The 113955-nt window shown below is 72.3% G+C and carries 98 protein-coding genes, 1 tRNA gene and 2 pseudogenes (1 of these 101 cut by a window edge); 54 read left to right on the top strand and 47 right to left on the bottom strand.

Going from position 1 to position 113955, the window contains the following annotated elements; genetic code table 11:
- Positions 1-82: 82 nt before the first annotated feature.
- Together ACIRQ9_RS27475 and metH are read right to left on the bottom strand one after the other, a co-directional pair.
- Positions 83-784, bottom strand: a complete 702-nt coding sequence (locus ACIRQ9_RS27475; RefSeq protein ID WP_404178850.1) for an HAD family hydrolase — start codon at positions 782-784, stop codon at positions 83-85.
- A gap of 157 nt (positions 785-941) precedes the next feature.
- Positions 942-4457, bottom strand: coding sequence for a methionine synthase (metH, locus tag ACIRQ9_RS27470; protein WP_404178847.1), 3516 nt, complete (start codon positions 4455-4457; stop codon positions 942-944).
- 373 nt (positions 4458-4830) lie between these two features.
- Here metH and ACIRQ9_RS27465 point away from each other — a divergent pair, with 373 nt between their 5' ends.
- The 7 genes from ACIRQ9_RS27465 to ACIRQ9_RS27435 all read left to right on the top strand — a co-directional run bounded on the left by ACIRQ9_RS27465 (position 4831) and on the right by ACIRQ9_RS27435 (position 15401).
- Positions 4831-5595, top strand: a complete 765-nt coding sequence (locus tag ACIRQ9_RS27465; RefSeq protein ID WP_404178844.1) for an IclR family transcriptional regulator — start codon at positions 4831-4833, stop codon at positions 5593-5595.
- Between the two features lie 321 nt (positions 5596-5916).
- Positions 5917-6711: an MIP/aquaporin family protein gene (locus tag ACIRQ9_RS27460; RefSeq protein ID WP_404178841.1), complete on the top strand. Its 795-nt coding sequence runs from the start codon at positions 5917-5919 to the stop codon at positions 6709-6711.
- A gap of 81 nt (positions 6712-6792) precedes the next feature.
- Positions 6793-8331: a glycerol kinase GlpK gene (glpK, locus tag ACIRQ9_RS27455; protein WP_404178838.1), complete on the top strand. Its 1539-nt coding sequence runs from the start codon at positions 6793-6795 to the stop codon at positions 8329-8331.
- Positions 8332-8384: 53 nt separating this feature from the next.
- A complete protein-coding gene (locus ACIRQ9_RS27450) occupies positions 8385-10001 on the top strand; it encodes an FAD-dependent oxidoreductase (protein WP_404178835.1) in 1617 nt (538 codons plus the stop codon).
- A gap of 368 nt (positions 10002-10369) precedes the next feature.
- Complete coding sequence (locus ACIRQ9_RS27445; RefSeq protein ID WP_404178832.1) at positions 10370-13471, top strand: NACHT domain-containing protein; 3102 nt, start codon at positions 10370-10372, stop codon at positions 13469-13471.
- A 66-nt stretch (positions 13472-13537) separates the two neighbouring features.
- Positions 13538-14209, top strand: a complete 672-nt coding sequence (locus ACIRQ9_RS27440) for a FadR/GntR family transcriptional regulator (protein ID WP_404178829.1) — start codon at positions 13538-13540, stop codon at positions 14207-14209.
- A gap of 163 nt (positions 14210-14372) precedes the next feature.
- Complete coding sequence (locus ACIRQ9_RS27435; protein ID WP_404178826.1) at positions 14373-15401, top strand: PAC2 family protein; 1029 nt, start codon at positions 14373-14375, stop codon at positions 15399-15401.
- Positions 15402-15546: 145 nt separating this feature from the next.
- Here the strand turns inward: ACIRQ9_RS27435 and mshC are convergent, their stop codons facing one another.
- The 4 genes from mshC to ACIRQ9_RS27415 form a co-directional block, all read right to left on the bottom strand.
- On the bottom strand, positions 15547-16776 hold the full coding sequence (gene mshC / locus ACIRQ9_RS27430; protein ID WP_404178823.1) for a cysteine--1-D-myo-inosityl 2-amino-2-deoxy-alpha-D-glucopyranoside ligase: 1230 nt from the start codon (positions 16774-16776) through the stop codon (positions 15547-15549).
- 103 nt (positions 16777-16879) lie between these two features.
- Positions 16880-17695 (bottom strand): SCO1664 family protein, encoded by an 816-nt coding sequence (locus tag ACIRQ9_RS27425; RefSeq protein ID WP_404178820.1) that lies wholly within the window; start codon positions 17693-17695, stop codon positions 16880-16882.
- The gene (locus tag ACIRQ9_RS27420) at positions 17659-18249 is read right to left on the bottom strand and encodes a DUF3090 domain-containing protein (RefSeq protein ID WP_351320481.1); all 591 of its coding nucleotides are present in this window, start codon (positions 18247-18249) and stop codon (positions 17659-17661) included. Before ACIRQ9_RS27420 ends, ACIRQ9_RS27425 begins: the two co-directional genes overlap by 37 nt.
- 108 nt (positions 18250-18357) lie before the next feature.
- On the bottom strand, positions 18358-19044 hold the full coding sequence (locus tag ACIRQ9_RS27415) for a histidine phosphatase family protein (RefSeq protein ID WP_404178817.1): 687 nt from the start codon (positions 19042-19044) through the stop codon (positions 18358-18360).
- A gap of 62 nt (positions 19045-19106) precedes the next feature.
- On the opposite strand from ACIRQ9_RS27415, the gene corA reads away from it, so the two are divergent.
- A complete protein-coding gene (gene corA, locus ACIRQ9_RS27410) occupies positions 19107-20111 on the top strand; it encodes a magnesium/cobalt transporter CorA (RefSeq protein ID WP_404178814.1) in 1005 nt (334 codons plus the stop codon).
- A gap of 28 nt (positions 20112-20139) precedes the next feature.
- On the opposite strand, the gene ACIRQ9_RS27405 is transcribed toward corA, so the two are convergent.
- Both ACIRQ9_RS27405 and ACIRQ9_RS27400 read right to left on the bottom strand, forming a co-directional pair.
- Complete coding sequence (locus ACIRQ9_RS27405; RefSeq protein ID WP_404178811.1) at positions 20140-20928, bottom strand: ferritin-like domain-containing protein; 789 nt, start codon at positions 20926-20928, stop codon at positions 20140-20142.
- A 229-nt stretch (positions 20929-21157) separates the two neighbouring features.
- The gene (locus tag ACIRQ9_RS27400; protein ID WP_404178807.1) at positions 21158-22213 is read right to left on the bottom strand and encodes an LLM class F420-dependent oxidoreductase; all 1056 of its coding nucleotides are present in this window, start codon (positions 22211-22213) and stop codon (positions 21158-21160) included.
- 182 nt (positions 22214-22395) lie between these two features.
- On the opposite strand from ACIRQ9_RS27400, the gene ACIRQ9_RS27395 reads away from it, so the two are divergent.
- Both ACIRQ9_RS27395 and ACIRQ9_RS27390 read left to right on the top strand, forming a co-directional pair.
- A complete protein-coding gene (locus tag ACIRQ9_RS27395; RefSeq protein WP_404178804.1) occupies positions 22396-23379 on the top strand; it encodes an aldo/keto reductase in 984 nt (327 codons plus the stop codon).
- A complete protein-coding gene (locus ACIRQ9_RS27390) occupies positions 23376-25631 on the top strand; it encodes a helix-hairpin-helix domain-containing protein (protein ID WP_404178801.1) in 2256 nt (751 codons plus the stop codon). The genes ACIRQ9_RS27395 and ACIRQ9_RS27390 overlap by 4 nt, the downstream gene beginning before the upstream one ends.
- 122 nt (positions 25632-25753) lie before the next feature.
- On the opposite strand, the gene ACIRQ9_RS27385 is transcribed toward ACIRQ9_RS27390, so the two are convergent.
- On the bottom strand, positions 25754-26473 hold the full coding sequence (locus ACIRQ9_RS27385; RefSeq protein WP_404178798.1) for a hypothetical protein: 720 nt from the start codon (positions 26471-26473) through the stop codon (positions 25754-25756).
- Between the two features lie 47 nt (positions 26474-26520).
- Between ACIRQ9_RS27385 and ACIRQ9_RS27380 the strand changes: the two genes are divergently transcribed.
- Positions 26521-26709, top strand: coding sequence for a DUF5703 family protein (locus ACIRQ9_RS27380; RefSeq protein WP_007380901.1), 189 nt, complete (start codon positions 26521-26523; stop codon positions 26707-26709).
- Positions 26710-26796: 87 nt separating this feature from the next.
- Here the strand turns inward: ACIRQ9_RS27380 and ACIRQ9_RS27375 are convergent, their stop codons facing one another.
- The 3 genes from ACIRQ9_RS27375 to ACIRQ9_RS27365 form a co-directional block, all read right to left on the bottom strand.
- A complete protein-coding gene (locus ACIRQ9_RS27375; RefSeq protein ID WP_404178795.1) occupies positions 26797-27873 on the bottom strand; it encodes a chaplin family protein in 1077 nt (358 codons plus the stop codon).
- Positions 27874-28004: 131 nt separating this feature from the next.
- Complete coding sequence (gene chpH, locus ACIRQ9_RS27370; RefSeq protein WP_351320499.1) at positions 28005-28238, bottom strand: chaplin ChpH; 234 nt, start codon at positions 28236-28238, stop codon at positions 28005-28007.
- Positions 28239-28399: 161 nt separating this feature from the next.
- Positions 28400-29725, bottom strand: coding sequence for a M20/M25/M40 family metallo-hydrolase (locus ACIRQ9_RS27365; protein ID WP_404178791.1), 1326 nt, complete (start codon positions 29723-29725; stop codon positions 28400-28402).
- A gap of 211 nt (positions 29726-29936) precedes the next feature.
- On the opposite strand from ACIRQ9_RS27365, the gene ACIRQ9_RS27360 reads away from it, so the two are divergent.
- Positions 29937-30024, top strand: a tRNA-Leu gene (locus tag ACIRQ9_RS27360).
- 53 nt (positions 30025-30077) lie between these two features.
- Here the strand turns inward: ACIRQ9_RS27360 and ACIRQ9_RS27355 are convergent.
- Both ACIRQ9_RS27355 and ACIRQ9_RS27350 read right to left on the bottom strand, forming a co-directional pair.
- Entirely contained in the window at positions 30078-30314 is a 237-nt protein-coding gene (locus ACIRQ9_RS27355; protein WP_404178788.1) for a DUF397 domain-containing protein, read from the bottom strand.
- Positions 30315-30317: 3 nt separating this feature from the next.
- Complete coding sequence (locus ACIRQ9_RS27350; protein WP_404178785.1) at positions 30318-31184, bottom strand: helix-turn-helix domain-containing protein; 867 nt, start codon at positions 31182-31184, stop codon at positions 30318-30320.
- Between the two features lie 241 nt (positions 31185-31425).
- Between ACIRQ9_RS27350 and ACIRQ9_RS27345 the strand changes: the two genes are divergently transcribed.
- The 4 genes from ACIRQ9_RS27345 (at position 31426) to ACIRQ9_RS27330 (ending at position 38052) form a co-directional block, all read left to right on the top strand.
- Complete coding sequence (locus ACIRQ9_RS27345) at positions 31426-31869, top strand: ATP-binding protein (RefSeq protein ID WP_365573494.1); 444 nt, start codon at positions 31426-31428, stop codon at positions 31867-31869.
- 398 nt (positions 31870-32267) lie between these two features.
- Positions 32268-36137 (top strand): Pls/PosA family non-ribosomal peptide synthetase, encoded by a 3870-nt coding sequence (locus ACIRQ9_RS27340; protein WP_404178781.1) that lies wholly within the window; start codon positions 32268-32270, stop codon positions 36135-36137.
- 77 nt (positions 36138-36214) lie between these two features.
- Complete coding sequence (locus ACIRQ9_RS27335; protein WP_404178778.1) at positions 36215-37588, top strand: M1 family metallopeptidase; 1374 nt, start codon at positions 36215-36217, stop codon at positions 37586-37588.
- 38 nt (positions 37589-37626) lie between these two features.
- The gene (locus tag ACIRQ9_RS27330) at positions 37627-38052 is read left to right on the top strand and encodes a YchJ family protein (protein ID WP_404178775.1); all 426 of its coding nucleotides are present in this window, start codon (positions 37627-37629) and stop codon (positions 38050-38052) included.
- Here the strand turns inward: ACIRQ9_RS27330 and ACIRQ9_RS27325 are convergent.
- Positions 38049-38750: a FadR/GntR family transcriptional regulator gene (locus ACIRQ9_RS27325; protein WP_404178772.1), complete on the bottom strand. Its 702-nt coding sequence runs from the start codon at positions 38748-38750 to the stop codon at positions 38049-38051. The two genes, ACIRQ9_RS27330 and ACIRQ9_RS27325, sit on opposite strands and share 4 nt — an antisense overlap.
- A 160-nt stretch (positions 38751-38910) precedes the next feature.
- Between ACIRQ9_RS27325 and ACIRQ9_RS27320 the strand changes: the two genes are divergently transcribed.
- Together ACIRQ9_RS27320 and ACIRQ9_RS27315 are read left to right on the top strand one after the other, a co-directional pair.
- Complete coding sequence (locus ACIRQ9_RS27320) at positions 38911-39432, top strand: gluconokinase (RefSeq protein ID WP_404178769.1); 522 nt, start codon at positions 38911-38913, stop codon at positions 39430-39432.
- 60 nt (positions 39433-39492) lie between these two features.
- Positions 39493-40890, top strand: coding sequence for a gluconate:H+ symporter (locus ACIRQ9_RS27315; RefSeq protein WP_404178766.1), 1398 nt, complete (start codon positions 39493-39495; stop codon positions 40888-40890).
- A gap of 317 nt (positions 40891-41207) precedes the next feature.
- Here the strand turns inward: ACIRQ9_RS27315 and ACIRQ9_RS27310 are convergent, their stop codons facing one another.
- The 3 genes from ACIRQ9_RS27310 to ACIRQ9_RS27300 form a co-directional block, all read right to left on the bottom strand.
- On the bottom strand, positions 41208-41831 hold the full coding sequence (locus ACIRQ9_RS27310; RefSeq protein WP_404178763.1) for a cytochrome b/b6 domain-containing protein: 624 nt from the start codon (positions 41829-41831) through the stop codon (positions 41208-41210).
- Complete coding sequence (locus tag ACIRQ9_RS27305) at positions 41815-42537, bottom strand: molybdopterin-dependent oxidoreductase (protein ID WP_404178760.1); 723 nt, start codon at positions 42535-42537, stop codon at positions 41815-41817. Before ACIRQ9_RS27305 ends, ACIRQ9_RS27310 begins: the two co-directional genes overlap by 17 nt.
- A gap of 90 nt (positions 42538-42627) precedes the next feature.
- Positions 42628-43596, bottom strand: a complete 969-nt coding sequence (locus ACIRQ9_RS27300; protein WP_404178757.1) for a hypothetical protein — start codon at positions 43594-43596, stop codon at positions 42628-42630.
- Positions 43597-43987: 391 nt separating this feature from the next.
- On the opposite strand from ACIRQ9_RS27300, the gene ACIRQ9_RS27295 reads away from it, so the two are divergent.
- From ACIRQ9_RS27295 to ACIRQ9_RS27280, 4 genes are all read left to right on the top strand, one after another.
- The gene (locus ACIRQ9_RS27295; RefSeq protein WP_404178754.1) at positions 43988-44881 is read left to right on the top strand and encodes a DMT family transporter; all 894 of its coding nucleotides are present in this window, start codon (positions 43988-43990) and stop codon (positions 44879-44881) included.
- 29 nt (positions 44882-44910) lie between these two features.
- Positions 44911-45420 (top strand): NUDIX hydrolase, encoded by a 510-nt coding sequence (locus tag ACIRQ9_RS27290; RefSeq protein WP_404178751.1) that lies wholly within the window; start codon positions 44911-44913, stop codon positions 45418-45420.
- Positions 45421-45541: 121 nt separating this feature from the next.
- Positions 45542-45934, top strand: coding sequence for a YidH family protein (locus ACIRQ9_RS27285; RefSeq protein WP_404178748.1), 393 nt, complete (start codon positions 45542-45544; stop codon positions 45932-45934).
- A complete protein-coding gene (locus ACIRQ9_RS27280) occupies positions 45931-46245 on the top strand; it encodes a DUF202 domain-containing protein (RefSeq protein ID WP_404178745.1) in 315 nt (104 codons plus the stop codon). Before ACIRQ9_RS27285 ends, ACIRQ9_RS27280 begins: the two co-directional genes overlap by 4 nt.
- Before the next feature lie 20 nt (positions 46246-46265).
- On the opposite strand, the gene ACIRQ9_RS27275 is transcribed toward ACIRQ9_RS27280, so the two are convergent.
- Positions 46266-47207 carry an NADP-dependent oxidoreductase gene (locus tag ACIRQ9_RS27275; RefSeq protein WP_404178742.1) on the bottom strand — a complete coding sequence of 314 codons (942 nt, stop codon included), beginning with the start codon at positions 47205-47207 and terminating at the stop codon, positions 46266-46268.
- A gap of 127 nt (positions 47208-47334) precedes the next feature.
- Here ACIRQ9_RS27275 and ACIRQ9_RS27270 point away from each other — a divergent pair, with 127 nt between their 5' ends.
- From ACIRQ9_RS27270 to ACIRQ9_RS27260, 3 genes are all read left to right on the top strand, one after another.
- On the top strand, positions 47335-47631 hold the full coding sequence (locus tag ACIRQ9_RS27270) for a hypothetical protein (protein ID WP_404178739.1): 297 nt from the start codon (positions 47335-47337) through the stop codon (positions 47629-47631).
- A 172-nt stretch (positions 47632-47803) separates the two neighbouring features.
- Positions 47804-48826: a phosphotransferase family protein gene (locus ACIRQ9_RS27265; protein WP_404178736.1), complete on the top strand. Its 1023-nt coding sequence runs from the start codon at positions 47804-47806 to the stop codon at positions 48824-48826.
- A gap of 6 nt (positions 48827-48832) precedes the next feature.
- Positions 48833-50047 carry an acyl-CoA dehydrogenase family protein gene (locus ACIRQ9_RS27260; protein ID WP_404178733.1) on the top strand — a complete coding sequence of 405 codons (1215 nt, stop codon included), beginning with the start codon at positions 48833-48835 and terminating at the stop codon, positions 50045-50047.
- An 83-nt stretch (positions 50048-50130) separates the two neighbouring features.
- Here ACIRQ9_RS27260 and ACIRQ9_RS27255 read toward each other — a convergent pair whose 3' ends face one another.
- The 3 genes from ACIRQ9_RS27255 to ACIRQ9_RS27245 are packed head-to-tail and all read right to left on the bottom strand — an operon-like array spanning position 50131 to position 53191.
- A complete protein-coding gene (locus ACIRQ9_RS27255; protein WP_351320545.1) occupies positions 50131-50724 on the bottom strand; it encodes a TetR/AcrR family transcriptional regulator in 594 nt (197 codons plus the stop codon).
- A 29-nt stretch (positions 50725-50753) separates the two neighbouring features.
- A complete protein-coding gene (locus tag ACIRQ9_RS27250; protein WP_404178730.1) occupies positions 50754-52430 on the bottom strand; it encodes a class I adenylate-forming enzyme family protein in 1677 nt (558 codons plus the stop codon).
- Positions 52427-53191 (bottom strand): SDR family oxidoreductase, encoded by a 765-nt coding sequence (locus ACIRQ9_RS27245; protein ID WP_404178727.1) that lies wholly within the window; start codon positions 53189-53191, stop codon positions 52427-52429. Before ACIRQ9_RS27245 ends, ACIRQ9_RS27250 begins: the two co-directional genes overlap by 4 nt.
- A 161-nt stretch (positions 53192-53352) precedes the next feature.
- Between ACIRQ9_RS27245 and ACIRQ9_RS27240 the strand changes: the two genes are divergently transcribed.
- The gene (locus tag ACIRQ9_RS27240) at positions 53353-54603 is read left to right on the top strand and encodes an exo-beta-N-acetylmuramidase NamZ domain-containing protein (RefSeq protein WP_404178724.1); all 1251 of its coding nucleotides are present in this window, start codon (positions 53353-53355) and stop codon (positions 54601-54603) included.
- An 80-nt stretch (positions 54604-54683) separates the two neighbouring features.
- Positions 54684-56003, top strand: coding sequence for a serine-threonine protein kinase (locus ACIRQ9_RS27235; protein WP_404178721.1), 1320 nt, complete (start codon positions 54684-54686; stop codon positions 56001-56003).
- Positions 56004-56027: 24 nt separating this feature from the next.
- Here ACIRQ9_RS27235 and ACIRQ9_RS27230 read toward each other — a convergent pair whose 3' ends face one another.
- Positions 56028-58817, bottom strand: coding sequence for a penicillin acylase family protein (locus ACIRQ9_RS27230; RefSeq protein WP_404178718.1), 2790 nt, complete (start codon positions 58815-58817; stop codon positions 56028-56030).
- 268 nt (positions 58818-59085) lie between these two features.
- On the opposite strand from ACIRQ9_RS27230, the gene ACIRQ9_RS27225 reads away from it, so the two are divergent.
- A complete protein-coding gene (locus ACIRQ9_RS27225) occupies positions 59086-59688 on the top strand; it encodes a hypothetical protein (RefSeq protein WP_404178716.1) in 603 nt (200 codons plus the stop codon).
- Between the two features lie 219 nt (positions 59689-59907).
- Here ACIRQ9_RS27225 and soxR read toward each other — a convergent pair whose 3' ends face one another.
- Positions 59908-60378 carry a redox-sensitive transcriptional activator SoxR gene (soxR, locus tag ACIRQ9_RS27220; RefSeq protein WP_404178713.1) on the bottom strand — a complete coding sequence of 157 codons (471 nt, stop codon included), beginning with the start codon at positions 60376-60378 and terminating at the stop codon, positions 59908-59910.
- A gap of 113 nt (positions 60379-60491) precedes the next feature.
- Here soxR and ACIRQ9_RS27215 point away from each other — a divergent pair, with 113 nt between their 5' ends.
- Positions 60492-60953, top strand: a complete 462-nt coding sequence (locus tag ACIRQ9_RS27215; protein WP_404178710.1) for a MaoC family dehydratase — start codon at positions 60492-60494, stop codon at positions 60951-60953.
- A gap of 18 nt (positions 60954-60971) precedes the next feature.
- Here the strand turns inward: ACIRQ9_RS27215 and ACIRQ9_RS27210 are convergent, their stop codons facing one another.
- From ACIRQ9_RS27210 to ACIRQ9_RS27200, 3 genes are all read right to left on the bottom strand, one after another.
- Positions 60972-61595 carry a TetR/AcrR family transcriptional regulator gene (locus tag ACIRQ9_RS27210; protein ID WP_404178707.1) on the bottom strand — a complete coding sequence of 208 codons (624 nt, stop codon included), beginning with the start codon at positions 61593-61595 and terminating at the stop codon, positions 60972-60974.
- A 90-nt stretch (positions 61596-61685) separates the two neighbouring features.
- Positions 61686-61973 carry a YiaA/YiaB family inner membrane protein gene (locus ACIRQ9_RS27205; protein ID WP_404178704.1) on the bottom strand — a complete coding sequence of 96 codons (288 nt, stop codon included), beginning with the start codon at positions 61971-61973 and terminating at the stop codon, positions 61686-61688.
- Between the two features lie 59 nt (positions 61974-62032).
- A complete protein-coding gene (locus tag ACIRQ9_RS27200; protein WP_404178945.1) occupies positions 62033-63184 on the bottom strand; it encodes an acyl-CoA dehydrogenase family protein in 1152 nt (383 codons plus the stop codon).
- A 65-nt stretch (positions 63185-63249) separates the two neighbouring features.
- On the opposite strand from ACIRQ9_RS27200, the gene ACIRQ9_RS27195 reads away from it, so the two are divergent.
- Together ACIRQ9_RS27195 and ACIRQ9_RS27190 are read left to right on the top strand one after the other, a co-directional pair.
- Positions 63250-63897, top strand: a complete 648-nt coding sequence (locus ACIRQ9_RS27195) for a TetR/AcrR family transcriptional regulator (protein WP_404178701.1) — start codon at positions 63250-63252, stop codon at positions 63895-63897.
- 78 nt (positions 63898-63975) lie between these two features.
- The gene (locus tag ACIRQ9_RS27190; protein ID WP_404178698.1) at positions 63976-64926 is read left to right on the top strand and encodes a DMT family transporter; all 951 of its coding nucleotides are present in this window, start codon (positions 63976-63978) and stop codon (positions 64924-64926) included.
- 12 nt (positions 64927-64938) lie between these two features.
- Here ACIRQ9_RS27190 and ACIRQ9_RS27185 read toward each other — a convergent pair whose 3' ends face one another.
- The 8 genes and pseudogenes from ACIRQ9_RS27185 to ACIRQ9_RS27150 form a co-directional block, all read right to left on the bottom strand.
- Positions 64939-66027 carry a Zn-dependent alcohol dehydrogenase gene (locus tag ACIRQ9_RS27185; protein WP_404178695.1) on the bottom strand — a complete coding sequence of 363 codons (1089 nt, stop codon included), beginning with the start codon at positions 66025-66027 and terminating at the stop codon, positions 64939-64941.
- A gap of 13 nt (positions 66028-66040) precedes the next feature.
- Positions 66041-67429, bottom strand: a complete 1389-nt coding sequence (locus ACIRQ9_RS27180) for an aldehyde dehydrogenase family protein (RefSeq protein ID WP_404178692.1) — start codon at positions 67427-67429, stop codon at positions 66041-66043.
- A gap of 90 nt (positions 67430-67519) precedes the next feature.
- A complete protein-coding gene (locus tag ACIRQ9_RS27175; protein ID WP_404178689.1) occupies positions 67520-67990 on the bottom strand; it encodes a DUF3574 domain-containing protein in 471 nt (156 codons plus the stop codon).
- 146 nt (positions 67991-68136) lie between these two features.
- A complete protein-coding gene (locus ACIRQ9_RS27170; RefSeq protein ID WP_404178686.1) occupies positions 68137-68787 on the bottom strand; it encodes a class F sortase in 651 nt (216 codons plus the stop codon).
- On the bottom strand, positions 68774-69490 hold the full coding sequence (locus ACIRQ9_RS27165) for a hypothetical protein (protein WP_404178683.1): 717 nt from the start codon (positions 69488-69490) through the stop codon (positions 68774-68776). Before ACIRQ9_RS27165 ends, ACIRQ9_RS27170 begins: the two co-directional genes overlap by 14 nt.
- A gap of 159 nt (positions 69491-69649) precedes the next feature.
- Positions 69650-69853: pseudogene (locus ACIRQ9_RS27160) on the bottom strand (MFS transporter); the annotation flags it as partial.
- Positions 69854-69879: 26 nt separating this feature from the next.
- Positions 69880-70497 carry a TetR family transcriptional regulator gene (locus tag ACIRQ9_RS27155; RefSeq protein WP_404178680.1) on the bottom strand — a complete coding sequence of 206 codons (618 nt, stop codon included), beginning with the start codon at positions 70495-70497 and terminating at the stop codon, positions 69880-69882.
- A 97-nt stretch (positions 70498-70594) separates the two neighbouring features.
- On the bottom strand, positions 70595-71134 hold the full coding sequence (locus ACIRQ9_RS27150; RefSeq protein ID WP_404178677.1) for a hypothetical protein: 540 nt from the start codon (positions 71132-71134) through the stop codon (positions 70595-70597).
- A 155-nt stretch (positions 71135-71289) separates the two neighbouring features.
- Here ACIRQ9_RS27150 and hmgA point away from each other — a divergent pair, with 155 nt between their 5' ends.
- The 4 genes from hmgA to ACIRQ9_RS27130 all read left to right on the top strand — a co-directional run bounded on the left by hmgA (position 71290) and on the right by ACIRQ9_RS27130 (position 75847).
- The gene (gene hmgA / locus ACIRQ9_RS27145; RefSeq protein ID WP_404178674.1) at positions 71290-72645 is read left to right on the top strand and encodes a homogentisate 1,2-dioxygenase; all 1356 of its coding nucleotides are present in this window, start codon (positions 71290-71292) and stop codon (positions 72643-72645) included.
- Positions 72646-72672: 27 nt separating this feature from the next.
- Positions 72673-73422, top strand: coding sequence for a GntR family transcriptional regulator (locus tag ACIRQ9_RS27140; RefSeq protein WP_404178671.1), 750 nt, complete (start codon positions 72673-72675; stop codon positions 73420-73422).
- Positions 73423-73434: 12 nt separating this feature from the next.
- Complete coding sequence (locus tag ACIRQ9_RS27135) at positions 73435-74586, top strand: type ISP restriction/modification enzyme (protein WP_404178668.1); 1152 nt, start codon at positions 73435-73437, stop codon at positions 74584-74586.
- Between the two features lie 70 nt (positions 74587-74656).
- Positions 74657-75847, top strand: a complete 1191-nt coding sequence (locus ACIRQ9_RS27130) for a CaiB/BaiF CoA transferase family protein (RefSeq protein WP_404178665.1) — start codon at positions 74657-74659, stop codon at positions 75845-75847.
- Positions 75848-75863: 16 nt separating this feature from the next.
- Here the strand turns inward: ACIRQ9_RS27130 and ACIRQ9_RS27125 are convergent, their stop codons facing one another.
- From ACIRQ9_RS27125 to ACIRQ9_RS27115, 3 genes are all read right to left on the bottom strand, one after another.
- The gene (locus tag ACIRQ9_RS27125; protein WP_351320600.1) at positions 75864-76136 is read right to left on the bottom strand and encodes a hypothetical protein; all 273 of its coding nucleotides are present in this window, start codon (positions 76134-76136) and stop codon (positions 75864-75866) included.
- Positions 76137-76262: 126 nt separating this feature from the next.
- Positions 76263-77066 carry an anti-sigma factor domain-containing protein gene (locus ACIRQ9_RS27120; RefSeq protein WP_404178662.1) on the bottom strand — a complete coding sequence of 268 codons (804 nt, stop codon included), beginning with the start codon at positions 77064-77066 and terminating at the stop codon, positions 76263-76265.
- Complete coding sequence (locus tag ACIRQ9_RS27115; RefSeq protein WP_404178659.1) at positions 77063-77605, bottom strand: sigma-70 family RNA polymerase sigma factor; 543 nt, start codon at positions 77603-77605, stop codon at positions 77063-77065. Before ACIRQ9_RS27115 ends, ACIRQ9_RS27120 begins: the two co-directional genes overlap by 4 nt.
- A 206-nt stretch (positions 77606-77811) precedes the next feature.
- Between ACIRQ9_RS27115 and ACIRQ9_RS27110 the strand changes: the two genes are divergently transcribed.
- The 4 genes from ACIRQ9_RS27110 to ACIRQ9_RS27095 are packed head-to-tail and all read left to right on the top strand — an operon-like array spanning position 77812 to position 84304.
- Positions 77812-79338 carry a DUF4331 domain-containing protein gene (locus ACIRQ9_RS27110; protein WP_404178656.1) on the top strand — a complete coding sequence of 509 codons (1527 nt, stop codon included), beginning with the start codon at positions 77812-77814 and terminating at the stop codon, positions 79336-79338.
- A 47-nt stretch (positions 79339-79385) separates the two neighbouring features.
- Positions 79386-80921 (top strand): tetratricopeptide repeat protein, encoded by a 1536-nt coding sequence (locus ACIRQ9_RS27105; protein WP_404178942.1) that lies wholly within the window; start codon positions 79386-79388, stop codon positions 80919-80921.
- Positions 80918-82666 (top strand): sulfite exporter TauE/SafE family protein, encoded by a 1749-nt coding sequence (locus ACIRQ9_RS27100; RefSeq protein ID WP_404178653.1) that lies wholly within the window; start codon positions 80918-80920, stop codon positions 82664-82666. The genes ACIRQ9_RS27105 and ACIRQ9_RS27100 overlap by 4 nt, the downstream gene beginning before the upstream one ends.
- A 45-nt stretch (positions 82667-82711) precedes the next feature.
- Entirely contained in the window at positions 82712-84304 is a 1593-nt protein-coding gene (locus tag ACIRQ9_RS27095; protein ID WP_404178650.1) for a serine/threonine-protein kinase, read from the top strand.
- 28 nt (positions 84305-84332) lie between these two features.
- Here the strand turns inward: ACIRQ9_RS27095 and ACIRQ9_RS27090 are convergent, their stop codons facing one another.
- The gene (locus ACIRQ9_RS27090; RefSeq protein WP_404178647.1) at positions 84333-85130 is read right to left on the bottom strand and encodes an SGNH/GDSL hydrolase family protein; all 798 of its coding nucleotides are present in this window, start codon (positions 85128-85130) and stop codon (positions 84333-84335) included.
- 258 nt (positions 85131-85388) lie between these two features.
- On the opposite strand from ACIRQ9_RS27090, the gene ACIRQ9_RS27085 reads away from it, so the two are divergent.
- The 5 genes from ACIRQ9_RS27085 to ACIRQ9_RS27065 all read left to right on the top strand — a co-directional run bounded on the left by ACIRQ9_RS27085 (position 85389) and on the right by ACIRQ9_RS27065 (position 92610).
- Complete coding sequence (locus ACIRQ9_RS27085) at positions 85389-85835, top strand: hypothetical protein (protein ID WP_404178644.1); 447 nt, start codon at positions 85389-85391, stop codon at positions 85833-85835.
- A 420-nt stretch (positions 85836-86255) separates the two neighbouring features.
- Entirely contained in the window at positions 86256-87077 is an 822-nt protein-coding gene (locus tag ACIRQ9_RS27080; protein ID WP_404178641.1) for a glycosyltransferase family 2 protein, read from the top strand.
- Positions 87074-88087 (top strand): glycosyltransferase family 2 protein, encoded by a 1014-nt coding sequence (locus ACIRQ9_RS27075; RefSeq protein WP_404178638.1) that lies wholly within the window; start codon positions 87074-87076, stop codon positions 88085-88087. Before ACIRQ9_RS27080 ends, ACIRQ9_RS27075 begins: the two co-directional genes overlap by 4 nt.
- Positions 88080-88880, top strand: a complete 801-nt coding sequence (locus tag ACIRQ9_RS27070; protein ID WP_404178636.1) for a polysaccharide deacetylase family protein — start codon at positions 88080-88082, stop codon at positions 88878-88880. Before ACIRQ9_RS27075 ends, ACIRQ9_RS27070 begins: the two co-directional genes overlap by 8 nt.
- A complete protein-coding gene (locus ACIRQ9_RS27065; RefSeq protein ID WP_404178633.1) occupies positions 88873-92610 on the top strand; it encodes a lipopolysaccharide biosynthesis protein in 3738 nt (1245 codons plus the stop codon). The genes ACIRQ9_RS27070 and ACIRQ9_RS27065 overlap by 8 nt, the downstream gene beginning before the upstream one ends.
- A gap of 36 nt (positions 92611-92646) precedes the next feature.
- Here ACIRQ9_RS27065 and ACIRQ9_RS27060 read toward each other — a convergent pair whose 3' ends face one another.
- Entirely contained in the window at positions 92647-94068 is a 1422-nt protein-coding gene (locus tag ACIRQ9_RS27060; protein ID WP_404178630.1) for a xylan 1,4-beta-xylosidase, read from the bottom strand.
- A 175-nt stretch (positions 94069-94243) separates the two neighbouring features.
- Between ACIRQ9_RS27060 and ACIRQ9_RS27055 the strand changes: the two genes are divergently transcribed.
- Positions 94244-95338 carry a DUF5925 domain-containing protein gene (locus tag ACIRQ9_RS27055; RefSeq protein ID WP_404178627.1) on the top strand — a complete coding sequence of 365 codons (1095 nt, stop codon included), beginning with the start codon at positions 94244-94246 and terminating at the stop codon, positions 95336-95338.
- A gap of 15 nt (positions 95339-95353) precedes the next feature.
- Entirely contained in the window at positions 95354-96124 is a 771-nt protein-coding gene (locus ACIRQ9_RS27050) for a DUF72 domain-containing protein (protein WP_404178624.1), read from the top strand.
- A gap of 1 nt (position 96125) precedes the next feature.
- Here ACIRQ9_RS27050 and ACIRQ9_RS27045 read toward each other — a convergent pair whose 3' ends face one another.
- Positions 96126-96500, bottom strand: coding sequence for a GntR family transcriptional regulator (locus ACIRQ9_RS27045; protein WP_404178621.1), 375 nt, complete (start codon positions 96498-96500; stop codon positions 96126-96128).
- A gap of 70 nt (positions 96501-96570) precedes the next feature.
- On the opposite strand from ACIRQ9_RS27045, the gene ACIRQ9_RS27040 reads away from it, so the two are divergent.
- The gene (locus tag ACIRQ9_RS27040; protein WP_404178618.1) at positions 96571-97500 is read left to right on the top strand and encodes a GNAT family N-acetyltransferase; all 930 of its coding nucleotides are present in this window, start codon (positions 96571-96573) and stop codon (positions 97498-97500) included.
- Positions 97481-97981 carry a DUF402 domain-containing protein gene (locus ACIRQ9_RS27035; protein WP_404178615.1) on the top strand — a complete coding sequence of 167 codons (501 nt, stop codon included), beginning with the start codon at positions 97481-97483 and terminating at the stop codon, positions 97979-97981. Before ACIRQ9_RS27040 ends, ACIRQ9_RS27035 begins: the two co-directional genes overlap by 20 nt.
- A 19-nt stretch (positions 97982-98000) precedes the next feature.
- Here the strand turns inward: ACIRQ9_RS27035 and ACIRQ9_RS27030 are convergent, their stop codons facing one another.
- Positions 98001-98615 (bottom strand): class I SAM-dependent methyltransferase, encoded by a 615-nt coding sequence (locus ACIRQ9_RS27030; RefSeq protein WP_404178612.1) that lies wholly within the window; start codon positions 98613-98615, stop codon positions 98001-98003.
- Between the two features lie 141 nt (positions 98616-98756).
- On the opposite strand from ACIRQ9_RS27030, the gene ACIRQ9_RS27025 reads away from it, so the two are divergent.
- Positions 98757-98891 carry a hypothetical protein gene (locus ACIRQ9_RS27025; RefSeq protein ID WP_351320638.1) on the top strand — a complete coding sequence of 45 codons (135 nt, stop codon included), beginning with the start codon at positions 98757-98759 and terminating at the stop codon, positions 98889-98891.
- 269 nt (positions 98892-99160) lie between these two features.
- On the opposite strand, the gene ACIRQ9_RS27020 is transcribed toward ACIRQ9_RS27025, so the two are convergent.
- Entirely contained in the window at positions 99161-100075 is a 915-nt protein-coding gene (locus ACIRQ9_RS27020) for a transposase family protein (RefSeq protein ID WP_404178939.1), read from the bottom strand.
- Positions 100076-100221: 146 nt separating this feature from the next.
- Here ACIRQ9_RS27020 and ACIRQ9_RS27015 point away from each other — a divergent pair, with 146 nt between their 5' ends.
- Complete coding sequence (locus tag ACIRQ9_RS27015) at positions 100222-100773, top strand: GNAT family N-acetyltransferase (protein ID WP_404178608.1); 552 nt, start codon at positions 100222-100224, stop codon at positions 100771-100773.
- A gap of 570 nt (positions 100774-101343) precedes the next feature.
- Here ACIRQ9_RS27015 and ACIRQ9_RS27010 read toward each other — a convergent pair.
- Positions 101344-103491 (bottom strand): P-loop ATPase, Sll1717 family, encoded by a 2148-nt coding sequence (locus ACIRQ9_RS27010; protein ID WP_404178605.1) that lies wholly within the window; start codon positions 103489-103491, stop codon positions 101344-101346.
- A 780-nt stretch (positions 103492-104271) separates the two neighbouring features.
- On the opposite strand from ACIRQ9_RS27010, the gene ACIRQ9_RS27005 reads away from it, so the two are divergent.
- On the top strand, positions 104272-105237 hold the full coding sequence (locus ACIRQ9_RS27005) for a lytic polysaccharide monooxygenase (protein WP_404178603.1): 966 nt from the start codon (positions 104272-104274) through the stop codon (positions 105235-105237).
- A 74-nt stretch (positions 105238-105311) separates the two neighbouring features.
- On the opposite strand, the gene ACIRQ9_RS27000 is transcribed toward ACIRQ9_RS27005, so the two are convergent.
- Both ACIRQ9_RS27000 and ACIRQ9_RS26995 read right to left on the bottom strand, forming a co-directional pair.
- Positions 105312-106172, bottom strand: coding sequence for a lipase family alpha/beta hydrolase (locus ACIRQ9_RS27000; RefSeq protein WP_404178600.1), 861 nt, complete (start codon positions 106170-106172; stop codon positions 105312-105314).
- Between the two features lie 168 nt (positions 106173-106340).
- Positions 106341-106709, bottom strand: a pseudogene (locus ACIRQ9_RS26995) (MarR family winged helix-turn-helix transcriptional regulator); the annotation flags it as partial.
- Positions 106710-106735: 26 nt separating this feature from the next.
- On the opposite strand from ACIRQ9_RS26995, the gene ACIRQ9_RS26990 reads away from it, so the two are divergent.
- The 3 genes from ACIRQ9_RS26990 to ACIRQ9_RS26980 all read left to right on the top strand — a co-directional run bounded on the left by ACIRQ9_RS26990 (position 106736) and on the right by ACIRQ9_RS26980 (position 111671).
- Positions 106736-107071, top strand: coding sequence for a cupin domain-containing protein (locus ACIRQ9_RS26990; protein ID WP_404178936.1), 336 nt, complete (start codon positions 106736-106738; stop codon positions 107069-107071).
- A 143-nt stretch (positions 107072-107214) separates the two neighbouring features.
- Complete coding sequence (locus ACIRQ9_RS26985; protein WP_404178597.1) at positions 107215-110676, top strand: DNA polymerase III subunit alpha; 3462 nt, start codon at positions 107215-107217, stop codon at positions 110674-110676.
- The gene (locus ACIRQ9_RS26980) at positions 110673-111671 is read left to right on the top strand and encodes a DNA polymerase thumb domain-containing protein (RefSeq protein WP_404178594.1); all 999 of its coding nucleotides are present in this window, start codon (positions 110673-110675) and stop codon (positions 111669-111671) included. The genes ACIRQ9_RS26985 and ACIRQ9_RS26980 overlap by 4 nt, the downstream gene beginning before the upstream one ends.
- Before the next feature lie 294 nt (positions 111672-111965).
- Here the strand turns inward: ACIRQ9_RS26980 and ACIRQ9_RS26975 are convergent, their stop codons facing one another.
- Positions 111966-113955, bottom strand: the 3' portion of a protein-coding gene (locus ACIRQ9_RS26975) for a SpoIIE family protein phosphatase (protein ID WP_404178590.1). 95 nt of this gene lie beyond the right edge of the window; 1990 of the gene's 2085 nt are visible here — the last part of the coding sequence; its start codon lies beyond the right edge, outside the window; its stop codon occupies positions 111966-111968.

Raw genomic sequence — 113955 nt, 5'->3', positions numbered from 1 at the left:
CAGCCGGTTGAACAGTTGCGAATTCCGTTGAATGAGCTGAGCGGGGATTTCTTCCAATGCCGCTCGCACGCTGGGTGAACGGCTAGCGCATTTCCGTCATCAGTCCGCGCAGAAATGCCAGGTCGACGTCTTCCAGGGAGCCGACCACGGTACGGCGCTCGGCGGGGGCGATGGGTGCCACGGACGGGACGGCGACCACCTGGCAGCCGGCGGCCTCGGCGGCGGCGACCCCGGTCGCGGTGTCCTCGATCACCGCGCACCTGGCCGGATCCACGCCCAGGCCCGCGGCGGCCAGCAGGTACGGGTCCGGATAGGGCTTGGTGCGGGAGACCTCGTCGCCGGCCACGGAGAGGGTGAAGTGGTGGGGGCCGAGCGAGGTCAGGACCCGGTCGATGATGCGCCGGTGCGAGGCGGAGACCAGGGCGGTGGGGATCTGCTGCTCGTGGAGTTCGGCGAGCAGCCGCTTGGCGCCCGGCATCAGCGGCAGGGTGGTGCCGATGCGCTGCTCGAAGCCCTCGTTGAGGAGCACGCTGAGCTCGGCGAGCGTGATGGCGGCGCCGGTGGCCTCGATGAGGAACCCGGCGCTGCGGGTCATGGGGCCACCGACCACCACATGGCGCCAGGAGTCGTCGAGGGTGTGGCCGAGGCGGGCGAAGATCTCGACCTCGACGTCCCACCAGAAGCCCTCGGTGTCCACCAGGGTGCCGTCCATGTCGAGGAGCACCGCCTGGAGGGCCGAGCCCTCCGCCGTGCGGGTTCCGAGCGCGGGGACCGTGCTGGTCATCCACGTACCTCCTTGAGGGACGAGCAGGCCGGTTCCCATGCGGGGAACCGGCCTGCTGTGGACCGACCAGTGTACGACTTACCCGATCAGTGCGCTCTGTGGCACGCGTCTCGGTCCCGCGGGGCACACGTTCGGCCCACGGCCGCCGTCGCAGGGCTCAGCGCGCGTTGAAGTACTTCGCCTCCGGGTGGTGGATGACGATGGCGTCGGTGGACTGCTCGGGGTGCAGCTGGAACTCCTCGGACAGCCGGACGCCGATCCGCTCGGGCCGGAGCAGGTCCGCGATCTTGGCCCGGTCCTCCAGGTTCGGGCAGGCGCCGTAGCCGAGCGAGAACCGCGCGCCCCGGTACTTGAGGGCGAACATGTCCTCCATCGCGCCGGGGTCCTCGCCGGCGAAGCCCAGCTCGGAGCGGACCCGCGCGTGCCAGTACTCGGCGAGCGCCTCGGCCAGCTGGACCGACAGGCCGTGCAGTTCGAGGTAGTCCCGGTAGGAGTTGGCCTCGAAGAGCTCGGCGGTGCGCTCGCCGACGCGGGAGCCGACGGTGACGACCTGGAGGCCGACCACGTCCGTCTCGCCCGATTCCTCGGGACGGAAGAAGTCCGCGAGGCACAGCCGGCGGCCGCGGCGCTGGCGGGGGAAGGTGAACCGGGTCCGTTCGTTGCCGCCCTCGTCCAGGATGATCAGGTCGTCGTCCTTGGAGACGCACGGGAAGTAGCCGTAGACCACGGCCGCTTCCAGCAGGTTCTCGGTCTGGAGCTGGTCCAGCAGGCCGCGCAGCCGGGGGCGGCCGTCGGTCTCGACGAGTTCCTCGTACGTCGGCCCCTCGCCGGTGCGGGCCTGCTTGAGACCCCACTGGCCCTTGAAGAGGGCGCCTTCGTCCAGCCAGCTCGCGTACTCCTTGAGCTGGATGCCCTTGATGACGCGGGTGTCCCAGAACGGCGGGGTGGGCACCGGGTTGTCGACGGCGACGTCGGAGCGGACGTGGCCCTCCTCGGGCCGTTCCTCGGCCTCGACGGTGGCGGCCGGCCGTACCCGGCGCTGCTTCAGCTCCGGCAGGCCGGCGCCGGGCACCCCGCGCTTGACGCCGATGAGCGCGTCCATCAGCCGCAGGCCCTCGAAGGCGTCGCGGGCGTAGCGGACCTCGCCCTCGTAGATCTCGTGCAGGTCCTGCTCGACGTAGGCCCGGGTGAGGGCGGCGCCGCCCAGGATCACCGGGTAACTGGCGGCCAGGCCGCGCTGGTTCAGCTCCTCCAGGTTCTCCTTCATGATCACCGTGGACTTGACCAGCAGGCCGGACATGCCGATGACGTCGGCCCGGTGCTCGTCGGCGGCCTCCAGGATCGCGGAGACGGGCTGCTTGATGCCGAGGTTGACGACGTTGTAGCCGTTGTTGGACAGGATGATGTCGACGAGGTTCTTGCCGATGTCGTGGACGTCGCCGCGCACGGTGGCCAGCACGATGGTGCCCTTGCCCTCGGCGTCCGACTTCTCCATGTGCGGTTCGAGGTAGGCGACCGCGGACTTCATGACCTCGGCGGACTGGAGGACGAACGGCAGCTGCATCTGGCCGGAGCCGAACAGCTCGCCGACGACCTTCATGCCGTCCAGCAGGGTCTCGTTGACGATGTCGAGGGCGGGGCGGTCCTGGAGGGCCGCGTCGAGGTCGGCCTCCAGGCCGTTCTTCTCGCCGTCGATGATGCGGCGCTTGAGGCGCTCGTCCAGCGGGAGCGCGGCCAGCTCCTCGGCCTTGCCGGCCTTGAGGGACTTGGCGGTGGCGCCCTCGAAGAGGGCCATCAGCTTCTGGAGCGGGTCGTAGCCCTCGGCGCGGCGGTCGTAGACGAGGTCGAGGGCGGTGCGCACCTCCTCCTCGGAGAACCGGGCGATCGGCAGGATCTTGCTCGCGTGCACGATCGCCGAGTCCAGGCCCGCCTTGACGCACTCGTCGAGGAAGACCGAGTTGAGCAGGATGCGGGCCGCCGGGTTGAGTCCGAAGGAGATGTTGGACAGGCCGAGCGTGGTCTGGACGTCCGGGTGGCGGCGCTTGAGCTCGCGGATCGCCTCGATGGTGGCGATGCCGTCGCCGCGGGACTCCTCCTGGCCGGTGCAGATGGTGAAGGTCAGGGTGTCGATGAGGATGTCCGACTCGTTGATGCCCCAGTTCCCGGTCAGGTCCTCGATCAGCCGTTCGGCGATCTCGACCTTCTTCTGGGGGGTGCGGGCCTGGCCCTCCTCGTCGATGGTCAGCGCGATCAGCGCGGCGCCGTGCTCCCGCGCCAGGGCGGTGACCTTGGCGAAGCGGGACTCCGGGCCGTCGCCGTCCTCGTAGTTGACGGAGTTGATGACGGCGCGCCCGCCGAGCTTCTCCAGGCCGGCCCGGATGACCGGGACCTCGGTGGAGTCCAGCACGATCGGCAGGGTGGAGGCGGTGGCGAAGCGGCCGGCCAGCTCCCGCATGTCGGCGACGCCGTCCCGGCCGACGTAGTCCACGCAGAGGTCCAGCATGTGGGCGCCCTCGCGGATCTGCTCGCGGGCCATCTCCACGCAGTCGTCCCAGCGGGCGTCGAGCATGGCCTCGCGGAACTTCTTGGACCCGTTGGCGTTGGTCCGCTCGCCGATGGCCAGGTACGAGGTGTCCTGGCGGAACGGCACGGTCTGGTAGAGGGAGGCTGCGCCGGGCTCGGGACGCGGGCTGCGCTCGGGCGGGGTGACGCCGCGGACCCGCTCGACGACCTGGCGCAGGTGCTCGGGCGTGGTGCCGCAGCAGCCGCCGATCAGGGAGAGGCCGTAGTCCCGTACGAAGGTCTCGTGGGCGTCGGCCAGTTCGGCGGCGGTGAGGGGGTAGCTGGCGCCGTCCTTGCCGAGGACGGGCAGGCCGGCGTTCGGCATGCAGGACAGCTTGATGCGCGAGTGCCGGGAGAGGTAGCGCAGGTGCTCGCTCATCTCGGCGGGGCCGGTCGCGCAGTTCATGCCGATCATGTCGATGCCGAGCGGCTCCAGCGCGGTGAGCGCGGCGCCGATCTCGGAGCCGAGCAGCATGGTGCCGGTCGTCTCGACGGTGACGGAGACGATGATCGGCACGTCCAGGCCGGCGATCTCGCGGGCGCGGTGGGCGCCGATCACGGCGGACTTGGTCTGGAGCAGGTCCTGGGTGGTCTCCACGATCAGCGCGTCGGCGCCGCCCGCGATCAGGCCCTCGGCGTTCTGCTGGAAGGCGTCGCGGAGGGTGGTGTACCCGATGTGGCCGAGGGTCGGCAGCTTGGTGCCGGGGCCGATGGAGCCGAGCACCCAGCGCTGGCGGCCGTCCCGCGCGGAGTAGGCGTCGGCGGTCTCCCGGGCGATGCGGGCGCCGGCCTCGGACAGTTCGTGGACGCGCTCGGGGATGTCGTACTCGGCCATCGCCGCGTGGTTGGCGCCGAAGGTGTTGGTCTCGACGCAGTCCACGCCCGCGTCGAAGTACGCCTCGTGGACCGAGCGCACGATGTCGGGGCGGGTGACGTTGAGGATCTCGTTGCAGCCTTCGAGCTGCTGGAAGTCGTCCAGGGTGGGGTCCTGGGCCTGGAGCATGGTGCCCATGGCTCCGTCGGCGACCACCACCCGGGTGGCGAGCGCCTCGCGGAGCGCGGACACACGGGTCCGGCTGTCGGCGGCAGGGGACGGTGGCGACGAGGCCATGAAGGGCTCCCTTGGATGCGACGGCTGTCGGCTATGCGGTCCACCGGGCTCGGCCCGGCGGACGCACTGCGCCAGCCTAACCGGGTGGCGGCCCGGATGGGCAGGACGTCCATGTGGCGGACGAGTGAGGAGGCAGGTGAGGTGCCGGATGGGCGAGTATGTCGCCCACCACGGCGTAGGCGCCGCCCGCGAAACCCGGTCCTCGGCCGGGCCCGCGGGCGACACGCGGGGTAAGCGCGGACCACGCCTGGTGTAACAGGTGTCGACCGACCATTAGCGGGGAGTCGACATGGACCGGTAGGGTTCGACATTGCCGAACGACGGTTACGGCAGTCTTACGGCGAAGGCCGTAGGGGACGGAGGCAGGACTGCGATGGCACGGAACATCCAGTCGCTCGAACGGGCGGCCGCGATGCTGCGACTGCTGGCGGGCGGCGAGCGACGGCTCGGGCTGTCCGACATCGCCTCGTCACTGGGTCTGGCCAAGGGCACCGCGCACGGCATCCTGCGCACCCTCCAGCAGGAGGGGTTCGTCGAGCAGGACGAGGCCTCGGGGCGCTATCAGCTGGGCGCCGAGCTGCTGCGGCTGGGCACCACGTACCTGGACGTGCACGAGCTGCGGGCCCGGGCGCTGGTGTGGACCGACGACCTGGCCAGGTCCAGCGGGGAGAGCGTCCACCTGGGCGTCCTGCACCAGCAGGGCGTGCTGATCGTGCACCACGTCTTCCGGCCCGACGACAGCCGGCAGGTGCTGGAGATCGGGGCGATGCAGCCGCTGCACTCCACGGCTCTCGGCAAGGTGCTGTCGGCGTACGACCCCGTGGCGCACAGCGAGGTCCTGGAGGCCGACCGCAAGCCCTTCACCGACCGCACGACCTGCGACCTGGACGCCTTGGAACACGTCCTGGACGTCACGCGCGCGCGGGGGTACGCGGCGGACGTGGAGGAGACCTGGGAGGGCGTGGCCTCGATCGCGGCGCCCATCCACGACCGCAGGCGGATGCCGGTGGGCGCGCTGGGCATCACGGGCGCGGTGGAACGGCTGCGCAAGGACGGCGAGCTGCGGCCCGAGTTGATCGCCGCGGTACGGGACTGCGCCCGCGCGGTGTCGCGGGACCTGGGCGGCGGACGGTTCTGACCGCACGCCGCTGATCACCCTCCAAGGCCGGTCCGCCTGTCGGCGGACCGGCCTCAGTCGTACCCTGATGCGGACAGAACAGGACATAAAGGCAATTCGCCGATCAATAACGATCGCGCTTCAGGTAGCAGAACTCTTGACGCACGCGTAACGCCAGGGCGAGACTCCCGTCCATCGGTCGGCATTGTCGAACACCTACCGGCAATACGCGCTAGAGTGTGACAACGCCAAAGGCCGAATTCGCTCTCACCCACGAGGGCGCCAACACCCCGACGGGACTCGGGGTTCGGCTTCCCTGGACGAAGGACAAAGGAGTCGCGGGTGTCCAGCTCCGACATCTTCATCGGCGAGACCATCGGTACCGCCGTACTCATCCTGCTCGGCGGCGGCGTGTGCGCCGCCGTCACGCTCAAGGCCTCCAAGGCCCGCAACGCCGGCTGGCTCGCCATCGCCTTCGGTTGGGGCTTCGCCGTCATGACGGCGGTCTACATCTCCGGACCGCTGTCCGGCGCCCATCTCAACCCGGCCGTCACCGTCGCCCTCGCGATCAAGAACGACGACTGGAGCAACGTTCCGGTCTACTTCGCGGGCCAGCTGCTCGGCGCGATGATCGGCGCGGCCCTGGTGTGGGCCGCCTACTACGGCCAGTTCCACGCGCACCTGACCGACCGCGAGATCGTCGGCGGACCCGGCGCCCAGGCCACCGCGGCCAAGGCCGTCGAGGCCGAGGAGAAGGGCGCGGGCCCGGTCCTCGGCATCTTCTCCACCGGCCCGGAGATCCGGAACGTGGTGCAGAACCTCGCCACCGAGATCATCGGCACCGTCGTGCTGATCCTGGCGGTCCTCACCCAGGGCCTCAACGACAACGGCAACGGCCTCGGCGTCCTGGGCGGCCTGATCACCGCGCTGGTCGTCGTCGCCATCGGTCTCTCGCTCGGCGGTCCGACGGGCTACGCCATCAACCCGGCCCGTGACCTCGGTCCCCGGATCGTGCACGCACTGCTCCCCCTGCCCAACAAGGGCGGCTCCGACTGGAGCTACGCCTGGATCCCGGTGGTCGGTCCGCTGATCGGCGGAGCGATAGCCGCGGGTATCTACAACGTCGCCTTTGCTTAGAAGCAGACCTCCGCTACCGGCAGACCACGGCTGACGCAGCAGACGTACCGCCCCACACCACGGATCCTCGAGGAGCACACAGTGACCGACGCCCACACCGCAGGCCCGTTCATCGCCGCGATCGACCAGGGCACGACCTCCAGCCGCTGCATCGTCTTCGACAAGGACGGCCGTATCGTCTCGGTCGACCAGAAGGAGCACGAGCAGATCTTCCCCAAGCCGGGCTGGGTCGAACACGACGCCAACGAGATCTGGACCAACGTCCAGGAAGTCGTCGCCGGAGCCGTCCAGAAGGCCGGCATCACCCGCGACGACATCAAGGCCATCGGCATCACCAACCAGCGCGAGACCACCGTGCTGTGGGACAAGAACACCGGTGAGCCGGTCTACAACGCCATCGTCTGGCAGGACACCCGCACCGACGCCCTCTGCCGGGAGCTCGGCCGCAACGTCGGCCAGGACCGCTTCCGCCGCGAGACCGGGCTCCCCCTGGCCTCCTACTTCGCCGGCCCCAAGGCCCGCTGGCTGCTCGACAACGTCGAGGGCGTCAAGGAGCGCGCCGAGGCGGGCGACATCCTCTTCGGCACCATGGACAGCTGGGTCATCTGGAACCTGACCGGCGGTGTCGACGGCGGCAAGCACTACACCGACGTCACCAACGCCTCCCGCACCCTTCTCATGAACCTGCACACCATGCAGTGGGACGAGAAGATCGCCGAGTCCATCGGCGTGCCGCTGCAGATCCTGCCCGAGATCCGCTCCTCCGCCGAGGTCTACGGCGAGGTCACCGGCGGCCCGCTCGGCGAACTGCTCGGCGGCATCCCGGTCGCCTCCGCGCTCGGCGACCAGCAGGCGGCCCTGTTCGGCCAGACCTGCTTCTCCGAGGGCGAGACGAAGTCCACCTACGGCACCGGCACCTTCATGGTGATGAACACCGGCGACAAGATCATCAACTCCTACGCGGGCCTGCTGACCACGGTCGGCTACAAGATCGGCGAGGAGCCGACGGTCTACGCGCTGGAGGGCTCGATCGCCGTCACCGGCTCGCTGGTGCAGTGGATGCGCGACCAGATGGGGCTGATCTCCACCGCGGCCGAGATCGAGACGCTCGCGCTCTCGGTCGAGGACAACGGCGGCGCCTACTTCGTACCGGCGTTCTCCGGCCTGTTCGCCCCGCACTGGCGTTCCGACGCCCGCGGTGTGATCGCCGGCCTGACCCGGTACGTCACCAAGGCGCACCTGGCCCGCGCCGTCCTGGAGGCCACCGCCTGGCAGACCCGTGAGATCGCGGACGCCATGGTCAAGGACTCCGGCGACGAGCTGGTGGCCCTGAAGGTGGACGGCGGCATGACCGCCAACAACCTGCTGATGCAGCAGCTCGCCGACGTCCTCGACGCACCGGTGGTGCGCCCGATGGTCGCCGAGACCACCTGCCTCGGCGCCGCCTACGCCGCCGGCCTCGCCGTCGGCTTCTGGTCCAGCACCGACGAACTGCGCGCCAACTGGCGCCGGGCCGCCGAGTGGACCCCCCGCATGGACGCGGAGACCCGCGACCGTGAGTACAAGAACTGGCTCAAGGCCGTCGACCGGACCATGGGCTGGATCGACGACGAGAGCTGACGAGAGCGCGCACGCTCTCACGATCGAGCTCTGACGAGGAGTAAGAACCCGACATGACCAGTCAGTCCACCCTGCAGTCCGTGCCCGCCCTGGGAACGCACCCGGCCTCCGGCTCGCTGCCGAGCCGGGCCGAGACCCGGGAGCAGCTCACCAAGGCGTCGTACGACCTTCTTGTGATCGGCGGCGGCATCCTGGGCATCTCCACCGCCTGGCACGCCGCGCAGTCCGGCCTCAGGGTGGCCCTGGTCGACGCCGGCGACTTCGCCGGCGCCACCTCCTCCGCCTCCTCCAAGCTCCTCCACGGCGGTCTGCGCTACCTGCAGACCGGCGCGGTGAAGCTGGTGGCGGAGAACCACTTCGAACGCCGTGCGGTCTCCCGCCAGGTGGCTCCCCACCTGGCGAACCCGCTCACGTTCTACCTCCCCGTGTACAAGGGCGGTCCGCACGGCGCCGCGAAGCTCGGGGCGGGCGTCTTCGCCTACTCCGCGCTCTCCGCGTTCGGTGACGGCGTCGGCCACCTGCTCTCGCCCTCCCGGGCCCAGCGGGACGTGCCGGAGCTGCGCACCGAGAACCTCAAGGCCGTGGCCGTGTACGGCGACGACCAGATGAACGACGCCCGCATGGCGCTGATGACGGTCCGAGCGGCCGTCGAGGCGGGCGCGGTCGTCCTCAACCACGCCCAGGTCACCGGCCTGCGCTTCACCAGGGGCCGGGTCACCGGCGCCGACCTGAAGGACGCGGTCTCCGGCGAGGAGTTCGGCGTCAACGCGCGGCTGGTGCTCAACGCGACCGGCCCGTGGGTCGACCACCTGCGCCGCATGGAGGACCCGAACGCGGCCCCGTCCATCCGGCTGTCGAAGGGCGCGCACCTGGTCCTGAAGCGGACGGCTCCGTGGAAGGCCGCCCTGGCGACCCCCATCGACAAGTACCGGATCACCTTCGCCCTGCCCTGGGAGGACATGCTCCTGCTCGGCACCACCGACGAGGAGTACGAGGGCGACCCGGCGGACGTCTCCGTCACCGAGAAGGACACCGCGCAGATCCTGGACGAGGCCGCGTTCTCGGTCCGGGACCAGCAGCTCCGGCGTGACCTGATCACCTACGCCTTCGCCGGCCTGCGGGTGCTGCCGGGCGGTCCCGGCGACACCGCCAAGGCCAAGCGGGAGACCGTGGTGACCGAGGGCCGGGGCGGCATGCTGTCCGTCGCGGGCGGCAAGTGGACCACCTTCCGGCACATCGGCCGCACCGTCATGGAGAAGCTGGAGGCGCTGCCGGGCCACCCGCTGGGCGACGACTTCGAGCCGATCGCCTCGCTGCCGAAGAAGCTGCCGCTGCCCGGCGTCGCCAACCCGCGCGCGGTCGCCCACCGCCTGCTGGTGGACAACCCGGCCCCCGGCCCGCGGATGGCCGCCGACACGGCCAAGCACCTGGCCACGCACTACGGTTCGCTCGCCTTCGACATAGCCCGGATCGCCAACGAGCACCCCGAGCTGGCCGAGCGCGTCCACCCGGACGCCCCGGAGATCTGGGCGCAGGTCGTCTGGGCCCGCGACCACGAGTGGGCCGAGACCACGGACGACGTGCTGCGCCGCCGGACCACGCTGACGATCCGCGGCCTGGCCACGGACGACGTCAAGGCGAAGGTCCAGGACCTGCTCGACAAGAAGTGACCGCGCGCGGCCGGAGGCTTCGGCGGGCGGCCGTCGCCCCCGGTCCGCTGCGGCCGGCGCGGTGAACGCCTGAACCCCCGGCCCCACCGTACCGGGGCCGGGTTCTGGAGGGGCGGCTCCCCCTCCCCTGGGGAGCCGCCCCTCACCCCTGCGTGCGCCCCGTGGCCGCGCCCGCGCGCCCATGCCGTCGCCCCGTGCCCGGGGAAACTGCCCGGCCGACACCTTCTCGCCACCGTCCGCTCCCCGAACACTTCCGCGCGCTCCCTCACACGTGTCGGGAACCGTGGGTTCTCCGCAGGCCCGGCGGCTACAACGGGTCACTCGGCGCCGCAGCCGGCGGTGCGTGACAGGGAGTGGCGGCGGGGCACATGCGAAGCGGATGGCACACGCCGCGCGGGCGACGGCGCCTGGCGCTGTCCGCGTGCGCGGTGGCACTGGTCGCGCTGACGGCGGTACTGCGGTTCTGGCGGCACGACGCGGCCGCCGCGGGTGTCCTGGTGTCGGCGATCGGCACCCTGGTGTCGGTGGCGGCGCTGGTCGCCGACGTGCTGCGCGGGGACGCGGATCCGGCCCCGGCGTCGACCGGGGAGCAGCGGCGGCGTGCGGCCGACGCGCTGGCCGAGGCGGTGCGGGAGCAGTGGGCGGCGGAGGCCCGGCTGCGCAGGCTCCAGGACCCGGAGCCGATCGAGGTCGACTGGGCCCTGGCGGACCGCCGGCTGGCCGACCATCCGCAGAACATCCGGCGCATGCGCCCGGCCGCCGTCGACCGGGACCGGCCGGCGGGCGGGGACGGGGCCTCCGCGCCGCTCCGGGACGGCGGCTCGCGGGCTCAGGAAGACGGGGTCGCGCAGGGGCACCACCCGGCGGCCGCCGGGGACACCTGGCGGGGGCCCGGGGTGCCGGCTCCCCGGCCGTCGGAGCCGGACGGTCCCGCCCGCGGGTTCGACGCGCTGCCGGCGCAGCGGCTGGTCGTGCTGGGCGGACCCGGGTCGGGCAAGAGCGTGCTGGCCTTGCGGTTCGTGCTGGCCAGACTGTCCGGCAGGCGCGCGGGCGACCCGGTACCGGTGATCTTCCCTCTGTCCGGCTGGGACCCGCGGCGGACCGGGCTGCGCGACTGGCTGACGGACCGGCTGGCCACCGACTACCCGCCGCTGGCCGCCGTCACCGACAACAGCCGCACCCTCGCCCGCGGTCTGCTGGACGCGGGGCTGGTGGTGCCGGTCCTCGACGGTTTCGACGAACTGGCCGTCCCCGCCCGGGCCGACGCCGTCCGCCGCATCAACGCCGAACTCGACGCGGACCTCCCGCTCCTGCTCACCAGCCGCACCGCCGCCTGGGCGGCCGCGGTCACCCAGGGCGACGTGCTGACCGCGGCCGAGGTCGTCGAACTGCTGCCCCTGCGCCTCGGCACCGCGGCCGCCCACCTGGAGCGCACGTCCCGGCCGCGGCGGGGCGCCGACGGGACGTCCGTCACCGTGTGGAGCCCGGTGCTGCGGCATCTGGCACGGCACCCGCGCTCGCCCCTCGCCGAGGCGCTCGGCACGCCTCTCATGGTGTCCCTGGCCCGCACGGTGTACGGCGACACCTCGCGCGACCCCGCGGAACTCCTGGATCCCGGACGGTTCGCGTCGGCGGAAGCGCTGGAGGAGCACCTGCTCGGAGCGTTCGTGCCGGCCGCCTACGCCGACGCGGAACCTCAGGAGGCACAGGACGCGGTACGGCGGCTGGTGCTGCTGGCACGGGAGCTGCGCCGCCGGGACACCGGGCGGCTGGCGTGGTGGGAGCTGGAGGAGCTGCTGCCGCGCGCCCTTCGGCTCTACGCGCCCGGCCTGCTGTCGATGGCCGTGCTGGCCGCGCTGGCCCTTCCGGTGGCGGTGACCCGGGCGGTCCGTGAACTCGCCGGTACGGAGGATGTGCTGTCGCTCGTCGCCACGCTGGTGGGGCAGACGGCGGGGTTCGCCCTCGGGGTGGCCCGGCTGCTGCCGCGCGGCGAGGGCGGCACCGACCGGCGGTTCCTCGTCCACCAGTCGCTGACCGTCACGGGGGTGAGCACAGCGCTGTGGGCGGCCGTCGCGTACACCGACGACCTGCGGTTCGGCTTCCGTTTCGGCTCGGTGACCGACGGATGGCTGCCGGACCTGCTCGGGGGGTGTCTGTTCTCGCTGCTTTTCACGCTGTTCTTCGGGATCGCCGGTCTGGCCCGGCGGCCGCTGCCGCTCGGTCTGCCGTGGACCGGAGCCGCCGAACGGGCCTGGGCACGGGTGTGCGGCGCGCTGCTGGTGCTGGGCGGGTCCGCCGTGGCGGTGACGTCGGTCGTGAACCGCTCGACGGGCCCGTGGCCGGTGCTGGTGGGACTGACGGCCACCGGGGCGGGCACGATTCTGCTGGTCAGCGGCGCCGGCCGGGCCGACCGGGCGGCCGCTCCGCCGCGGACCGGACGGATCGTCCGCCGGTTCGCGACCGGCATGGTCCGGGGCACCGCGGTCGCGATGCTGACCGGGGTCACCGCCTGCACTCTCGCGGGATTCGCCGCCGCCGGCGTGACCGTCCTCACGTCCGGTGCGGCGCCCGATCTCGCCGGGCGGCGCCTGGACGGCTGGCGGTACGAGGAGCACGGGGGCGTCCGCACGGCGACGGCGGGGAAGCCGTCGCGGGGCACGCTGCTGATCCCCGGCGGCGGCGCCCGGCCGGTCGCCTACCCCGCGGGCGCCGTCCCTCCGGACTGCACGATCCCGCTGGTGCGGGGCCGGCACTGCGCCGGTTTCCGCACCCGGGTCACGGTGTTCGAGTCCCGGCACGGCCAGGTGGTCCTGCGGCTGTCCCCGGGCGCCCGGGGACGACCGGAGGCGGTCGCGTACGCGGCCAACCTGCGGTCGGTGCTGCCGCCCCCGGCCCGTGCCTGGCTGACCGAGGCGTCCGCGCCGGTGGTCCTGGCGCGCCTGCTGCCGACGTTCGTGGCCTCCGGGGTGCTGCTCGGAGTGGTGGGCGGGTGCGTGTGCGGGGTGTACGCGGCACTGAGCGTGCCCTCCGACACCATGCGGACGCCAGGCCCCCGCTCGTCCCTGCGGACGGACCGTACGGCCTCGCTGACGCGCGGCGGCGTCGTCGCCCTGCTGGTGGCCCTGGTCTGCGTGCCGGTGACGCTGGTGCCCGGTGACCGGGGCGGGCTGGCGCACGTCAGCACCCAGCTGTGGCTGCCGCTGGGCACGGCGGCGCTGGCACTGAGCGCCTGGGGCCGGCTGGCCGTGGCCCGCTGCTGGCTCGCGCTGACCGGCCGGCTGCCGTGGCGACTGCTGAGGTTCCTCGATGACGCCCACCGGCGGGGCGTGCTGCGGCAGTCCGGCGCGTACTACGAGTTCCGGCACCAGCGGTTGCAGTCGTACCTGGCGGGTCCGGGCGACGCGTCCGCCGCCCCGCCGGGCCCGCGGGAGTCGCGAGAGGCGCGGGCCCGGGACGAACGGCCCCGCTGACCGGGGCCTGCCCAGACCGCATAATGTGGCGGAGTCATCGGATGTCCAGGGCGCGAGGAGGCCGGTATGGCGGTCACCGACGAGGCGATCGAGAAGATCAAGGACATGATCGTCTCCGGTGCGCTGCGCCCCGGTGACCGGTTGCCGAAGGAGAGCGAACTCGCCGCCGAACTGGGCCTGTCCCGCAACTCGCTGCGGGAGGCGGTGCGGGCCCTGTCGCTGATCCGGATCCTGGACGTACGCCAGGGCGACGGCACCTACGTCACCAGTCTGGACCCGCAGTTGCTCCTTGAGGCGATGAGCTTCGTCGTCGACTTCCACCGGGACGACACGGTGCTGGAGTTCCTGGCGGTGCGCCGGATCCTGGAGCCGGCCGCCACCGCGATGGCCGCCTCCCGGATCGGCGAGCAGCAACTGGACGTGCTGGAGGCCCAGTTGGACGCCCTCGGCGGTGCGCCGTCGGTGGAGGAACTGGTCGCCTGCGACCTGGAGTTCCACCGGGGCATCGTGCAGAGCTCGGGGAACTCGGTGCTCTGTTCGCTCCTTGACGGCCTGTCGGGGCCGACCACCCGGGCCCGGATCTGGCGCGGGCTGACCCAGGAGGACGCGGTGGCCCGGACCCTGCGCGAGCACCGGGCGATCCTGGCCGCGCTGCGGGACCGGGACGCGGAGGCGGCCCGTTCCTGGGCGACCGTGCACATCGCGAGCGTGGAGCAGTGGCTGCGCAGCAGCCTGTGAAGCGCTTACCGCGGGTGATCGGTTCCTCGTCGGATCAGGGTGTTCGACGGTGGTGAACGGGGCAGTGATCCGTTCACTCCCCCGTACGAGGGGGCTGCGGGCGCCCCCGTCGGACGCCGTAAGGTTGGGGCGTAGGCGAGGGTACGTCGGAAGGAGGCGCTGGGTGATCGAGCTGGAGGGGGTTCCCGAGCTGATCGACCCAGTCATGGTGGCCGCGTTCGAAGGCTGGAACGATGCCGGCGACGCCGCCTCCACCGCGGTCGCGCATCTGGAACGGGAGTGGAAGGGAGAGGTGTTCGCGGCGCTCGACGCCGAGGACTACTACGACTTCCAGGTCAACCGTCCCACGGTGTGGATGGACGCGGGCGTGCGAAAGATCACCTGGCCGACCACACGGCTGTCGGTGGTCCGCGTCGGCGGCGACAAGCCGCGCGACCTGGTGCTGGTGAGAGGCATCGAGCCGTCCATGCGCTGGCGCTCGTTCTGCAACGAGCTGCTCGGCTTCGCCCATGAACTCGGCGTGGAACTGGTGGTCGTCCTGGGCGCCCTGCTGGGCGACACGCCGCACACGCGTCCGGTGCCGGTCAGCGGGGTCACCTCCGACTCCGACCTGGCCCAGCGGATGGACCTGGAGGAGACCAAGTACGAGGGTCCGACGGGCATCGTCGGGGTCCTCCAGGAGGCCTGCACGCACGCGGGCGTCCCGGCGGTCTCGCTCTGGGCGGCCGTTCCGCACTACGTCTCCCAGCCGCCCAACCCGAAGGCGACACTGGCGCTGCTGAACCGTCTGGAGGACCTGCTCGACCTGCGGATCCCGCTGGGGGAGCTGCCCGAGGACGCGCGCGCCTGGCAGGTCGGCGTGGACCAGCTGGCCGCCGAGGACACCGAGGTCGCGGAGTACGTGCAGACGCTGGAGGAGGCCCGGGACACCGCCGAGCTGCCGGAGGCGTCGGGCGAGGCGATCGCCCGTGAGTTCGAACGCTATCTGCGGCGCCGGGACGTGAACCCGCCGACCGGCGGCCATGCCACGGCGGACGGCACCGACACCGCGCCCTACCTGCGGGACAGTCCGGGCGGCAAGGCCCGGCCGCCCAGGCCGCCGAAGCCCGACACGCCCGGAAGCACCGGGAGCACCGGAAGTTCCGGGGACGCGGAGCCGGGACCGGACGGCGAGGACACCTCCGAGGACTGACACAGGGGCGGTGCGCGTGACGCGTACCGCCCCTGTCCTTCGGGTGCCGCCCGCGCACCGGCGGCGGCCCCGCACGGGGTTCTTTTCCGGCCGTCGGCCGGGGTGCTCCCGGGCCCCTCGCGGGGCGCCGGGAGCCGGCGTCCTCCTAGAGGGCCACGCCCAGCAGCGCGTCCACCGCCCGGGAGACGACTCCCGGCGCGCCCGTGTCCGTGCCGCCGCGCTCCTGCTGGAGCGCCGCCCAGCGGTCGACCGCCGCCAGTGCCGCCGGGGCGTCCAGGTCGTTGCTCAGCGCCTCGCGGACCTCCTCCACCAGCGTCTCGGCCGGCGGGCCGTCCGGGCGGGAGACCGCGGCTCGCCAGCGGTCCAGGCGGGCCACCGCGTCGGCCAGGACCTGGTCGGTCCACTCCCAGTCGGCGCGGTAGTGGTGAGAGAGCAGGGCCAGGCGGATGGCGGCCGGGTCGACGCCGTCGCGGCGCAGCCGGGAGACGAAGACCAGGTTGCCGCGGGACTTGGACATCTTCTCGCCGTCGAGGCCGACCATGCCGGCGTGGACGTACGCCTTGGCCATCGGGAACTCGCCGGTGAGCACCTGGGCGTGCGAGGCGCCCATCTCGTGGTGCGGGAAGGCGAGGTCGGAGCCGCCGCCCTGGACGTCGAAGGTCATGCCGAGGTGGTCGAGGGCGATGGCGACGCACTCGATGTGCCAGCCCGGCCGGCCGCGTCCGAGAGAGCCGCCGTCCCAGCTGGGTTCGCCCTCGCGGGCGGCCATCCACAGCATCGGGTCGAGCGGGTTCTTCTTGCCGGGACGGTCCGGGTCGCCGCCGCGTTCGGCGGACAGCAGCCGCATGGCGGCGGCGTCGAGGTTGGAGACCTGTCCGAAGCGCGGGTCGGACCCGACGGAGAAGTAGATGTCGCCTTCGAGTTCGTAGGCGGCCCCGAGGTCCCGCAGCCGCTCGACGAGCGGCACGATGCCGGGTATGGCCTCGACGGCGCCTATGTAGTGCCGCGGCGGCAGCATCCGCAGCGCGGTCATGTCCTCGCGGAAGAGGCTCGTCTCCTGCTCGGCGAGGGCGACCCAGTCGACGCCGTCGCGCTCGGCGCGCTCCAGGAGCGGGTCGTCGACGTCCGTGACGTTCTGGACGTAGTGCACCTGGCGCTTGGTGTCGAGCCACACGCGCTGGACGAGGTCGAACGCGTTGTAGGTGGCCGCGTGCCCCATGTGGGTGGCGTCGTAGGGCGTGATGCCGCAGACGTAGATTCGGGCGACGGGACCGGGGTCGAGGGTGACGAGGCCGCCGGTCGCGGTGTCGTGGATCCTCAGGTCGCGGCCCTGACCAGGCAGGGCGGGGACCTCGGAAGCGGGCCAGGCATGCATGTACATGAGCGTAACCGGACCCGAGTTCGGTATACGAACCGGACCAGGCCAGATGGCCGGGAAGGCCCTCTTGATCTCGGGCTCGCGGTGTGCTGCGGGCCGGTCACACGGGCGGCCAGGGGATGGCCGGCCACTCTCCGCTCGGTTCCGGGTGGACGCCGGTGGCGAGCAGCGCGTCGACCCGCGCGCGCGTGGCGTCGAGTTCGACGGCGGTGATCAGCCCGGCCAGCCTGGTGCCCAGCGCGCCGCCGAGGGCCTCACGCAGCCCTGTGAGGGTCTGGACGGCCTCGTCGGTGAGCGGCTCCCCCGCCCAGCCCCACAGCAGCGTGCGCAGCTTGTTGTCGGCGTTGAAGGTGACCCCGTGGTCGATGCCGTACAGGCGCCCGTCGGCGGTGGGCAGCAGATGGCCGCCCTTGCGGTCGGCGTTGTTGATCACGGCGTCCAGGACGGCGAGCCGGCGCAGCCGGTCGTCGTCGGCGTGCACCAGCAGCGCCGTCTTCCCCTCGCCGACCTCGGCGAACCCGATCGCCTTCCAGCCCGGCTCCGGCTCCTCGGCGTCGACCAGGGCGAGCAGGTCGGCGCTCTTGGGGTCGACGTCGATCCAGAGCTGGCACATGCCCTCGCCGTACGGACCGTCGCGCAGCACCGTGAGCGGGACCAGGTCCCAGCCGGTGGCCGCGGCGACCTCGTAGGCGGCGACCTCGCGCTGGGCGAGGGTGCCGTCGGGGAAGTCCCACAGCGGGCGCTCCCCGGCGACCGGCTTGTAGACGCAGGACGCTTCCTCGCCGTCGTACGCGACCGTGCAGAACAGGGCCGCGTTGGAGGCGTCTCGGATGCGTCCGCGTACCGTCAGCTCACCGTGGGCGAGCAGGTCGGCGGCGGTCACGCTCCGCGACGGTATCCGTTCTGGCGCGGACATACGTGTCCTTCCGGGTCGAGCGGGAGGCTGCACAGCGGGCACGGCGGCCGCCCGGCGTTGACGACGTCCAGGGCGCGCTTGGCGAAGGCCCTGGCCTGCGCGCCGGTCAACCGGACCCGCAGCATCGGGGGCCCGTTCTCCTCGTCCTGCAGGAGCCGCTCCTCGGCCTCGGCGAGGTCCTCCTCGGAGTCGGCGTCCAGTTCCACCAGGGCCTGCGCCTCGACGATCATGCGCTCCTCCTCGCCGTCCCAGGCGAGCGCCATGGTGCCGACGCGGAACTCCTCCTCGACGGGTGAGTCCAGCGGGGCGCTGTCGGCGATCTCGGTGGGGGCGACGGCGGGGACGGCCGCGTTGCCGCCGCTGCGCCGGACGACCTCGTCGAGGAGTTCGTCCATGCGTTCGGCGAGTGCGGCGACCTGGGTCTTCTCCAGGGCCACGCTGGTCGTCCGGGGGCCGGCCGTGGCCTGGAGGAAGAACGTACGGCGTCCGGGCAGTCCGACGGTGCCCGCCACGAAGCGGTCCGGCGGATCGTAGAGGAACACCTGACGGGACACGTCCTGTCTCCATGGGAATCGAGAGTGCGTGGGCTCGGAAGGTCGGGCGGCCGTACGGGCTGCCGGCCGGTTACCGGGTGGACCGCTCAACCCTACTGCGGCTGACGATCACGGCGCGCCGGCACCGCCACCCACCGGTGCGTCTTCCCCCGCGGGCTCCTCGCGGGGGGCGAGGGAGGCGAAATCCCCGGTGTCCCCGAGACGAACGAGAAACGGCCGCAGACGGGTGTAACGGATCGCGGTGATGGAACACGGTTCGACGGAGATCCGCTGGAAGAGGTCGAGATGCAGTCCGAGCGCGTCCGCGACGAGCGACTTGATGATGTCGCCGTGCGAGCACATCAGGTAGACGGCGTCGGCGCCGTGGTCGCGCTCCACGCGCGCGTTCCACTCGCGTACCGCCTCGGCGGCGCGGCTCTGCATGGCGCGCATGGACTCGCCGCCCGGGAACGCGGCCGCCGACGGGTGCGCCTGCACCACCTCCATGAGCGGCTCGTCCTTGAGTTCGGCGAGCTTGCGGCCGGACCAGTCGCCGTAGTGGGCCTCGCCGATCCGCTCGTCGGAGTGGGCGGTGAGACCGGGGCGGGCGTCCAGCAGCGGCCGGATCGTCTCCTGGCAGCGCTGCAGGGGGCTGGCGACGACCTCGGAGATCGGCAGTCCGGCCAGCCGGCCGGGCAGCGCGGCGGCCTGGGCGGCGCCGCGCTCGTCGAGGGCGACGCCGGGCGTCCAGCCGGCGAGCAGCCCGGAGGTGTTGGCGGTGGACCGTCCGTGCCTTACGAGGATCAGCGTGGGCATGCGGCCCAGGGTAGGCGCTCGCCGAGGTGCGACGGCGGCCGGGCGACGGGAGAATGCGCTCCGTGATCGTGGACTGTGCCATCTACCGGGACGGGGAGCGGACGGAGACCCCGCAGGACTTCTCCGACGCCCTCGCGGAGGCACGCGCGCGGGGCGACAGTTTCCTCTGGATCGGCCTGTACGAGCCGACGGAGCACGAGTTCGACCTGGTCACCGACGAGTTCGGGCTGCATCCGCTGGCGGTCGAGGACGCCCTGAGCGCCCACCAGCGGCCCAAACTGGAGGTCTACGACGACTCGCTGTTCGTCGTCCTGAAGCCGGTCACGTACGAGCCGAAGAGCGACACGGTGACCTCCGGCGAGCTGATGATCTTCATCGGGGACTCCTTCGTGGTGACCGTGCGCCACGGGACGCCCTCGCCGCTCGGGGACATCCGGCGCCACCTCGAGGAGCAGCACGAGCTGCTCAGGCACGGTCCGACCGGGGTGCTGTACTCGATCTCCGACGCGGTCGTCGACAACTACCTTGAGGTCTCGACCGAGCTGCAGAACGACCTGGAGGAACTGGAGGCCGAGGTGTTCTCGCCGAGCGGCGGCGGCTCCCGGCACACCGCCTCGCGGATCTACACCTTCAAGCGGCAGATCCTGGAGTTCCGCCGGGCCACCGGACCGCTGTCGATGCCCATGACGAAGCTGGCGCGGGTGGGCCAGTACGGCGGCGCCGCGCCGGTGCCCTTCGTGCGCGAGGACGCCCGCCCGTTCTTCCGGGACGTCAACGACCACCTCCTGCGCGTGAACGAGGCCGTGGAGGGCCTGGACCGGCTGGTGTCCGACGTCCTCAGCGCCCATCTCGCGCAGATGAGCGTGCGCCAGAACGACGACATGCGGAAGATCTCCGCGTGGGCGGCGATGGCGGCGGTCCCCACCCTGATCGCGGGGATCTACGGGATGAACTTCGATCACATGCCCGAGCTGCACTGGATCTGGGCGTATCCGGCGGTGATCCTGCTGATGGCCGCGCTGGAGCTGGTGCTGTACCGGACGTTCAAGCGCCGCGGCTGGATGTGAGCCGCGGGGGGCGCGGGGCCGCCGCGGCTCAGGCGAACTCGGGGGCGACGGTGGCCGGGCCTCCGAGGGCGTTCCTGCGCTCGGGCATCCGCAGCGAGACCATCCGGCGCCAGCCGGCGGCGCGCTCGTAGGCGTAGACGGCGTGGATGCCGAGGGCGAGGAGCGCGGACCTGCCCCTCGGCCAGCCGAGGATGCGGCCCATGTGCGCCATGACGGCGAGGCTGACGTCCCGGTAGACGCGGATCTCGGCGAGCGCGCACGCGCGCAGGGTGCGCTGGATCGTAGGGCCGTGTCCCGCGGCGGCGAACCGCAGCAGTTCCTCGTGGCAGTAGGCGAGGTGGTTGTCCTCGTCGTCGGCGATCATCCGTACGGCGCGGCCGAGGTCGGGGTGGTCGGCGACACACCTGCGCAGCAGTTCCATCTGCTCCGAGGCGCGCTGCTCGGTGACCCGGCTGTGGGCGAGGTAGGTGACGACGTCCCCGACGGTGAGCGGCCGGTCGTCCCTGAGCTTGTCGTGGGCGAGCCCGATGCCGTGCCGTTCCAGCAGCATCGTGTAGTCGGTGTCGGGCGGTACCGGGACGGCGGTGAGCCCGCGCTTGTTCATGAGGGCGCGGAAGATGCGCCCGTGCTTGTCCTCGTCGGCACCGTGGCGGGTGATCTTCGGGGCGAGGCCGCGTTCGCTCTTCGGCACCAGCGCGGCGATCCGCGCGTTCTCCCAGCCGCCCTGTGCCTCGCCGCTGGCCGCGATGGAGCAGAAGAGCCGGAAGGACTCGTCGTTGTCCAGGATCTCCAGGAACAGACTCTTGGCCGAAAGCATCGTGGGCACCCCTTCGGAGGACTCACCGGACCCGCAGAGAACGAGTCAAATGCCGCATCCGGACGGCTGCAACAGCTGTGCGGACGGACTCGGCCGAAAGGAGGACCGGCGCGGTCGCGCCGAGGGCGTAACCGCCCGGGCGCGGGCGCGTTGTTCTCTGTGACGGCCGTGGCGGGGAAGACCCCCCGAGCCCCCACCACGGCCGTGGACCTCTCCCCCGCCAGGGGCCTCAGGCGAGACCGGCGCGCTCCAGGGCCTCGGCGCCGGCCCGCAGCGAGGCGAGCCGCTCGTCCAGGGCGAACCCGGCGGGCGCCAGGGACAGCGTGGTGACGCCGGCCGCCGCGTAGGCCTTCATGCGGTCGGCGATCCGGTCCACGGAACCCAGCAGCGTGGTCTGGTCGATCAGGTCGTGCGGAACGGCCGCCGCGGCCCCGTTCTTGTCCCCGGACAGGTACTTGTCCTGGATCTCGGCGGCCTCCCGCTCGTACCCCATGCGCTGGGCGAGCTGGTTGTAGAAGTTCTGCTTGCGGCTGCCCATGCCGCCGACGTACAGCGCGGTGTAGGGCCGGAAGGTGTCGGCGAGGGCCGGCACGTCCTTGTCGTCGCCCAGGGCGAGCGGCAGCGTCGGGCAGATGTCGAAGCCGTCGAGTCCCAGACCGGCCTTCTCCCGCCCCGCGCGCAGGTACTTGACGGCCGTCTCCTCCAGGTGCTCGGCGGAGGGGAAGATCAGCAGCGCGCCGTCGGCGATCTCGCCGGTCTGCTCCAGGTTCTTCGGTCCGATGGCGGCGATGTAGACCGGGATGTGCTCGCGCTCGGGGTGCACGGTCAGCTTGATCGGCTTGCCGGGACCGCCCGGCAGCGGCAGCGTCCAGTGCTCGCCCTCGTACGACAGCCGCTCACGGCTCATCGCCCGGCGCACGATCTCCACGTACTCGCGGGTCCGGGAGAGCGGCTTGTCGAACTTGACGCCGTACCAGCCCTCGGAGACCTGGGGGCCGGAGACGCCGAGACCGAGGCGGAAGCGGCCCTTGGAGAGCGAGTCGAGCGTGGCGGCGGTCATCGCGGTCATCGCGGGCTGGCGGGCCGGGATCTGGAAGATGGCCGAGCCGACGTCGATGCGCTCGGTCTGGGCGGCGACCCAGCTGAGCACGGTCGCGGCGTCGGAGCCGTAGGCCTCGGCGGCCCAGCAGACGGCGTACCCCAGCCGCTCGGCCTCCTGCGCCACGGCCAGGTTGTCCCCGTCCATCCCGGCGCCCCAGTAGCCGAGGTTGATCCCGAGCTTCATGGCCGATCCCCTTACCGATCAGTAACGTCCCTGTCCGGGAGACCATAGCGTGGGACTTTCGGCCGGGGACACCGGTCGTGGTCCGACCGTGGACCGAGGCGGCCGGCCGCGCCGCGCTCCAGCGGGAACCCGTTGTCCACAGGCAACCCAACGCACCAGCTCTGGCCAGTAATCTCGCGGACATGGAGCAGAGGCATCTCGGCCGTACCGGCCTGCGCGTGTCCCGGATCGGGCTCGGCACCCTCACCTGGGGCCGCGACGTCGACGAGCACGACGCCGCGGACATGCTGAAGGCGTTCTGGGAAGCCGGCGGCACCCTCGTCGACACCGCGGACGTGTACGGCGACGGGGAGGCCGAGTACCTGCTCGGACAGCTGATGGAGGGACTGGTGCCCCGCCGGGACCTGGTCATCTCGACGAAGGCGGGCAGCGTCCCCGACCCCGGCCGCCGTTTCAACGGATCCCGCGGCCATCTGCTCGCCGCGCTGGACGCCTCCCTGGCCCGCCTCGGCACCGACCACGTCGACGTCTGGCACGTGCACGCCTACGACCCCGACACCCCGCTGGAGGAGACCCTCCAGGCCCTCGACCTGGCCGTGAGCAGCGGCCGCGCGCGGTACGCCGGGGTGTCCAACTTCTGCGGCTGGCAGATCGCGAAGGCGGCGACCTGGCAGCTCGCGGCGCCCGGCAGTCGCACCCGGCTGGCCAGCACCCAGCTGGAGTACTCGCTGCTCCAGAGAGGCGTGGAGCGCGAAGTGCTGCCGGCCGCCCTCGACCTGGGCATCGGCCTGCTCCCGTCCTCCCCGCTGGGCCGGGGCGTCCTGACCGCGAAGTACCGCAACTCCACTCCCCCGGACTCCCGGGGCGCCTCGGAGCATCTGGCGCCGTTCGTGGCGCCGTACCTCGACGAGACCGCCACCCGGATCGTGGACGCGGTGCGGACGGCGGCGGACGGACTCGCCGTGACGCCGCTCCAGGTGGCGCTCGCCTGGGTACGGGACCGGCCGGGCGTCGCCGCGCCGATCGTCGGCGCGCGCAACGCCCAGCAGCTCACGGCGGCATTGTCAGTGGAGGCCCTTAGTCTTCCTGACGAGATCTGCCGGGCGCTCGACGACGTGTCGGCGCCCGTGCACCGCTATCCCGATCACGACTGGAGCACGCTGTGAGCACGGAGCCGGGGCTGGGCGCCACGCCGGGGGCCGACGAGGCCGTCGAGGGCGACGAGAGCACGACGGCCGCGGGGCCGGCGGGGGCCGACGGCCCCACCGCCGGCAGGACCGGGGCGGGCGACGCGCAGGCCACCGGTCCCCGTGAGAGAGCCACGAGCGGCGCGGACGACGGCGACGGCGAGGAGACCGGCAGCCCGCCCGCGTCGGACGGCGCGCCGGGCGGTGACGGGACGGCGGAGGCGGCGAAGCAGTCGGAGGCCGAGGCCGAACTGGCCGCCCAGCGGATCGAGCGGGACCGGATCGAGCGCCGCAAGGCGGAGAAGAAGGGTCCCATCGCGAGCGGGGCCGGGCTCAGCGGCCAGGCGGCCGACCTGCTCGCGGCGATCCGGGCCGTGGAGAGCGGCGACCGGCCGACGGCCACCGTGTTCGCGGCCCCCGAGCCCGCCCCGAGCCCGGCGTCCGCGCCGGATCCGGTGGTGCAACGGCCACGGCCGGCACCCGTCGAGGCGGCGCCCGCCGTGGAGGCGGTCGCGGCGGTACGGGCGGTGCTGGCCGCGGGCGGCGCGCCCGAGTCGCTGGCCCCGCAGGCCGCCGCCGTCCTCGGGGAGGGCGCGGACGACCTGCTGCGCGAGGATCCCTGGCAGCTGCTCCGGGTCCCCGGCGTGCGGCCGGACCATGCGGACGGGTTCGCGCGGGCCCTGCTGGGCGCGGAGTGCGGCCCTGGCGACGAGCGGCGCGGCCGGGCGGTGACCAGCTGGCTGCTGGAGCAGGCGGCCCTGGCCGGGCACACCGCGCTGGAGATGCCGGCGCTCGTCGCCGCGCTGGCCCAGCGGGCGGTGCCCGACCCGGAGGCGGCCGTCCAGGACGCCCTGGCCGAAGGGGACGCGCTGGTCTTCCAGGACCTCCTGGACCCGCACGCGCCCGAGCCCGAGGACGACGAGGAGGAGCGGCCCGTCCGGGTCCTGGTCGGTCTCGAGCGGTACGCGCTGGCCGAGGAGAGCCTCGCCGACGGCCTGGCCCGGCTGGTCAACTCGTTGTCGAAGGACGCCTCGCAGCCCTGGGAGGCGGCCGTGGCGGCGGCCTCCGGCGGTGCGGCCGAGCTGGCGGCCGCGGTCGCCGGACACGGCCTGGTGCTGCACACCGGCGGTGAGGCGGCCCGCGCCGAACCGGCGGCGCTGCTGGCCGCCGCCCGGAGTGCCGGTCTGCGGGCCTTCGCCGCCGTCCACGCCCCGGAGGGACACCACCGGCCGGAGGCCGGGGAGACCGCCGGTGACGCGGACCGCGGTGCCGGCGTCGGCACGGTCGCCGGTCTGCTCTCCGGTGCCGAGGGACCCGGCCGGGACGCCGAGGGCGCGCTGGACCTCGACCTGCTGATCGTGCTGGACGCGCCCCAGCTGGACGTGGAGAGCGCCGCGATGATCGTGGAGGCGCTGCCGGACGGGGCCCGGCTGGTGCTCAGCGGGGATCCGGCGGTGCTGTGGTCGGCGGGGCCCGGGCGGGTCTTCGCCGACCTGCTGGCGGCCCGGGTGTGCCCGCAGATCGCCTCGCGCACGCCCGACCCCGGCCCGCTCGGCGAACTGGTCTCGGGGATCGGGGCGGGTGAGCTGGGCCAGGTGGAGGCGCCCGGCAAGGAGATCGTGATCGTGCCGGTGCGGGACGCGGGCGAGGCGGTGCACCGGACGGTGCAGCTGGTCGCCGACTCGGTGCCGCGCGCCATCGGCGTCCCCGCCGAGCAGACGGTGGTGATCACGCCGGGCCACGGCGGCGCGGCGGGCACCCGCGCCCTCAACGCCGCCCTGAAGGAACGGCTCAATCCGGGCCCCGGCCGCTTCGGCGGCTTCGACCCCGGTGACCGGGTCGCCTACTCCCCCGCGCCGGGCCGGACGGTCCCCGGCCAGGTGGTGGACGCGGACGCCGACGGACTGCGCCTGTCCTGCGCGGACGGGCCCGTGGTCGTCCCGAGGGAGCGGGTGGAGCAGGCCGTACGGCACGGCTGGGCGCTGACCGCCCACCAGGCGGTCGGGGCCCGCTGGCCGGCCGCGGTCGTGGTGCTCCCCGGCGACGCGGCCCAGGCGCTCAGCCGTCCCTGGGTGTACACGGCGTTCAGCCGGGCGGGGCGGCATCTTTCGGTGGTCCACGGCGTGGAGCAGGCCCTGCCGAGGGCGGTGGCCGAGACCCTGCCGAAGCCTCGGACGACCCGTCTGCCGCTCCTGCTCGGCACCCAGCTGGCGGCGGCGTCGGAGGCCTGACCCGGCCCGGACACCACGGGGGCACCGCCGCACGCGCGGTGCCCGCTCCTCCCGCCGGCCGGCGGGGTCTCACCGCCCTGCGGCTCGTGAGGCCCCGCCGGCCGCGCGGAGAGGCCGCGCGGTCAGCGCTCGGCGTCCAGCGGCTCCAGGTCCTCGTCCTCGTCGAGGTCGAGTTCGTCCAGCTCGTCGGAGTCCTCGCCGCGCGCGGGGTCCTCGCCGTCGTCGCCGTCCTCGTCGTCGAACACCGCGCTGACGTCGAACCGGCACACCACCCGCTGCGGATCGACGCCCTCGAACGGGGCCTCCAGCCACTCGCCGGGCTCGGCCGGCTCGTCCGCCGCGGTCACCCACAGGGTGGAGTCGGCCTCCTCCAGGCCGAACTCCTTGTGCCGCGAGGCGATCTCGTCCGGCTCGAACTCGCCGAACAGGACCCCCAGGGCCCCGTGGACCGTGCCCGCCACGTCCGGGTCCGCGCCCGGGCCGTCGCCGTACTCCGCCGCCTCGACCCGCTCGGCCTGTGCCAGCAGCCGCTGTGGTTCCGCCACGGCGTAGTCGCGGCGGATCAGCACGCTGATCGCGTTCGGTTCCTCGGGCCCCGCGTACGGGGGCAGCGAGTCCTCGGTACCGGGGATCTCGAAGGGTGTGACCTCGTCGTAACGGTCGTAGAGAAGCTCGTCGTAGACCTCGGCGGCCGCGGCAAGCTGGTTGAACGCCTCGTAGACAGCCGGGTCGTCCTCCCCCGACCTGCGTTCGACCGCGGCCAGATGGCGGTCGAGCGCGGTCTTGACCGCCTCGGCGGCGGCGCGTACCTCGGCAGCGGTGGGCTGCGCAGCATCAGACATAGTGCAGACGCTATCCGTACCGGGCACCAGCCCGCACAATAGATGCGATGCCGGAATACGAATTTGTCGACGTGTACGTACCTCGCGGGGTCTCCCGCAAGGACGCGACACGCCTGCTGACGGACCATGCCGAGTACGGACACTGGGAGTTGGACCGACTGAGTCTCATGCGCGACGGCAGCCGCAGGGTGCGGTTGCGCCGGCGGATCATCCGCCAGGTGCGTGCCACATGGTGAGACTCTCCGCATGACGGAAGGGGCCCCGCATCGACGGGGCCCGCTCCGTTGTACGCGCCGGTGACCGGTGCGTCACCGTCCGTACGTCTAGGCCGAGGCCCGCGCCTTGCGGTACAGCACGGCTCCCGCGAGCAGCGCGCCGGCGCCCGCCGGGAGCGCGAGGCCCAGCGGCACGTCACCGCCGGTGTGGGCGAGCTGTGCGGCGCCGGGGCCGGGCTGGGTCACCGAGCTGCCGCCCACCGGGCTGACCCCGGAGGACCCGTGCCCACCGGCCGGAACGGTCCCGCCTCCGGGGTGACCGGGCGTGCCGGGGTGACCGGGAGTGCCGGGGTTGCCGGGCGTGCCAGGGTTACCAGGCGTGCCAGGGGTACCGGGGTTACCAGGCGTGCCAGGGGTACCAGGGTGACCCGGAGTGCCCGGGTTACCAGGGTGACCCGGAGTGCCCGGGTGGCCGGGGTTGCCACCGTGACCGCCGTGGCCGCCATGCCCGCCATGGCCACCGTGCCCTCCGTGACCACCGTGGCCGCCCGAACCACCCTGGCCACCATGCCCTCCGTGACCACCGTGCCCTCCGTGACCGCCATGGCCACCGTGCCCGCCACCACCGCCGTGGCCGCCATGCCCACCGTGGCCCCCGTGACCCCCGTGGCCACCGCCGCCCCCGTGGCCACCGCCGCCGTGGCCGCCTCCGTGGTCGCCGTAGCCTCCGTCGTTGGCGCAGTCGTTGCCGAGGGCGGCGTTGCCGATGCCGATCACGTTGACGCTGTTGCCGCACACGTTGACCGGGACGTCGATCGGCACCTGCACCGTGTTGCCGGACCCGACGCCGGGCGAGCCGCCGGTGTGACCGCCGGCGTGCGCGCCGCCGTGGCCGCCGTGGCCGCCCGAGTCACCGTAGCCGCCCGTCGCCCCGCCCCCGCCGCCCTGGTTGGCGCACTTGTTGCCCATCGCCGGGTTGAGGGCGCCGACGACGTTCACGGTGTTGCCGCACACGTTGACCGGAATGTGCACGGGCGCCTGGACCGTGTTCCCGGACAGCACGCCGGGTGAGTCGGTGGCGGAGCCGACGGCCCCCGAGTCGGCGTGCGCGTAGCCGCTCGCCGCGGCGATCACGCCGGTCGCCGCGGCCACTGTCATAAGGCCCTTGCGAGTACTCTGTCGCATTTCTGAATTCCCCCCTGCCTTGGTTTCCGACCGTTGTATTCCGCGCGGAAAGTCCGCGGGAAAAGCGGTGGGCCCCGGAGCGCGTGGCGCGCTCCGGGGCCGACCGAAAGACGCCCCTCAGGGAGCGGACGTCACTTGTTGAGGCAGGTGTTGCCGAAGGCGGGGTTCAGCAGCCCGATCACCGAGATCGTGTTGCCGCAGACGTTCACCGGGACGTGCACCGGAACCTGGATCACGTTGCCGGAGATGACACCCGGGGAACCCACGGCAGCGCCCTGAGCACCCGAGTCGGCGACGGCCAGGCCCGCACCCGCGAGAACCAGACCACCAGTGGCAGCCGCAGCGGCGACGACCTTCTTGAGCATTATTCCTCCTTGTTGGCAATGCGATCCCAAGTAGCGGATCGCATCACTTGTAACGAGGAGGGAGTAATGGGGATACGAGCTTATCGTCGCATTCACTCTTCTCAGTCGATCTCGTACAGCCGCCCGATTAGCCAGAGCCACTGCTTCACCGCGCGTACGCTTCAGGAGGCGTCGATGAACCGGTCGAGCACCCGTACGCCGAACTGCAGGCCGTCCACCGGGACCCGCTCGTCCACGCCGTGGAACATGCCGGCGAAGTCCAGCTCCGGCGGCAGCCTGAGCGGCGCGAAACCGAAGCCGCGGATGCCGAGGTCGTCGAAGGACTTCGCGTCGGTCCCACCGGAGAGCATGTAGGGGATCGCCTTGGCGGTCGGGTCCTCGGCGAGCAGCGAGGACTGCATCGCCTCCACCAGCGCCCCGTCGAAGGAGGTCTCCACCGCCTTGTCGGAGTGCACGTCCTCGCGGACCACGTGCGGGCCCAGGATCCGGTCGAGGTCGGCCAGGAACTCGTCCTCGTGGCCGGGCAGGAAACGGCCGTCCACGTGGGCGGTGGCCTCACCCGGGATGACGTTGACCTTGTAACCGGCGTTGAGCTGGGTGGGGTTGGCGGTGTTGCTCAGGGTCGCGCCGATGAGTTTGGCGATGCCGCCGAGCCGGGCCAGCGTCGACTCCATGTCCTCCGGGTCCAGTTCGGTGCCGAGCGCGTCGCCCAGCTCGTCGAGGAAGGCCCGGGTGGTCTTGGTGACCCGGACCGGGAACCGGTGCCGGCCGAGCCGGGCCACGGCCTCGGACAGCTCGGTGATCGCGTTGTCCCGGTGGATCATGGAGCCGTGCCCGGCGGTGCCGGACACCTTCAGCTTCATCCAGTGCATGCCCTTCTCGGCCGTCTGGATCAGGTAGAGCCGGCGCTGCTCGCTCACCGTGAAGGAGAAGCCGCCCACCTCGCTGATCGCCTCGGTGACGCCCTCGAAGAGGTCCGGGTGGTGGTCGACGAGGTGCCGGGCACCCCAGGTGCCGCCCGCCTCCTCGTCGGCGAGGAAGGCGAGCACGATGTCACGGGGCGGCTTGCGGCCGCTGCGCAGGCGGTCGCGCACGACCGCCAGGGTCATCGCGTCCATGTCCTTCATGTCGACCGCGCCGCGGCCCCACACGCATCCGTCCGCGACCTCGCCGGAGAACGGGTGGTGGGTCCAGTCGTCGGCGTTGGCCGGTACGACGTCGAGGTGGCCGTGGATCAGCAGCGCGGGCCGGGTCGGGTCCGCGCCCTCGATGCGGGCCACCGTCGAGGCGCGGCCCGGGTGCGACTCGAAGATCTCCGGTTGGAGCCCGACCTCGGCGAGCTTCTCGGCCACCCACTCGGCGGCCTTGCGCTCCCCGGGTCCCGAGTGGTCGCCGTAGTTGCTGGTGTCGAAGCGGATCAGCTCGCGGCAGAGGTCCACGACCTCGTCCTCGCCGGTGACGCTCCTGGCCGTGTCCGTCTCGCTCACGCTGCTTCCTTCCGCTGTCACTGCCGGCCCGTCCCTGTCATCCTCGCCCCCATCCTCTCTCTCCTCCCGTCCAGGGCCCAAGACCGGTCCCGGTCCGTCACACGCCGTTCACGCCGGTCCGCGCCCGGTACGGGGTGTGATCGGCCACCGCCGAAAGCCTGGTAATGTTTCCTTCGTCGCCGCGAGGGAGACCCCGCGCGACAGACACCTTGTCCGGGTGGCGGAATGGCAGACGCGCTAGCTTGAGGTGCTAGTGCCCTTTATCGGGCGTGGGGGTTCAAGTCCCCCCTCGGACACCACGAAGAAACCCCTGCTGAGCAGGGGTTTCTTGGTTTTCCTGGAGAGGTGCGGGTCAGCCGAGGCGGTCTATTCGGCCGTTGCCGGGATCGATGCGGGGCACAGCCGAGGTGAACGCGGAGAGTGCCGCCCGGCCCAGCAGCAGCGCGGGCCCGTGGGGCCGCTTGCTGTCGCGGACGGCCACCGTCGCCCCGTCGACGATCCCGCATTCCACGCAGTCGGACTGTGATGCGGACGCCGAGGACTTCCACCAGGTCACCGGCAGAGTCGACGCGTCGTCAACGTGCTTCATTAGCTATTCGTTCTTCCTTATCTGGGTGATCAGTTCCACCGACGCCTCGACGGACTCGGCGGCAGACGTGAGGCGTTGCCACGCGGCCCGGTGCGTGGAGACCCGATCACGTTCCTCGATGTACAGGGCGGAGGTCAGCCCTTCCTGGTGGACGACGTCCAGGTCCGCGTGCGGACCGAAGCCCAGGATGCTGAAGGTGCCGGTCAGTCCGGCGTGCAGGGGGGCGTCCGAGCGCAACACCTGGATGTTGATGTTCGGGCGCCGCCCCATCGTAAGCAGGCGCCCCAACTGCTCGTACATCAGGGCGGGATCCTCGGTGGTGCAGCGCAGCGCCTGTTCGGAGATGATCGCCCAGAGCGCCAGCGGGTCGCTGTCGCGGGTGAGGACGGCCTGGCGTGCCAGGCGGACCTCGACCAGCGCGTCGACCCGTGCCTCGACCGCCTCGGACATGGCGGTCGCCCGGATGATCTCGCGGGCGTACTCGGCGGTCTGGAGCAGGCCGGGAACCATCCCCAGCTGCCAGGTGGACACCGTCTCCGCCTCGGCCTCCAGGCTGATGAGGTCCTCGTACACCGGTGTGAGGACACCCCGGTACGAGTGCCACCAGTCGCGGCGGCCGCCCTCCTTGGTGAGTGTGATCAGGGCCGCGCCCAGCTCGTCGCTCACGTCGCGGCCGAGCGCGGAGTACAGGTCGAGCAGCGCCTGGATGTCCGTCGCCTTGGGGGCGGTCTTGCCGGTCTCCATCCGGGACAGCTTCGAGGAGACGAACGCGCCCCCGGAGCGCTCCGCGACCTCGTCGAGGGTGAGTTCGCCGCGCAGTTCGCGCAGCTTGGCACCGAGTCGTCGCCGGCGCACCGTGGGCGTGCTCACGGGTTCCCCCTTCTCTCCGGTGAACTGCCCGACAGTCTGCCGTGCCGCCCAGACCCTCGCCACCGGCTGGCGAGTTGTGCCGCAAGTCTCTCGCGAAGGTGCGCAATTTTTCACATCCCGTGGGACGTATTGCTATCGACTGTGCCGTGACGGCACCATGAATCCGGGAAATACGAAAGTGACCGCACTCGCATGGCGAACCACCGTGCCTGCGTTGGGACATGCCCGTGAGGGGATCTACATGATCGAACGCCAGCGGAGCACCGCGACCGAAACCCGTGCACTGCAAGTCGTCCCGTCGCCCGTCCTGTTATTGGCGAGCGAGCCCCAGTCGGCCAGGGCGGCACGGAAGTTCGTGAGCGACTTCATCAACCACCACACCCCGGACGCCTCCCGTGACCACATCGAGGCCGTCGCACTGGTCACGTGCGAGCTGGTCACCAACTCCCTGCGGTACGAGACCGATCCGGACGACCCGGTCCGTCTCCTGATCGACACGGACGGCGCCCGGACCAGGGTCGAGGTGCACGATCCGCTCAACCACCGCCTCAGGCTGCGGCCCATCTCGGTCGAACGCGACCGCGGGCGCGGCCTGCTGATCCTGGACGCGCTCTGCTCGGGCCGCTGGGGCGTGGGCAACCTGCCCTGGGGCAAGTCCATCTGGGCCGAGGTCACGGCCGCCTGAGCCGCACCTCCCCGGCCACGACGGCCGGTTCCGTGGCGTACTCCCCTCCCTGCCACGGCACCGGCCGTCGTCGCGCGCGGTCGGGAGCGTGAAGGGCGCGCCACCGGGCCCGTGAAGTCGGCGCGTCAGGCCCCGCGTCGGCCGTTCTCACGCTGCGTTGACCGGCCTCACGCTGTGTGTCCCATCTCTCGTCGCGTTCGGAGAAGGCCTGGTCAGAGCTGCCGTAGAATCCACGGGTCCGCCCCGAACGGCCGCCTCCCGGTGGCCGCCGCCCGATCGCGGTCCTAGCGTCGTACTAATATTTCCGGCTTGTCACCTAGCCGGAGCCGGACAATCCCAGGCAGACCTGGGGACCCGCCGGCGCCCCGGAGGTTCCGGGAACGAGACGCGAGGACCGGATGGCAGCGACTGACGAGAGCAGCGCTCTCGGCCTGCTCGACGAAGAGATCCGCGAGGAGTTCGGGGACACCGCACGATTCTCGGCGGGAGCGGCGGCCTCGCCGCGCACGCTCGTGGACGTGTTCGAGGCGACGGTGCGGACCCATCCCGACGAGCCCGCGCTGGACGACGGCACCGCCCAGCTCACCTACCGCGCCCTCGCGGTCGAGGTCGAGCGGCTGCGCCGACGCCTCGCCGAGGCCGGAGTGGGGCTCGGCGACCGGGTGGGCGTGCGGGTGCCGTCGGGGACCAACGACCTGTACGTCGCCGTGCTCGGCGTCCTCGCCGCCGGGGCCGCCTACGTCCCGGTGGACGCCGAGGACCCGGACGAGCGGGCCGCGCTGGTGTTCGGGGAGGCGCGGGTCGCGGCCGTCCTCGGCGCGGGGCTGTCGATCGACGTCCGCGACCCCGAGGCGCGCACCGCCGCCCGGCGGCCCGGCGTCGAGCACGACGCCTGGATCATCTTCACCTCCGGCTCCACCGGCAGGCCCAAGGGCGTCGCCGTCACCCACCGCAGCGCCGCCGCCTTCGTGGACGCCGAGTCCGCCCTGTTCCTGACCGAGGACCCGATCGGCCCAGGTGACCGGGTCATGGCGGGCCTCTCGGTGGCCTTCGACGCCTCCTGCGAGGAGATGTGGCTGGCCTGGCGCTACGGCGCCTGCCTGGTGCCCGTGCCCCGCTCCCAGGTCCGCAGCGGCGCCGACCTCGGCCCATGGCTGGTGGAGCAGGAGATCACCGTCGTCTCCACCGTGCCGACCCTGGCCGCGCTCTGGGAACCGGAGACGCTCAACGACGTCCGCCTGCTGATCTTCGGCGGGGAGGCCTGCCCTCCCGAGCTGGCCCAGCGCCTGGTCACCGAGGGCCGCGAGGTCTGGAACACCTACGGACCGACCGAGGCCACCGTCGTGGCCTGCGCGGCCCTGATGACCGGCGAGGAGCCGATCCGCGTCGGGCTGCCGCTGAACGGCTGGGAACTCGCCGTCGTGGACGACGCGGGCCGGCCCGTGTCCCTGGGCGAGAGCGGCCAGCTGGTGATCGGCGGCGTCGGCCTGGCCCGCTACCTCGACGCCGAGAAGGACGCGGAGAAGTACGCGCCCCTGGAGTCGCTGGGCTGGGAGCGGGCGTACCGCAGCGGTGACCTGGTGCGCGCCGACCGCGAGGGCCTGGTGTTCCTCGGCCGCGCGGACGAACAGATCAAGCTCGGCGGCCGTCGTATCGAGCTGGGCGAGGTCGACGCGGCCCTCCAGGCGCTGCCGGGCGTCGCGGGCGCCGCGGCGGCCGTACGGACCGCGCGCAGCGGCAACCAGCTGCTGGTCGGCTATGTCGTCACCCAGGAGGGCTGGGACCAGGCGGCCGCCGTCGAGAAGCTCCGCGCCGAGCTGCCCGCCGCCCTCGTGCCGCTGCTCGCGCCCGTCGCGGAGCTGCCCACCCGCACCTCGGGCAAGGTGGACCGCAACGCCCTGCCCTGGCCCCTGGAGGGCCTGGAGACGGGCGGCAGAACCGAGCAGCTGTACGGCACCGAGGCCTGGCTCGCCGAGCAGTGGACCGAGGTCCTCGGCATCCCGGTGAGCGGCGCCTGCGACGACTTCTTCGCGATCGGCGGCGGCAGCCTGTCCGCCGCCCAGCTCACCACCCGGCTGCGCACCCGCTACCCGAGCGCGGCCGTGCTCGACATCTACCAGCGGCCGGTGCTGCGCAAGCTCGCCCGGCACCTGGAGGAGTCCGCGCAGGAGGACACCGCGCGGCGGCCGATCGCGCCCGTGCCGCGCGCCGCCCAGCTGGTGCAGCTCATGGTGCTGCTCCCGCTGTTCACCCTGCTCGGGCTGCGCTGGACGGTCGTCCTGGCCGCGCTCGGCAACGTACTGGGCGGTTACGGCTGGCTGCCCACCGCGCCCTGGTGGCTGGTCGCCGTCGGCGCCCTGGTCCTGTACACCCCGCCCGGCCGGATCGCGATCGCCGCCGGTGGCGCGCGGCTGCTGCTGCGGGGTGTGAAGGCCGGCCGCCACCCGCGCGGCGGCTCCGTGCACCTGCGGCTGTGGACGGCCGAGCGGCTGGCCGAGTTCACCGGTGCGACCGCGCTGACCGGGTCCTGGCTGGAGCGGTACGCGCGGGCGCTGGGCGCCAGGATCGGTGCCGAGGTGGACCTGCACTCGCTGCCGCCGGTCACCGGCCTGCTGAAGGTCGGGCGCGGCGCGGCCGTGGAGTCCGAGGTGGACCTGTCGGGTCACTGGCTGGACGGTGACCGGCTGGTGATCGGCCCGGTCCGGATCGGCGCCCACGCGGTCGTCGGCACACGCAGCATCCTCTTTCCGGGCGCCCGGGTCGGCAAGCGCGCCGAGGTGGCGCCGGGCTCGGCGGTCACCGGCCAGATCCCGACCGGCCAGCGCTGGGCCGGCGCCCCGGCGGTCAAGCTGGGCAAGGCCAAGCGGAACTGGCCCGGGCAGCGGCCGCAGCGCGGCACCTACTGGCGGGTGATGTACGGCCTGACGGGCGTCGGACTCAGCGCGCTGCCGGTGCTCTCGGGCGCCGTCGCGCTGCTGGTCGCCGGGCGTCTGGTGGCGCCGGGCGACGGCCTGGCCGAGGCGCTGCGGGGCTCGGCGGCCGCCCTGGTCCCGGCCACGCTGGCCTTCGGGCTGGCGTACGCGCTGCTGGTCCTGGTCTCCGTACGGCTGCTCAGCCTGGGGCTGAGGGTCGGCGCGCATCCGACGCACAGCCGGATCGGCTGGCAGGCCTGGACGGTCTCGCAGCTGATGGACCGCTCCCGGGAGACGCTGTTCCCGCTCTACGCCGGCCTGGTCACGCCCGTGTGGCTGCGGCTGCTCGGGATGCGGATCGGCAAGGGCGCCGAGGTCTCGACCGTGCTCGCGCTGCCGAGCCTGACGACGGTCGGCGAGGGCGCGTTCCTGGCCGACGACACGCTGACCGCGCCGTACGAGCTGGGTGGCGGCTACGTGCGGATCGGGCGCGCGGAGATCGGGCGGCGGGCGTTCCTCGGGAACTCCGGGATGACCGCGCCGGGCCGCAGCGTGCCGGACGGCGGTCTGGTGGGCGTGCTGTCGGCGACGCCGAAGAAGGCGAAGAAGGGCACGTCCTACCTGGGGCTGCCGCCGGTGAAGCTGCCGCGCAGCACGTCGGACGGCGACCAGAGCCGGACCTACGAGCCGCCGGCGCGGCTGCTGTGGGCGCGCGGTCTGGTGGAGGCGTGCCGGATCGTCCCGGTGCTGTGCTCGGTGGCGCTGGCCGTGCTGACGGTCGCCGCGCTGTGTGCGCTGGGCGGCTGGGCGCCGCTGCTGTCGGGGCTGGTGCTGCTCGCCGCCGGTGCGGCGGCGGGCCTGGTGTCGGTGCTGGCCAAGTGGCTGCTGGTCGGGCGGCACCGCAGCGGGGAGCACCCGCTGTGGAGTTCGTTCGTGTGGCGCAACGAGCTGGCGGACACCTTCGTCGAGGTGCTGGCGGTGCCGTGGCTGGCCGGCCCGGTCACGGGTACTCCGCTGATGACGGCCTGGCTGCGCGGCCTCGGCGCGCGGATCGGCGGGGGCGTCTGGGTGGAGAGTTACTGGCTTCCGGAGACGGACCTGGTGACCCTGGAGGACGCGGCCACCGTGAACCGCGGGTGTGTCCTGCAGACTCACCTCTTCCACGACCGGATCTTGCGGACGGATACTGTGGTTCTCCGTGAGGGCGCCACACTGGGTCCTGGCGGGATCGTGCTGCCCGGCAGCACGATCGGGGCCCGTACCACCCTGGGTCCCGCGTCTCTCGTCATGGCGGCGGAGTCGGTTCCCGACGACACCCGCTGGCTCGGCAACCCGATCGAGGCATGGCGTCCCTGAGCGCGGGCCGTGCGGTGGCCGCGGGTGCCGGCGCACCGAGGGACGGTTCGAGCACAGCGCAGGGAGCGGACGCGGAAGTGGCAGTGCAGCAGTCAGCGGGTCCGGACCCGTACTTCCCGGACAACGGCGACGCCCGGTACCGGGTGCATCGCTATGAGCTCACGCTGGACTACCGGCCCGGCCCCAACCGACTGTCCGGCTCGGTCCGGATCAACGCCATCGCGGGCCGGGCGGCGCTCCCCGAGTTCCAGCTGAACCTGGCCGACTTCAAGATCGGCCGGATCCGGGTGGACGGCCGCCAGCCGCACTGGACGCACCGGGGCGGCCGGCTGCGGGTGAAGCCCGCCAAGCCGCTGCGGGCCGGGGCCGCGTTCACCGTGGAGATCCACTGGTCGGGGAACCCCAGCCCGGTGAGCAGCCCATGGGGCGGACTCGGCTGGGAGGAGCTGACGGACGGCGCGCTGGTGGCGAGCCAGCCGGTGGGCGCGCCCTCCTGGTTCCCGTGCAACGACCGGCCGGCCGACAAGGCGTCCTACCTGATCTCGGTCACCTGCCCGTCCGCGTACGCGGTGGTGGCCGGCGGGCGGCTGCTGACCCGCACCACCAAGGCGTCCACGACGACCTGGGTGTACGAGCAGGCGGCGCCGACGTCGAGCTATCTGGTGGGCCTCGCGATCGGCAAGTTCGAGACGGTGCTGCTGGGCGACCCCGGGTTCGGCGGGATCCCGATGCACGGGCACATACCCGCGCAGCTGCTGCCCGAGTTCTCGCGGGACTTCGCCCGGCAGCCCGCGATGATGGACCTGTTCCAACGGCTCTTCGGCCCCTACCCGTTCGAGGAGTACGCGGTCGTCGTCACGGACGAGGAGTTCGACGTCCCCGTCGAGGCGCAGGGGTTGTCGCTGTTCGGCGTCAACCATGTGGACGGGGCGCGGGGTTCGGAGCGGCTGGTGGCGCACGAGCTGGCGCACCAGTGGTTCGGCAACAGCGTGTCCATCGCGGACTGGCGGCACATCTGGCTGAACGAGGGGCTCGCCAAGTACGCGGAATGGCTGTGGTCGGAGCGGTCCGGCGGTCGCAGTGCCCAGCAACTGGCGGCCGGTGCGCACCGGTCGCTGTCCCGGCTGCCGCAGGACATCCGGATCGCCGACCCGGGCCGCAAGGCGATGTTCGACGACCGGCTCTACGAGCGCGGCGGGGTCACGGTCCACGCGCTGCGCTGCGCGCTCGGCGACGAGCGGTTCTTCCACATGCTGCGGGCGTGGGCGGGGCTGCACCGCGGCGGGACCGTGACGACCGCCCTGTTCACGGCGCACGTCAACCGGTTCGCGGACGAGCCGCTGGACGGACTCCTGGACGCCTGGGTGCACGGCACGGCGCTGCCCGCGCTGCCCGTCCAGACCGGGCCGGCCCGCCCGGCGCAGCCGCCGCCCAACGCCGAGTCCGCGTAGCGGACCGGGGGGCCCGGCGGGTGCCGCAGAATGGGTCCATGTCCCGACGCACCCCGCCGTCCCGCCGTCAGCACGGCACCGCCGCGGATCCGGGCCGCCCGTGCCCGTGCGGTCTGCCGGAGCCGTACGTAGGGTGCTGCGGCCGGTTCCACCGGGGCGAGGCGGCCGCGCCCACGGCGGAGCGGCTGATGCGTTCGCGCTACAGCGCCTTCGTCGAGCGCGACGAGCCGTATCTGCTGCGCACCTGGCATCCCCGGACTCGCCCGGAGCGGCTCGATCTGGATCCGGGCACGCGGTGGACCGGCCTGGAGATCCTGGCCACGGCCGACGGTACGGCCTTCCACACCACCGGCACGGTGGAGTTCCGGGCCTCCTACCGGGGCGGGTCGCTGCACGAACGGAGCCGGTTCGAGCGGGTCGACGGCGCCTGGGTCTACGTGGACGGGGACTTCCCGGCCGCCTAGGGCGCCAGGATGTCCAGTTCCTGGAGGGCGCCGACCGTGATCTCGCGGGTCAGCTGTTCCGCGCGGGACGCGTCGCCCTCGCGGACCGCCTCGGCGAGCCGGACGTGGAGGGTGACGGCGGCCGGGTCGGGGTCCTCGAACATCACCTCGTGGTGGGTGCGGCCCGCCAGGACCTCGGCCACGACGTCGCCGAGCCGGGCGAACATCTCGTTGTTGGACGCGGTGAGGATCACCCGGTGGAAGGCCATGTCGTGGATCAGGTACTGCTCCAGCCGGCGGCCGCGTGAGTTGGCCACCATGCCGAGCGCGCACTCGGTGAGTTCGGCGCACTGCTGGGCGGTGGCGTGCTTCGCGGCGAGCCGTGCGGCCACCGGCTCGACCGCCGACCGCAGCACGGTCAGGGAGCGCAGCTGGTGGGGGCGGTCGGCGCCGGCCAAGCGCCAGCGGATGACCTGCGGGTCGTAGACGTTCCACTCGGCCTTCGGGCGGACCGTCACGCCGACCCGGCGGCGGGACTCGACCAGGTGCATGGACTCCAGGACCCGGACCGCCTCGCGCATCACGGAGCGCGACACCTCGAAGTGCTGGGCCAGCTCGTCGGTGCGCAGGACGCTGCCCGGCGGGTACTCGCCCGCGGTGATCGCGGGGCCGAGGGAGTCAAGTACGCGGCCGTGCAGCCCGCGGCCCATGGTGCTCATGCACTCAGCGTACCGAGCGCATCACAGAGCCAAAAAGTCAGACTTATTTGTCACAGACTCTTGAATTCGTCGTACCTAATGGGTTTCAGTGAGGCCGACGCCGGATGTCGTACGCCGGTGTCTCTCGTCGAGGAATCCCGAGGAAGACAGCGAGGCAGTGATGCGGACCCCCCACGTCGTCGTCGTGATGGGCGTCGCCGGCACCGGCAAGACCACCATCGGTCCTCTGCTCGCCGCCCGGCTCGGCGTCCCCTACGCCGAGGGCGACGACTTCCACCCGCCGGCCAACATCGCCAAGATGTCGGCCGGGCACCCGCTGGAGGACGCCGACCGGTGGCCGTGGCTGGACGCCATCGGCTCCTGGGCGCACGGGCGGGAGGGCCTGGGCGGGGTGGTCAGCAGCTCCGCGCTGAAGCGGTCCTACCGCGACCGGCTGCGCGCCGCCGCTCCCGGTGTCGTCTTCGTGCACCTCACGGGTGACCGCGAGCTCATCGAGGACCGGATGGCGCACCGGCAGGGCCACTTCATGCCGACCGCGCTGCTCGACTCCCAGTTCGCCACCCTCCAGCCGCTGGAGGCGGACGAGGCGGGCGTCGCCGTGGACGTCACCGGCAGCCCCGAGGAGATCACCGCACGGGCCGTGCGGGCCCTGGACGCGCTGTCCGACCTCACCCCTCAGTAGTCCCACCTCGCGGTCCCCCCTCGTTCGTCCCCCTGTCCCCCGTACCCGCAAGGAACCCCCGTGACCAGACTCAGCGTCGAGATGCTGGCAGCGGACACCGTCGCGCCCATCACCTCGGCCGGACATGCCCAGCTCGGCATCGCCGTCCTGGCGGGCATCGCCGTCATCGTCCTGCTCATCACCAAGTTCAAGCTCCACGCCTTCCTGGCGCTCACCATCGGCTCGCTCGCGCTCGGCGCGTTCGCCGGAGCGCCGCTGGACAAGGTCATCACCAGCTTCACCGCCGGCCTCGGCTCCACGGTCGCCGGCGTGGGTGTCCTGATCGCGCTCGGGGCGATCCTGGGCAAGCTGCTGGCCGACTCCGGAGGCGCCGACCAGATCGTCGACACGATCCTCGCCAAGGCGGGCGGACGGTCGATGCCGTGGGCGATGGTGCTGATCGCCTCCGTGATCGGTCTGCCGCTCTTCTTCGAGGTCGGCATCGTGCTGCTGATCCCGGTGGTGCTGATGGTCGCCAAGCGCGGCAACTACTCCCTGATGCGCATCGGCATCCCGGCGCTGGCCGGTCTCTCCGTGATGCACGGCCTGGTGCCGCCGCACCCCGGCCCGCTGGTCGCGATCGACGCGGTCGGCGCCAACCTGGGCGTGACCCTGGCCCTCGGCGTCCTGGTCGCCGTCCCGACGGTGATCGTCGCCGGTCCGCTGTTCTCCAAGGTCGCCGCCCGCTGGGTGGACGTCCCCGCCCCGGACCGGATGCTCCCGCAGCGCCCCTCCGAGGAGCTGGAGAACCGCCCCGGCTTCGGCGCCACCCTCGCCACCATCCTGCTCCCGGTCGTGCTGATGCTGGCCAAGGCGCTGGTGGACATCGTCGTCGACGACCCGGCGCACACCGTCCAGCGGGTCTTCGACGTCATCGGCTCGCCGCTCGTCGCCCTGCTCGCGGCCGTGATCGTCGGCTTCTTCACCCTGGGCCGCCCGGCGGGGTTCTCCAGGGACCGGCTCCAGCGGACCGTCGAGAAGGGCCTGATGCCGATCGCGGGCATCCTGCTCATCGTCGGCGCGGGCGGCGGGTTCAAGCAGACGCTCATCGACTGCGGTGTCGGCCAGATGATCCTGGAGATCTCCAAGGACTGGTCGATCCCGGCGCTGCTGCTGGCCTGGCTGATCGCGGTGGCGATCCGGCTGGCGACCGGCTCGGCGACGGTGGCGACCGTCTCGGCGGCGGGCCTGGTGGCCCCGCTGGCGGCGGACATGTCGACGGCCCACACGGCCCTGCTGGTCCTGGCCATCGGCGCCGGTTCGCTCTTCTTCAGCCATGTCAACGACGCCGGCTTCTGGCTGGTGAAGGAGTACTTCGGGCTGAGCGTCGGACAGACCGTCAAGACCTGGTCGATCATGGAGACGATCATCTCGGTGGTCGCGGGCGCCCTGGTGCTGCTCCTCTCGCTGATCATCTAGCGCCGGGCAAAAGAGCCGGGACACGGCGGACCGTCGCTTCCGCGGCGGTCCGCCGCTGTTCTCCCATGCTGCGGACGCGGTTCACCGACATGTCCGGCTCGCCCATCCGGTCAGGTGCGCTCCCACGGCCCCACACGGCGGCGGCACGCTCGCCGCGGCGGCGGCCGCGGGCACCGACGTCCTGGCGGCTCAGGGCAATGAGGCCTGCGCCCGGCGGCCGACGTGGTCCGCTCGATCAGCGCCGGGGCCGAGGAGATCCTGGCGTCACGGCCGCGCTCGCTGCTCGGCCGCCGGCCTGACGGGCGTACCGGCGGGCGTCAGGGCCGCCACAGCGGATGCTCCCGCTTGGCCCACTCCTTGCTCACCCTCCCGGTGCGCAGCCCCCGGCGCGCCTCCGGGTCGCCCATGGCCATGCCGATGTGGCCGGCCAGGACCACGCCGATCGTCAGGGCCAGCCAGTCGTGCACGAAGGTGGCCGAGGTGCGCCACATCAGCGGGGCGAGATGGGTGAACCACATCAGCAGGCCGGTGGCGAGCATCACCAGGGTCGCCCCGGCGATCCAGTTCGCGTAGATCTTCTGGCCGGCGTTGAACTTGCCCGCCGGGCGAGAGGAGGGGCGCTTGTCGCGGTTCAGGGCGGCCCGCAGCCAGAGCCTGTCGTGGGCGCCGAAGCGGTTCAGGAAGCCGAGGTCCCGGCGGAAGGCGCGGGAGGCGAGGCCGAGCAGGACCGGGACGGGCAGGGCCACACCGGCGCACTCGTGGATGCGGACCACCAGTTCGCGGCGGCCGACCAGGACCGCCAGCTGCGGAATGTACAGGCAGCCGGCCGTCAGGACGCAGACGCCCATCAGCAGGGCCGTCGTGCGGTGGATCCAGCGCTCGGCGGGGGTGAAGCGGTGCAGCCGGTCCGTGGCGGCCGGTGCCTCAGCTCGTAGGCTCATCGTCGCGTCCGTTCGAACGGCCGACCCAGGCGTCGACGTCGTAGCCGAGGTGTTCCCAGTAGCCCGGCTGCACCTTGTCGGTGACCGTGATGCCGGAGAGCCACTTGGCCGATTTGTAGAAGTACATGGGCGCGACGTAGAGGCGGACCGGGCCGCCGTGGTCGTGGCCGATGTCCTTGTCCTGCATGCGCAGCGCGACCAGGATGTCGGGCCGCCGCGCCTGGTCGAGGGTGAGGCTCTCGGAGTAGGCGCCGTCGAAGCAGGTGAACCGGATCGCCCTGGCGCTGTCGCGGACTCCCGCCAGGTCCAGCAGGTGCGAGAGGCGCACGCCTTCGAACGGGGTGTGCGGCACCCGCCAGCCGGTCACGCACTGGACGTCCTTGACCAGCCGGGTCTGCGGCAGGGCACGCAGGTCGGCCAGGCTGAAGGTGCGCGGCGTGTCGACCAGGCCGTCGATCTTCAGCTGGTAGTCCGCCGCGGTCCTGTCCGGCACCGAACCGGTCACCGAGTAGTAGCGGAACCCGCCGCCGTTCGGGAGCAGGCCGGTCAGGCCCGTGGGGTCCTTGCCGGAGAAGGTGCCGAGGACCGACTCGGTGACGCGTTGCAGCACCGGGGCGGTCACGACACCGAGGGCACCCAGGCCGATGGTGCCGAGGAACACCCGGCGGCCGACCGGCCGGCCCTCCTCGGGTCGTTCAGAGTTCACGCACTCATTCGAACACCCTCGGGGCGCGTCCGGCCAGGAAATCCGGCCGCCGTAAGAAATCCACAACCTCTTCTCATCGAACGCGTGCCGTCAGCCGCCGAGCGCCCGCTCCCGGGCCGTCCGGAACGCCTCGCACGGGTCGCGGTCCGGGTAGGACCAGGGCGTCCGGGTGGCGTGCCGGCCGATGCGCTGGAAGAGGGCCGCGGCCTCGGCGTACCGGCCCGCGCCGGAGGTGGCGTGGGCGAGGTGGTTGAGGTCGACGTGGCGGCGCGGGTGCTCCTCGGTGCCCCACTCCAGCCACCAGTCGAAAGCCGCGCTCAGGGCGGTGCGGGCGGCCGGCCCGTCCCAGTGGCGGGCCGCGGCCGGGTCGGCGGGCGCGCGGCCGGCGGCGGCGAGCACCCGGTGCCGTTCGGCGTGGGCGACGACCGGGAGGACGGCGAGCGGGGAGTCGGCGGGGGCGGCGGCGGCCGCGCGTTCGGCGAAGGCGCACAGGGCGTACGTCCCCTCGGCCTCGGTCTCCGCGATCCGGGCGGCCATCAGGTGGTGGGCGTGGTGGTGCTCGGGATGGCGGTCGCGGACCTCGTGGAAGGCGCGGCGGGTCTCGTCGTCGGTGCCGAGGCGGCGGGTGAGCAGCAGCAGGCCGAGCCAGGGGGTGGGGTCGGCGGGGGCCAGCGCGGCGGCGCCTGCGCAGGCCTCGCGGGCCCGGTCGGGGGGTTCCTTGCCGCGCAGCGCCCGCCGGACCAGGGTCAGGGCGTGGAGGGCGGCGGCGCCGGCGGAGCCGGGTTCGGCGAGCAGCCACTCCCGGGCCCAGGCGGCGGCGTAGGGTTCGGCGGCGAGGACGGTGACCCGATGGCCACGGCGGTCCCAGTCCTCACCCGTGTGGAGCAACAGGGAGCGGGCGGCCTGCCAGCGGCCCTGGGCCAACGCGGCTCGCGCGGAGATGAGTTCGGCGTCGTCGAGGGCTTCGTCGGGACAGTGCTCGCACCCGGGGTGCGCTGTCGCCCGGGGAGCTGCGGCGACGGCCCGGCCTGGGCCTAAGAGGGGCGGGGTTGAGGGCACCGCGGAACTTCCTGGTTGTCGGGCTGCCATCGGCCGATCACGCACAGCAAACCCCCCGCCAAGACTTTGCGTCAAGCCGAACAGGACTCGTACCCCGTTCAACTACCCGGGGAGCAGCGGAACTTGGCGCGCGCCGGGCCCGTCGGGCGTACCGTGACCGTGGGGCTCCGGGTTCCGGCTGTGGCGTACGCCATGGCGCGGTCGGCCCGGGCATCGGACCATGGCGGTAGCGGTCCGGCCGCCGCCCCGCTCCATCCGTCGTGTGCGGCTCGGGCCTCGTGACCGAGTCAATCGCCCGGTTCCGGGTACTCCCGGGGCATCACCCATCCGCGAGCGCTACAGTCGGCCTCTACGCACTCCGTGGCCCGGCCGCATGATCGAGGTACGCAGCGTGTCCGTACTGGTTCTGACCCTCGCCGTGAGCGCGGCCTGCTGCCTTGGCTTCGGGTTCGTGCTCCAGCAGAACGTCGCCCAGAAGGCCCCGCTCAGCGACTTCCTGTCGCCGCGGCTGCTGCTCGACCTGATGCGGGTGCCGCGCTGGCTCGGCGGGATCGGCCTGATGGTCGCGGGCATGGTCCTGGGCGCGATAGCCCTCGGCAAGGGCGAGATCTCCCTGGTCGAACCCTTGCTGGCGACGAACCTGCTCTTCGCCCTCGCGCTCTCCCGCCACCAGACCAAGCACCGCCTCAGCCACCAGGGCTGGGCCGGGCTCGCGCTGCTCGCGGGCGGGGTGACCACGTTCATCCTGGCGGGCCAGCCACGCGGCGGCGACGCCGTCGCCAACCCGCTGCGGCACTGGCTGATCATCGGCCTGGTGGTCGGCATCGCCCTGGTGCTCACCACCTGCGCCAAGCGGTCCCGGCTCAGCGCGGGACCGACCCTGCTGGCCCTCGCCGCCGGCCTGCTGTACGGCGTGCAGGACGCGCTGACCCGGGTCACCGGCACCCGCTTCGCCGAGGGCGGCATCATGGAGGTGCTGACCGGCTGGCAGCCGTACGGCGTCCTGGTGCTCGGCGTCAGCGGGCTGATCCTCGTGCAGAGCGCGTTCGAGACGGCCGAACTGCGCATGTCGCTGCCCGCGCTCACCGCCGCCCAGCCGCTCGCCGGGATCCTGTGCGGCGTCGGCTTCCTCGGCGACCGGCTGCGCACCGACACCGGGGCGCTGGCCTGGGAGGCGGCCGGGCTGGCCGCGATCGTGGCGGGCATCGTGCTGCTCGGGCTGCATCCGGCGATGCCCCGCGGTCCCGCGCGGAAGGAGCCCTCGCTCGACCTCCAGCCGCGCTGACGTCCCGCCCGGCCTGCTTGGATGGCGGTATGCAGCCAGCTGACGAAATCCTCGACATCGTAGACGAGCACGACCAGGTGATCGGACAGGCCCCCCGCGGCGAGGCGTACGCGCGCGGCCTGCGCCACCGCTGCTCCTTCATCCTGGCCCGGGACGGCGCGGACCGGATCTTCGTCCACCGCCGCACCGCGACCAAGCTGGTCTTCCCCTCCCTGTACGACATGTTCGTCGGCGGTGTGGTCGGCGCGGGCGAGTCCTACGACGACGCGGCGCTGCGCGAGGCCGAGGAGGAACTGGGCGTGTCCGGGCTGCCGCGGCCGCGGTACCTCTTCAAGTTCCGGTACGACGACGACCGCGGCCTGAGCTGGTGGTCGGCGGTGTACGAGGTCCGCTGCGAGCTGCCGGTACGGCCGCAGGCCGAGGAGGTGGCCTGGCACGACTTCCTCACCGAGGAGGAACTGGCGGCCCGTCTCGGCGCGTGGGAGTGGGTTCCGGACGGCCTGGCGGCGTGGGAACGGCTGCGGGAGTGGCGGGGCTGAGGCGCGGACGCGCACCGGCGGAGGCGGACGCGCCCCGCCGAGGGCGCGGGGAACGGCGTGGACGGCGGGCGTCCGCCCGCGCCCGAACGGCCGCCGCCGGCCCCCGGTAGGCTCCCTGTACGTGATCGAATTCGCGCGGAACGTCCGTTTGTGGTTCGCCCCCGAGGTGGTGCGCGAAGAGGGCACGACCCCCGACTACCGCTTCTCCCTCGCCAACGAGCGGACCTTCCTGGCCTGGCTGCGCACCGCCCTCGCGCTCATCGGCGGCGGCTTCGCGGTGGACCAGTTCCTGCCCGACCTGCGCTGGGCCTGGCGGGTCGGCCTGGCGCTCGCGCTGCTCGCCGCCGGCGTGCTGTGCTCGCTGCGGGCCGTGAACCACTGGACGCGCTGCGAGCGGGCCATGCGGCGCGGCGAGGACCTGCCGGTCTCCCGGTTCCCCGCCCTGCTCGGCGTGCTGATCGCGGTGGTCGCCGTCGCGATGGTCGTCGTGGTGCTCGTCGGGTGGGAGGGATGACCGCGCAGGACCGCGATCCGGGGCTCCAGCCGGAGCGGACCAGGCTCGCCTGGCGCCGTACGACCCTCTCCGCGACCGTCGCCGCCCTCCTCGCCGCCAGGACCGCCCTGCACGGCAGCACCTCCGCCGGCGGCGTGCTGACCTGCGCGGCCTGCTGCGGCCTGTGGCTCGGTTTCCTGCTGGTCGCCCACCACCGCATACGCGCCCTCGCGGCCGCCGACCGCCCTGCGGCGCTGACCCCGCGGCAGGCGGCCGCGGCCGTCCTGTGCACGGTCGCCGTGGCGGTGTGCGCCGCGGCCCTGGTCGTCTAGCCCCCTGCGAGCCCCGACGCCTAGCCCTCCTCCGGCCACTCCACGGTGACGATCAGCTTGCCGCGGGTGTGTCCCTCCTGGCTGCGCCGCTGGGCGTCGGCCGTGCGCGTGAGCGGGAACGTCTCGGCGACGTGGACGGCCACCGCGCCCTGTTCGGCGAGCGCGACGAGCTTGCCCAGGTCGGCGGCGTCGGGGCGGGCCCAGCAGTAGCGGCCGCCGAAGTCGACGACGTCCGGGTCGGCGATCGAGGCCATCCGGCCCTCGGGGGCGAGCAGGTTGGCCGAGACGGTCAGCGCCTCGCCGCCGACGGTGTCGAAGACCGCGTCCACGCCTTCGGGGACCAGGCCCCGGACCCGTTCGGCCAGGCCCGGACCGTGGCTGACCGGCTCGCCGCCGATGTCCCGTACGAAGCCGTGGTTGCGTTCGCTCGCGGTGCCGACGACCCGGGCACCGAGGTGGGCGGCGATCTGGACGGCGAGGGAGCCGACCCCGCCGGCCGCGGCGTGCACCAGGACCGTCTCGCCGCGCTTGACCTCCAGGGCGTGGACCAGCACCTGGTAGGCGGTCAGCCCGGCCAGCGGCAGCCCGGCGGCCTCCTCGAAGGAGAGGTTGCGCGGCTTGCGGGCGAGGGTGCGCAGCGGGGCGGCGACGTACTCGGCGAAGGTGCCGCGGGAGAGGAAGTCCTCGCGGACGTAGCCGATCACCTCGTCGCCCACCGCGAACTCGGTGACGGCCGGGCCCGGCTGGACGACCACGCCGGAGACGTCCCACCCGGGGACGACCGGGAAGACGGCGTCCATGACGCCGTGCAGGGCGCCCTCACGGCACTTCCAGTCGACCGGGTTGACGGCCGCGGCCCTGACCTTCACCAGGACCGAGTCGGGGCCCACCTTCGGGTCCTTGACCTCGCCGTACTCCAGCACATCGGGACCGCCGTACCGGCTGTAGCTGATGCCCTTCATGGAACCGACCCTCCGGGGTACTCCGACGCCACGCAACCGGGATGCCCCGATATGTGCCGTTCGCGTGGCAGCCTGTCCGTCGGCAGCATGCCACCTCCCGATCCCCGTACCGCTGAAGGCGAACACCATGACCACCCTTCACCAGGAACACACCGCGCACGGTCACAGCCACGGACCGGACTGCGGACACGACCAGGTACCGCACGGCGACCACGTCGACTACGCGCACAACGGGCATCTGCACCGCGAGCACGGCGGCCACTGGGACGAGTGCGAGCCCGAGGGTCACGTCGCCCATGACACCCACGACCACCGGCACGGCGACGGCTGCGGCCACCCCGGCGTCCTGCACGGCGACCACATCGACTACCTGCACGACGGCCACCGGCACGCCGAGCACGACGGCCACTGGGACGACCACTGACCGGTCCCCCTCCGCGAACGACGACGGCTCCCCGCGCTCCCGGCGCGGGGAGCCGTCGCGTCACGGCCGGTTCAGGGGGTGGTCCCGGTCACGTTTGGCTCACCGGCTGGACGACATACCGACTGGTCGGCATCATGAATGGGTCCTGTTCACTCGTTCGTAGGAGCGATGCATGAGCCCCGACCACCCGCCCGGACTGGATCTCGACCGGCTGCGCGGACTGCTCGACCGCGAGCGCCCCGGCCTGACGACCGGTCCACTGACCGGACGGCTGATCGAGGGCGGACGGTCGAATCTCACCTACGCGGTCTCCGACTCCGTCTCGCGGTGGGTCGTCCGGCGGCCGCCGCTGGGCCACGTGCTGGCCACCGCGCACGACATGAAGCGCGAGCACCGGGTGATCAGCGCGCTGTTCCCGACCGAGGTGCCGGTGCCGCGGCCGGTGCTGCTGTGCGAGGACACGGAGGTCCTCGGAGCGCCGTTCTACGTGATGGAGTTCGTCGAGGGCACCCCGTACCGCACCGCCGACCAGCTCGTCCCGCTCGGCCCCGAGCGCACCCGGGACGCCGTGCTGTCCCTGGTCGACACCCTCGTCGAGCTGCACGCCGTGGATCCCGATGAGGTCGGCCTCGCCGACTTCGGGCGTCCGGAGGGCTTCCTTGACCGGCAGCTGCGCCGCTGGGGCAAGCAGCTGGACGCCTCCCGCAACCGTGAGCTGGCCGGCATCGACGAACTGCACGCCACCCTCGGCCGCCGGCTGCCCGGCTCCCCCGCGCCCACCGTGATCCACGGCGACTACCGGCTGGACAACGTCCTGATCGGCGACGACGACCGGATCAACGCGATCCTCGACTGGGAGATGTCCACGCTCGGCGACCCGCTGACCGACCTGGGTCTGCTGGTGATGTACAGCAAGCCGCTGGGCACGCCCGACTCCCCGGTGTCGACGACCGCCGAGGCTCCCGGCCACCCGGAGCCGCGGGAGCTGGTCGAGCGCTACGCCGCCCGCTCGGGCCGGGACGTCTCGCACATCGCCTGGTACACGGCGTTCGCCTGGTTCAAGCTCGCCGTGATCCTGGAGGGCATCCACTTCCGGTACACGCAGGGCCAGACGCTCGGGCAGGGCTTCGACCGCATCGGCGAACTCGTCCCCGTCTTCATCGATCACGGACTGACCACTCTTCAGGAAGGCTGACCGGCCATGGACTTCGCGTTCGACGCGCGCACCGAGGAACTGCGCGCCAAGCTGCTCGCCTTCATGGACGACCACGTCTACCCGGCCGAGGCGGTCGCCGAGGAGCAGCGGGCCGCGCTCGCCTCGCCGTGGGACACCCCGGCCGTGGTCGGGGAGCTGAAGGCGGAGGCGCGCAGGCAGGGCCTGTGGAACCTCTTCCTCCCCGACGCCGAGTACGGCGCGGGCCTCACCAACCTCCAGTACGCGCCGCTCGCCGAGATCACCGGCCGCTCCCCGCACCTGGCGCCCACCGCGCTGAACTGCGCGGCCCCGGACACCGGCAACATGGAGGTGCTGGCCCAGTTCGCCGACGAGGCCCAGCGCAAGCAGTGGCTGGAGCCGCTGCTCGCCGGTGAGATCCGCTCCGCGTTCGCCATGACCGAGCCGGAGGTGGCCTCCTCGGACGCCACCAACATCACCACGCACATCGAGCGAGACGGCGACGACTACGTCGTCACCGGCCGCAAGTGGTACATCTCCGGGGCGATGAACCCGGACTGCAAGATCTTCATCGTGATGGGCAAGACCGACCCGGACGGCGCCGACATCCGGCGTCAGCAGTCCATGGTCCTGGTCCCGCGCGACACCCCGGGCGTCACCGTGAAGCGCGCGATGCGGGTCTTCGGCTACGAGGACCACGCGCACGGCGGCCACGCCGAGGTGGTCTTCGACCACGCGCGCGTGCCGGTGTCGAACCTGATCGGCGAGGAGGGCGGCGGCTTCGCCATCGCCCAGGCCCGGCTCGGTCCCGGCCGGATCCACCACTGCATGCGGCTGATCGGCATGGCCGAGCGGGCGATCGAGCTGATGTGCCGGCGGGCCGTGTCCCGCACCGCCTTCGGCAAGGAGCTGGCCCGGCAGGGCGTGGTCCACAACTGGATCGCGGACGCCCGGGTGACGGTCGAGTCGCTGCGGCTGCTGGTCCTGAAGACCGCCTGGCTGATGGACACCGTCGGCAACCGGGGCGCCCACACCGAGATCCAGTCCATCAAGATCGCCACGCCGCGCGCGGTGGTGGGCATCATCGACCGCGCGATCCAGCTGCACGGCGCGGGCGGTGTCAGCCAGGACTTCCCGCTGGCCGACCTGTACGCGGGCGCCCGCACGCTGATGATCGCGGACGGTCCGGACGAGGTGCACCAGCGCTCGCTGGCCCGGCGGGAGCTGAAGAAGTACCTGTAGGCGGAGCACGAGGCAGGGGCCCCGGCCGTGCGGCCGGGGCCCCTGCGCCGTTCTCGTCACCGTCATCCGGCGTCCCGGCCCGGTCAGGGCCGCAGTGCGCGCAGCAGCAGGTCGGCGAGCTGGTCGGCGACCTCCTGCGGGGTCATGGGGCCGTCCGGGCGGTACCAGGTCGACAGGTGGTGGACCGAGCCGAAGTGGTAGTCCACGACCAGGTCGGCCGGGGTCGCGGTGGAGAAGACGCCCTCGCGCTGGCCCTCCTCGATCAGCGCGCGGAAGCGCTCGTGGTAGCGCCGGCGCTCGGCGCGCACCTGCTTGTTCTTCTCCGGGCTCAGGTGGTGCATGGACCGGAAGAAGATCGACGCGTCGTCGAGGTTCTCGATCGTCGTCACCACGACGTCGGCCGCGGCGCCGCGCAGCCGCTTCTCGATCGGCTCGTCCGCGTTGGCGAAGGCGTCCAGCCGCTCCTGCTGGACGCGCAGCACGCGCGCGTACACCTCGTGCAGGAGGTCGTCCTTGGAGCCGAAGTAGTGGTACAGCGCGCCCTTGGTGACACCGGCCGCCTCCACGATCTCCTGCACGGAGGTGCGGTCGTAGCCCTGCTCCGCGAAGAGCCGGGTGGCGGCGGCCAGGAGCCGCTGCGGAACAGGGGCTCCGTCACCGTCCGTCGTCCTGGCCACTGCCGCCACCTGCCTCTCTCGTATGTCTGCTAACCCTGTTGCGGTCGGGAACGCAGTTCCCGTCGGAGGATCTTCCCACTTGCCGTCTTCGGCAGGTCGGGCAGGATCTCCACCAGCCGCGGATATTTGTAGGCGGCCAGCCTCTCCTTGCAATAGAGGGCCAGATCGTCCGGATCGGTTGCAGCGCCGGGACGAAGACTGATGTACGCCTTGACGGTCTCCCCGCGGTAGCCGTCGGGGACCCCGACGACGGCCGCCTCGCGCACCGCCGGGTGGGTGTACAGCACGTCCTCGACCTCCCGCGGCCAGACCTTGAAGCCGGACGCGTTGATCATGTCCTTCTTGCGGTCGACGACGTACAGCCAGCCCTGCGGGTCCATGAAGCCGATGTCGCCGGTGCGCAGTTCGCCGTCCGGGAAGGTCTCGGCGGTCGCCTCGGGCCGCCGCCAGTAGCCGGGCACGACCTGCGGCCCGCGCACGACGATCTCGCCCTGTTCGCCGAAGGGCAGCTCGGCGCCCTCGTCGTCGACGATCCGGACGATCGTGTCGGGGCCGGGCACCCCGACCGCCAGGGTCCCGGAGACCGGGTCGACGGGCGCCTCCAGGCTCGGCGGCACGGCGGCGCAGGGCGCGGTGCACTCGGTGAGCCCGTAGCCGTTCCTGATGTACGGCCCGTAGCCGGCCCGGAACTTCTCCACCAGGGCCGGCGGCAGCGGCGCGCCGCCCGAGGAGATGTTCACGAAGGAGGCGAAGTGCTCCGGGGTGACGTCCGGGTGGGCGGCCAGGGCCATGAAGGCGGTGGAGGGGCCGACCGTGTACTGCGGCCGGTGCTCGGTGAACGCCTCCAGGACCAGGCCCGGCTCGAAGCGGTACGTCAGCACGAGGGTGCCGGCACTGGTGAGGCAGGCGCCGAGCTGGCAGACCATGCCGGTGATGTGGAAGAGGGGCGCGAGGGCGTAGTAGACCGGCGCGTCGGGCAGGGCGAGCCCGGTGCGCTGCCGCTCGGCGTTGTACATGATGTTGCCGTGCAGGTTGGTGGCGCCCTTGGGGGTGCCGCTCGTTCCCGAGGTGTAGCTGATCAGCGCGATGTCGGACGGGAGCGGGTCACGTCCCTCGGGGGCCTTGCCGCCCCGGCGGGCGACGGCCACCAGGTCCTCGGCGTCGGCGGCCTGCGGCAGCCGCTCGAAGGAGAGGACGCGCGCGTCGTCGCGGGTCTGGAAGTCCAGTTCGCTGGCGGTGAGGACGATCCGCACCGACGAGCCGGCCGCCGTGTCGCGCAGGTACGACTCCCAGGCGCGCTGCGAGCAGACGAGCGCCGCGACCTCGCCGTCGCGCAGGACGTGGGAGACCTCCCCCGACTTGTACATCGGGTTGACCGGGACGACGGTCGCGCCCGCCTTCCAGGCGCCGAGCACCGCGAGCACGAAGTGCGGTGAGTTCTGCAGGATCACGGCGACCCGGTCGCCGCGCTCCAGGCCGCCTCCGGCGAGGTGCGCGGCGACCGAGTCGCTCAGCTCGTCGACCTCGCCGAAGCTCAGCCGGGCGTCGAAGTAGGCGAGGAAGGGGCGGTCGGGCGCCTCGGCGGCGGCGGTGCGCAGGGCGTGCACCATCGAGGCGGGCGGATCGACGGGGCCGCGCTGGGCCGCGCTGAGGAGGCCCAGCCAGGGCCGGGCGGCGTAGGGGGACTCGGTCTGCCGCTCGGTCACCGGGTGGCCTCCCACTTCTGCTGGATGTGGTTCATGTTGGTCAGCCAGTGGTCGGGATCGGCGGCGCGCGCCCGGTAGAACCCGGCGACCTCGGGATGCGGCAGGATCAGGAACCGGTCCTCCGCCATGCCCTTGAACAGCGCGTCGGCGACGGCGTCCGGCTTGATCGCGGTCGGCTGGAGCACCAGGTCGCCCGCGCTGCCGGTGGCGGCGAGCATGTCGGTGCGGACGCCCTGCGGGCAGATGGCGTGCACCTTGAGCCCGCGGTGCCGGTAGGTCAGGGACAGCCACTCGGCAAAGGCGTACGCACCGTGCTTGGTCACGCTGTACGGTGCCGCGCCGATCATGGTGAGCAGTCCGGCGGCGGACACGGTGGACACGAACCGCCCGCCGCCGCGTTCCAGCCAGTGCGGCACCAGCTCCTGCGCGGCCCGCACGTGCGCCATGACGTTGACGTCCCAGGCGGAGGCCCACACGTCGGCGCCGGCCGCCTCGGACCCGCCGGAGCCGAGCCCGGCGTTGGCGCAGTAGACGTCGATGCTGCCGCCGAGCGCGTCCCGGGCGGCGCCGACGATGCCGGAGGCGTCCCCCGGCACGGCGGTCGCGCCGATCTCCTCGGCGACGGCGTGCGCCTTCTCCGCGTCCAGGTCGTTCACGACGACGCGGGCGCCCTCGGCGGCGAACCGCCGGGCCAGGGCGGCGCCGATGCCGCCTCCCGCCCCGGTGACGACGACTCCGGCATCCTGCACGGCTTCCACCATCGGTCTCCTTCGACACGACGCGAAACAACACGGCTCAGTCACGACACACTAACCGGTCGGTATGTTTGAGGATAGGGCGACTGTCACACCCCCTAGGGGCGCGGGAAACCGCGCGACCGGCCACGGGTGCCCCGCACCCGGACGACGACGGAGGCCTTCTCATGCGGCGCCCTTCCAGACGGAGTCTGCTCGCGGCGGCCACGGCGGCGGCCGTGACACCCGTGTCCGCGGCGGCCCCGGCCGACGCACCCGGCCGCTCCGGGGCCCAGGTCGCGACCGGCTTCGAGCGGCTCGCCGCCGACGGCTACGCCCGCCTCGCCGGGCAGAAGGTCGGCGTCGTCACCAACCCCACCGGGGTCACCACCGACGTCCGCCACATCGTCGACGTCATGCACGCCGACCCGCGCGTCGACCTGACCGCGGTCTTCGGTCCCGAGCACGGATTCCGCGGCACCGCGCAGGCGGGCGGCTCCGAGGGCCGTCACGACGACCCGGCGACCGGCCTGCCCGTCTACGACACCTACCTCAAGAGCGGCCGGCCGCTGGCCGACGTCTTCACCGCCTCCGGCGTGGACACGGTCGTCTTCGACATCCAGGACGTCGGCGCCCGCTTCTACACGTACATCTGGACGCTGTACGACTGCATGGAGGCCGCCCGGCTGGCGGGCCGGCGGTTCGTCGTGCTCGACCGCCCGAACCCGGTCACCGGGCGGGACGCCCACGGCCCGGTCCTGCACCGGGAGTTCGCCAGTTTCGTCGGCCGGCAGCCGATCGCGCAGGCGCACGGGATGACGGTCGGCGAGCTCGCGAAGCTGTTCGACGCGCGGTTCCTGACCCCGCCGGTCGAGCTGGAGGTCGTGCCGATGACCGGCTGGCGGCGCGACCGCTTCTTCGACGCCCACGGGCTGCCCTGGGTGCCGCCGAGCCCCAACATGCCGACCCCGGACACCGCTCTGGTGTACTCCGGCACCTGCCTCTTCGAGGGCACGAACCTGTCCGAGGGGCGCGGCACGACCCGCCCGTTCGAACTGCTCGGCGCCGAGGGCGTCGACGCGCGGTGGGCGGCCGCCGTCAACGGGCTGGGCCTGCCGGGCGTGCGGTTCAGGGAGGCGTACTTCGCGCCGACGTTCTCCAAGTTCCAGGGCAGGACCGTCGGCGGGGTGCAGCTCCACGTGCACGACCGGGCCGCGTTCGATCCCGTGCGCACCGGCATCGCGCTGCTGGTCACCGCCAAGAAGGTGTGGAGCGGCTTCGCGTGGCGGGAGGACCACTGGATCGACACGCTCACCGGATCCTCGACCGTGCGCACGATGACCGACGCGGGCGCCGGCACGGACGAGATCGTCGGCGCCTGGCAGGACGAACTCGCCGCGTTCCGCCGGATCCGAAAGGAATTTCTCCTCTACAGGTGAGGCGCGGCGTATGGCCAACCTTGCCCGGTGGCGGGACGATGCGCCCACATCGCACCGGTTCGCGGCACGAGGAGCCCGGTATGGCCGATCCTGGGATGAGCGTGGCTCCCTACTGGGAGCTGACCTTCGACGCCGACGGGGACCCGGACGGCGCCGAACGGGACCGGCTGCTGGACGAGGTCACGGCGCACGGCGTCCGCGACCTGATCGTCTTCGCGCACGGCTGGAACAACGACCGTTCGACCGCGACCGCCCTGTACCGCCGGTTCTTCGCACCGATCCCGGAGCTGGCCCCGAGGGCCCGGATCGGGTACGTCGGGGTCGTGTGGCCGTCGATGCGGTTCTGCGACGAGCCGATCCCGGACTTCCCGAAGTCCGTGGTGGCCACGGAGGCGGAGGAGAGACCGGCGCCGGTCCTCGACAAGGACACCCGGCACGCCCTCCTCGACGCGTTCCCGGGACGGGCCACGGTGGTCGACCAGATCGCCCGGATGCTGGAGCGGCGTCAGGCGGCGGAGCTGGCTGAGTTCGGGCGGCTGGTACGGCTGCTGGTCGAGGTCCTGCCGGGCGGCCCCCAGCCGCTGTTCGCGGCCGACACCCACGCGCAGGGCGTCCCGCCGCGCGAGCCGGTGCTGTTCACCGCGGACACGACGGCCCTGTGCGAGGAGTTCGCGCGGGCGCGGGCCTCCGCCGGGCGGCCGGCCGACAGGGCGGAGTTCGCGCTGCCCGACCCGTGGGAAGGTGCCAAGGAGCTGCTGCGGCAGACGGCGTACTACGCGATGAAACGGCGCGCCGGGGCGGTCGGGGAACGCGGGCTCGGGCCGGTCGTCGGACAACTGGCCGGTGCGGCCCCGGAGCTGCGGGTGCACCTGGTCGGGCACAGCTTCGGCGGCCGGCTGGTGTCGTTCGCGCTGTGCGGGATCCCGGACGGGGTGCGGGCGGTGAAGTCCGTGACGCTGCTGCAAGGGGCCTTCTCGCACTACGCGTTCGCCGCCCGGCTGCCTCATGACGCGCGCGCCGCGGGGGTGCTGCGGGGCCGGGAGAAGCGCGTCGACGGTCCGCTGGTGTGCTGCTACTCCCGCTTCGACGGGGCGCTCGGCACGATGTATCCGCTGGCCTCGCGGATGGCGGACGACGACGAGTCGCTGCTGGGCGCGGACCTGGGGGCGGTGCTGGGCGCCCGGTGGGGTGCGATGGGTCACGACGGGGTGCAGGCGGTGCCGGGCACCCGGTCGCTGGATCTGGCGGCGGCGCTGCGCGGGCCGCTGGCCGCGCCGGGCTGCGTGAACGTCGACGCGGCGGCGGTGGTGCGCAGGGGCGGCCCGCCGTGCGGGGCGCACAGTGACATCGTGCACCCCGAACTGGCGCGGGTGGTGCTGGCGGCGGGGCGGATCGGCTGACCCCGCCGCCGTGGTCGTGCCCGGTCAGCGGTGCGAGGTGAACTCCACGACCTGCTGGAAGGTCGGGCGGTTCTGCCAGCTGATGTTGTAGTGCTTGATGCCGCCCAGGGTGCGCTGGACGATCGAGTCGGCGCACCACTGGTCGCCCGCCGAGCACAGGGAGTCCCCGGGGTAGACCGCGGACGCGCTCGTGCCGGCCGCCGTCTTCAGCGTGCTGATGAGGAGGTCCCGGCAGGCGCCGAGACTGCCGCCGCCGCAGTACTTCTGGGCCAGCGGCCCCGACACGTTCTGTCCGAGCACCGCCCGGATGTCCTTGTCGACATAGCTCCACCAGCCGTACTGGAAGGAGCTTCCCGCGTGCGAACCGGTGGGCCCGTGGGCGGCCGACGGGGTCTCGTCGACCGGCAGGTTGGCGGTGATCGCGGTGTACAGGCTGTCACCGAGGCCGGGCTGGAACTCGGCCTTCACCAGCAGCGGCCACCAGGCGTCCAGGATCCGGACGGCGTCGGCGTTGGCGTAGGTCTTCGAACCGGCCGAGGTCTCGGTGCGTTTGCCGCCCGCGGTCAGCCAGGTCTGGAGCTTGGTGACGGCCGCGGCGGCGGTGGAGTCGGTCACCGTACTGCTGGTGACGACCTTCAGCAGGTCCGGCAGTACGTCCTCGGCCCGCAGGTCGGTGAGCGACGCGTCCGCCATGGCCTTGACCAGCGACGAGCGGGTGACGCCGCCGGCGGCGACGAGCTTCTTGACCCGGTCGTCGAGCAGGTTGCCGCGGTGCACGGACCCGTCGCCCCAGCTCGCCGTCGTGTAGTTCAGCGCCTGCTTGTTGTTCCAGGAGACGTAGTAGTCCTGGTCGACGGAGTTGGGGTGCTGGGAGGCCGGTGTGTAGGAGGCCGTGTTGGTGGCGGGGTCCCAGTTCTGCCACTCGTAGGCGGCCTGGCCCCAGACCGGGAACTCGGGGTCGACACCGCTCGGGCGCACCGGGTTGTCACCGCTGTTGTAGTACGCGGTGTGCGAGGAGTCGGCGTAGAACCAGTTGAAGGTGAAGTTGATGTGCTGCGCCGCGCTCTGGAAGGTCGCCGGACTCTTCACGTAGTCGGGGTCGTTGAGCATCTGGAAGCCGATGATCGAGTCGGCCTCGTGCATGTAGGAGGAGCGCAGGGTGGTGTAGGCGACCTTCTTCCCGCCGACGGTCGCGCGGTACTGGACGGGCCCGTACTTCGTCTTCCACACGCGCATGGTGTAGGAGCCCGCGGCCGTGCCGTCGGCGGTCGTCGGCTTCCAGGAGTTCTTCTGCTCGACCTTGTCCATGGCCGTGCAGGTGCCGTGGAACAGGTAGTGGTAGTCGTCCTGGCAGAGTTCGACGGCGTAGCTGTCGATGATGTCCTGGCCGGAGGTGGTGGCGGACCAGGCGTAGTCCTGGCCGCGGCCGAGTTCGACGTACATGCTCAGGCCGGCGAAGGAGGCGCCGCGGGCGCTGATGCCCGGGCCCTGGATCTCCTGGAGCATGAGCAGCTGCGGGGCGAAATAGCCGGTCTGCGGTCCGAAGACGGCGACGGGGTGGCCGCTCGCGGTGTACTTGCCGCTGACCACCAGCGCGTTGGACATGCCGCGCCGGGCCGAGCTGAGGGCGGTCGCGGTGGCGGCGGCCGAGGTGGCGGAGGCGCTCTGGGAGGCGCCGGTGCCGGTGGCGTCGTAGACCAGCGGCTCGGTCGTCACCGAACCGGCGTCCGGCAGCGCCTGGCCCTGCGCGGTGGCGGGCTTGGTGCCGTAGGGGAAGCTCTCGCCGTTGTGCACGGTGAGCGCGGCCTCGGGGTCGTTGCGTTCGCGGAACGACTCCCAGACCTTGGTGCCCTGCTCGACGCCGTACTGCTGCTGGGCGGCGAGCAGCGAGAGGGCGTTGTTGACCTCGCCCCCGCCGCCGGAGCCGAACAGCGAGCCGACGACGGAGGCCAGCGCCACCAGGTCGGTGATCTTGAAGTGGTCGATGGTGCCGGCGTTGGTGATCGAGTCCTTGTGCCCGGTCAGGACGTACTCGCCGGGGAAGTAACGGCCGCTGTCGGAGGCGTCTATGTAGGAGTTGATGCCGGCGAGGTAGGCGTCGGCGTCCGCGAGCGCCTGCTGGCCGCGGGCGCCGTTGTCGGCGACGGCGTTGTCGATCTGGGCCTGGAGGTCGGCCTCGGTGTACGGGGCGTTGCGGTAGAACTGCTGCTCGAGACCCTGGTTGGAGGCGGCGCCGCCGGCGAAGGCGGTGAGCTGGCCGCGGCCGACGTGCCGGAACACGTCCATCAGCCACAGCCGGTCCTCGGCGGCCGCGTAGCCGGCGCCGAACTCGGTGCCGTACCGGGTGGTGCCGGTGATGTGGGGCACACCGGTCTTCTTGTCGCGGACGATCGTCACGTCACCGCGGCCCGCCGGGCTCTCCGTGGAGGCGACCTGGTCGGAGGCGACGCCGAACGAGGAGTCGTTGAAGAACGTGTTGATCTTCGCGTCGGTGAGGCCGGAGTAGCCGGTGGCCAGGTTGTTGTAGGGGCCGAGCTGGTCCTCGGCGTGCGCGGGCTGGGTCCCGAAGATCTGGTTGAGGAGAACCTGGGCGAGAGTGGCGTTTCCGTTCTCGCCTGGCGGCAAGATGTCCGAACACTGGCCGCCGCAGTAGTCGTTGGAGGCCGTGGCCGCCGCGGCCGGGGTCGCCTGGGCCAGCGGAGACAGCAGACCTGCGACGAGGACGCATACAGATGCCGCTTTCAGGAACCCGGGGAGCTTGCGGGGAGTTCTCAGTTTGTCGAACAACGCGTGATGTCTGGTGCGCCGGGGCATGGCGACTCCTCACGACGGGGGTGATGCCGGACGTTACCGCCGGTATCCCCGAGATTGAAGATGAACATGCGTCAAGTTTTGGAGTGGTCGCCCGAGTCGGCGGCGTCACCGGCCGTCGGTCAAGGCGGGCGGCCTTATGGACGGCATCGGAAATCGAATGGAGCCGATCCGAGTGTCGATACGTCTATACGGCAACGCCGCGCGAAGTCCGTGCGACGCCGCCGAAGTGACCGAAGTACAGGTGCAGGTGTGACGGAGGTGCAGGGCGATGGCCGGTTTCCGGAGTCTGGCGAGACAGGTGCGAGACCCACGGTGTGATCTGGCGCTGCGGCGCTACTCGCTGCGCAAGTGCCTTGAGCGGTTCGCCCCTTACGGGCACCGCGCGACCTGGGACCATCTCTGCTCACGGGCCGGGTTCGGTCCTGAGGACCGGTCCCCCGATCCAGCGCGTCTCGTGGGCGCACTGGAGGAGCTGGAAGAGGCGCGGGCGGTCTGGCTCGCCTACGAGGTCGAGTTCGCCTCGCGCCGCAAGAAGGAGAAGCACGACGGGCTGCGCCGCCCGGGCAGCGTGGACGACTGGCACCGGCTGACCTGGGGCGGTTTCGGAGTGGCCTGGTGCGACGACCCGCGGGTCCACCCCGACGAACCACTGGCCGAGGTGCTGCGACGGCTGATCGCCGCCCTGGAGCGCGAACCGGGCGCGGTCTGCCCGGTGTGCGCCGGGGAGCGCCTCCACTGGAAGTACGACCTGGACCACGAACCCTCCACAGGTCCGGTCTGCGCGGACTGCGGGATCCTGGTGCCGCGTCCGGTGCTCACCGCCGAGGCCCTGGCCTACGCCAGGCGCGGACGACTGCTCATGTCGGCCTGACCGCACGGGGGTGCGCCGGGGGCGCCGCACCCCCTCCGCCCGGACCGCCCCGACCGCCGGCACCATCGCACCCATGGAGCCGCACGTCTGTCTCAACGGCGGCAGGGACGGCGGCCGGGCGGTCGCCGGGGCCGTCACCGGGGTGTGTCCAACTCGCCTGCACGCACCGGAGTTCGGGCCGCCCGGTCCGGTGCGGAGGACACCGGCCGGTCGCACGGCCTAGTCGTCCCGGTTCGTCCGCTCCGGCAGGAGGCGGGAGCCGGCCGCGCGCCTGCCGAACGCGTCGTCCGGGTTGGACAGGACGCAGGCGTCCAGGGAGAGGCAGCCGCAGCCGATGCAGTCGGTGAGGTGGTCGCGCAGCCGGTTGAGCTGCCTGATGCGTTCGTCGAGTTCGGCGCGCCACGCCCGCGAGAGACGGGCCCAGTCCTCCCGGGTCGGGGTGCGTTCCTCGGGGAGTTCACCGAGCGCCTCGCGGATGGTGGCCAGCGGGATGCCGACGCGTTGTGCCGCCCTGACGAAGGCCACCCGGCGCAGCGTGTCGCGGGTGTACCGGCGCTGGTTGCCGCTCGTCCGCCGGCTGCTGATGAGCCCCTTGGCCTCGTAGAAGTGGAGTGCGGAGACGGCGGCCCCGCTGCGCGCGGACAGCTGGCCGACGGTCAGCTCGTGGATCTTCCCGGGAATCTGCGGCACCCGGCAGACCCTACCGACCCGCCGGGGTCGCGCTCCGTTGACAGGGAGCCCCCGCCCGACCATGCTAAGCAGTTGCTTAGACATGGACGCGCGATCGCGAGAGGGCCGGGAACATGGCAGAACCGAGGATCTTCACCTCCCCCGACGAGCTGAAGGCGGCCGTGGGCGAGCAGCTGGGCCACACCGACTGGGTGGAGGTGGACCAGAAGCGGATCGACCTGTTCGCGGAGGCGACGGGCGACCACCAGTGGATCCACGTCGACCCGGAGAAGGCGGCCGCGGGCCCGTTCGGGACGACCATCGCGCACGGCTACCTGACCCTGTCGCTGCTCCCGCTCTTCGGCCCCCAGCTGATCGGCGTCGAGGGCGTGAAGATGGGCGTGAACTACGGCACCAACAAGGTCCGTTTCCCGGCCCCCGTCCCGGTCGGCTCCCGGCTGCGCGCCACCGCCACCATCACCGACGTGACGGACGTGGCGGGCGGGGTGCAGGTGAGCGTCGCCTTCACCGTGGAGCGCGAGGGCGGGGACCGGCCGGTGTGCGTGGCGGAGTCGGTGTCCCGGTACTACCTGTAGGACCCCCGGCCCGCGTGGTCAGCGGGCCCCCACCATCCGGAGCACGAGGTCGGCGTAGAGCGCGCCGACCTGCTCGGGGGTGCGCGGGCCGTCCACGTTGAACCAGCGGGCCACGTCGATGCAGAGCGAGAGCACCGCGAGCGTGGTGCCGTGGACGTCGATGACGTCGAACTCGCCCGCCGCGACGCCGTCCTCGATGATCCCGCGCACCTCGGCGTCGACCTGGCGCCGCAGCGCGAGGATCTCGCCGCGGGCGTCCGGGCCGAGCGCGTCCAGTTCGTACTGCACGACCCGGGCGGTGGTGCGCCGCCCGGCGTGCCAGCGGACGAAGGAGCTGATGCCGTCCGCGAGCCGCTCGGCGGCGGTGCCCTCGCGCCGGGCCGCGGTCCGGAGGATCTCCAGGGCCTTGTCGTGACCGATGCGGCTGATCCGGTGGAGCAGCTCTTCCTTGGTCTTGTAGTGGATGTAGAGCGCGGCCGGGCTCATGCCGGCGCGGCCCGCGATGTCGCGGGTGGTGGTGGCGTGGTAGCCGCGCTCGGCGAAGGCCTCCACGGCGGCCACCAGCAGCCGCCGGGCCGCGTCAGGGGTGACCTCGTCCCACGGCTCGACCTCGCCGCCGGTCGTCTCCTCCGCCGTACTCATCGCTCGCTCGCCCCTCTCGACACCGGAGCACCACCATACCGCCGAAGCTGAGCGAGCGCTTAGTGTGCCCGCTCAGCGAAGGTCGCGGGCTCAGAGCTTGTCGAAGGGGTCGTGCTCGGCCAGCAGCTTCTCCAGTCGGGCCTGGTCGACGCGGCTGACGATCTGCCCGGCCTCCTGGCGGTCCCGGACAACCTTCGCGAGCGTGAAGGCGGACGTGACGAGGTAGAGGACGGCGATGCCCAGGAAACCGCGCACCCAGGCGTCCGCGTGCAGCCGGACGATGCCGACGCAGGTCGCGGTCGTGGCGAGGCCGAAGGAGGCGACGGCCTGGCCGTAGAAGGCGGCGGTGTTCTGCTGTCTGACGGGTGTCTCACTCATGGACCGAGCATCGCCTGACCCGGCCCGCGCCACATCCGCCCGCGTACTCAGGGACGTACTCAGAACGCCGAAACGCCCGTCAGCGCCCGCCCGATGAGCAGTTTCTGGATCTGGCTGGTGCCCTCGTACAGGGTCATCACCCGGGCGTCGCGCAGGAGTTTGCCGACCGGGTACTCGTCGATGTAGCCGTAGCCGCCGAAGACCTGGAGGGCGTTGTTGGCGGCGCGCACGGCGGCCTCGGAGGCGAAGAGCTTGGCCTTGGAGGACTCGGTGGCGAACGGCAGGCCGCGGTCGATCAGGTCGGCGACCCGCCAGGTCAGCAGCCGGGCCGCGTCCACGTCCACGGCGATGTCGCTGATCAGCTCCTGGACCAGCTGGTGGCCGGCTATCGGGGTGCCGAACTGCTCGCGCTCACCGGCGTACCCGACGGCCGCGTCCAGGGCGGCCTGGGCGATGCCGACGCAGCCGGCGGCGACCGACATCCGCCCCTTGGCCAGGGCCGACATGGCGACGGAGAAGCCCTTGCCCTCGGGGCCGAGCATCGCGGCGCCGGGCACGCGCACGTCCTCCAGGACGAGTTCGGCGGTGGCCTGGCCGCGCAGGCCGAGCTTGCCGTGCACGGGCCGCCGGGTCAGGCCCGGACTGTCGGCCGGCACCAGGAAGGCGGACACGCCCTGGTGGCCCGGCGCGTCGGTCGAGCGGGCGAAGAGCAGGACCACGTCGGCCCAGGTGCCGTTGGTGATGAACATCTTGGTGCCGTTGACGATGTAGTCGTCGCCGTCGCGGACGGCACGGGTGGTGAGGTTGCCCGCGTCGGAGCCGGTGCCGGGTTCGGTGAGGCCGAAGCAGCCCACGTACGCGCCGGAGGTCAGTCCCGGCAGCCAGCGCCGCTTCTGCTCCTCGTCGCCCCAGGCCGCGACGGTCTTGGCGACCAGGCCGAGGGAGACCGAGACGATCCCGCGCACCGAGGAGTCGCCGCGGCCCAGCTCCTCGGTGACCAGGCAGTACGACAGGTGGTCGCCGCCCGAGCCGCCGTACTCCTCGTCGACGGTCAGACCGAGGAAGCCGACCTCGCCGAGCTTCTTCACGATCCCCCGGTCCACCTCCTCGGCGCGGTCCCAGGCGATCACGTGCGGGGCGATCTCGCGCTCGACGAAGTCCCGGGCGAGCTGCCGTACGGCGGTCTGCTCCTCGCTGAGCCCCAGGTCCACCACGGGATCACCCCAGATTGAAATTAGCACTGCTAGTTTTCTGTTCCCGCCCTACTATGTGCGCCATGGCCCGACCGCGCAAGCCCCTCCTGAGCACCGACCGGATCGTCCGGGCGGCGCGGGAACTCGTGGACGCCGAGGGCCTGGCCGCCGTCTCCACCCGGCGGCTCGCGGCCGGGCTCGGGGTGAGCGGGCCCTCGCTCTACAACCACTTCCGCACCAAGGACGAGATCCTGGAGGCGGTCGCGGACTCGGTGAGCGCCCAGGTGGACCTGTCCATGTTCGAGGGCGGCGACGGACGCGACTGGCGGACCGCGCTGCACGACTGGGCGGTGTCCTACCGGGCCGCGCTGCGCGACCACCCGAACATCGTCCCGGTGCTGGCCCGCGGTCCAGGCCGCCGTCCCGCCGGGCTGCGCCTCGCGGACGCGGTCTACGGCGCGATGGTGGACGCCGGATGGCCGCCGGCGCAGGCGACGTCGATCGGGGCGCTGATGCGGTACTTCATCATGGGGTCGGCGCTCGGGTCCTTCGCCGGGGGCTTCGTGGACGACGCGAGCGCGTACGACCCTGCCGACTACCCCCATCTCGGCCAGGCGCACCTGCTCGCGGACCAGCAGGAGAAGATCGACGAGCGGGCGTTCGAGACGGGCCTGCGGGCGCTGCTCGACGGGTTGCAGGAGCAGTTCTCGGCCCTGGCGCCGGACGCCTAGGGCGACCCGGTCCCGCCGCTCGGTGCCCCGTCCGAAAACCGCGAGCCCCGGCCGCCGCCGCTCCCTACCCTCGGTGCCATGACCGATCGTTCCTCCTCCGCAGGCCGCCCGCTGCTCCCGGCGCTGGCCGCCACCGTCACCGTCGTGCTGTGGGCCTCCGCCTTCGTGGCGATCCGCAGTGCCGGGGACTCCTACTCCCCCGGCGCCCTCGCGCTGGGCCGGCTGTTCTCCGGGTCCCTGGCGCTCGTCCTGCTCTGCCTCGTGCGACGCGAGGGCCTGCCGCCCCGCTCCGCCTGGCGGGGCGTCGCGATATCCGGGGTGCTGTGGTTCGGCTTCTACATGGTCGCCCTGAACTGGGGCGAGCAGCGGGTGGACGCGGGGACGGCCGCCCTGGTGGTGAACATCGGTCCCCTGCTGATCGCCCTGCTCGGGACCCGGCTGCTCGGCGACCCGATGCCGCCCCGGCTGCTCGCAGGCATGGCGGTGTCGTTCGCCGGTGCCGTGACCGTGGGCCTGTCGATGGCCAGCGGAGGCGGCTCCTCGGTGCTGGGCGTGGTGCTGTGCCTGCTCGCCGCGGTCGCCTACGCGGCCGGTGTGGTCGCCCAGAAGCCCGCCCTGGCCCGCGCGAGCGCGCTCCAGGTGACGACGTACGGGTGTCTGGTCGGCACCGCGGCCTGTCTGCCGTTCGCCGGGCAGCTGGTGCACCAGGTGGCCGGCGCGCCGCTGTCCGCGACCCTCGACATGGTCTACCTCGGTGTGTTCCCGACCGCGCTCGCCTTCACGACCTGGGCGTACGCCCTGGCCCGGACCACCGCGAGCCGGATGGGCGCGACGACGTACGCGGTACCGGCGCTGGTCGTGCTGATGTCCTGGCTGGCGCTCGGCGAGGTGCCGGGTCCGCTCACCCTGGCGGGCGGGGCGCTGTGCCTGGCCGGTGTGGCGGTGTCCCGGACGCGGGCGCGCGCCCGGAACGCGGCTCCCCTCGCCGCGCCGGCGGCCGGGGAGACGCGCTCCGAGCGGGTGTCCTGACGGGCGGCCGGGTCAGAAGACGACCAGCGCCCGGCCTCCCTTGCCCGCCAGCATGTTCTCGAACGCCGCGGGGATGCCCTCCAGGGAGATCCGTTCCGTCACCAGCGCGCCCAGGTCCAGGCGGCCGGCCCTCACGTGCTCGGCGAGCACCGGCAGGTCGTGGGCCGGGTCAGCGTTGCCGTAGACGCACCCGGACAGGGTGCGGCCCCAGTGGAAGAGCTCCAGGGCGTTGAAGGTGACCTGCTCGCTCTTGCCGCCGATGCCGACCACCGTGGTGCGGCCGCCCCGGCGGGTGGACTCCCAGGCCGCGCGGATGCTGACCGCGCGGCCCGCGCACTCCACGGAGACGTCGGCGCCCTGTCCGCCGGTGAGCGCGCGGACCGCCCGGGGAGTGGTGTCGGAGGCGACCACGTAGTCGGTGGCACCGGCGGCGCGGGCCAGTTCCTCCTTCGCCGCGGAGACGTCCACCGCGACGATCCGGGACGCGCCCGCGATCCGCGCCGCCTGCACGGCGGCCAGGCCGACCCCGCCGACGCCGAACACCGCGACGCTCTCGCCCTCGCGGACCCGCGCCGAGTTGTGGACGGCGCCGTAGCCGGTGAGCACGGCGCAGCCGAGGAGGGCCGCGTCGGTGAGCGGGACGCCGGCCGGGAGCGGCAGGACGCAGGACTCGGCGACCACCGTCTCCTCGGCGAACGCGGCGACGTTCAGGCCGGGGTGCAGCTCGGTGCCGGCCGCGGTGCGGGCGTGCACGGCGGCGGTGCCCGAGAGCGCGTCGGAGCACAGCCAGACCTCGCCGAGCGTGCAGGCGTGACAGTGTCCGCAGGACGGCGCCCAGTTGAGGACGACCGGGTCACCGGGAGCCAGCCGGGTGACGCCCTCCCCCACGGCGACGACGGTGCCCGCGCCCTCGTGGCCGAGGACCGCGGGGACGGGCACCCGCATGGTGCCGTCGGAGAGGGAGAGGTCGGAGTGGCAGACGCCGGCGGCGGCGAGGCGGATCCGGACCTGGCCGGGGCCGGGGTCCGGGAGGTCGATCTCGGTGACCGTGAGCGGGGCGCCCACGGCGGGCAGTACGGCGGCTCGGACCGTGGCGGTCATCGCGGCCACCTCCTCAGAACTGAAGGGACTTGGTCTGGAGGTACTCGGCGAGGCCGTGCGCGCCGAGTTCCCGGCCGACGCCGGACTGCTTGTAGCCGCCGAACGGCGCCAGCGGGTTGAAGCGGCCGCCGTTGATGTCGACCTGGCCGGTCTCCATGCGCCGGGCGAAGGCCACCGCCGCCGCCTCGTCCCCGGCCCAGACGGCGCCCGCGAGCCCGTAGACCGTGCCGTTGGCGATCCGCAGGGCGTCCTCCTCGTCCTCGTAGCGCAGGATCGACAGCACCGGGCCGAAGATCTCCTCCTGCGCGATCGTCATCTCGGGAGTGACGTCGGCGAACACCGTCGGGCTGACGAAATAGCCCTGCTCGCGCGGGGATTGGGAGCCGCCCGTGACCAGCCGGGCGCCCTCGGCGACGCCCTGGTCGATGTAACCCCGCACCCGCTCCTGCTGCTTGGCGCTGACCAGCGGCCCGATGCGGTCCCCGTACTTCTCGGCGGCGGCCGCCGCCAGCTCCACCGCCTGCGCGTACTGGTCGGTGTGGACCAGCATCCGCGTCCAGGCGCTGCACGTCTGACCGGAGTTGGACATCACGTTGGCCACGCCGACGTTGACGGCCTTGGCGAGATCGGCGCCGGGCAGGATGACGTTCGCCGACTTGCCGCCCAGTTCGAGGGCCACCTTCTTCACGGCGGCCCCGGCGACCGCGCCGATCCGCCTGCCGACGGCCGTGGACCCGGTGAAGGAGACCAGGTCCACCCCAGGGTGCTCGGCGAGGGCCTGGCCGGCGACCGGCCCGAGGCCGGTGACCAGGTTGAACACACCTGCGGGGAAGCCCGCCTCGGCCACCGTCTCGGCGAACAGCTGGGCGGTGAGCGGGGTGTCCTCGGCGGGTTTGAGCACGACCGTGCAGCCGGCCGCGAGCGCCGGGGCGACCTTGGCGACGATCTGGTGCAGCGGGTAGTTCCAGGGCGTGATCGCGCCGACCACGCCGACCGGCTCCTGGTGGACGGTCGAGTTGCCGACCTTCTCCTCGAAGGGATGGACCGCGGCCAGTTCGGCGTACGAGCCGGCGACGGCGATCGGCAGGGCCGCGTGCACGGCCTGGGAGAACTGCGGCGGCGCGCCCAGTTCCGCGGTGACCGTCGCGGCGATCTCGTCCTTGCGGGCCGCCAGCGCGTCGCGGAGCGCGCCGAGCCGGGCGGCCCGCTCGGCGGGCGGGGTGGCGGCCCAGGCCGGCAGGGCGGCGCGGGCGGCCCGCACGGCGGCGTCGACGTCCGGCGCGCCGCCCGCCGGCACCCGGCCGATGACCTGCTCGTCCACCGGGTTCACGACCTCGATCACGTCCTGGCTCACGGCGGCGCGCCAGGCGCCGTCGATGTACAGGCCGTCGTGTGCCTTCATGCTGCTTCCTCCCGGCGGGGCTGGGTCTCCGGCCTCACAAACTAGCGGCGATAGTTTTTCGGCGCCAGGGACCCGCGGCCGGACGGACCGTCAGAAGTCGACCCGGACCCGTTCGTCCACCCGCCCCACGCTCTCCTGCGCGAAGGCCTTCTCGTAGGCCCGCCGGATCTCCTCGATCTTCCGGTCGCCATCGGCCGTCGCCGACCGCGGGCACAGCAGGACCAGTTCGTAGGACCGCTCCTTCTCGATCGTGCCGTGCGCGTCCCGCCACTGGCCGCGCCCGCTCTGCACGGTCAGCCCGTCGGGGAAGTCCGGGGTGACCACCTTGTCGACGAAGGCCGCGAACTGCCGGTCGGTGACGGCGGGTTCGCCGTCCGGCCGGGCGGTACCGAAGAAGAGCCGGGTCTCCAGGCATGCCTTCCCGCGCACCGGTGAGGCGGCGGGCCGGCTGTCGGCCGGTGCGGTGGGGGCGGTGGGGGCGGTGGGGGCGGCGAGGGCACCGGCGAGCAGGACTCCGGCCGGCAGGAGGGCCGGGCGGTGACGGAGCGAAGGAGTGCGCATGCCCCTTTGTAGGGGGTCCGTTCCCCACGGGTCCCGGCTTCCCGCCCCGATTCACCCGTCCAGGTCGGCGACGGCACTCCACCGGGGCCGTACGGCGAGCGGGCACGCCGGCGGGCGGGTGCGGGCCGCCGCCCGCACCCGCCCGGTCACCGCGTCGAGGTCAGGTGCGCGAAGACCACGACGTTGCTGGTGTAGCCCGTCGTCCGGCTGAAGAGGCCGCCGCAGGTGATGACCCGCAGTTCGGGGCGCCGGGTCGGGCCGTACACCTCCCGGCTCGGGAAGCCCGCCTTGTCGTAGACCTTGACCCGGTCCACGGTGTAGACGGCGGTACGGCCGTCCGCGCGCTCGGCCTCGATCAGTTTGCCGGGCTTGACCTGCGCCAGCGCCGCGAAGACGGCGGGCCCCGTCCTGGTGTCCCGGTGGCCGACGGCGACCGCGAGCCCGGACTCCCCCGGCGTGGCGCCGCCCTCGAACCAGCCGATCAGCTTCGGGTCGTCGACCGGCGGGGTCTCCAACTGCCGTCCCCGGTCGAGCCGGACCCCGGTGACCGGCGCGTCGACGCCGAGGAACGGGATCCGCATCGACGTCGGCCGGGACCGGGACAGCGGCTCGGGCGGGGGCCCTTCGGACCCGTCCCGGCCGGGGCCGGCCGCCGGCAGGGCGTCCGACCCGTCCGGTCCGCCGGGCCCCGAGCACCGGACCACGGTCACCAGCATGAGCGCCAGCAGGGCCGTCCTGGCGAGGCGGAAGCCGCGGGTCCGGTACCAGGGCCTGCGTCTGCGCCTACGCGGCGCCATGGGGCCGACGGCGGATCAGCCGGACGTACACCACACCGCTGGCCGCGACCAGGCCCACGGCCGTCACCGCCGCCAGGGGCGAGAAGGAGGCCGCCGCGTCGGCGAGACCGCCGCCGCCCGCGTGCACACCGCCCTGCGGACCGCCGTGCTCGCCGCCCTGCACCCAGGAGTCGCCCCGCTGGTTGTCCTCGATCTGGCCGCCAGGACCGCCGTGGTCGCCGCCCTGGCCGTTCTCGCCGCCAGGTCCGTTCGGCCCGCCCTGGCCCGGCGCCCCGTCCTGCTTGCCGTCGTGGCAGTTGACCCGGAAGACCTTCTCCTTCAACGCGCCGCCCACGACCCACGCGATCTTGTACTGCCCGTCCGCCAGACCGAGCGGGTCGGTGTGCCCGGCGCCGGCCGCGAGCTGGATGGTGCCGGCGACGGTGGCCGCGGTCGGCAGCGGCGGCTGGGGCGTGATGGTGTAGGCGATGGCGGTGAGAACGTCGAAGTTGACGGCGTCGAGGTAGAATCTGCAGACCGCCGGGTCGTCCTTCGAGACGCCGAAGGGCACACCCACTCGGTGGATCCTGATGTCGCCGTTCTCCCCCTGTGCCGCCGCGATCGGCGCGACCGCCCACGACGCGCCCGCAGCGGCGAGGGCGGTGAGGACGACGGTGGCGCCCGCACGGGTACCGACGGTGCGTGGCAGTGTGAGCGTGGGCATGCAAGCTCCTCCGAGTTAGACGATTTTCATACAAATCGGCCTTCGTCTGGACTGTCACCCATGCACTCCACGGCCCGCGGCATCGACGTCCGACGCGCCGTCAGATATCGCTCGTGCGGCGCAATGCCGGTCCCCTCCGCCCGCTCCGCGACCCCGTCCCGCCTCCGCCCGGACGCCGAGCAGGACGCCGATCACGGCCGGGGCGATGCCCCGGTGCTCGCCGACCACCGGCAGGTGGGCGGTCAGGATGTCGGTCGCGGACAGGACCGACAGGCTGACCAGCATGCCCGCCGGCCCACCCCGCGCCCGCGGGATGCCGCCCACCGGCACCCGGCCGCCCGTCCCCTGACGGGACGTCACCGCCGCCGGGGGCGGCGCGGGGCGAGCGGTCAGTCCAGGACCCGGGCGAGGTAGGCGCGCAGCAGCTGCCGTGTCTCCGCGATGATCGTCTCGTCGCCCTCCGGATCCATCCGGAAGGACAGGTGGACCAGGGTGTCGGCGGCCTCCACGGCCACCAGGAACGTGCGGCGCAGGTCCTCGTCCGGGACACGGCCGATGTAGTCGGAGAGCAGGTCGGTGAGGCGGTCGGCGACCCGGCGGTTGGGTTCGGCGTGGCGGGCGCCGACCGGGATCTGGTTGCCGAAGTCGACCAGCGAGAAGCCGGGAGCCGTGCGCTTCATGGCCAGGTACTCGTCCAGGACCGCGTCCATCGCCGTCCGCCAGTCGCCCTTCGGCGCGTCCTTCAGCCGCTCGGCGACCCGCTCGGTGTAGCGCTCCAGGTTGCGCTGGGCGAGGGCGTCGACCATCTGCCGCTTGTTGCCGAAGAAGCGGTAGACGGACCCGATGGGCACTCCGGCGCGCACCGCGACGGTCCGGGTGCTCAGCTCCTCGTAGCCGACCTCGTCGAGGAGGTCGGCGCAGGCGTCCAGGATCCTGGTCAGCCGTTCCGCGCTGCGGCGCTGGACGGGAGCTTTGCGAAGCGGGGGCGCTGGGGGCACGGGCTTCATGATGCCTTTCCGCGGGGACCGGGTGAACCTCGCCCCCCAGTACGGAGACGAGTGGCCCATGCACTCATCCGCGCGGCGGGCCGGCCGTCGTCACCGGTCACGGTGTCCGGGTGGCCGTCGGCGCGGCCGGTGCCGTCTCCGCACCCGACGCCGTGACGTCGGCCGTGCTCTCCACCGGTCTGCCGTGCACGGCCCACACCGTGCCGTCGTCGGCGTAGAGCCGGGCGGTGACGTGGTGGGTGCCGTGCGGGACGAGCCCGGCGGGCAGGTGGTAGGCGGGTCCGCGCAACCGGGTCACCAGGCCGCCGTCCACGAAGAGGTAGGCGAGGCCCTGCCCGGCGACCGCCCGGGGCGCCGTGCCGGCCCGGGAGAAACGGAAGCGGTGCACGTCGAGCCGTACGTCCCAGCCCCCGGAGGCGTCGGGCGTGACCACCGTGCCCACCTCGGGCGCCCGCTTCCCGGCGACCTCCCGGTAGTGGCGTCCGCCCTCGTCCGTGTCGCCGAGGAGCGTGCCCGCCGGCGCGGACGGACCCGGCTCCCGCCGCCCGTGCGCCTGGCCGCTCCCGCAGCCCGCCGCCGTGGCCCACAGCAGGACACAGACCGCGAGCGCGCCCGGCAGTCCACGCGTCCACGACATGCCCGGGAGGGTAGAACAGCGCGCCGCGGACCGGATCCCCCCGCGCTCGGGTTCTCGCCGTACCCCCGGAATGATCCCGGCCCCCTTGCAACCGCCCCCACTCAATCCTACGGTGATGCATAGGAATCAGGCGGACACCGGTCCAGGGAGCGATCATGGGCGATGGGGGCACCTCCCGCACGAGCGAGTCGCGGCGGGCGGCAGCGCGGAAGACCGCGGAGGGACTGGCGTACCTCTCGGGGTTCGGCAACGAGCACGCCTCGGAGGCGGTGCCGGGCGCGCTGCCCGTGGGCCGCAACTCCCCGCAGCGCGCGCCGCTCGGCCTGTACGCGGAGCAGCTCAGCGGTACCGCCTTCACCGAGCCGCGGGCCTCGGGCCGCCGCTCCTGGCTGTACCGGATCCGCCCCTCGGCCGCCCACCCGGCGTTCACCCGGGCCGCCGTCGACGGCCCGCTGCGCACCGCGCCCTTCACGGACGCCGTCCCGGACCCGAACCGGCTGCGCTGGAACCCGCTTCCGGAGCCGGCGCCCGGCACGGACTTCCTCGCGGGCCTGTGGACGCTCGGCGGCAACGGGGACGCGACCCAGCGCACCGGCATGGCCGTGCACCTCTACCACGCCGACTCCTCGATGGAGCGGGTCTTCTCGGACGCCGACGGCGAGCTGCTGATCGTCCCGGAGCGCGGCGGCCTGCTGCTGCGCACGGAGTTCGGACTGCTGCACGTGGAGCCGGGACACGTGGCGCTGGTCCCCCGTGGGGTCCGCTTCCGCGTGGACCTGCTGGAGGACACGGCCCGGGGCTACGTGTGCGAGAACTACGGCTCGCCCTTCCGCCTCCCCGACCTGGGCCCGATCGGCGCCAACGGCCTCGCCAACGCACGGGACTTCCAGGCGCCCGTCGCCGCCTACGAGGACGTGGAGGGCCCGGTGGAGGTGGTCAACAAGTTCTGCGGCCACCTGTGGACGGCCACCTACGACCACTCCCCGCTGGACGTCGTCGCCTGGCACGGCACCCACGTGCCCTACGTCTACGACCTGCGCCGTTTCAACGTCATCGGCACCATCTCCTACGACCACCCCGATCCGTCCATCTTCACCGTGCTGACCTCCCCGTCGGACACCCCGGGCCTCGCGGGCGTCGACTTCGTGGTCTTCGCGCCCCGCTGGCTGGTCGGCGAGAACACCTTCCGGCCGCCGTACTTCCACCGGAACGTGATGAGCGAGTACATGGGCCTGGTCGAGGGCGCCTACGACGCGAAGGCGGAGGGCTTCGTGCCGGGCGGCGGCTCGCTGCACAACATGATGTCGGCGCACGGCCCCGACCGGGAGACGTTCGACCGGGCGAGCGCGGCCGAGCTGCGGCCGCAGAAGATCGACGACGGCCTCGCCTTCATGTTCGAGACCCGCTGGCCGCTGACGCTCACCCCCCAGGCGGCCACCGCCGAGCACCTCCAGCAGCGCTACGACGACGTGTGGCGGGGCATGGAGCGGCACTTCCGGCCCTTGCACTGAAGATCCCCCCGACGGTACGGATGGCCCGTGACCTCCTTCGCCCCTGACTCGATCGTCCTGAACCGCAAGCTGCCGCTCTGGTACCAGGTCTCGCAGTCGCTGCGCGCCTCGATACTCGGGCGCTCGCCCAGGGACCCGCTCCGGCTGCCCACCGAGGAGCAGCTCGCGGAGCACTACGGCGTCAGCGTGCTGACCATGCGTCAGGCGCTGAAGGAGCTGGAGGACGAGGGCCTGATCAGCCGCCACCGCCGCCGGGGCACCTTCATCGAACCGGACGTCCGGCGGGCCGCCCCGGTACGGCTCCTCGGCTCGGTGGACGCGATCGTGGCCCAGCAGTCCGGCATGACGGCCGAGCTGCTGGAGCACGGCACGGCACCCGTGACCGGCGAACTCGCCGAGTACTTCCCGGATCTCGACGAGGTGGCCACGTACCACCGGCTGCGCAGCGACGAGCAGACGGGCGAGCCCACCAACCACGCCCGCAACCACGTCCGTCCCGAACTGGCCGGCCGCATCGACCCGGAGGACCTGGCCCGGCGGCCCATGACCAAGGTGCTCCGCGACGTGGTCGGCGCGGACATCGGCCGGATCACCGACACGGTCGAGGCCCGGCTGGCCGACCCGGAGACGGCCCGGCTGCTCCGGGTCCCCCTGCTCAGCCCGATCCTGCACTACACGGGCGTCACCTACGACACCGCGGGACGGGTCCTGGACCTGGCCGTCATCCACTACCGGGGCGACCGTTTCTCCTTCACGGTCACCCTCGACGCGACCTGAACTCGTCGTACGATGCCGGGCGTGACGCACGACGACGCTCCGCTGCTGGCGGACCTCATGCCGTGGTCCGTCGCACCACTGCGGCTCGGCCGGGGGTGGCCGACGGCCCCCGATCCGGCGACCCTCAAGGCCCGCTGGGACGCCCTCCTCGCCTCGGAGGGCCCCGGCCGCGAGGCCCTGTTCGAGCCGACGCGGGCCAGGACCGTGCATTCGGCCGTGCCGCAGCTGCCGGGGCAGCCGACCAGCACGGAGCCGCTGGCGCGGGCGTCCGGCCCGTGCGCGGACCCCGTCCGCGTCCTCGCCGCCCCGTTCGACGAGCAGTGGCTGATCCCGGACCACCGCCTGATCGACGCGGCCCGCCCGGAACTGTGGCGGGTGGCCGACGCCCACCAGGTCTTCGCCGTCGAGTCCGCGGAGGGCATGCCCCTGCTCGCGACCTCCCGTCTGCCCACGCTGCGCACCGGCCGTGTCCGCCCGCTGTACCGCAGGCCGGGCGGACGGGAACCCAACCTGGCGCCGGGCCTGCTGGCCCACCTCGCCGGCCGGCTGGGCCACACCCCGGCCCCGCCGGACGTGCTGGCCTGGGCGCTGGCCACGGTCCGACCCGACCACACGGTCCCGCTCACCGGCGACCCCGAACTGTGGTCCCACGGCGTGCGGCTGGGCCGCCGCGCGCTGTGGCTGCTCCGCCGCGACGGTGAACGCCCCAAGCTGCCGGGCGGCCGCCGCCCCTACGTCCGCGCGCCGCTCCCCGCCCGGCCGCTGACCGTCCGCTACGACCCGGACGAGGAGACCCTGCACATCGACGAGGGCCGCGTCTCGCCGGTGCCGCCGCAGGCCTGGGAGTTCGCCCTGGGCGACGTGCGGGTCCTGGAGGCCTGGTTCGCGGCCCGGACGGCGTCGGCCGGACCGGGAACGCTGGCGGCGATCGTCCCGCGGGCCTGGCCCCAGGCGTGGACGTCGGACCTGCTGGAGCTGATCACGGTGCTGGTCCTGCTGGCGGACGTACGGTCCCGGCGGGCCGAGCTGGAGACCGGGACCCCGATCACGGCGACGGACCTGCGGGCGGCGGACGTCCTGCCGCCGCCGGAGACGTCCCGCAGGCCGGCCTCGATCCTCGAGCACACCGAGGAGGGCCCGGCGGGTCAGCTGACCCTGCTGTGACCGGCTCAGGGGCGCTGGGGAAGGAACCGGGCGACCCGCTCCCACCCACCCGCAGACAAGGACGCCGCCCATGGACCCCCTGCCCCTCCACGGCATCACGGTGGTGGCCGTCGAACAGGCCGTCGCCGCCCCGTTCGCCACCCGGCAGCTCGCCGATCTCGGGGCCAGGGTCGTCAAGGTCGAACGGATCGACGGCGGCGACTTCGCGCGCGGCTACGACACCGCCGCGCGGGGGCTGGCGTCGCACTTCGTGTGGTGCAACCGGGGCAAGGAGTCCATCGCGCTGGACCTGAAGGACCCCCGCGGGGTGGACGTCGTGCGTCGGCTCGTCGCGGACGCGGACGTCTTCGTGCAGAACCTCGCGCACGGGGCGGCCGCCCGGCTCGGCCTGGACGCGGCCACGCTCTGCGCCGCCCACCCCCGCCTGGTCGCCGTCGACGTGTCCGGGTACGGCGCGACGGGGCCGTACTCCGGCAAACGCGCGTACGACATGCTCGTGCAGTGCGAGGCGGGGCTGGTGTCGGTCACCGGCACGCCGGAGCAGCCGGTGAAGGCGGGCATCCCGGCGGCGGACATCGCGGCCGGCATGTACGTCTTCTCGGGGGTCCTGGCGGCGCTGGTGCGGCGCGGGACGACCGGCCGCGGCGGGCCGGTAGAGGTGTCCATGCTGGACGCGCTGGCCGAATGGATGGGACACCCGCTGCACCTCGCCCTGCACGGCGGCACCCCGCCGGAGCGCACCGGTCTCGCGCACGCGGTGATCGCGCCGTACGACGCCTATCCGACCGGGGACGGCGGCCGGGTGCTGCTGTCGGTGCAGAACGACCGGGAGTGGCGCCGACTCGCCGAACAGGTGATCGGGCGGCCGGAGTTGGGTTCGGATCCGGCGTTCGCGACGAACGCGGCGCGGGTGGCGAACCGGGCCAGGACCGACGAGCTGGTCGCGGCGGCCCTCGAAGCGGCCGGCACGGACGAGGCGGTGGCACGGCTGGAGGCCGCGGGCATCGCGTGCGCGCGGCTGCGGGACGTGTCCGGGCTGGCGGAGCATCCGCAGCTGGCGGCCCGGGGGCGGTGGCGGGAGGTGGGGTCGCCGGTCGGGCCGCTGCGTGCGCTGCTGCCGCCCATCACGCTGCCGGGCGGGGACGAGGCGCGGATGGGGGACGTGCCCGCGCTCGGACAGCACACCGAGGCGCTGCTGCGTGCCGTGGGGATGACGGACGCCGAGAGAGCAGCGCTGCGCCGGGACGGTGTGGCTGCCTGAGCGCGAGCCGGACGGGTCAGTGCCTGCCGCTGCCGCCGAACAGCGAGCGGCGCAGCCGGCGCAACGGCGCGAAGAGGGAGACGCGGCTGACCCGCGCACCCCGGTCGCTGCGCTGCGCGGGTTCACGCGCGGTCAGCTCACGCATCAGTGACGTCGCCTCGACCGCCTGCTGCTGCGGTATGGCGGGACCCGCCAGTACCGACAGATGGCGGTCGAGGCGCGAACTGGTCGCGCTGCTCCCGCAGGTGATCGCAGGAACCCTCGCCCTGCTGCGTGTTATCTGCTCCATGTCACTCCCCACCCGTACGAGTCCACCCGGCCCGGGCAGGGTAACCCTATCGCCCCGATGGGGCACTCGTGTATCGCGGTCACAGGATTCACCTTCCCCGCAAGGCTGTTGACGACCCCTCTTCGACTACTCTCCGAATCCAACCGATTTCAGGGCGAGTTGGACAATCGGCTGGCTGGTGGGCTGCGGAGAGCCGCCCGCGGGCTCGACGGTCACCGCGAGTGACGTGGCCGATCGGTCCAGACCGGTGGCGACCAAGGGCGTGTCGGCCGCGAAGAGCCCGAGGGAGCGCGGTTGCGCACGGGGGCGCATGAGCCACAGCTGATGCACGCGCCCCTCCGTCGGAGCGCCGTAGCCGCTGAGCGTGACGACGGCCTCTCCGGTCGAGGCGGAGACCACCGCCGCGATGCCCTGGCCATGGGAGTCCCTGCCCGCGGTCGAGCGGGCGTCGGGCGCGGCCAGGACGTGGGCGATCTCACGCGACTGGGCCCGCTCCGCGTCCAGCCGGTCCTGCGTCCGGCCGGCCTGCACCGCGAAGAGCGAGGCGACGACCAGGGCGGCGGCCGCGGTGGCGGTGGCGAACGGCACGAACAGGGGCCGCCGTCCTGCGCGCGAGGGCGGCGGCTGCGCGCCCCAGACGTGCGGCGGCAGGCTGGGAACGTGCTCGCGGGCGGGTGCGGCCGCCTGCGGGGTGGCGCGTACGGCGGCCAGGACCCGCTCACGCATCGCGAGGGGCGGCGGGGCGGCCGTCGACCAGGCCAGCCGCACCGCGTCCTCGGTGAGCGCGCGGACCTCGGCGGCGCACCGGTCGCAGCTCCCCAGGTGCTTCTCGAAGCGGCGGCGTTCGCCGGGCTCCAGGGCGTCCAGGGCGTAGGGCGCGGCCAGCGAGTGCGGGTCCTCGCGGCGCAGCAGACGGCCGACCAGGCTCATGCCGCACCTCCCAGGCAGTCCCGCAGCCGGGTGAGTCCGTCGCGCATCCGCGTCTTGACCGTGCCCAGCGGCAGTTCGAGCCGTTCGGCCACCTCACGGTAGGTGTAGCCGTCGTAGTAGGCCAGGGTCACCGACTGGCGCTGGAGGGCGGTGAGGCGGCTGAGGCAGCGGCGCACCCATTCGCGTTCGAGACCGGCCTCCACCTCCTCGGCGACCTGGTCGAAGGCCGGTTCGCCCGCGCGCAGGGCCTCGCGCTGCTCGCGTTCACCGGCCGCGCGGGCGCTGCGCACCCGGTCCACGGCACGGCGGTGGGCGAGGGTGAGGATCCAGGACAGGGCACTGCCCCGGTCCGGGTCGAACTTGGGTGCGGAGCGCCAGAGTTCGAGGAGCACCTCCTGGGCCACCTCCTCGGACTGGGCGGGGTCGCGGACCACACGCCGTACGAGTCCGAACACCGGACCGGACACCAGTCCGTAGAGGTCCTCGAACGCCTTCTGGTCGCCGGCCGCGACGAGCACCAGCAGTTCGTCCGCCTCCACCCCGCTCCCCCTTCTGTGGCCGCACCCGGCCCGTCCCCCCACACCAGGCATTCGCAACTGACGCACCTCCGGCAGAAGTACGTACGCGAGGACCGAAAACGCGGGTCGAGCAGGAAGAAAAGATTTTTTTCTTCGGACCAATCCGAAAGGCGACCGCGCTCCGTATACCCCTCCGTCAAGCAAGTTGGGATCGAGGGACGGACGGCATGACACCTCTAATCTCCAGGAGCGGCGCGGGGCGCAAGGGCCTTGTCTCGCTCGTCTGTGGGGCACTGGCCACCGGCGGGATCACAGCCGCCAGCGTCGCCGCGCTGGAACCGGGAGCGGCCTCCGCCTCCTCCCACCGAGAAGCCCCGCTCATCTCGGGCACCCCGCAGTACGACAACACCGACCTGTACGCGTTCGTCAGCCCGGACAAGCCGGACACCACGACGATCGTGTCCGACTACATCCCCTTCGAGGAACCGGCGGGCGGCCCGAACTTCTACCAGTTCGCCGACGACGCCCAGTACGACATCCACATCGACAACAATGGTGACGCGAAGGACGATCTGGTCTTCCGTTACACCTTCCGCACACAGATAAAGAACAAGAAGACGTTCCTGTACAACACCGGAGTGGTCGACAACCTGACCGACCCGGACCTGAACGTCACGCAGTCGTACAACCTGGACCTGATCAAGTTCAGCAACGGCAAGCAGCAGCACACGACGCGGCTCGCGAGCGACATCCCGGCGGCCCCGTCGGACGTCGGCAAGGCGTCGATGCCGGACTACGGCAAGCTGCGCGCCCAGGCCGTCTACAAGACGGTCAACGGCGGGGCGACCTTCGCCGGCCAGGCGGACGACCCGTTCTTCGCCGACCTGCGCGTCTTCGATCTGCTGTACGGCGGCAACCTGAGCGAGGTCGGCCGCGACACCCTCAAGGGCTACAACGTCAACACGATCGCCCTCCAGGTGCCGAACTCCTTGATCCGGCAGTCGGCTTCGCGTCCGACCGTCGGCATCTACGCCACGACCCAGCGCAGGAACGCGCAGGGCTACTACACGCAGGTCTCGCGCCTCGGCAACCCGCTGGTCAACGAGGTCGTCAACCCGCAGAAGGACAAGGACAGGTTCAACGCGTCCCAGCCCAAGGACGACGCGCAGTTCCTGCGGAACGTGACCAACCCGGAACTGCCCAAGCTCATCGAGGCGATCTACCACATCAAGGCGCCGAAGGAACCGCGCAACGACCTCGTCGACGTGTTCCTCAAGGGCGTCAAGGGCCTCAACCAGGAGCAGCCGCAGGTGACTCCGTCCGAGATGCTCCGCCTGAACACGTCCATCAAGCCCACCGCGAAGCCCAAGCGGCTCGGGGTCCTGGACGGTGACAACGCGGGCTTCCCGAACGGCCGCCGGCTCACCGACGACGTGATCGACGAGGCGCTGCAGGTCGTCGAGGGCGAACTGGTCGGTTCGAAGAACGACCTGGGCGACGCGGTCGACAAGAACGACAAGAACTTCGAGAAGTACTTCCCGTACGTGGCCGAGCCGACGTCCGGTTCCCGCGGCACGCTCGCCAAGGCGGCCGGGAGCAGCACCAAGAGCGCCCTCGGCGACGCCCTGACCGGCACCGACAGCGGCAGCAACACGACCCTGATCGCCGGGTCCGCGGCCGCCGGCGCGGCGGGCGTGCTGCTGATCGGCGCGGCGCTCGCCTGGTGGCGCCGGCGGATGCAGCGGCCGTACTGAGCGTCACCGCGGCCGGGGCGGCGGGGTGACCGCGGGCCCCGTCGCGACTGACCACGCGGTTCCGCGCGCCCCGTGAGGGCGCTCGGCACCCCCCCTGTACCGGCGCGGCCCGCTTCCCACTCAATCCCCCACGGCAGCGGGCCGCGCCACCCGTGCGACAGCCACTAGGAGAGGGCATGGCCCCGGGTACGAACGACAAACAGCCCGCCGACCCGAAGGACGACGAGCGCGTCATGGCGCTGCGCCGCTTCGCGGCCGCGGGGCGGAAGTGGCGGCGCGCCCGACTCGCCGGGTCGGCGGTGCTGCTGGCCGTCGCGCTGACCGGCGGAGCGATCGCCTTCGGGGCGTCCGGAAAGGGCGGCGCGCCGGTGGCCGCGACCAGCGCCGTGTCACCGGCGATGCTGGCGAGCGGCGACCTGGACACGACGATCGCCTCCCTCCAGGCCCATCTCCGCACCCAGCCCAGGGACTCCGACAGCTGGGCCACCCTCGGCCTCGCCTACGTCGAACAGGCGCGCACCAAGGGCGACCCGTCCCGCTACCCGCAGGCCGAGAAGTCCCTCGCCCGCGCGCTGCGGATCACGCCGGGCAACGACCAGGCGCTGGCCGGACAGGCCGCGCTCGCCGCCGCCCGGCACCAGTTCGCGCAGGCGCTCACCTACGCCGACCGGGCCCTCGGGCAGAATCCGTACAACGCCGGCGCCCTGTCCTCCCGTATCGACGCCCTGGTCGAACTCGGCCGGTACGCCGACGCGTCGAAGGCCGCCGACCTCGCGGACCGGCGCAAGCCGGGCGTACCCGTGTTCACCCGGTACGCGTACGTGCGCGAACTGCGGGGCGACGTGCGCACCGCCGGGCAGGTGCTGCGGCAGGCGCTGTCCACGGCCACCTCGAAGGGCGACATCGCCTACGTGGCCGCGCAGCTCGGCCTCCTGGCCTGGAACCAGGGCGACTACCACGGCGCGCTGGACTACTACGCCCGCGCACTGGCCGCCGACGAGAACTACCTGCCCGCGCTGGAGGGCCGGGCCCGGGCCCAGGCGGCGACCGGCGACCGGGCCGACGCCATCAGGGGCATGGAACTGGTCGTCTCCCGCTACCCTTTGCCCCAGCCCCTGGTCGAACTCGGCGAACTGTACGAGGACCGCGGCGCCGAGGGCGACAGGGCGAAGGCCGAGGACCAGTACGCGCTGGTCGAGGCCTGGATCGCGCTCGCCCGCGCCAACGGCGTCAACGCCGACCTGGACACCGCGCTCGCCGCCGCCGACCACGGCGACAAGGCCGAGGCGCTGAAGGCGGCCCGCGCCGAGTGGGCCCGCCGCCGCACCGTGCACACGGCGGACGCGCTGGCCTGGGCGCTGCACGTCAACGGCAAGGACAAGGAGGCCCTGCCGTACGCCCGCCGGGCCGCCGCCACCGGCTACCGCAACGCCTCCTTCGGCTACCACCTGGGCATGATCGAGCTGGCCGACGGCCACAGGACGGCCGGCCGGGCCGCGCTCACCGGAGCCCTCGCACTCAACCCGGGGTTCTCCCCGCTGGGCGCACGCGCGGCCCGCAAGGCGCTGGAGGCCACGAAGTGAACCTCCGCCGCGCCGCCGCCCTGCTCGTCGCGGCCGGCGGCCTCACGCTGCTGTCCGCCACGGCCGCGAGCGCCCACCCGCTCGGCAACTTCACCGTCAACAAGTACGACGGGCTGGTCGCCGCGCCGGGGCAGCTCCGCGTCGACCACGTCGAGGACCTCGCCGAGATCCCGGCGACCCAGGCCGGGCCGGACCTCGAGCGGCTGGGCACCGCCGGGTGGGCCGAGCAGCGCTGCGCCGCCGCGGCCGACGGCAGCACCCTGACCGTCGACGGCAGGGCGAGCACGCTCACGGTGGCCGCCAGTCACGCCGAACTCCGCCCCGGGCAGGCCGGGTTGCACACCCTGCGCGTCGAGTGCCGGCTGACCGCGCCGCTCGCCGAGGGCGGCACGGCCACCATCTCCTTCCACAGCGCGGGCACCGACACCGGTCCGGGCTGGCGGGAGATCACGGCGCGCGGCGACCGGATGACGCTGACGCGGACGGACGTGCCGAAGACGTCCGTCTCCCACGAACTCACCAGCTACCCCAAGGACCTGCTCTCCTCCCCGGCGGACGTCACGACGGCCGCCGTGCGGGTACGGCCGGGCGGACCGGCCCTCGCCGAGGAACACCAGTCCGCCCCGGGCGCCGCGATCCTGCCGCGGGGCGTCGACCACTGGACCCAGGCCCTGACCGATCTGGTCGCCCGCAACCACCTCACGGCCGGTTTCGCGGCGCTCGCGCTCCTCGTCTCGATCGGCCTCGGCGCGATGCACGCGCTCGCGCCGGGACACGGCAAGACGCTGATGGCGGCGACGGCCGCGGCCCGCGGCGGCCGCGCCCGCCTGCGCGACGTCCTCCCGCTGGCCGCGTCGGTCACGGTCACCCACACCCTGGGCGTGGTGGCCCTGGGCGTCCTGGTCACGGCCGGTTCCGCGGCCACTCCGTCGGTGATCGCCTGGCTGGGCGTCGCGAGCGGCCTCCTGGTCCTGGCCGCGGGCGCGAACCTGACCCGCAGGGCGTGGCGGACCCGCGCGCACCGGCACGACCCCGGCGGACACTCCCCTCACAACCACGACCACGACCACGGACACGGTCACCGTCACGGCCACGGGACGGCGCACGACCACGACCACGACCACGACCACGACCACGACCACGGTCACCGTCACGGCCACGGGACGGCGGAGGAGCCGGAACCGGCCCTGGTCGGCGCCCGGGAGCACACCCACGGCCACGACCACCCGCACGACCACGGTCACGCCCACGACCACCCGCACGCGCACACCCACGACCGGGCCCACGACGACGGCCACGGCCCCGCCCGGGACCACGACCACCGCCACGGCCACGGCCACGAGGCCGAGGCCGGTCTGCCGCACCGTCACGGCGGGTTCACCCACACCCACTCCACGGCCCCCACCGTCCGCGGCACCATCCTGCTCGGCTTCGCGGGCGGACTGGTCCCCAGCCCCTCCGCCGTGGTCGTGCTCGTCGGCGCCGCCGCCCTCGGGCAGGCCTGGTTCGGGCTGCTGCTCGTCGTCGCCTACGGCATCGGTCTCGCGCTGACCCTGACCGCCGCCGGGTTCGCCGTCGTCAGGCTGGGTACGGGAATGACCCGGGTGCTGGACAGACGCCCACGGTGGACCGCCCACCCCCTGGCCGTGCTCGTCCGCGGGACCGCACCGCTCGCCTCGGCGCTCGTGGTCGTGGCCCTGGGTGCGGGACTGGTGCTCAAGGGCGCCGCATCCGCACTGCTCTGAGTTACGTTTGTGATGAATCAGCGCGAGTCGCCGTGGGGGGCACCCGTGACCGAAGAGCCGGGCCGTGAACGCGTGATCGCGGACCGCTACCGACTGTTGTCCCCGCTCGGCGAGGGCGGCATGGGCACCGTGTGGCGGGCCAGGGACGAGGTGCTGGGCCGCGAGGTCGCCGTCAAGGAGGTCCGCGCGCCCGCCGGGCTGCCCGGCCCCGACGTCGAGCGGATGTACGCCCGGCTGGAACGTGAGGCCTGGGCCGCGGCCCGGGTCGCCAACCGCAACGTCGTGACGGTGTACGACGTGGCGATGGAGGGCGGACGGCCCTGGATCGTCATGGAGTTGATCCGCGGGGTGTCCCTCGCCGACGTCCTGGACTCCGAGGGCCCGATGTCCCCGCAGCGGGCCGCGGGCGTCGGCGCCGAGGTGCTGTCCGCGCTGCGGGCCGCGCACGCCGCCGGGGTGCTGCACCGGGACGTGAAGCCGGGCAACGTGCTGCTGTCGAACGACGGGCGGGTGGTGCTCACCGACTTCGGGATCGCCACCGTCGAGGGCAGTTCGGCGCTGACCATGACGGGCGAGGTGATCGGTTCGCCCGAGTACCTCGCTCCGGAACGGGCGCTGGGACGCGCGTTCGGTCCCGAGTCGGACCTCTGGTCGCTCGGTGTGCTGCTGTACGCGGCGGTGGAGGGCACCTCGCCGTTCCGGCTGGACACCCCGCTGAACACGCTCCGGGCCGTGGTGGACGAGGACTTGCCCCCGTCGTACCGGGCGGGAGCCCTGGCGCCGGTCATCGAGGGCCTGCTCCGCAAGGACCCGGCCGCGCGGATCTCCGCCGAACAGGCCGAGCGCGACCTGCGGTTGGTCGCGGCGGGAGGCACCACGGGCACGGCCGCCACCGTCCCGGTCGCGACCCGCCAGGAGGCTCCGACCCTCGTCGCCCTGCCGTACGGATCCGCCGCTCCCACGCCGCCCGCCCCCGTTGCGGCGGACACCCGGCCGTCCGGCTCCGGCCGCGACGGGAACGGCCGGGCGGGCACCCTGCTGCTCGTCGGACTGGTGCTGGTCGTCCTCGCGCTCGGCGGGCTGACGTACGCCCTCCTGAACCAGGGCGGGGGCGGTGACGGCGACGACAACGCGGGTCCGAGCAGTTCGGCGAGCAACCTCAGCTCCCCGGCGCCGAGCCGGAGCGAGGACCGGTCCACGTCGCCGTCGCCGTCGCCGTCCGCGAGCAGCAGCGCGGCCCCGCAGAGCGTGAACGTCTCCGTGACCGGTTCCGGCACCGACTACACGGGGAGCTGCCCGCCGCCGACCGCGCAGGCGCCCTCCTTCACGGCCACGTTCACGGTCGGGAGGGTGCCCGCGCAGGTGCGGTACCGCTGGGTGCTGAAGAAGGGGTCGCTCGACGACCAGGGGTGGAAGACGCTGTCCTTCCCCGACGGCGGCGGGAAGACCCGGCAGACCAGGGTGACCGTGACGACCTGGTCCGGCGACGGGACGCTGGACGACGCGATCTCCGTCGAGGTGCGCGGCCCGGTGACGGCCACGTCCGACTCGGTGCCGTTCTCGGTGACCTGCACCTCGGCGACGGAGACCCCGACCGGCGGGGCCTCCTCCTCGCCTTCGCCTTCCGGTTCGGACTGAGAACGGGCGGGTCCGGCAGGCGTACCGGTCAGGCGTTGCCGGTCAGGACCGGCAGGTAGCCACCGGAGTGGCCGGACGCGGTGGGGTGGTAGGACTCGCCGATGTCGAGCCAGTTGACGCTGTGCAGCCAGGAGCTGCTGGAGCAGATCTCGTGGCCGGTGAACGTGGTGCGGATGTCGCCGAAGACGAACCCGTGGTCGGCGGCGCGCTTGGCGATCGCCGCGTCGATGTAGTCGGCGGCGTTGTTGATGGCGGTGCGCTTGGCCGAGGAGAGGCCGAGGCAGGTGGTGCCCAGTTTGTAGAAGCGGGGATAGCCGAGGACAACGACCCGGGCGTGGGGGGCCCTGGCGGTGATGGCGTCGTACACGGCGTCGAGCTTGCCGGGCAGGGTGGAGTCGACGTAGGCCTCGGCGGTGCCGATCCGGGACAGGCAGGTGCTGTCGGAGCTGAGCACACACGTCGTCATGACGTCGGCGAAGCCCGCGTCGTTGCCGCCGATCGTGATCGAGACCAGGGACGTCGAGGACGTCAGGGTGCCGAGCTGGCCGGACAGGACGTCGTCCGTGGTGGCGCCCGAGCAGGCGAGGAACGAGAACGAGGACGGGCTGTGGGCGGCGTTCCACAGGTAGGGGTAGGCCTTCGTGCTGCGGTCGCAGCTGCCGCTCGAACTGATGTAGCTGCCGGCGCCGACACCGGACGAATACGAGTCGCCGAGCGCCACGTAACCCCCGGTCGCGGCTTGCGCGTCGGTTGCGGCCCCGGTGAGTGCCAGGCCGGTGGCGAGGAGGAGTGAAGTCACGTACGCCGTAATTCGGGAACGTCTCATGGAACCTCCCTTTAGCAGGATCTCTGCCACAACCGTCGTACCAACTACGCGTGTTGACGGGAAGTGTCCATGCCAAAACTTTTCGGGCCTCAACCGGTCCGCGCCGGACCGGTGTTGTAAAGAAATTGGACGACTTGTCCCCAGGAGACATCAGCCGCCCCCGGCGAACGGTCAGGTCCGGAGACCCGCTTGACGCTCCACGTTCGCCTGCGCGACATTGAAGCCCGGCATCCGACGCCTTGGGGGGCAAAGTCGGCCATGCAGACCATACGGCTCAAGACACCGTCACCAGAGGACGAGGAGCGGGCGCGGCCAGGACCGGGGAGGGGCCTGGAACCGCTGCTCGCGGGCGCGGCGACGGCCGTCGCCGGCACGGGCGCACTGCTCGCCCTGACCGACTCGGGCTCGCCGCTGCGCGGCCCGTTCACACTGCTCTTCCTGATCGGCGCGCCGGCCGCGGCGATCGGCCTGGCGCTGCGCGGACTCGATCCGTTCGCGCGGACGCTCACCGCGCTCGCGGGCGCCGTCGCGCTGGACATGCTCGTCGCCCAGGGCATGCTCGCCACCCACCACTGGTCCTGGCGCGGCGGAGTCGTCGCCGTGACCGCGATCAGCGTTCTCCTGCCGCTGCCGCTACGACCGCGCCCGGTGACGCGCATTCTCAAACGAATGTCCCGGCGGACCGGGAATATCCGTTCGAGGTGAAGAGCGGGGCCGGAACGCATCCGCATAACGGCCCGACCAACAAAAAGCAAGCCGCGCTCGGCGGACTTGCCATACTGGTTCAATCATCAATACCGTCGTACAACTCACCCGCAAGGGAACGTCATTCAGCGGCTCCAGGGGAGGGCTCAGGGACCGCGATGTTCCGCTGCGGGGCGCGGTAGGGGGGTGCCGTGCTCGGCGGCCACGAGGGGCATTGTTCTTCGAATGCGCCCCTTGTCGTCTCCGAGTCGTGCCGCGCGACCGGCTGCCGTTTTCCGGCGGCCCGGTTAGCTTTGCCAGCTCACCTGCGGACACGGGGATCCGTTCTCCGTGCCGCGGGTGATAACCCCCCTTTCGAACCGGACACGGAAGCGGGCCGCCCAGGGGCGGGCGGTCCACCGGACGAGAGGGAAAAGACTCGTGAGTTCTGTTCTGCGCCAGCCGGCCTCGGATCAAGATCCGTTAATGGCTGCCGAATACCGACCGATCTCCTCCCACCTGGCGATCACACCGCCGGTGAGCGTGGTGATCCCCGCGATGAACGAGGCGGAGAATCTCCCTTACGTCTTCAAGACGCTTCCCGGCTGGATCCACGAAGTGGTCCTGGTGGACGGGAATTCCACCGACGACACCGTAGAAGTCGCACGGCAGTTGTGGCCCGGCGTGAAAGTCGTCGAACAGAGCGGAAAGGGCAAGGGAGACGCCCTGATCACCGGGTTCGAGGCGTGCACCGGCGACATCATCGTCATGGTGGACGCGGACGGCTCGGCCGACGGCCACGAGATCGTGTCGTACGTCTCCGCCCTGGTCTCCGGTGCCGACTTCGCCAAGGGCTCGCGCTTCGCCAACGGCGGCGGCACGGACGACATGACGTTCATCCGCAAGCTCGGCAACTGGGCGCTGTGCACCATCGTCAACCGCAAGTTCGGCGCCCGCTACACCGACCTCTGCTACGGCTACAACGCCTTCTGGCGGCACTGCCTCGACAAGATCGACCTCGACTGCACCGGCTTCGAGATCGAGACCCTGATCAACGTCCGGGTGGTCAAGGCAGGCCTGAAGGTGCAGGAGATCCCCAGCTACGAGTACCTCAGGATCCACGGCACCAGCAATCTGCGCGCCGTCCGGGACGGCCTGCGGGTCCTGCGGGTGATCCTCGGGGAACGCTCCAACCGGCGTGCGCTGCGCCGCCGGGTCCGGCACTCCCCGATGCTCGGCACCGGCCAGGGAGAGTCGTCTTGAGCGATCCCGACATCTCCGTCGTGATCTGCGTGTACACCGAGGACCGCTGGGAGGACATCCTCGCGGCGGTCTCCTCGGTGCGCGCCCAGTCGTATCCGGCGCTGGAGACCCTGCTGGTCGTCGACCACAACCCGGCGCTCCTGGAACGGCTCACGACGCAGTACGAGCGAGCCGCGCACGTCCGGGTGCTCGCCAACGCGGGCCCCCGCGGCCTGTCCGCCGGCCGCAACACCGGCATCGCCTCCTCCCTCGGCGAGGTGATCGCCTTCCTCGACGACGACGCCGTGGCCGAACGGGACTGGCTGCTGCGCTTCGCCGAGGGGTACGCCGACCCGCTGGTGATGGCCGTGGGCGGCCGGACCCTGCCCGTCTGGGCCTCGGGCCGCCGCCCGCGCTGGTTCCCCGAGGAGTTCGACTGGGTGGTCGGCTGCACCTACCGCGGACTGCCACCGGGCCGGGTCCGGGTCCGCAACGTCCTCGGCGGAAACGCTTCCTTCCGGCGTACCGCCTTCGACGCGGCGGGCGGCTTCGCCACCGGCATCGGCCGGGACGGCGACCGGCGCCCGCTGGGCTGCGAGGAGACCGAGCTGTGCATCCGGCTCACCCGGGCCCGCCCGGACGCCGTGCTGCTCATCGACGACCGTGCGGTGATCCACCACCGGGTGCCGCGGGCCCGCGAGCACTTCGGCTACTTCCGCACCCGCGCCTACGCCGAGGGCCTCTCCAAGGCCCTGGTCGCCCGCAGCGTGGGCGCCGCCGACGGGCTGGAGTCCGAACGCCGCTACGCCGCACGGGTGCTGCCCGCCGGGATCGCCCGCGGCCTGCGGGACGCCCTCCTCGCGCGGCCGGGCGGCGCCGGCCGGGCCGCGGCGATCGTCACCGGGGTGCTGACCGCGGCGGGCGGTTACGTGGTCGGGAGCCTGCGCGCCCGGCGCGGCGAGCCGGCCTTCGCCGTCGCCGGGACCGGCGCGGACCTCGTGCCCCGCACGGACGGGAGGCGTCATGACTGAGGCACCGGTGCCCATCCTCATGTACCACTCGGTCGCGACCGCGCCGAACCGGGCCACCCACGCGCTGTCGGTGGCACCGGAGGCGTTCGCCGCGCAGATGGCGCTCGTCGCGGACCTGGGACTGACCCCCGTCACCACGGCCGAACTGGCCGCGGGCTGGCGATCGGGCGGCCCGCTCCCCGCCCGGCCCGTCCTGATCACCTTCGACGACGGCTACGAGGGCGTGCACCGGCACGCCCTGCCGGTCCTCGCCGACCGCGGTTTCGCCTCCACCCTGTTCGTCTCGACGGGCTGGATCAGGGGCGCGTACGACACCGGAGGCGGCCCGGACGCCATGCTCGACTGGGACCAGGTGCGCGCACTCGCCGACGCGGGCTGCGAGATCGGCGGCCACAGCCACACCCATCCGCAGCTCGACCAACTGGACGACGACCTGCTGCGCGCCGAGCTGGTCTGGTGCCGTGACATCGTCGCCGAACAACTGGGCTCCGCGCCCGCCTCGTTCGCCTACCCGTTCGGCTACTCCAGCCGCCGGGTCAGGCGCGCCGTGCGGGACACCGGACACACCCAGGCACTCGCCGTCGAGAACGGCCTCGCCCACCGCCGCCAGGGTCCCTACGCGCTGCACCGCGTCACCGTGCGCCGCACCACGGACACCGCGGAGTTCGTCCGGCTGCTCCAGGGCCGGGCGATCGCCCGCACCTTCGCCAAGGACCGTGCCCTGACCAAGGGGTACGCCGTCCTCCGCAGAGCCCGCCAGGTCCGCCGGAAGGCCATCCGTTCCCGTGTCTGACACGACGACCACCACGACCGGGGCAACGACCCGCGCGACCGCGGCGCCCGAGCGGCCGGGGCGCCGCCTCCGGCTGCCCGGCAGGGGCAGCCCGCCGGGCGGCAGCCCGCTCTTCCGCAACGCCTACGCGCTGATGCTCAACACCGGCATCTCCGCGGTACTGGGCCTGGGCTTCTGGCTGGCGGCGGCCCGCTACTACTCCGAATCGGCCGTCGGCCAGGGCTCCGCCGCGATCGCCGCCATGAAACTCCTCGCGGGCCTGACCGCGGTGACCCTGACCGGCGCCCTGGCCCGCTTCATCCCGGTGGCGGGCCGGGCCACCGGCAGGCTCATCCTCCGTACCTACGCGGGCAGTTCCCTGATCGTGGCGCTGGCCGCGGGCGTCTTCCTGACGACCCTCGGGTTCTGGGGCCCGTCGTACCGCTTCCTGCACGGGCCGCTGCCCGGTGTCGGGTTCGTCGTCGCGGTCGTCGGCTGGAACCTGCTCACCCTCCAGGACGGCGTGCTGACCGGGCTGCGCAACGCGCCCTGGGTACCGGTGGGCAACACCGTGTTCTCGGCGGTCAAGCTGGGCCTGCTGGTCGCGTTCGCGGTGGCCGTCCCGACGGCCGGGGTGTTCGTGTCCTGGGTCGCGGCGATCGCCACCTCGGTGGTGCCGCTGGGCTGGCTGGTGTTCCGGCGCCTGGTGCCCCGGCACGTCAAGGCGACCGGGGAGCACGCCAGGCCGCCCACCCTGCGGGAGATCGGCAGGTTCCTGGCCGGCGACTACACCGGGTCGCTGTTCTCCCTCGCCGTCGTGTACCTGGTTCCGGTGATCATCGCCTCGCAGGTCAGCGCCGAGGACAACGCGTACTTCTACATCACCACCACCATCGGCGGCACCACCAACCTGCTGGCCATCAACATGGGGGCCTCGCTCACCGTCGAGGGCTCGCACGACCCGGCGCGGCTGGCCGCCGACACCCGGGCCGCGCTGAAGCGGATGGCCCGGATCATGGTGCCGATCTGCTCCCTGCTGTTTTTCGGGGCGCCGTTGATCCTCGGTGTCTTCGGCACGGGCTACGCGGACGCGGCGACCCCGCTGCTGCGCTGGTTCGCGGTCGGCGCCCTGCTCAGGGTCGTGATGGAGACCTACTTCGCGGTGCTGCGCGCCCAGAGCCGCACCGCCGGACTGGCGTGGCTGCAGGGCCTGTTGTGCGTGCTGGTGCTCGGTCTGACCCTGGTGCTGCTGCCCAGGATGGGGCTGACCGGCGCGGGCGTGGCCGAGATCTGCAGCCTCACGGTGATCGTGACGATCGCGGCGCCCAGGCTGTGGCGGACGCTGCGCGCGACCCCGGCCGACGTCCCCGAGGACGCGGCACCCGACGGTGACCTCGCCGATCTCGGGGCGCACGAGGTCCCGCCCGCCGCCGCGCCGCACCGGCGGAGCCCGGCCTGGGCGCTGGACTCCGACACGCTCGCCCTCGGCATCCACGTGGACTTCGACCATGTGGAGCGCCGTCCGGACGTGCGCCCGGGGCCGGGCACCCCGCCCACGGGCACACCCGTCGTCCTCCCGGACGACCGGCCGACCCGGGCGCTGCGGACACCACGGCACCCCGGGCCGCCGGCGGAGGCGAGGGAGCCGGGCGCGGAGGCCTCGGCCGGCCTCGCCGAGGCCGCGCCGCCGAAGGGGACGGAGGCCGCCGCGCCGTCCGTTCCGCTGCGGGAGCGGCTGGTGCCCACCCGCACCGGCGTCCTGCTCGGCTGCCTGCTCGTCGCCGCCCTGCTCCTGTACTGGGTGCCCGCGGCCCGGCTCGACGACGCCGACCTGGAGCGGATGGGCGGGCTCGGGCTGGTCTCGGTGCTGCCGCTGCCCACCCTGGTCGGGGCGGCGCTGCTGGTGACGGTGTTCGCCGCGCTGCTGTGGCCGCGCCGCGAGCACCGGGCGCTGCTCCTGGTCACCCTGCTGGCCACGGTGGTGTCGCTGCACGCGCTGCCCGCCGTGATCGAGACGGAACCCCGGTTCCCGACGGCCTGGCAGCACCTCGGGTTCATCGACTACATCGACCGCACCGGGTCGGCCGTACCCGACCTGGACGCCCGCTGGAGCTGGCCGGGCTTCTTCGCGGCGGCGGCCTTCGTCGGCCGGGCCTGCGGGGTCACGGACCTCACCGAGGTCATCCGCTGGTGGCCGACGTTCGTCCAGCTCGCCTACCTGGCGCCGATGTTCCTGCTCGTACGGTCGATGCGGGCGGGCTGGCGGGCCAAGTGGGCCGGAATCTGGATCTTCGTGCTGTGCGGCTGGGTCGGCCAGGACTACTTCTCCCCGCAGGGCTTCACCTACCTCCTCTACCTGATGTTCGTGGCGATCCTGCTCGTCTGGTTCCGCGCCCCGCACGTCATCTGGACCAGGTTCCGTCCGGGCGAGGCGGAGGTCGAGCCCGTCGACCGCCGCCGGCAGGCGGTCCTGCTCCTGGTGCTCACCGGCCTGTACGCGGCGACCGTGCCGGCGCACCAGCTGACCCCGTTCGTGATGCTGGGCGTCCTGGCGGTCCTGGTCCTGGCCGGCAGGTCCGAACTGCGCGGCCTGCCGCTGCTGTTCGGGGTGGTCGCGGCCGTCTGGCTGGGGTTCCTGGCCGAGCCGTACTGGTCGGGGCACTTCGACGACCTGTTCGGCGGCGTCGGCGGGGTCGGCAGCAACGTCTCGACCTCGGTCTCCGGCCGTATCCAGGGCGGCAGTCCGGCCCACAAGCTGGTGCTGTACGTCCGGGTCCTGCTGGCCGGCGGCATGATGGCGTCCGCCGTGTGGGGCTGGTGGCGGCGGCGCCTCCACCGGTACCGCGAGCGGTCCCTGCCGATCCTGGCCTTCGTCCCGTTCCTCGGCTTCGGCATGCAGTCCTACGGCGGCGAGATGGCCCTGCGGGTCTTCATGTTCGCCCTGCCGGGCGCCGCCCTGCTGGCCGGTCTGGCCCTGTTCCCGCGCACCGGCGCCACGGCGGAGGAGCGCGAGAAGGACCGCACGGTCCTCGCAGCGGTGGCCGCGCTGCTGGCGGGGCTGCTGCTCATGGGCGGTTTCCTGGTGGCCAGGTGGGGCAACGAGTCCTTCGAGCGGGTGCGTCCCGGCGAGGTCGCCGCGATGGACTACGTCTACGCCCACGACAGGCCGACCGTACGGCTGCTGTGGCTGAGCAACGACACGGTCGCCGACGTGACCCCGGCGATCCCGTGGGGCGCCCGGGACATGGAGCGGGTCGACTACGTGCCGACCCTGGCGCCCGCCGACCCGGTGCTGGTGGCGGGCCTGGTCAAGGAGTTGGAGGACGCCGGTCCGAACTCGTACCTGATGGTCAACAGGAGCCAGGCCGTCTACCTGCGGATGGACGCGGGCTACCCGGCCGCCTGGGAGAGCCGGCTGATCCGGAGCCTGGACGGCCGGCGGGACCTGACGAAGGTCCTGGCCGACGACGACGTGGCCCTGTACGCGCTGCGTACGCGGCCCGCCGGTGCGGTGGCGGAGCCGGATCCGGGGCCGATCGGGCCGCGGATCACCTGGACGCCGTGGTCGGTGGTCGGCGCTCTCGCCGCCGTCGTCCTGATCCTGCTGCTGACGGCGCGCGAGGTGGTCCGGGTCGCGGTCCGGCCCGGAGTGCGCCGGGTGCGGTGGCTGCAGGGGAGCTTCTGGTTCTCGCTGCCGCTGCTCGCGGTGGTGCTGGCGTCGCTGGCGCAGCGGTTCCTGACGCTCAAGTAGCGGGCGGCGGATCGTGCCGACGTGGCTCGTCCGGGCTCACCGGGCGAGCCACTTCACCTCGTACCCCTTCAGGTCGACCCGCTTCCCGTCCACCCGCACGCCGACCGTCCGGTCGAGGGTGTTGACGACGAGAACGGTCCGGTCGTCGGCGAGGACGCGCACCCGGGACGCGTCGCTCCCGGCGACGGGGACCGTCGCGTACCGGGTGCCCGGCGGGAACGCCCTGCCGAACCTCGACACCAGGTCGTACATGGGCAGCGCACGGCCGCCGTCCGCGCTGTCGGTCGTGGTCCACAGGCAGCCTGCGCAGCCGCCGCCCTTCTCGTCCTCCGGGTTCCAGTAGAAGCCGGAGGACGCGCCGCCCTTCACCAGGGCGATCAGGCCGGCGGCCTGGACGGCGACCCGGTGCGGTTCGCTCCAGCCGTCGCGTTCGTCCCTGCCGTCGGCGGGCTCCACGTAGTACTCGGCCCACCACAGCGGCAGGCCGTGCGTCCGCGCCCGCACCCACTCGCTCACGTAGGTGAACTTCTCGGTGGCCCCGAACTCGTCGGGCAGCAGCTCGTCGTCGTTGGTGTAGCTGGAGCCGTCCACGACCACGAAGTCGGCGCCCGCCTTGTGGGTGTTCCAGTAGTCGAAGGCGTCGATCACCCGCTGGTCCATGACACCCCAGGGGCCCTTGAGGGTGGGCGAGGCGTTCTCGGTGCCGCGCGGGTCGAAGCTGTCCATGACCAGGTACGGGCCGCCGACCATGATGTCCTTGTCGACGGCCTTCAGCGCCCGGTAGACGAGGTTGTACAGCTCGGTGTAGCCCTCGTAGTCCCAGCGGGCCCGCTCGTCGTTCCAGAAACCCTTGAACTCGTTCCAGACGATGAAGTGCCGTACGTCGGGATAGCGTCTGGCGACGGTCGCGGCGAGGTCTGCGTAGTCCTGGTAGTGGCCGGGGGTGGGCGCCGTCTCCAGGGCGGCCTGGCTCCAGTCGGTGTGGTCGGCGCCGGCCCTGCCGCCCTTCATCCAGTCCGGGGAGCAGCACAGGGTGATCACCGGGGTGCCGCCCGACCTGCGCATGAAGTCGACCCTGCGGTCCAGCGCGCCGAAGTCGTAGTGCCCCTCGACGGGTTCCGGGTTGTCGGCGCCCCAGCCCATGACGGCCTGGTCCTGGGGCAGTCCGGCGTCGCGGGAGAGCAGCTTCTCGACCCGGCCGGTGGCGGCGGCGCTGCCCTCGTCGGCGCTGTACCGGGTGTGCGTGAAGCCCCAGCCCACGTACGGCTCGGCGGGGCCGGGCGGGGTGGCCGGGGTGCCGTGCACCTTGTCGCCGTCACGGGTCGTGCCCGCGGTGCCGCCGCCTCCGGGCAGCGTGCCGAGCAGGGTCACGATCAGGGCGAGAGCGACCGCGCCCACCCCCAGCAGAGCGGTGAGCCGCCACCGCCGAGCCCCCGAATTCCACTCATGACGTCCCATCAAGGACCACAGTAATGGCGGAAATCGCCCCGGGGGCGGGTATCGGGGATCGACCGTCGCGGAACGGGGCCAGGGGTGCACTCCGGATACTCCGGAAGCTCGGCGCACTCCCGACACTCTCCGCCCACTTCGGAAAACGGGTGCGCCGCGGGCCCCGGTGACGGATCATGGCGGCATGTCTGCCAAGCCGCACGAGACGCTGCCGATCCGGCTCAACGTCGACGACTCCGACTCGCCGTCCGACGTCGTAGACGCGCTGTTCCTCGGCCGCTTCGCGACGGGCGAGCAGCCGTACTCGCACGCGGCCAACATCGACCGGGTGCGCGGCGGGGCGACCCTGCTGCCGAAGGAGGCGCGGGTGCTGCGGGTGGCCCGCGACGACGACCGCAGCGCGACGCTCGCGGAGGGCGAGGGCTGGACGCTCCTGGTGTCGCGCTGGAACCGGGGCGCGGACATCACGGTCACCGCGACCACCGCCGAGCTGGCCGCGAAGGTGCTGAAAGAGGCGACGGACGGCGCGGCGGACGAGCCGGAGCCGCAGCCCGACAACGTGACGATGGGGTTCTGGTACGTCTCCCCCCGGCGCGGCCCGCACCGCACCACCCGGCAGATCTCCGCCGGCACCTGGGACGAGGTCCGCGCCAACTACACGGCTCCGGTCGCGGAGGCGATGGACCGCCTGATGAAGACGACGCCCGAGGACATCGCGGGCCGGCTCCTGCTGCTGCACGGCCCGCCGGGCACCGGCAAGACCTCGGCGCTGCGCACCCTCGCCCGGTCCTGGCGGGACTGGTGCCAGGTGGACTGCGTCCTCGACCCCGAGCGGCTCTTCTCCGACGTCGGCTATCTGATGGACATCGCCATCGGCGAGGAGGACGGCGCGGGCAAGGGCCGCTGGCGGCTGCTCCTCCTGGAGGACTGCGACGAGCTGATCCGCGGCGAGGCCAAGCACACCGCGGGGCAGGCGCTGTCGAGGCTGCTGAACCTCACCGACGGGCTGCTCGGCCAGGGCCGCAACGTCCTGGTGGGCGTCACCACCAACGAGGACCTGGAGCGCCTGCACCCGGCCGTGGTCCGGCCCGGCCGCTGCCTCGCCCGGATCGAGGTGGGCGCGCTGACCCGCCCCGAGGCGGTGAACTGGCTCGGCACGGAGGAGGGCGTGAGCCGCGACGGATCGACCCTGGCGGAGCTGTACGCGCTGCGCCGCGGCACGACGCCGGCCTCGGTACCGGGCGCCCGCGAGGAGGCGGACGCGGGGCTGTACCTGTAGTGCTTTGATGGAGGCATGCCCCTGTTCATCGGGACCTCGGGCTGGCAGTACGCGGACTGGCGGAACGTCCTGTACCCGGCCGGGGTTCCCGTGCGCCGGTGGCTGGAGGAGTACGCGGCGCACTTCACGACCGTCGAGCTGAACAACGCGTTCTACCGGCTGCCGAGCCGGGACGGGTTCGCGTCCTGGCGGGACCGGGTCCCGGCCGGTTTCGTGATCGCGGTCAAGGCGAGCCGCTTCCTCACGCACGTCAGGCGCCTGCGGGATCCCGCCGAGCCGGTCGGCCGCCTGATGACCCACGCGGCCGGCCTCGGCGACCGGCTGGGCCCGGTCCTCCTCCAGCTCCCGCCGACGCTGAAAGCCGACCCGGCGCTGCTGGACGCGTGCCTCGCGTGCTTCCCGCCGGGCACGCGGGTGGCGGTGGAACCGCGCCACGACTCCTGGTGGACGCGGGAGACCCGCGAGGTCCTCGTCTCCCGGGGAGCGGCCCTGTGCTGGGCCGACGTCCGGGCCCGCCCCGTGACCCCGCTGTGGCGCACCGCCGGCTGGGCCTACGTCCGCTTCCACGAGGGCCGGGCCGCGCCCTGGCCCCGCTACGGCCGCCGGGCCCTGGAGACCTGGACCGACCGCATCGCCACGGCCTGTCCCGAAGGCGCCGACGTCTACGCGTACTTCAACAACGACCCGGGCGCGGCGGCGGTGCGGGACGCGGCGGCCTTCGGACGGGCGGCGGAGCGGGCCGGGCTGCGGGTGGCGCGGACCCCGGAGCCGAGCACGGCCGGCTGACTCAGCCCTCGCCGCCGTAGGCGGCCCGCAGGGCGTCCCGCACCGCGGCCAGCGCCTCCTTCTCGGCCAGGCCCAGCCGGCGCACCCGCTCCGCGTACGCCTGCGCGGCCGCGGACGCCTCACGTTCCGCGGCCGAGCCGGCGGCGGCCACGAACGTGCCGTTGCGTCCGCGCGTCTCGATCACCCCGTCCGTCTCCAGCGCCCGGTACGCCTTGGCCACCGTGTTCACCGCCAGCCCGAGCGACTCGGCCAGTCCCCGCACCGTGGGCAGCCGGTACCCCACCGGCAGCACCCCGCCCCGTGCCTGCTCGGAGATCTGCGCCCGTACCTGCTCGTACGGCGGCGCGCTGTCATCGATGCGGATCTTCAGAGTCACGGCCCGATTCTCCCGTATCCGCCGGAAAATGAGAGGCACCCCGCATTCGCCTCCGCATAGCGTGCGCCCCATGACCGTGATCGTGCGTGATCTGCGCCCCGATGTCCGCTCGGACGCCGAGGGTTTCGCCCGGGTGCGGCAGCTCGCCCTGCCCTACGTCCTGTTCACCCCGGAGTCCCTGGTCCACGACCTGACGCGCGCCCACCCCGACGCCCGCTTCCGTCAGCTGGTCGCCGAGCAGGACGGCGAGATCATCGGCACGGCGCAGGTCGGCCTCGCCCACGAGAGCACCGAGCCGGGTCAGGGCTTCGCCAACGTGTACGTCCATCCGGAGCGCACCGGCCGGGGCGCCGGCGCCCTCCTCGTCCGTACGGCGGAGGCGCATCTGTCGGAGGCGGGCGCGACCACCTCGTACGCCTGGGTCCTGGACGCCCCGTCCCACCGGGGCTTCGCCGAGCGCCGCGGGTACACCGCGAGCCGTTCCGCGCACTTCCTCCGCCTCGACCTCGCCGACGGCGCCCTTCCCCCGCTGCGGACTCCGCCGCCGGGCGTCGAACTCCGCACGGCCGCCGACTTCGCCGACGACCCGCGGGCGCTCTTCGCGCTGGACGCGGAGACGACGCGGGACGAACCGAGCGACATCGACACGGAGTTCGCCGACTACGAGGCCTGGCTGGAGGGGACCTGGCGGCATCCCCTGTTCAGTCACGAGCTGACCTCGGTCGTCGTGGTGGACGGCCGTCCGGCGGCGTTCAGCGCGGCACGCACCGACGGCGGCACCCGCTACGGCACCGTGATGACCGGCACGGCCCGCGCCTTCCGCGGCCGGGGCCTGGCCAAGCTCGCCAAGAACGACTCCCTGCACCGCGCCCGCGCCGCCGGCTGCACGGAGGCGTTCACCGGCAACGACAGCGTCAACGGGCCGATGCTGGCGATCAACAAGTGGTTCGGGTACGACATCTGCGCGACGGAGGTCAGGTATGTCCGCGAACTCGGCTGAGGCACCGGTCACGGTGGACGTCGTGCTGGTCAAGGCGGGCCGCACGAAGATCCGTTACCCCGCCGGGCTGCTCCACGACGACGGGAACCGGATCGCCGTGCGCGCGCCCTGGGCCGGTGACGCGCCCCGCGACTTCGGCTTCGTCCGTTTCGAACAGGGTGACGTCTTCACCGAGTTCTACTGGCGCGACCGCTGGTACGCGGTCAAGGAGGTCCGCGCCGCCGACGGCACGCCGAAGGGCTGGTACTGCGACGTGACCCGGCCGGCGGTCCTCACCGGCGGTGAACTGGTCGTCGAGGACCTGGACCTGGACCTGTGGCGCTCCGCCGACGGCACGGACGTGCGCCGGCTGGACGAGGACGAGTTCGCCGGGAGCGGGCTGGCCGAGCGGGACCCGGCCGCGGCCGCGCATGCCGTGGCGGCCCTCGACACCCTGGAGCGGCTGGCCCGCGAGGGCGGTTTCGAGGCCCTGCTGTCCTGAGGCCGGCCCGTGCGGGCCGTCACACCGTCGCCACCACCGCGTACCGCTCGTCGTGCACCTCCTTGCCCCACAGGACCGTCTGCGCCGACAGCGGTTCCAGGCGCACGTCGGCGGCGAGCGGCGCCAGCAGCGCGGTGAGTCGCCCGGCGGGTATCCCGACCGGGGTCCGCGTCCCCCACACCCCCTCCACCAGCACGAACCGGCCGCCGGGACGGAGCAGGCCGCGCCAGTGCCGCAGTACGCGCGCGGGGTCGGGCAGCGCCCACAGCACGTGCCGGACGAGCACGGTGTCGAAGAGCCGCTCGCCCACCGGCGGCGCCGCCGCGTCGCCGACCAGGAACACCGCGTCCCGGCCGGCGAGCTTGGCGCGGGCCCGTTCCACCATGGCCGGCGAGCTGTCGACGCCGGTGACGTGGTGGCCCTGCTCGGCGGCGAGGAGGGCCAGGCTGCCGGTACCGCAGCCGAGGTCGAGCAGGTCGGCGGGGTGTCCGGGCAGCCAGGACCGCAGCCGCCCCGCCCAGGCCGCGCGCACCTGGGGCGGCCCCAGCCCGTGGTCCGGCTCGGCGTCGAAGGTGGCGGCCTGCGCGTCCCAGTCGATACGGACCGCGTCCGCGCGGTCACTCTCGTTCGTCATGCACCCCAGCGTGACACCTGCCACTGACACCCGGTCCGTGTGACAGCGGCCACTGACAGAACGGCACAGATGAGGAACTCTCGCCGAAAGCGTCTACCTCCGTGACAACACGGAATCCGGTAGGCACCGAAGGAGGCAGCCATGCGCCGCACAACCGTGCAAAAGCCCCTGAAGAAGACGGAAAGCCGCCGGATCCGCGAGGAGGCGGACCAGCGTCCCTCCGGACGCCCCGAGGTGCGGAAGGACATCGCACGCACCTGGTGGCCGGACGGCTGACCGCGCCCGCCCCGGCCGCGTGGTCCGCCTCCATGGGCCGCGGCACCACCCCGATGCGGTCGATGCGGGGGCGGGATGCGATCGATGCGGGGGCGGTAGGCCGGGTCGGTCACGGCCCGTACGGCCGGCACGTCGGCGGCCGGGGCGAGCCGGATCTCGTCGTTCGTCATGGGGGCGACACCGACTACCTCAGCACAGTCTGAGCACTCCCTTAACGAGTTGGTGCGTGATAGCGGGCGGATTGTGTTTGGCCGGGTCGTGGCCGGTTTTCAGGCGTTGATGGTGCGGTCGGAGACGAGGCCGGCGATGGCGCGGTAAGTGTCAGGCAGGCGGTCGCGGCGGTGGGTCCACCGCATCAGTTGCTTCCAGCGTTTGTGGTCGGCGAGGGCGTGTTCGACGGTGATGCGGTCGGAGGAGTGACCGTGGCGGTCGCGTTCCCACTGCTCGACTCTGCCGGGCAGTGCTCCCGGACGCGGTTTTCTGGGCGGTGTGATCGCTTGCCCGCGGTGGTCGCGGCTCAGGCCGAGATAGCCGTCGTCCAGCAGGACCTCGACCTCGGGGAAGTACTGGAAGCAGATGGCGATGCCTTCGTTGCGAGCGGCCGTGGCATCGTGCATACGACCGGGCCGCAGGGCGTCGGTCCATAACGTGCGGCCACGCCAGTCGGCGATGACGGTGGCCTTCATCGTGTTCTGCTTCTTCTTGCCGGAGACGAACGCGCGCCGGCCTCCACGTCCGGCCGGCGGACGACGAACCTGGATCTCGGTGGCATCCAAGCGCAGGTCGACGCCTTCGGCATGGGCGTAGGCGAACACGTCAGCCAGTGTCCGTAACCGCAGGCCGGGGCGGTCGGGGACCGCGCACCCTCGATCGGCCAGGAGCGGACGTATCTCTGTGATCGCACGGGTGACGGTGGAGCGGTCGACGCCGAACAGCAGCCCCAGCACGGAGTGCGGCAGGTCGTGCCGCAGGTGGATCAGTGTGGCCACCAGCCGGTCGACGAAGACCATCTGGTGACGGGCGCCGGCCCCCGCAGCCCGCTTCCTGGCCCCTCCCCGCGCAGCATGACGGCGGCCCTCCAGACCGGCCTGCCACGACGCGGCCAACTCCTCGACCAGGCAGGCGAGATGACGCCGAGAGATCCCCGTGAACAGCCGATGTGCCAGCACCGTCCGATTGACCATGATCGCCACACCCGGATCATGCCACCAACCTGGCACGACGCCTCACCTGCTATCACGCGCCAACTCGTAAGAAGAACAAGCCGCGCCGTCCACGAGTTGATGCTGAGACATCTGGACCTTCATACGTCTGCGGGGTTGAAGGGGTCGTGATCAGGCAGGCACGCCGTGGCGAGGGACAGCGAATATTAAGCCTGCTTTCGACAATTGACACCGAGTATGACGATCTTGACTACGCGGCACAGCACATTGACGCGGGAACCTATGCCACGTCTGGAGCGGGTCTACGCCGGGCCCTAGTTGCGGAAGCAGAAGGCGATGCCGGGCTTGTCGGCGCACTCCTTGCCTTGCCGCCTGCGAGTCTGTTGCGACGGTTACACATGGCGGGAGTCCCTCGGCATGTGGTCGGGGACGTGGCTCGTTCCATTGCGAAACTCAAAGCCGTCGCCATTGCACCCGAGAGACGGGGCGAGAGAATCGGCGAGGCGCTAGTGAGGGCCTTCGTCGACGAGCACGGCGCCGCTGACTATGAGGTGCTGTACGCCCAAGTAGACATTGACAAACCGGCCCTCGCGCGCTGGTACGGCCGACTTGGGTTCGAGGCTCTCGGTGCCGGCGCGCCGCTCCGACTTGACCCGCAGGGGCAGATCGCCATCTATCCTCTTGGCACTGAACAGCTTGTGGTGCGGGTTTTTGCCTAGGACAGCACCGCGCCAAGGATGCGTTCCCAGGTCCCGCTTATTGGCGATCTTGAACGAACCGAACTCGTCGGGCAGATCCCGCCAGGGTGAGCAGGTTCGGTACTTCCGCGCGAAGGCTTTCAAGGTGCGGCGTGATCGGCCTATCGCCGACCGCGGACCCGGATCGACCAACCTCAGCGCGTCGATCCGGTCTCACAGGGAGCCTTTTCCAACCTGGCCGTCAGCGCTGCTGACCGTAATTGGTCGAGCGCCTGCGGCACCCTGGCCGACTGCGGGTCTGCTGCTCATGGCCTCGCTGCGGAGGGTCCGCTCAGCCGTCAGCGGGTAGCTGACCAGCACGAATACCAGGTTGACAAAGGCTCCCTGTGAATACGTCGAAGCCCTGAGGCTGCGGCGGGTTGGGGTGGTCGTGCTGATCAGTACGTCGCACCGACGCTCGGCGCAGAGCCTGTCGGAGTCACTGACCAGTACATACGTCAGGTTGGAAAAGGCTCAGTGATCACTAGCCGAACGGACACAATCGATGGCACCGCCCCACGCGCAGCGGAGAGCATTTCCGCCAAACTTTAGCTACCCTAGCTTGCGAGCTACACTGTCGTATTTATCTTGAATATGATCCTCTTTTATTTTGCCATTTCGAGCCTGCCGCAAAAACACCAGCAAGTCTTTTTCGTTCAACGGCAGAACAAATTTGTTCTGCATTGCAATGCGTTTTATGTGGCCGTAGTAAGCAGGCTTCATCTCGCCTCGAAATACTACGACAATAAATCCGCCACCGAGTCCGTCGAGATAATAGCTCAATTGATGAAAGTCATCGGCATGCAATTCTGCGTAATTCTTACATTCCCAAATTACTTGAGTCGCCCCATACCTGGTTCGCATCGCTTCCCAGAAGCCGCCACTCGCACGGTTCGAAGCAATCCAGTCGCGCACAACCCGCCCGTCGTGACTTCGCGATTTTGATTCCACATTCCCAAGGGCGCGAAAGAAGCAAAGACGGATAACATCGCCTACTATCTCTTCAAAATCCTGCGCTCCGGCAGTGCCCAGTTCGATTTCCTTGAGATCCTCCATGAGCATCTCAACATGGGCAACGTACTCTGTCCGGTCAACACCTCCGGGCAGGTCTTCAATCTTTCCAATTTTGCCAAACTCGGCATCATCAGGAATGTTTCTAACCAAGGTATCTTGGAGGTCTAGCGCATCCCAATAGCAGCGATGGATGACCACGTCGGTAGTATTGTCCACCGGTGGAGGACTTGTATCGAGAGGCCCCAGGGCGCGGAATTTCGGGCTCTTTCCGGCAGCCCGAATACCAACGAAACCGATGTCATAGAGAAGTCGAATAAATTTCTCAGGTGAGGCATTGGCGGAGAGCCACGGGCCACACAACTGCACAACTTCTGAATCTTTCATCAATTTCCTGATGAGATCCTCAATTGCAGCGAACGTGAAAGCATTGCCTAGCCCGTAGAAGCGAGACAGCACCGTGGCTACCTGCGGGAAATTCTCCGAATACTCATCTCCGAGATCGCGGAATCGATTATCGGAGAACCGTCGGCGCGCTTGCTGAACATCCTCAAGGAGGATCCTGTCATGGCCAGCCCCCTGCGCCGCCTCTACTGCATTACTGGTGTAGATAAGAATATCGCGTGGGCGCCTCTGACAGTACTCTAGGACGTTGCGCCACGCCTCGTCTGGATGCTCGAAGAAAGCTTGCCAGGTGGCGCCGCGCAGCCCGAACTTTGCCGTGAGATTCCGGTTCAAACGCTTCTCAATGACTTCCAGCAGTTGACGCTCGTTCCACTCCATTCCGACTACCGCTGTTTCAAGTCTTGAGGATTCCGTGTCAAGTCCACGCACACGCTCGTAGATATTTTCACGGAGAAAAATAATTGCACGCGCCCAGGGAATTTGAGTTGAGATCTCTTGGCACGCGTGCATGAACGCGGTCAAGTAGACAAGCCCCTCGTCGCTGCCCTCCCAGTAGTCATCGATACTGTCAATCAATACCGTGTGAGTAGCAAGTCCTTCAGCGGATAGGTGCTTCATCTCATCCGCAAGTCGCTTAGCCGTCTTACTTTCGGTCAGCCAACGTTCATCGTCACCGTCGGCAAGTGCACCACTAACTCGCGCAATTAGCCGTAGGCAGCGAAGATCGAAATCCATGGTTGCATACTCGTCCAGTTCGTTCTGGATTTCGCCGGCTAGCCGGTCACGACCAGGACGATCCTGTAGCCACATCGAAAGGATCTCTACTTGCAGCGCCCTGCGAAATGCGAAAACTAGGGACCTGAACGGTTTTCCCTTGACGTTCGTCAAGAGATCAATTTCTTGCAGTGTCGATGAGGGGCTGAAAATCTCGGGGACGAGAACACGAGTGACGCCGCCATTAATCCCGCAATACTTCCTGACAGCCGTCTTCCCAGTACCCCGCCGCCCAACAAAAAAAACCTTTTCACTACTCGGGTCCAGGGCCGCCTCTAGCGCCGCAGTATGAACATAGATACTCGGATCACTCAGCGCGGCGTCATACTCAGCGAATGACTGTCCAATGTTGATGCGCTTAATGGCGTCTTTCGGAAGGCGTGGGGCGGCCGGAGACTGTGGTGGCGCTTCACGCGCGGGAGGAACCGCCGGTTCGGGCGCTACGGAAGAATTGGACTCTCTGACCCTTTTACGACGCACCACGGCGGCCCCCAGATCCACGATGATCACTTCGCACCATAGTGCCCGAGTTGCCGAGTGCATGTTCATGAAACGGCAAAAATCTGGCTCTCCAGGTCGAAGTCTCTGCGGAGAGGTCGTCGCGCGCGGAGCCGTGGGCTTTGGATCTTCCGCCGCGCCGGGATCGGGGGCGCCTGTGGGCCGTCTGACGCCGACCAAAGACGAACAACAACAGCTGTTGATGCCTCCCCCGCAGGTCAGAGCGTCCTCAAGTGAACTCGAACTGCCTCCTGAGCAGCCATCACCGTCACTACGACCGCTGAACAGGTCTGGCCCGTCTTCACGGTGGAATGCAGGTGACAGGCCGGACGGCGACCACGTTATGGCGCCGGCAGTGCGCCGGGACTAGACGCAGCGCCAGCGCAAGCGCCAGGCGAGATGGCGCTGGGCCCGAGGTCACTGGCTCCGGCACTAGCGGGTACGACAGTCGCGGTGGCCACCGCGGTGATGGCGCCAGGAGACCTCGTGGGCCAGAACGTCCGTTGGTGCCCGCACGGGGAGCCATTCCGGGAGCCAACGACAGCGTCCGGCTGCGGACGAACGTGAACTACCGCGGACGGCGGGAGCGCCTAGGCGCAGGTGCGCCAGGGCTCCCCAACCCCTCTTCCTCAGCCCTCAGTTAGCACTCCCTTAAGCCGACCATAAGGATCTCCCTCGTCCGCTCCCGGCAGGCGATTCCGCGGTTTCCCGGGGCTAGCTTTCTGTTCGCCCCCCACGGGATCCAGCCCGGCGGGGCCCTCCCGCCCCGAGGACCGTCCGAGGAGTTCCCGCATGCTCGCAGCACGCCGCAGGGCCGCCGTCGCCGTCGCCTCCGGCGTGGGTGCGGTCGTCCTCGCCGCCGCGCCCGCGTCCGCGCACGGCACCATGGGCGAACCGGTCAGCCGGGTCGCCCAGTGTTACGCGGAGAACCCGGAGAGCCCCAGGTCCGACGCGTGCAGGGCGGCGGTCGCGGCCGGCGGCACCCAGGCCCTCTACGACTGGAACGGCATCCGCATCGGCGACGTGAACGGGCGGCACCAGGCCCGGATCCCGGACGGCAGGCTGTGCAGCGCGGGCGACGACGAGTTCAAGGGCCTCGACCTCGCCCGCGCCGACTGGCCGGCGACGAAGGTCGGCAGTGGTTCGTATACGTTCAAGTACCGGGTGACCGCGCCGCACAAGGGCACCTTCCAGGTCTACCTCACCAAGGCGGGGTACGACCCGGCCGAGCCGTTGGCCTGGGCGGACCTGGATCTCGACCACCCCGTGGCGACGGCCGTCGACCCGGTCGCCGCCGGCGGTTTCTACACGTTCTCCGGGAAGCTCCCGGAGCGCACCGGGCGCCAGCTGCTGTACGCGGTCTGGCAGCGTTCGGACAGTCCGGAGGCCTTCTACTCCTGCTCGGACGTGGACTTCGGCGGCGGCGCCCCCACCGGCAGCGGTACGGCCACCGGCACCACCGGCGCGGTCCCGGCCCCGAGCGCCTCCGCCCCCACCGACGAGCAGATCGCCGCCGGCGCCGGCAGGTCGACGGTCGAGCACCACGGCCACGGCGACGACGACGCCGCCACGTCGGCCGAGCCGGGCACCGGTCCGGCCGCCAACACGCCTGCGGTGGACGGGAGTTCGCGGACGGTCCTCGCGGAGACCGGCGGCAGCGGCAGCACGCCGTACCTCGTGGTCGGCGGAGCGGCCGTCCTGGCGCTGGGCTCCGGCGTGCTCTTCCTGTCCGTACGGCAGCGGGCGCACCGCCGCTGATCCCTCATGGTTCCGGGGCCCGGCCGGCGGCTCAGGCCGGCCGGGCCCCGGCGGCGTTCAGCCGGGCGGGCCGCTCAGCTGAACGCCGACGCGCAGCTGGTGGCGGTGGCGTGGGCCGGGTCGAGGGCGTTGGCCACCTCGTGGAAGGCGATCCGGTCGAAGAGCCCGATCGCGACGTGCTCGGAGAGGTCGAGCGAACACAGGTCCTGGAGCAGGACGTTGTGGACGTCCGAGCCGGTCAGGAACTGGCTCTGCCAGGGGGTGGCCACCTCGTCGTACCTGGTGGAGATCACCGTGTAGTGCACTCCGGGGACGGTGTCGCCGCCCGCGTTGAGCTTGGTGAGGAACGCGGAGCCGGGGATCTGGTCGGCGAGGCCGGGGGTGGTGGCCTTGATCAGGTCCGAGGCGCCGGGGAAGTACGGCAGCAGGTTGGTGAGGCCGCTGATGGTGGCGCCGTGGTTGTCGGGCGCGAGGCCGACGAGGGCGTTCACCTTGGCGGCGCCGCCGAGGAACTTCAGGTAGTAGCGGGGCATCATGCCGCCCTGGGAGTGGCCGACGAGGTCGGCCTTGGCGGCGCCGGTCGCGGAGAGCACCTTGTCGACGTAGGCGGAGAGCTGGTCTGCCGACTTGTCGATGGGGCCGAGGCCATGGAAGACGGGGACGCCGGACAGCTGGCCGTAGTCGAGGGAGAAGACGCAGTAGCCGCGGTCCTCCAGGTACGGGGCGAGGGAGAGCCAGTTGTCGACGGAGTTGCCCAGCGTGCCGTGGACCAGGATCACGGGGCGGGGGTGGGCGGCGGAGGGGCGGCAGGAGTAGTCGTTCCAGCCGGTGCTGGGGGCGCTCGACGCGTGGGCGGTGGCGGCGGGGACGGTGGCGACGGCGGCGGCGAAGAGCAGTGCGGTCAGAGGTCTGAGCACTCGCTTCCAGGGCAGCATCGTGTGATCTCCTTGCGGCTCAAGGGAGGTGCGACGGCCTTACGCCCTGTGATCCGGATCACGAGGATGCTGTTCACTCATCAAGTTACGGACGAGTAGTGCAAGCGTGAAGTTACGCGTCGGTAAAACTTCCGAGTAACTGTCGCGGTGCGCTCGCCTGACGGGATGTCACCAGCTGGGCCTGAGGGGACCATAGGGCGCGATACGCGCCAAAGCGGCCCGCAACACGCGCACTTCACCCTCCCCCAGCGCATCGCTCCAACCCCGCACGACGTCGGCGGCCGCCTCCTCCGCCGCCCGCGTGCACGCCCGTCCCCGCGCGGTGAGCACGATCACCCGGGCCCGCGCGTCCCGGGGGTGCGGCCGCCGTTCGGCATAGCCCTTGCGCACGATGTCGTCGACGAGCCGACTCGCCGCCTGCTTGGTCACCCCGAGGTGCGCGGCGAGTTCGGTGACGGTCGCGCCGTCCGGGGCGAGCCGCGCGAAGGCGAAACCGTGAGCGGGCCTGACCCCCTCGAAGCCGCGGGCGGCCACCCCGCTCCGCCGAGGCCACCACCCACGAGATCCACGGCGCCCGCTTCGTCTCGTACGCCACCCCCCGCACCGGCAGCGAGGAGCTGTGCGCGTGGCGCGGCGAGATCCCCGCCGGGACCAGGGCGCCCGCCCACACCGTCACCCGCGAGGAGATCTTCCACCTGCTCGTCGGCGAGCTCCTGGTCTCGCTCGACGGCCGCACCGACCGCGTCCGGGCGGGCGACACCGTCATCGTCAACGCCGGCTCCCTCTTCGCCGTCGAGAACCCGACCGGCCACACCGCGCTCTCCTGGGTCACCACGTCCGTCGGCCTGGAGGCCGAGCTGCCCGACGGCACCCGACTCAGCCCGCCGTGGGCCAACTGACACCCCGCCCTCCCCGCCCAAAATCGGTTACCTGTTCGATTCCAGTCGCCCACCTGGACTGATGGGGTTAGAGTAATCGAACGAGCGTACGATGAAGATATCGGGCGCATGAGGCAAAAGGGGTGGAGTGATGGAGGTGCGGCATGGCGGGCTTCGCCCACGTGCACGTCGCGTCCGGTTATTCCGCCCGCTACGGCGCCTCCCATCCCGAGCAACTCGTCCGGCGGGCGGCCGAGCGCGGCATGTCCGCGCTCGCGCTCACCGACCGGGACACCGTCACCGGCGCTGTTCGATTCGCACGGGCCTGTGCGAAGGACGGGGTCCGGCCGGTCTTCGGCATCGACCTGGCGGTGGCGGCCCTCGCGCCCGCGCCGCCCGCCCCGCCCGCCCCGCGCCGCCGCACCCCGGCGCGCGGCGGCGCGCACGTGATCGAGCCGCCGCTGCGGTTCGTGCTGCTCGCCCAGGACCGGGCGGGGTGGGGCCGGCTGTGCCGGATCACCTCGGCCGCCCATGTCGGCGCCGTGTCCGGCGTGCCGCCGGTGGTGCCGTGGGAGGCGCTGCGCGAGTACGGCGGCCCCGGCCTGACCGTGCTGCTCGGGCCGCTCTCGGAGCCGGTGCGGGCACTGTCGGCGGGCCGGGAGGACGTGGCCATGAGGCTGCTGATGCCCTGGCGGGAGATCTTCGGGAAGGACGTTCGATTGGAAGCCGTGGCGCAGAATCGTTTCGGCACCGGACCCGGATCCCTGCGCCTGGCCGCCCGCACCCTCGCCCTGGCCGACCGCACCGGCACCACCGCCGTGCTCTCCAACGCCGTCCGCTACGCCGATCCGGACCAGCACCGCCTCGCCGACGTCCTGGACGCGGCCAGGCTGCTGCGACCGATCGACCGGCGCCGCCTGGACGGCGGACAGCGCTGGCTCAAGGACGAGCGCGGCATGGAGACCCTCGCCCGCATGACCGCCGAATGCGCCGGAGGGGACCTCCGCCGGGCCCGCCGGCTGATGGCGGACACCGCCGCCACCGCCGCCCTGTGCACCCTCGACCGGGCGGCCGGCCTCGGACTGGGCACACCGCACTTCCCGGAACCGGCCCTGTTCGGCGCCGAGCCCCGGGCCGACGGTGCCGCGCGGCTGCTGCGGCAGCGGTCCGAGGACGGCCTGGCCCGGCGCGGCCTGGACCGTGACCGCGGGGCCCTCGACCGGCTGGACGAGGAGCTCAAGGTGGTCTCCGAACTGGGCTACGACTCGTACTTCCTGGCCGTCGCCCAGGTGGTGGCCGACATCAGGGCCAAGGGCATCCGGGTCGCCGCCCGCGGCTCGGGCGCCGGTTCCCTGGTCTGCCACGCCCTGGACATCGCCACCGCCAACCCGCTCGACCACCGCCTGTTGTTCGAACGCTTCCTCAGCGTCCGCCGGGCCTCGCTGCCCGACATCGACATCGACGTGGAGTCCGCCCGCCGGCTGGAGTGCTACGACGCGATCTTCGAACGGTTCGGGAAGGAGCGGGCCGCGGTCACCGCGATGCCCGAGACCTACCGGGCGCGCAGGGCCCTCCGGGACACCGGCCTCGCCCTCGGTCTCGCGCCCGACGACGTCGACCGGATCGCCAAGAGCTTCCCGCACCTGCGCGCCTGCGACATCACCGGCGCCCTCGCCGAACTGCCCGAACTGCGGCAACTGGCCGCCGAGGCGCACCGCTACGGCCCGCTGTGGGAGCTGGCCGAAGGGCTCGACTCCCTCGTCCACGGCATGGCGATGCACCCGTGCGGCGTGGTCATCAGCGACGCGACCCTGCGGGACCGGCTGCCCGTGCAGCCCACCCCGCAGGGCGACTACCCCATGGCCATGGCCGCGAAGGAGGAGATCGAGGCGCTGGGCAACATCAAGCTCGACGTCCTGGGCGTGCGGATGCAGTCCGCGATGGCCCACGCCGTCACCGAGATCGAACGGGCCACCGGCAGCCGCATCGACCTGGACGACCCCGGCCAGGTGCCGCTCGACGACGTCTTCTCCTTCAAGCTCATCCAGGCCAGCCAGACCCTCGGCCTGTTCCAGCTGGAGTCGCCCGGCCAGCAGGACCTGCTCTCCCGGCTCCAGCCCCGCGACGTCCAGGACGTCATCGCCGACATCAGCCTCTTCCGCCCGGGCCCGGTCGCCGGCGGCATGCCCGAGCGCTACATCGCCGCCCGCCACGGCGGCACGCCCACGTATGCCCATCCCGACCTGGAGCCGGTGCTCGCCGACACCTACGGCGTGACCATCTGGCACGAGCAGATCATCGAGACCCTGCGCGTGCTGACCGGCTGCGACCGGGCCTTCGGGGAGATCACCCGGCGGGCCCTCGGCGACAAGGAGCAACTGCCCCGGATCAGGGACTGGTTCCACCGCCGGGCGCGGGACCGCGGCTACGGCGCGGCCGTCCGGGACGAGGTATGGAAGACCGTCGAGGCCTTCGGCGCGTACGGCTTCTGCCGGGCCCACGCCGTCGCCTTCGCCGTGCCCGCGCTGCAGAGCGCCTGGCTCAAGGCGCACCACCCGGCCTTCCTGCTGGCGGGCCTGCTCGAACACGACCCCGGCATGTGGCCCAAGCGGGTCCTCGTCTCCGACGCCCGCCGCCGCGGGGTCCCCGTGCTCTCCGTCGACGTCAACCGCTCCCGGACGACGCACACCGTGGAGAAGGCCGACGGGGACCGGTGGGGCGTGCGGCTGGCCCTCTCCGCCGTGCACGGCATCAGCGAGGACGAGTGCGCCAGGATCGAGGAGGGGCAGCCCTACGGGTCGCTCTCCGACTTCTGGCAGCGGGCCCGTCCCAGCAGGCCCCTCGCCGAGCGCCTCGCCGAGATCGGCGCGCTCGACCGCCTCCACGACGGCCGCCTCACCCGCCGCGACCTGCTGCTCCAGATCGCCGAACTGCACCGCCAGTCACGCGGCCGGACCGCGCACGAGGGCCAACTGCCCATCGACGCGGGCGCGGTCGGCGGGGCCGAGCCGAGCGGGCTGCCGGAGATGACCGGACGCGAGGCCCTGAGCGCCGAGCTGAACACGCTCGGCATCGACGTCTCCCGGCACCTCATGGAGCACCACCACCGGCTGCTCCGTGAGATCGGCGCGACCGACGCGGCCCACCTGGCCGGGATGCGGGCCGGTCAGGTGGTGCTGGTCGCCGGGGTGCGGGCCTCCACCCAGACGCCGCCGATCGCGAGCGGCAAGCGGGTCATCTTCGTCTCCCTGGAGGACGGCTCCGGCCTGGTCGACCTGGCGTTCTTCGAGGACTCCCACCCGGCCTGCGCGCACACCGTCTTCCACAGCGGGCTGCTGCTGGTCCGCGGCACGGTCCAGGTGCGCGGCAGCCGTCGTACCGTCGTCGGCACCATGGCCTGGGACCTGGACGAGATCGCCGCCGCCCGCCGTGACGACGGTCCCGAGGCCGCGCTCGCCCTGCTCGGCCGGACCCGCCCGCACCCGACCCCCGCCCAGCCGCGGCGCACGCTGGCCGACGGCACCGCGGGCGCCCGCCTGCACCCGTACGCCGACCTCCAGCCGGCCGGCACCCGCTCCGCCGACCTGAAGAAGTTCGGCCACCGAAGCCCGGGAAGCGCCGGATGAGCGGGACGAGCGGGACGGCCCCGCGCCGGCGGCACATCGCCCACCTCCACCTGCACGCCTCACTGTCCGAGGAGCTGTACGGCCACCTGATCGAACTGATGTCCGGTGTCACGCCGCACGTCCAGGCCGTCCCGCCCGACGCCGTGCAACTGGACCTGACGTCGGCACTCAGGTACTTCGACCTGTCCCCCTACGACATGGTCCAGACGGCGATGATGAGGCTGAAGGCGCTCCACGACATCGACAGCAGCGCCGGACTCGCGGGCAACCGCATGCTGGCGGCCATGGCGGCCGACGCCTCCGCGCCCGGCGAGACCACCTGGGTGCCCGGCGCGGACGCGGCCGACTGGCTGCGCCCGCGCCCGGTCACCGCCCTGCCCGGGGTCGGCCGGGCCACCGCGGAGACGCTCCGCAGGCACGGCCTGCACACCATCGGGCAGATCAACGAGATGCCACCGGCCACCCTCCAGCGGCTGCTCGGAGCCGCTCCGGCCCGGCTGCTGGCCGAGCGCGCCCGCGGCCGCGACCCCCGCCCGGTCACCCCTTCGGCGCCGGCCGAGCACCTGCTCGCCGACCTCGTACTGGAGCGGGACTGTCTCGACCCGGCCCACCACCACCGGGCGGTCCTCGGGCTCGCCGACGAGATCGGGCGGCGTCTGCGCGGCGAGAGCCAGGTGGCGCGGCGGTTCACCCTCACCGTCCGGTACGCCGACCGCAGCTCCACCACCCGCACCCGCACGCTGCCGGAGCCCACCGGCCACTCCCCCGTCGTCGCCGCGGCCGCCCTCGGTCTACTGGCCTCGCTCGGGCTGCAGCGTGCCCGGGTCCGCGCCTACACGCTCCGCGCCGACGACCTGCTTGCCGCGGGCCGGGCCAGTCTCCAGCTGTCCCTGGACCCCGGCGACGCCCGCGCCCGCGCGGCCGAGGCCGCCGCCGACCGGGCGCGCCGTCGCTTCGGACCGAGGGCCGTGCGGCCGGCCGCCCTGGCGACCTGACGAGGGCCCGCGCTTCCCGCGGGGTGTGCCGCAGGTCACCCCGGCGGGGGCGGCGGCGCGGGAACACCGCCGGGCCGCGGGCCGTTCATGTGTACGTGGCTGCGGAGGGGACAGTGTCCCCGGGCCTCACCTACAGCCCATGGGGACGATCGTCCGGCTGAAGCCCCATGGAGCCCTTCGCCGAGAGGCGACCGCCCTCCGCACGCCACCTCGTACCGCCCCGGCTGGTCTCCCCCGTCCAGTCGGGGCTTTTCGCTGCGCGGCTCCCGCCGCCCGGCGCCACGGCGCCACGGCCTACGGCCTGAAGCGGCGGCGGGCGGGGGCCGGCAGGCTCTGTTCGGCCCAGACGGTCTTGCCGTCGGCCGTGTGCCGGACGCCCCAGTTCTGGGCGAGCTGCGCGACGATGAACAGGCCGCGTCCCCCTTCGTCGGCGGTCTTCGCGTGGCGCAGCCGCGGCGCGAGGGTGTTGCCGTCGTGGACCTCGCAGGTGAGCGTGCGGTCCTTGATGAGCTGCAGCCGGGCGGGCGCGGTGCCGTAGCGGACGGCGTTGGTGACCAGCTCGCTGACGATCATCTCGGTGACGTAGGCCGTCTCCTCGTCGATGTTCCACCGGCCCAGCTGGCGGCGGGCGTGGCCGCGGGCCCTGGCGACGGCCTTGGCGTGGTGCTCCAGGTGCCAGGTGGCGGCCTGGTCGGCGGGGAAGGGGTGGGTGCGGGCGAGCAGGAGGATGACGTCGGTGCGGCGGGCGCTCTGCCGCGTCCGGTAGAGCACCTCGTCGCACAGATCCTGCAGGGGCCGTCCGGGCCGGGCCAGCACCCGGGCCAGGGTCTCCGGGAACGGCGCGGCGCGCATCAGGCCCGCGGTGTAGAAGGCGAGGACGCTGCCGTCGGCGACGGAAACCGTGGTGGCGGCGAAGGGCGGGCCCGCGGCGCTGCCCAGCGGAGGTCCGCTCGGCAGGTCCAGGATCTCGGTGCTCCCGTCGGGGTGGGCGACGACGGGCGGGGGATGCCCGGCCAGGGCGATGGTGCAGGTCTGGGCGAACGGGTCGTGGACCGCGTACAGACAGCTTCCCGTCGGGGGCACGGGGTCGCCGGGCGACAGCACCGAGCGTTCCTCGGCGAGGCTGAGCGCGGTGTCGTTGAGGCGGGCGAGGAGTTCGTCGGGCTCCAGGTCGAGGGCGGCCAGGGAGTGCACGGCGGTCCGCATCTGTCCCATCGTGATGGCCGCCTGCACGCCCTCACCGGCGACCTCGCCGACCACCAGCGCGGTGCGGGCGCCGGACAGCGCGAAGGTGTCGAACCCGCCGCCTCCGCCCGCCTCGGACGGCACGTGCAGGTACGCGCTCTCGACGGTGCTCCGCGGCGCGGGCTGGGGTGGCAGCAGGTGCCGCTGGACGGTCAGGGCGATGGTGTGCTCGCGGGTGTAGCGGCGGGCGTTGTCGATGCACAGCGCGGTGTGGGCGGCCGCTTCGAGGGCGAGGGTGACGTCGCCCTCCTCGTAGCCGTCGCCCTGGTCGGTGCGGTACAGGCTCAGCAGTCCCAGCACGGTGCGGCGCAGGGTCAGGGGCACCGTGATGAGGAGGCGGGCGCCGGAGGCGCGGATCGCCTCGGCGCGCGGCGGATCGGCCGCCAGCCAGGGCGTGTCGGGGCCGAGGGCGACGAGACGGGGCTTGAGGTCGGTCAGGGTCTGGGCGTAGGGGGTGGGGAAGGGCAGGGCCCGTACGTCGCCGACCGGATGCGCCTGGGCCTGCTCCCGGCCGCCGGTGTGGCGGTAGGCGGCACGGCGCAGCGGGACCTCCGGCCCCAGCGGGCTCAGCGGGGGCTCCTCGCCGCGTATCACGGCGTCCACCACCTCCACCACGACGATGTCGGCGAGGCCCGGCACCACGGCCTGTGCCAGTTCCTCGCAGGTGGATACCACGTCGAGGGTCCGTCCCACGTGCTCGCGCACGCCGTCGAGGACCCGCATCCGCAGGCTCGCCCGTTCGCACTCGGTGACGTCGACCATCTCCGTGAGCACGCCCCAGGCCTTCCCCCGCGCGTCCTCCAGCCGGGTCGCGGAGACGGAGAACAGGTATTCGGGCCCCGGCGCGTTCTTGCGCCGCACCCCCACGAGCCGTCCCCGCACCGCCTCGCCGCTCTCCAGGACCCCGTGCAGCATCGCCTCCACCTCGCCGGGGTGGGAGAGGGCGTACACGTCGGTGATGTGCCGGCCCAGCATCTGCTCGTAGGGCGTGCCGTGCAGATCCGGCCTGACGAGGTTGATCCGCAGGATGCGCAGCCGT

It is taken from the genome of Streptomyces sp. NPDC101237 (genome assembly GCF_044767465.1).
Lineage (GTDB): Bacteria > Actinomycetota > Actinomycetes > Streptomycetales > Streptomycetaceae > Streptomyces > Streptomyces gramineus.
This window is presented reverse-complemented; position numbering and strand designations above follow the sequence as displayed.

Coding starts and splice junctions, on each gene's coding strand:
- ACIRQ9_RS27005 (WP_404178603.1), top strand. CDS start 104,272: ATGCTCGCAGCACGCCGCAGGGCCGCCGTCGCCGTCGCCTCCGGCGTG.
- ACIRQ9_RS27150 (WP_404178677.1), bottom strand. CDS start 71,134: ATGTCGTGGACGCGTGGACTGCCGGGCGCGCTCGCGGTCTGTGTCCTG.
- ACIRQ9_RS26980 (WP_404178594.1), top strand. CDS start 110,673: ATGAGCGGGACGAGCGGGACGGCCCCGCGCCGGCGGCACATCGCCCAC.
- ACIRQ9_RS27340 (WP_404178781.1), top strand. CDS start 32,268: ATGGCAGCGACTGACGAGAGCAGCGCTCTCGGCCTGCTCGACGAAGAG.
- ACIRQ9_RS27055 (WP_404178627.1), top strand. CDS start 94,244: ATGTCTGCCAAGCCGCACGAGACGCTGCCGATCCGGCTCAACGTCGAC.
- ACIRQ9_RS27155 (WP_404178680.1), bottom strand. CDS start 70,497: ATGAAGCCCGTGCCCCCAGCGCCCCCGCTTCGCAAAGCTCCCGTCCAG.
- ACIRQ9_RS27020 (WP_404178939.1), bottom strand. CDS start 100,075: ATGGTCAATCGGACGGTGCTGGCACATCGGCTGTTCACGGGGATCTCT.
- ACIRQ9_RS27465 (WP_404178844.1), top strand. CDS start 4,831: ATGGCACGGAACATCCAGTCGCTCGAACGGGCGGCCGCGATGCTGCGA.
- ACIRQ9_RS27330 (WP_404178775.1), top strand. CDS start 37,627: ATGTCCCGACGCACCCCGCCGTCCCGCCGTCAGCACGGCACCGCCGCG.
- ACIRQ9_RS27025 (WP_351320638.1), top strand. CDS start 98,757: ATGCGCCGCACAACCGTGCAAAAGCCCCTGAAGAAGACGGAAAGCCGC.
- ACIRQ9_RS27120 (WP_404178662.1), bottom strand. CDS start 77,066: ATGAGCCTGGTCGGCCGTCTGCTGCGCCGCGAGGACCCGCACTCGCTG.
- ACIRQ9_RS27400 (WP_404178807.1), bottom strand. CDS start 22,213: ATGAAGCTCGGGATCAACCTCGGCTACTGGGGCGCCGGGATGGACGGG.
- ACIRQ9_RS27190 (WP_404178698.1), top strand. CDS start 63,976: ATGACCGATCGTTCCTCCTCCGCAGGCCGCCCGCTGCTCCCGGCGCTG.
- ACIRQ9_RS27035 (WP_404178615.1), top strand. CDS start 97,481: ATGTCCGCGAACTCGGCTGAGGCACCGGTCACGGTGGACGTCGTGCTG.
- ACIRQ9_RS27395 (WP_404178804.1), top strand. CDS start 22,396: ATGGAGCAGAGGCATCTCGGCCGTACCGGCCTGCGCGTGTCCCGGATC.
- ACIRQ9_RS27040 (WP_404178618.1), top strand. CDS start 96,571: ATGACCGTGATCGTGCGTGATCTGCGCCCCGATGTCCGCTCGGACGCC.
- ACIRQ9_RS27355 (WP_404178788.1), bottom strand. CDS start 30,314: ATGAAGCACGTTGACGACGCGTCGACTCTGCCGGTGACCTGGTGGAAG.
- ACIRQ9_RS27375 (WP_404178795.1), bottom strand. CDS start 27,873: ATGCGACAGAGTACTCGCAAGGGCCTTATGACAGTGGCCGCGGCGACC.
- ACIRQ9_RS27185 (WP_404178695.1), bottom strand. CDS start 66,027: ATGACCGCCACGGTCCGAGCCGCCGTACTGCCCGCCGTGGGCGCCCCG.
- ACIRQ9_RS27290 (WP_404178751.1), top strand. CDS start 44,911: ATGCAGCCAGCTGACGAAATCCTCGACATCGTAGACGAGCACGACCAG.
- ACIRQ9_RS27175 (WP_404178689.1), bottom strand. CDS start 67,990: ATGCGCACTCCTTCGCTCCGTCACCGCCCGGCCCTCCTGCCGGCCGGA.
- ACIRQ9_RS27235 (WP_404178721.1), top strand. CDS start 54,684: ATGGCCGATCCTGGGATGAGCGTGGCTCCCTACTGGGAGCTGACCTTC.
- ACIRQ9_RS27245 (WP_404178727.1), bottom strand. CDS start 53,191: ATGGTGGAAGCCGTGCAGGATGCCGGAGTCGTCGTCACCGGGGCGGGA.
- ACIRQ9_RS27345 (WP_365573494.1), top strand. CDS start 31,426: ATGATCGAACGCCAGCGGAGCACCGCGACCGAAACCCGTGCACTGCAA.
- ACIRQ9_RS27135 (WP_404178668.1), top strand. CDS start 73,435: ATGCCGGGCGTGACGCACGACGACGCTCCGCTGCTGGCGGACCTCATG.
- ACIRQ9_RS27475 (WP_404178850.1), bottom strand. CDS start 784: ATGACCAGCACGGTCCCCGCGCTCGGAACCCGCACGGCGGAGGGCTCG.
- ACIRQ9_RS27270 (WP_404178739.1), top strand. CDS start 47,335: ATGACCACCCTTCACCAGGAACACACCGCGCACGGTCACAGCCACGGA.
- hmgA (WP_404178674.1), top strand. CDS start 71,290: ATGGGCGATGGGGGCACCTCCCGCACGAGCGAGTCGCGGCGGGCGGCA.
- ACIRQ9_RS27265 (WP_404178736.1), top strand. CDS start 47,804: ATGAGCCCCGACCACCCGCCCGGACTGGATCTCGACCGGCTGCGCGGA.
- ACIRQ9_RS27000 (WP_404178600.1), bottom strand. CDS start 106,172: ATGCTGCCCTGGAAGCGAGTGCTCAGACCTCTGACCGCACTGCTCTTC.
- ACIRQ9_RS27275 (WP_404178742.1), bottom strand. CDS start 47,207: ATGAAGGGCATCAGCTACAGCCGGTACGGCGGTCCCGATGTGCTGGAG.
- ACIRQ9_RS27130 (WP_404178665.1), top strand. CDS start 74,657: ATGGACCCCCTGCCCCTCCACGGCATCACGGTGGTGGCCGTCGAACAG.
- ACIRQ9_RS27180 (WP_404178692.1), bottom strand. CDS start 67,429: ATGAAGGCACACGACGGCCTGTACATCGACGGCGCCTGGCGCGCCGCC.
- ACIRQ9_RS27240 (WP_404178724.1), top strand. CDS start 53,353: ATGCGGCGCCCTTCCAGACGGAGTCTGCTCGCGGCGGCCACGGCGGCG.
- ACIRQ9_RS27210 (WP_404178707.1), bottom strand. CDS start 61,595: ATGAGTACGGCGGAGGAGACGACCGGCGGCGAGGTCGAGCCGTGGGAC.
- ACIRQ9_RS27380 (WP_007380901.1), top strand. CDS start 26,521: ATGCCGGAATACGAATTTGTCGACGTGTACGTACCTCGCGGGGTCTCC.
- ACIRQ9_RS27440 (WP_404178829.1), top strand. CDS start 13,538: ATGGCGGTCACCGACGAGGCGATCGAGAAGATCAAGGACATGATCGTC.
- ACIRQ9_RS27415 (WP_404178817.1), bottom strand. CDS start 19,044: ATGCCCACGCTGATCCTCGTAAGGCACGGACGGTCCACCGCCAACACC.
- chpH (WP_351320499.1), bottom strand. CDS start 28,238: ATGCTCAAGAAGGTCGTCGCCGCTGCGGCTGCCACTGGTGGTCTGGTT.
- ACIRQ9_RS27325 (WP_404178772.1), bottom strand. CDS start 38,750: ATGAGCACCATGGGCCGCGGGCTGCACGGCCGCGTACTTGACTCCCTC.
- metH (WP_404178847.1), bottom strand. CDS start 4,457: ATGGCCTCGTCGCCACCGTCCCCTGCCGCCGACAGCCGGACCCGTGTG.
- ACIRQ9_RS27310 (WP_404178763.1), bottom strand. CDS start 41,831: ATGAGCCTACGAGCTGAGGCACCGGCCGCCACGGACCGGCTGCACCGC.
- ACIRQ9_RS27205 (WP_404178704.1), bottom strand. CDS start 61,973: ATGAGTGAGACACCCGTCAGACAGCAGAACACCGCCGCCTTCTACGGC.
- ACIRQ9_RS27405 (WP_404178811.1), bottom strand. CDS start 20,928: ATGCTTTCGGCCAAGAGTCTGTTCCTGGAGATCCTGGACAACGACGAG.
- ACIRQ9_RS27030 (WP_404178612.1), bottom strand. CDS start 98,615: ATGACGAACGAGAGTGACCGCGCGGACGCGGTCCGTATCGACTGGGAC.
- ACIRQ9_RS27170 (WP_404178686.1), bottom strand. CDS start 68,787: ATGGCGCCGCGTAGGCGCAGACGCAGGCCCTGGTACCGGACCCGCGGC.
- ACIRQ9_RS27090 (WP_404178647.1), bottom strand. CDS start 85,130: ATGAGACGTTCCCGAATTACGGCGTACGTGACTTCACTCCTCCTCGCC.
- ACIRQ9_RS27050 (WP_404178624.1), top strand. CDS start 95,354: ATGCCCCTGTTCATCGGGACCTCGGGCTGGCAGTACGCGGACTGGCGG.
- ACIRQ9_RS27070 (WP_404178636.1), top strand. CDS start 88,080: ATGACTGAGGCACCGGTGCCCATCCTCATGTACCACTCGGTCGCGACC.
- ACIRQ9_RS27165 (WP_404178683.1), bottom strand. CDS start 69,490: ATGCCCACGCTCACACTGCCACGCACCGTCGGTACCCGTGCGGGCGCC.
- ACIRQ9_RS27230 (WP_404178718.1), bottom strand. CDS start 58,817: ATGCCCCGGCGCACCAGACATCACGCGTTGTTCGACAAACTGAGAACT.
- ACIRQ9_RS27060 (WP_404178630.1), bottom strand. CDS start 94,068: ATGGGACGTCATGAGTGGAATTCGGGGGCTCGGCGGTGGCGGCTCACC.
- ACIRQ9_RS27225 (WP_404178716.1), top strand. CDS start 59,086: ATGGCCGGTTTCCGGAGTCTGGCGAGACAGGTGCGAGACCCACGGTGT.
- ACIRQ9_RS27110 (WP_404178656.1), top strand. CDS start 77,812: ATGACACCTCTAATCTCCAGGAGCGGCGCGGGGCGCAAGGGCCTTGTC.
- ACIRQ9_RS27125 (WP_351320600.1), bottom strand. CDS start 76,136: ATGGAGCAGATAACACGCAGCAGGGCGAGGGTTCCTGCGATCACCTGC.
- ACIRQ9_RS27385 (WP_404178798.1), bottom strand. CDS start 26,473: ATGTCTGATGCTGCGCAGCCCACCGCTGCCGAGGTACGCGCCGCCGCC.
- mshC (WP_404178823.1), bottom strand. CDS start 16,776: ATGCATGCCTGGCCCGCTTCCGAGGTCCCCGCCCTGCCTGGTCAGGGC.
- ACIRQ9_RS27085 (WP_404178644.1), top strand. CDS start 85,389: ATGCAGACCATACGGCTCAAGACACCGTCACCAGAGGACGAGGAGCGG.
- ACIRQ9_RS27260 (WP_404178733.1), top strand. CDS start 48,833: ATGGACTTCGCGTTCGACGCGCGCACCGAGGAACTGCGCGCCAAGCTG.
- ACIRQ9_RS27425 (WP_404178820.1), bottom strand. CDS start 17,695: ATGTCCGCGCCAGAACGGATACCGTCGCGGAGCGTGACCGCCGCCGAC.
- ACIRQ9_RS27280 (WP_404178745.1), top strand. CDS start 45,931: ATGACCGCGCAGGACCGCGATCCGGGGCTCCAGCCGGAGCGGACCAGG.
- ACIRQ9_RS27215 (WP_404178710.1), top strand. CDS start 60,492: ATGGCAGAACCGAGGATCTTCACCTCCCCCGACGAGCTGAAGGCGGCC.
- ACIRQ9_RS27320 (WP_404178769.1), top strand. CDS start 38,911: ATGCGGACCCCCCACGTCGTCGTCGTGATGGGCGTCGCCGGCACCGGC.
- ACIRQ9_RS27450 (WP_404178835.1), top strand. CDS start 8,385: ATGACCAGTCAGTCCACCCTGCAGTCCGTGCCCGCCCTGGGAACGCAC.
- ACIRQ9_RS26985 (WP_404178597.1), top strand. CDS start 107,215: ATGGCGGGCTTCGCCCACGTGCACGTCGCGTCCGGTTATTCCGCCCGC.
- ACIRQ9_RS27445 (WP_404178832.1), top strand. CDS start 10,370: ATGCGAAGCGGATGGCACACGCCGCGCGGGCGACGGCGCCTGGCGCTG.
- ACIRQ9_RS27195 (WP_404178701.1), top strand. CDS start 63,250: ATGGCCCGACCGCGCAAGCCCCTCCTGAGCACCGACCGGATCGTCCGG.